The sequence below is a fragment of the Sorangium sp. So ce1036 genome (assembly GCF_051369805.1).
Classification (GTDB): domain Bacteria; phylum Myxococcota_A; class Polyangia; order Polyangiales; family Polyangiaceae; genus Sorangium; species Sorangium cellulosum_F.
This window is the reverse complement of the sequence record NZ_JBBMOX010000001.1, coordinates 6,727,501-6,842,843: the sequence shown is the minus strand read 5'-3', so window position 1 is coordinate 6,842,843 and position 115,343 is coordinate 6,727,501. Positions and strand designations below refer to the sequence as shown.

Genomic DNA, 115,343 nt, shown 5'->3' with positions numbered 1-115,343 from the left:
CACCACCCGCTTCCCGCACGACGCCTCGCGCCGCTTCTCGGCCGAGCGCGACTTCGACGTGTGGGGCTCACGGCTCTCCATCTACGGCCTCGATCTCCGCCACACGCCGAGCGTCGAGCGCTTCACGCGCCACCTCCTCCGCACGCTCGATCGGCTCGACTTCATCATCAACAACGCCTGCCAGACCGTGCGGCGCCCGCCCGGCTTCTACGCCCACCTCATCGAGGGCGAGACCGGGCCCGTCCACGCCCTCCCGGCGGCCGCGCAGCCGCTGCTCCGCGACTACGACGCGCTCCGCGCGGGCGGCACGCTCCCCCTCGTCGCCGGCGGCGATCCCGACGCCGGCCTCCGCGAGCCCGCGCTGCTCTCCCAGATCCCCGGCCCAGGGGACGAGCCCCTCGACGACGTGCTCTTCCCCAAGGGGCGTTATGACGCCGACCTCCAGCAGGTCGATCTCCGGGCCATGAACAGCTGGCGCCTGACCCTCGCCGAGGTCCCGACCGTCGAGCTGCTCGAGGTCCAGCTCGTCAACGCGGTCGCCCCCTTCGTGCTGAACTCCCGGCTCAAGCCGCTGATGATGCGCCGCCCGACGTTCGACAGGCACATCGTCAACGTCTCCGCGATGGAGGGGCAGTTCTACCGCCGTTACAAGACGGACAGGCACCCTCACACCAACATGGCCAAGGCCGCGCTCAACATGATGACGCGCACCTCCGCGCCCGACTACGCGAAGGACGGCATCTTCATGAACAGCGTCGACACGGGCTGGGTCACGGACGAGGACCCCGCGGCGCTCGCCGCCCGCAAGCTCGAGGAGCACGGCTTCCATCCGCCGCTCGACATCGTCGACGGCGCCGCCCGCATCTGCGACCCCATCTTCTCGGGGCACCTGACCGGCCAGCACGTCTACGGCCAGTTCCTCAAGGACTACATGCCGACCGACTGGTAGCCGCGGCCGCCTCCCGAGCCCGCGCGCCCCGCGCGGCTCACTCGACGCGGACGAGGCGCCGCACCACGGACGCGCCGCCGCGCGCGTCGCGCAGGACCGCGGTTAGCGTGGCGATGCCCGGCTCCGCCGGGGGGATCCACTTCACCGCGTGGTCCTCGATGTAGCCCGTGGCCGCGTCGCTCACCAGCTTGATGCTCCCGTCGAGATCTCCCTGGTCGGCGAAGTAGTCGACCCAGAGGATCTCCTTCAGCGGCTCCAGCTTCGCGTCGGGATCGGGCTCCGCCGCGTCCGGGGAGACGAGCGCGTCGAGGTCGTACGCGGTGCACGCGGTGAACGGATCCTCCGCGCTGCACCCGGCCTCGCGCCGCTCCTCCGCGCCGATCGGGCAGCGCGGCACGGTGGGGATGTCGCCGAAGTCCTCCGGCAGGGGAGCGCCGTCCAGCGCGAGCCCCTGGAGCTCGGGGTTCGCGTTCATTCGCCCGTCGTCGAAGACGTAGACCTGCGTGTAGCCGGCGACGAACCCCTCGGCGCCGAGCCTCCGCCCCTCGGCGTCGAAGCAGCCGACGGGGAAGGAGCCGGCCTTCCCGGTGCCCTCGTCGTCGACGGGACCGGGGGTCCCGGCGCAGGCGACGAAGAACACGTACGCGGTGCCGTAATGCGGGCCTGACGCCGGCCTCTCGCGGCTGGAGACGATGTCCTCCCCGAGCTTCACCGAGTACGTCTCGCCGAAGCCGGGGGACACGCCGTCGAGCGAGGGCAGCGGATCGCCCGGGGTCCAGCCCTCGAGCTGCCCGGCGAGCTCCGCGAACTGCGGATAGCAGCCGTAGTAGTCGTCGCCGATCGGGTTCTCGCACCCGCCGATCCAGAAGATCGAGATCGGCCGTGCCCCCTCGTCGGGGCTCGTGGCGGCGTCCTGGTAGTGGATCGTGAAGCTCACCGTGTCGCCGGGGAGGGCGTACGGCTTGTCGGCGACCACCGCGAAGACGCGGAGCCCGCGCACGACGCTCGGCGGATCGAAGCCCGCGACGCACCCGGACGAGATCGCCGGCGCGGCGATCGCGCCCGTCGCCAGGGCCGCGAGCAGCGCGCGCCGCACCCTGCGCCCGCGGCCCGCGCCGGCGCGCCCGCCCCCGCCCCCGCTCGCTCGCGTCGGTCCCACCTCAGAACTCTCCTCGCACGCCGATGCTCGGCAAGATGGGCAGCCCCGTGACGTACTGGCGGGCCGTGTAGTTGTGGTTGTACTGGATGGCCTCGCTGTTGGCGTTGTTGTAGACGTTCTGCACGTCGAGGTAGCCCGAGAGCCGCCAGCTCTTGAACTTCCACGTCTTGTCGAGGCGCATATCCAGCTGATGGAACATGGGCAGCCGCTCGCTGCTCGGGCCCGAGAACGGGATGGGCGTATAGGTCCCGGTGGGAGCGTGGAAGAGCGCGTTGGTGCGGTACGGATCGCAGCTCTGCTCGTGGACGTTGCAGACGTTGGGGGTGATCAGGTTGCCGGAGACCAGGCGGAACCGGGCGCCGAGCTCCCAGCCGCCGCCGAGGCGGTAGCTGCCGAGCACCGTGAGGATGTGGGTCTGATCGAACGACACGAGGCGCTCCGCCTCGCCGGGCTCCGGGACCCGCGTGCTGCGGGACAGCGTGTAGGCGGCCCAGCCGAAGAAGCGGTCGTCGGGCTTGTACTTGAGCAGGAACTCCCCGCCGACGACCCTGCCGGTGCCGACGTTCTGGTAGTCGAGCTGGACCGACGCGGGCCTCGTCACGCCGACGATGAGCTCGTCGAGCTGCTTGTAGAACCCCTCGGCCGACGCCTCGATGTTCCGGGTGAGCTCCTGCTCGACGCCGACCGCGTAGTGCAGCGCCCGCGTCGACTTCAGGCCCGGGTTGCCGAGCGGCGGGATCACCTCCTGGAACTGCGGCGGCTGGTGGAACACGCCGACGCCGCCCTTCACCGTCGTCCGCGGGAACCCCCCCACGACGTCGACGCGGCCGTTGACGCGCGGGCTCACGGTGGCCTGCTGGTTCAGGTCCTGGTAGTCGAGGCGCAGGCCCGGGACGATCTTCGCCCGGGCGGTCGGGGCGAGCTCGAGCTCGGCGTAGGCGGCGGGGTAGATGAACGAGCCCTCGCGCGAGATCTCCTGGAGCGTGCGCGTGGAGAACGGCTGGTTCCGCGGCTCGCCGGGGCGGCCCGGCCCGGGGCCGCGGAAGCTCACCGCGTACAGGCCGCCGAACACGTCGACGCCCGCGTTGAAGCCCACCCCCTTCGACAGCCGCCGCGAGTACTCGAGGCGCCCGGAGATCGAGCTGAGGCCGACCTTGAAGAAGATCGCCCCGATCCCGAAATCGAAGTCGTCGCGCGCGAGCGCGAGCGCGCCGTCGAGCCGGTCCTTGTCGGTGAGCTCGTGATCGTAGCGGACCTGGAGCCGCTGAAACGACGTGTGCAGCCCCACGTTGCCCGCGAGCGCCGGCTCGTTCGGCGCCGGCTCGCCGAGGAGCACCTCGAGGGCGTCGTCCGAGCCGAAGAACACGAGGCGGAGGCGCGACGAGGGCGTCGGCTCGCCCTCGAGGAGGATCTGGTAGTCGTGGTAGACCGGCGCCTGGGTCACGCCCGCGCCGGCCGCCTCGAGCACGGGGCCGAACGACTCGCCGATGTAGCTGCGCCGGCCCGCGATCGCGAAGCGGACCTGCTCGAGGTACGGCACGCGCCCCTCGAGCAGGAAGCGGGCGTCGATGAGGTCCATCTGGACCAGCCCGTGGAGCTCGCCGTCCTCGCTCGGCGATCGCAGGCCGACATCCACGATGCCGCCCTGCACCCGGCCGTACCTGGCGCTGAAGTTGCCCGGGTAAAAGTCGATCTTCTCGAGCATCTCGGTCGGCACGACCGAGGAGAGGCCGCCGAAGTGGTAGATGAGCGGCACCTGCGTGCCGTCGACGAAGGTCTGCGTGTCCTGCGGGCCGGAGCCGCGCACGAGCAGCAGGCCGGCGAGGGTGGGGGGGCGCGCCACGCCGGGCAGGTTCTGGAGCGAGCGCAGCGCGTCGCCGTTCGTGCCGGGGATGCGGTTGATCTCGCGCTGCTCGATCGTGCGCTTCGTGACCTCGCGGGGCGGGCGCTCGCCGCGGACCGTGACCTCGAGGCCCTCGCCGCGCGGCAGGAGCCGGTACTTCACCTCGGTCTGCTCCCCCGCGGCGATCTCCTCCTCGACGGAGAGCGGCTCGAAGCCGGGCGCCGCGGCGGTGACCTGGTATCGGCCCGGCGGCAGATCGACGAAGACGAACGCGCCGCCCTCGTCGGTGGTGACCTCCGGCGGGACGGACGCGGCCGGGGCGTCGCCGGCGCCGGCGATGCGCGCGAGCGAGATCGTGGCGCCGGCGAGCGGGACATCGCCGCCGCTGGCGAGCACGGCGCCGCGGAAGGTCTCGACGGGCCTCGCCGCCTCGGCGGCGGCCGGCGGCGGCTCGGCGGGCTTCAGCGTGAACGAGTAGCGGTACAGGATGCGCGCCGCGGCGGGGGTGCCGTCGGCGCGCCGGGCGGGCTCGAACTCGAGCTTCCGGGCGGCGGCCACCGCCGCCTCGTCGAAGCCGTGCCCGGCGCCCTCGATGACGACCGCCTGCCTCACGCGCCCGTCGCGATCGATGTCGAGCTGCAGGGTCACCGACCCCTCGAACCCCTGCCTCTCGGCCTCGGGCGGGTACGCCGGCGGCGTGTAGTTGAGCGCCCGCGGCGGCGTCGCCCGCCCTGTCGGCGCGGGGGCGGGGGTCGTGGGGGCGGCGGGCGTGGTGGAGGGAGGCGTCGGGATCGCGCCGCCTTCGCCCCGGGGCACGCTCGTCTGGCCCGGGGTCGCGGGCGGCGCCGGCTGCTCCTGCGGGCCTCGCTGCTGCGCGAGCGCCGGACCGGGCGAGAGCGCGGCGACGAGCAGCGCCGAGAGCGCCGCCGCGCCCGGCCTCCGCGGGCGGCGCGGGGACGGGCCGTCGGTGCGCGTGGGGGCGGGCGCCTGCGTCACCACGGGATCACACCGGGTCACGCCGCTTGAGGACCGCGCACAGCGTGACGAGGATGACCGCGGTCATCCCGGCGAGCACCGCGAACGGCACCCAGGTCTGATCGTACGACGTGAAGCCCCACGCCCCCGCGTAGTTGTCGGCCGCCATCTGCGCGATGGCGCACTTGAACCTGCCGCCCTCGATGAAGTCCGCGGGGCTCGAGTCGGCGCGGTGCAGATCGATGACCCAGGCAGGATCCTCCGCGACCGCGCGCCGCTCCGGCGCGATCGCCCCCTCGAACCCCCAGCGCGCCGGGATGATGTACATGAGCGGCCGGAGGTGCGGGACGGTCGTCATCGGCACCATGAGCCCGCCGAGGACGACCTGGGGGATGAGCGCGATCGGCGTGAGGGCCATCGCCGCCTCGGACGAGGCGACCACCGTGGAGAGGAGCAGCCCCAGCGCGACGGCGCTGAGCGAGGTCGCGGTCAACGCGGCGAGCTGCATCGCGAACGCCTCCGCGCCGCCGTGGAAGCCGAGGGCGAAGAACACGATGGCGAGCAGGACGGTGCACTGGATGACGCAGAACCCGGCGAGCAAGAGGTACTTGGAGAGCACGTAGTTGACGAGCCCCAGGTTGACCATGCGCTCGCGGAGGTAGATGGCCCGCTCGCTGACGATCTCGCGCGCCGCGTTGGAGGTCCCGAACCAGACCGCGGCGACGACGAGGAAGAAGATCGCCGCGGTGTGATCGGTGGTGACCTCCATGTTCTTGAGGACGTCGGTCCCCTGGTCCCCGCCGCCGGCGCGGCGGCCGAGCTCCTGGAGGGCGCCGAGGCACCAGGCCGGGATCGCCTTCTCCTGCCCGCCGAAGACGATCGCGAGCAGGACGCCGATGATCGGGGCCTGGAGGAGCATGATCGCGGTGCCGCCGACGTCGCGGATCTTCACCTTGAAGTAGCGCGACAGGAGCAGGCCGAGCTGCCCCGTGGTCGTGGCGCGGCCGGCCGGGATGCCGCGCTGCCCCTGCCCGGTGCCGATCTCCCGCCGGCCGGAGTACATCCGCCGGTAGGTCGGGTTCGCGTCGTTGAAGAACTCCTTGCGCCACTCGATCGCCGCGAGCTTCCGGGCCTCGCCGCGCGACACGTTCGGGTCGCGCGCGCGGAGCTGGTCGAAGATGGGCCGCTCCCGGAGCGCGAGCATCTCGAACATGTCGCGCGGGTTGTCGATGTCGTTGGGCTGGCCGTGCCGCTCCTTCCAGGTGCCGAAGAAGCGGTAGGCGTCGGGCCGGGTCGGCCCGAAGAACATCGGGATGCCGCCGTAGCCGAGGATGAGCGCGTGGCTGAACTTCTCGAACTCATCCTTCGCCGGCTGGTGGATCGTCATGATGATCGTCTTGCCGGTGGCCTTCGTGAGGTCGTGCAGCAGGCTGATCAGCGCGGTCGTGTCGTCGGCGGCGAGGCCCGAGGTCGGCTCGTCGAGGAAGAGGATGACGGGATCGGTGACGAGCTCGAGCGCGATGTTGACGCGCTTGCGCTGGCCGCCCGAGAGGATCTTGTTCTCGGGCTTGCCGATCTGCAGGTTCTTGACGCCCTCGAGGCCGAGGTCCTTGATGGTCTGCTCGACGCGCGCGTCGATCTCCTCCTCGCTGTAGTCGGGCGGCAGGCGGAACTTCGCGCTGTAGCGGACGGCCTCGAAGACCGTGAGCTCCGGGTGCACGAGGTCGTCCTGCGGCACGTAGCCGATGGAGCCGCGGAGCGTGTCGTAGATGTTGTAGAGGTCCTCGCCGTTGATGCGGACGACGCCGCTCGTCGGCGGGAGGTAGCCGTTCAGGGTGAGCAGGAGCGTCGTCTTGCCGGCGCCCGACGGCCCCATCAGCGCGATCATGTCGCCCGGCAGCGCCTTGAACGACACGTTGTCGAGCAGCGTCTTCTGCTCCTGGGGGTTGTCGCGATCGGGGACCTGGAGGGTGAGGCTCCACGCCTCGATCTCGTAGAGCGGGCGCCCTGCCCATCGATCGGCGGCGTACTCCTCCTGGACGAGCTCGACGGCGCCCGCGCCCCCCATCTCGATCTGGAGGGGCATGGGCCCGATGTAGATCTTCTCGCCGCTCTGTACGGAGATCTTCTGGCCGGGCGCGATGCGGTTGCCGCGGACGTAGGTCCCGTTGGCGCTGCCGCGGTCCTCGACGTAGAGCTGCCCGTTGATCGAGTGCAACAGGGCGTGGTGGCTCGACACCTGGGGGTGGGCGAGCACGATGTCGTTGTCGGGGGTGCGCCCGATCTGCTTGACGTTCGAGCCGCCGCCGGAAAAGTCGAGCTGGCCGAGGACGGTCTTGTTCTTTCTCCCGGGCGCGCCGGCCGCGGGCACGGCCGACGCAGCCAGCGCGGGCTGCTGCGCGTAGCCGCCGGGGGCGGGCTGCTGCGCGTAGCCGCCGGGGGCGGGCTGCTGCGCGTAGCCGCCGGGGGCGGGCTGCGGCGGTGGCCCGTAGCCTGCCGGCGCGGGCTGCTGCGGGAGGGCGCTCGGGGAGGGCATGGCGGAGGGCGCGCCGGGCAGCGCCGACTGCCGCGCTGCCTGGGCGAGCTGCGCGAGCAGGGACACCTGCACGGGGACGGGCCCGAAGGCGACGGCGCCCTGGGGATCGATGGGCGTCGGCGCGCCGGGGGCGATGCGCTGCGCGCCCACGTAGGTGCCGCTCGTGGAGCTGTGGTCGATGACCATCATGCGATCGAGCGTGACGGTCGCGTGCTGGCTCGAGACGCTCGGGTGCTGCAGCACCAGCGAGGCGCGCGCGGGGTCTCGCCCGATCACGATCTGGCCGGGCGCGGGCGTGAGCGTGCCCGGCGACGCCAGCATCAGCGTGATGGCCGGGTGGTTGAGCGGGACCGGCGTCTGCGCGACGAGGAACTGCGTGCGGAAGTCGAACGGGATCTGCTCCCCCGGCGCGAGCGCCCGGCCGTTGGCCGACGCGGGCCCTTGCCCGCAGGCGAAGAGGAGCTTGCCCCCACCGTGGTTGACGATGCGCGCGTGCTCGGGCAGGACGCCGGGAGCGACGAGCACCACATCGCAGGTGGGAGCGCTGCCGATCGTGATGCTTTGCTTGCCAAGCCCCGGGATCATGCGGGCCGCGTTTCACCACAGGCCGTTGGGGAGGGCAAGGAAAGAGGCGCGCCGCGTGCGCGTCGCCGAGGCGGCGCGGAGGCCCGCGCGCGAGGCGCGCGTGTGTGACTCCGCGCGATGCGAAGGGCGAGCCTGGCGGGGGGACTCTCCCGCTTTTCGGACGGAGCTTCGGGGCGGAGCGTGATTACGGCTACGGGGCCGGGGGCTCAGCGCATCACAGGTCGAGGAGCATGAAGCCGGCGCGGGCTTCTTCGAGGGAGGGCGTGCGGTTCGACTCGGGCTCGTCGTCGATGTCGGCTGGCGTGACGTCGGCGTCGTCGCCGTACTCGAGCTCCTGATCTCCAGGCATGGAGCCACCTCCGGAGGGTTAGGCTAATCCGGACTCCGGTCCCACTTCAATCGCATTTCGCAGCCGGGGCCGGGGGCGCGTGCCGGCAGGCGGAGCGCGTCTGTCGTGCACGCGACGCGGGCGCTGGCGGTTCGTCGCATCAGCTCGCGTCAGCCCGCGATCACGTTCCAGAGCAGGATGGCGAGCAGCAGGGCGATCGTGGCCGAGATCCCGGCGATGACGATCACGGTGATGCCGCGCGGGGTGCGCACGGTGGTCGGCACGGACAGGGGCGCGGAGGTGGAGACGGGTCCGGAGACGCTCGGCGCGGGATCGTGGGCAGGCGCGATGCGAGGCGCGGCCGCGGCGTAGCCCTGGGCGAGCGGCGGGGCGGGCGCGAGGAGGTGGGGGGGCGGGGCGCCGGCGGGGGGGCCGCCTGGCGCCGCAGCACGGAGCCCTGGGAAGGGCGCGGCGGCCGCGGCGGCATCCTGGACGGGCGGGTGAGGCAGCGCGACGGGGGCGGCGCCGGGGTGAGGCAATGCGCAGGGGGGACCGGGGTGAGGCGGCCCGCCGTAGGCTGCGCCGGGGTGAGGCAGCGCGCCGGCGGCGCCCGGGGGAGGCGGCGCGCCGGGAGAAGGCAGCGCGCCGTGGGCGCAGGCGCCCGGGGGAGGCAGCGCGCCGCGGGCGCCGGGAGAAGGCAGCGTGCCGCGGGCGTCGGGGGGAGGCTGCGCGCCGTGGGCGCCCGGGGGAGGCATCGCTCCATGGGACATCGGGGGCGGCGCGAGGGCCGAGGGGACGCTCAGAGGGATGGGAGACACGACGGCGGGCGCGTCCGGCGCGTGCATGTGCGGCACAGGCGCAGGGGAGCCCGGCACGGTCGAGGGCGGCGCCGGAGCGGCGTCCGTCGCTGTTGGGCGGAGCCCAGGCGCGTTGTCGGGAGCCGTGGAGGCCAGCAAAGGCGCGTTGTCCGCGGCCGTGGGGGCCAGCAAAGGCGCGTTGTCGGGAGCCGTGGGGGCCAGCCCTACCATGTCGTCTGCCGCGGTCGGGCGAAGCGCGGGCGGACCGTCAGCGGCCGTCGGGCGGAGCGCAGGCGTGCTGTCCCCGGTCCCCGGGCCAGCGGCGGTCACGGCCGGGTCCGCGCCTGCGGAGGCGTCGGTCGCTGTCGGTCGCACGCCGGCCGGCGCATCGGTTGCTGTCGGTGAAACCGGCTCCCACGGCGCGGCAACCGCCGGCGCGGCGGCCGCAGGCGCAGCAACCGCCGGCGCGGCGGCCGCAGGCGCACCGTGGCCGGGGGCATGCGGCGCCGTCGCGGGGTTCCGCCGGCTCGTCGCTGCCTCATCGGGTCGCGTCATGGCGAGGGTGTCGTGCGGCCCCAGAGCGCGCGGTGTGTCGCCGCTGCCGGTGCCGCCGGCGACGCCGGGCGGACCCTGCGCGATCGTGAGCGAGCGGTTGCCCGCCTCGAGCACGCGGGCCATCTGCACGGTGATGTTGTCGTGGCCGCCGCGGTGGTTGGCGAGCTGCACCAGCATCCGGCAGGCGTGATCGACCGAGCCTGACGCGAGCGCCTGCCGCGTGCATCCGAGGATGTCCGGGTTGAGCACGAGGTCGGTCAGGCCGTCGCTCGCCAGGATCAGCACGTCACCCGGGTACAGCTCCATCGGCTCGGGCCGAACCTCGACCTCCACCTCCGGTCGCATGCCGAGCGCGCGCGTGATCTTGTTCGCGTCGGGGTGGCCGATGGCCTGCGCCTCGGTGATCATGCCCGCGTCGAGCATCCCCTGCACCATCGAGTGATCGCGGGTGAGCGGGTAGATCTGGTTGGCCCGGATCACGTACGCGCGGCTGTCGCCGACGTGCGCGACGTCGACGCCGCGATCGTGGAGGATCATCGCCACGACGGTCGATCCGGGCCGGACGCGGTTCTCCGCCGGCCCGCCCAGCCGGTAGACGCGGCGCCCCGCTTCCTCGATCGCGGCCCTGAGCACCGCCCTCGGATCCACGGCGGCCGGCGTCTGCTCGATCACCTCGAAGATGGTCGTGATGGCGGTGCGGCTCGCCTCGCTGCCCCCGTAGTGTCCTCCCATGCCGTCGCAGAGGACGCAGAGGTGACCGAACTGGGTCTCGGCGTAACCGCACGCATCCTCGTTGACCTGCTTGTTCGGATCCCGACCCGGATCGCTGGCCTGGGCGAACTCGATCTTGAGGTGCAGGGGGGACTCGGTCGGGGGCATCATGAAGGGGGCATCGGTGGGGGCGGGACGCCGGGCCCCGGATCACGCTACTCCAAACGGACGCTGAACTCGACGGGACCGAACCGCAACGCGGCGCCGGGCGGCACGGGCGTCCAGACGGCGGCGGCGATGCGCTGGCCGTTCACGTACGTCCCGTTGTTCGAGCCCTCGTCCCGCACGAACAGCTGGCCGGCCTCGAGCTTCACGCTCGCGTGCGTGCCGGACACGCGCGGCTCGGAGAGCAGGATCTGGCACGCCGCGCCGTCGCGGCCGGCGCGCATCTCGACGCCGGGGTGCACGGTGAAGATGCCGGCCGCCCCCGAGAGCGTCGCCCGGCTGAAGCCGCCCGGAGGAGGCGCCATCCCCGGCCCGCCGCCGTACATGAAGTCGCCCGGAGGAGGGGGCGCCGGCGCGTAGGGCGCAGGCGGCCCGCCCGCGACGATGGGCCTCGGCGGCGCCGCCGCCGTCGCGCCGCGGCGCCGCCCGGAGCCGCCGCGGAAGATCGACACGAGCAGCAGCACGATGACGACGCCGCCGAACGTCACGCCGCCGATCAGCAGGTACGGCAGCGGCGCCTCCTTCGCCTTCAGCGTGAGGATCTTGTCGGCCGTGACCGCGCTCGTGCGCCGCGCCTGGTTGTCGTAGACGATGAGGCGCGCCGTCATCTGGTCGCCCTTGCCCACGAGGAACTTGTCCGTGTCCGGGAGCTCGAACTCGACGACGCTGTCGCCGGCCGTGATCGCCTTGCCGCGCATCCCGCTCTCGATCAGCGTCCGCTGCGCCTTCTTGGCGTCCTCGATGCTCCCGCCCTGCAGCGTCTGCGGCGCGGCCTGGTTCTTCGGGACCATGTAGATCTCGGCCCGCTGCGCGTTGCCGCCCCAGCAGAAGTTGCCGAAGATCTTGACCGTGCCGCCGGGATAGAGCGGCTCCTTCTTCGCGGCGCGATCGGTCGCCTCCCGGTCGACGTCGAGCGGCCACGCGGTCGGATCGAGCCCGAGGGGGACGTTCTGGAACGTCGCGTCGCCCGCGATCGGCGGATCCGTGTTGACGAAGGCGAGCTTGAAGGTCTGGGTCATGCTCGGCGCGACGCACGACACCCGCCACTTCACGATGTGCATCTTGTTGAAGCGGGTGCGGATCGCGTTGACGATGTTGGCCGCGCGCCGCTCCTGGCCGTTGCGCACCACGCTGAAGAAGCCGCCGATCTCGGTGTTCGCCAGCCCCTCCATGAACTCGCGCGCGTTCGCCGAGAACTCCTCGACGAGCTGGCTCGGGAACCAGATCGAGATCGCGGGCACCGGCGTCTTCGGCAGGACGTCGTTGTCCTCCTGGAAGCGCCCCTTCGTCAGGAAGTCCCGGAGGGCGTGCGCCGCCGCGGCGTTCGACATCGGATCCGCGCCGGCCGAGCCGTTCGAGAGGAGCACCATCGCCTGGTGCATCGGCACCGCGAGCCCCTGGCCGGCGTTGCCGAGCTCCTTGAACGCGTCGGTCGCGGCGTTCTTGATGATCGTGAAGAGCGGCCGCGTGCGGCCCTGCGTCGGGTAGGTGCGCGTGACGCCGGCGATGGTCTGCGCCGCCGTCTGCTTGTTGCTCACCCACTTCGAGTCCTCGACGACGCCGCGGTCGTTGAAGAACATCACGTTGACGATGTCGTTCGGCTGCATTGCGTTCACGAACGCGTTCGCGACCGCCTTCGCCTCGTCGAAGCGGGTGCCCATGCTCGACGCGGCGTCGATCAGGATGAGCCACGCCGTCCCGACGCCCGGCTGGCCCGCGCTGTCGCCCCAGCGCGCCTTCGACTCGAACTTCGCCGGCAGATCCGTCCCGTCGACCGTGACGGACAGGATCGCGTTCTTCTCGGGGAAGTCGAAGGACGAGTAGAGCGCCGACGGCTGCTCGAGCGCGTCGGCGACGCAGTCGAGGTTCGCGTTGCCCGTGAGCGTCGCGCATCTGCGGGTGAGATCGCTGAGGCGCTTGTTCTGCACGATCTCGAGCACGGTCGTGAGCACGGGCGAGCCGTCCACGGTGCTCGCGCGCGGATCGATGCGGAGCAGGTGCGCCTCGGGCGCGGCCTCGGCGCGGCGCTGTCCGGCGAGGAGCGTGAGGAGGGCGGTGGCGAGCGCGAGGAGCGGGGCGCGGAGCAAGGCCTTGCCTCCGCGCCCGCCGCGACGGGTGGGGACGCTCACGGGGTGGATCGGGCGAGTCGCATCATGAGAGGGGATCATGCGTGGGGATCTCCAGCGAGCGCGAGGGAGCAGAGGAGCGCTCCCCGCGCGAGCGGGGCGGCCGCCGCGCTGGTGGCGACGGCTATCCGGTTGGTTTTCACGCAGCCTGGCAGGGGCGCCAGGTGCCGGTCGAACGTCGCGGGGGAAGGGGGCCAGGTCGGCAACGCCTCTCCTCGAGCGGTGGGCCCGCTAGGCCCGCGCGGCCACGCTGAACAGGATGACGCTGAAGCCGCCGAAGCGGATCTTGTCGCCATCGCGCAGCTCGCGCCGGCCCTGGAAGCCGATCGCCTCCTCGTTGTGGAACGTGCCGTTGGTGGATCCGAGGTCGGCGAGGAGGATTCGACCGCCGTCGACATCGAGCGTCGCGTGGTGGGTCGACGTCGTCCCGTGGGCGATCTCGATGTCGACCTTCTGCCCCGTCTCGGCGCGTCCGACGACGTTCTTGCCTTGCCAGAGCGGCCAGAACCTGCCCAGCGGGTCGTCCTGGAAGCTCACGAGGAAGCCGGCGAGGGCGCGGCGGCCCTCCCGTCCGCCCCACGCCGGCTGCGGCGCCGGCGAGGGCGCGACCTGCTGAGGGGGGACATACGGGGGCGGCGGCGCGGGCAGGGGCATGCCCTGCGGCGGCGGGGGCTGCGGCTCCGCGCCGTACTGGCCCAGGCCGGGAGGCGGCGGCACGGGCGGCGGCGCGGACGGCCCCCCCTGGCCCTGGTTCGCGTACGCCGTCTGGTTGAAGGCGTCCCCGCCCATCGGGAAGCCCCCGTCGAGGGCGATCGGATGCCCCCCCTCCATGCAGAACGAGCCGCCCGCGGGGATCGGGTGCCCCTGCACGCAGCGCGCCCCCTGCTGCTGCGGCGGCGGATTGAACCCCTGCGGCCGCGGCGGGCCGGGGTAGCCGCTCCCCTGCTCCGAGAAGCCCGGGGACGACCCGTAGCTGCCGCTGGGCCCGCCGAAGGGCGGCGGCTCCGGCGGGAACGGCGGCGGCTTCAGCGGCATCGGCGGAGGCGGCTGGGGCGCGCCGAAGTTGCCCGGCTGCGCGCCGAACGGCGGGGGCGGGCCGAAGCCGGACGAGCTGCCCTCCGGGGGCTGCGGGAAGCCGGCAGGTGCTCCAGGAGGAGCCCCGAACGGCGCCGGCGGGGGCGGGCCGAAGCCGGACGAGCTGCCCTCCGGGGGCTGCGGGAAGCCGGCGGGTGCTCCAGGAGGAGCCCCGAACGGCGCCGGCGGGGGCGGGTCGAAGCTGGGCGAGCCGCCCTCCGGGGGCTGCGGGAAACCGGCAGGTGCTCCAGGAGGAGCCCCGAACGGCGCCGGCGGGGGCGGACCAAAACCGCCGCTCGGTGAGCCGAAATTGGGGGGAGGCTCAGGGGGCGAGCCGAAGCCCACCGGGGCAGGGTACGGAGGAGGAGGCGGCGGCGGAGGCGGCGGCGGCGGCGCTCCGAACGCTCCAGGCCCCGGCGGCCCGAGCGGCGAGGCGCACACGGCGCAGAACTTATCGGCGGGGGTCGCGGGCGCACCGCAACGCGGACAGAGCATGGTGATCCTTCTCGGTTTCGCGGCGCTGGGGCGCCGCCGCCGCGAGCATACCGTGGGCGCTCGGCCGAGGATCAAGAAGAAGTATGCGGGGATCCCTGCTGGCGGCCGACCCAGGGGCGTCTGCGCGCGGCGCCGACGTCGCAGCCACGCGCGCAAAGGCCTCGGCGCTGCGCCGGGGTCGGCGGGTGAGCGTCGAGGCCAGAGCCCGGCGGCGCATGTCGGCCGCCGGGATGCGGGCATCCACGGCGCGAGCGGGGCGCCAGCGCTGCTGCGGAATCAATCCTTCGCGTCGCGAACGCGAGCGGCCTTCCCGGCGAGCTTCCGCAGGTAGAACAGCCGCGAGCGGCGGACCACGCCGCGCGAGACGATCTCGACCTTGTCGATGCGGGGGCTGTGCAGGAGGAAGATGCGCTCGACGCCGACCGTGAAGCTCACCTTGCGCACGGTGAAGGTGCTCCGGACCCCCGCGCGGTGGCGCTTCAGCACGACGCCCTGGAACACCTGGATGCGCTCCTTCTCGCCCTCGACGATCCGGTAATGGACTCGCACCGTATCGCCGACCCGGAAATCCGGGATCCCCTCGCGGAACATGGGCGCTTCGATCTTCGCGAGGACGTTCGAGGTCTGCATGGTCATTCCTTCAAAGGGTGGGGGATCCGTCGTCGCGGTCCCCTGCTCAAGAGGGGCCAGGACCGCCGCCGTGGGTGGACTGCGTTGGGCGGAGCGGGCGCCGTGCACGAGGCTCCCGTGCTTCACGCCGTGAGCGCACGGTGCGGCCCGGTTGCGTTCCGGGAGCACGGGCGCGAGCGCAGCCCACGCTCCCCTCCGGGGGGTACCGGAGAGGTGCGGCATTATGCATGCGGGCGATCCGGTGTCAACGCTGGGTTCCGCGTGACGTCCGATGCGCGGGTGCGTCACGCACGGGCTCGGCGGGGCGCGCCGGCCGCCTCAGCGGCGGACGGGGATGATCTGCACGCGGCGCGCCTCGCCCTCGCCGTCGCTCTTCGTGACGACGCCGGGGAATTTCGCGAGCGCCAGGTGGACGACGCGCCGGTCCTGCGGGTTCATCGGCTCGAAGGTGATGATCTTGCCCTCCTCGACCGCCTGCTTGCCCAGCCTCCGCGCCATGGAAGAGAGCGTGTCCTCGCGGCGCTGCCGGTAGCCCTCGGCGTCGATGATCACGTGGCGCCGCTTCTTGCCGGGCCGGTTGATCACGCGGTTGGCGAGGAACTGCAGCGCCGCGAGCGTCTGCCCCTTCTTGCCGATCACGCGGCCCGCGTCCTTCCCCTCGATCTCGAGGCGGATCTCCTCGGGCGGATCGTCCTCCTCGTTCTCGAGGAGATCGACGGTGCAGTCCATGCCCATCGCCGCGAGCACGTCGATCACGAAGTCGAGCGCGACGTCGGCGCGCCCATCCTCCACGAACTCGGCCCCGGCCGCGTCGTCAGCGCCCTGCGCCTCTGCATCGACGTCCGCCGCGTCGATTCCCCTGTCGGCAGCTTCACTATCCACGGACACGTGCTTTTCCCTTTCCGAGAGCAGGCGCCGACTTGTCGTCGCCCTGAGTCTTCTTCGTGGCGGATTGGGGCTCCGCGCTCGCGACCTCCCTCACCTCGATGCCGCCGGACCGCTCGTCCTTCGCCTTGAGATACCGCTCCACGAGCACCTGTTGCCCGATACCGAGCCAGGTGTTCGTCAGCATGTACACGCCGAGGCCGGCCGGGAGGAAGAGCATCATCGCGGTGAAGATGCCGGGCATCAGGTACAGCATCATCTTCTGCTGCGCCGGGTCGCCCTGCGGGGGCATGAGCTTCTGCTGGATGAAGCTCGAGGCGCCGAGGATGATCGGGATGATGTAGTACTTCCCCGGCGCCGACAGGTCCGGGATCACGGGGCCGAACGGGGTGTGGTAGAGCTCCACCGCGGTCTGCAGCGCGGTGTACAGCGCGAACCACACCGGCATCTGGAGCAGCATCGGGAAGCAGCCGACGACCGGGTTCGCGACCTTGTTCTTGCGCCAGAGCTCCTGCATCGCGAGGCCGCGCTGGGTGGGGTCGTCCTTGTACCTCGCGTTGATCTCGTCCATCTCCGGCTTGAGCTTGCGCATCGCCGCGGCGCTCTTGATCTGCTGGATGCTCAGCGGGAAGAGCAGGATCCGGACGGTGATGGTGAGCAGGCAGATGGCCCAGCCCCAGCTGCCGACCGCGCGATAGAGGACGTAGAGATACGAGACGAGGAGCTTGGCGATCGGCGAGAACCAGCCGAGGTTGATGACCTCGCTCGCCCCGTGGCCGACGGCGGCGAGCAGATCGCGCTCCTTCGGGCCGGTGAAGGAGAGGACCTTGTAGGTCACCGAGCCGCCGGGCGCGAGCTCGTGCTCCGGATAGGCGAGCCGCGCGCGGTAGATGTGCCCGAAGGTCGGGTCGCTGGACTTCTGCGCGAACCTCGACGTGTCCCAGACCTCTTCGATCTGCGTCTCGGCCGCTGGCGCCGCGGGCCCCTCGATCGGGAGCGCGACCTTGGTGAAGTAGCTGCTCGAGACCGCGACGAACCGCGCGGCGCCCGGCGTGCGCCGCCAGCGCTCGGGGGTGAACTCCGGGTCCTTGAAATCGTCCGGCTCGAAGGCGTCCGGCATCTGGCGCTCGGTCGTCTGGTCGGTCGCCGCGACCGTCTCCGTGACCCACTCCGAGATCAGGCCGAGGCTGCCCTCCGTGTCCTTCTGGGTTCGCCAGGCGGTCTGCTCGACGGCGAGCCGGTGCTTGCGCGGCTCCTGGCCGAGGTTCTCGACCGTCATCTGCAGCGTGAGCTCGAACGGGCGCCCGGTGGCGGCGACGACCTTGGTCAGCCGCGTCGCCTCGTCGGTGTACGTGAAGGTGCAGCTCTTGCCGTCCTGCGCCGAGAGCTTCCAGTCGAGGTCATCGAACGGCACCTGCTGCGCGTCGCCGCCGGGCAGGCGCAGGTCCGTCCTGAGGGGCATCCGCGACTCGAGCGAGGTCGTGACCAGGTTCATCGGCGTGGGCTCGCCGTTCCCGATCGTGTACTTCGGATCGGTCATCCAGAGGTGCCGGAGCGACCCGCCCCGGGTGGACAGCTCGGCCTTGAAGCGATCCCCGGTGATGACGCACGCCTCCGCCGGAGCGCGTTCGGCCGGGGCGGTGCTGTCGTTCACGTCGAGCGGCTGGAGCTGCTCCGCGGCGTCGCCGAAGAGGAGCGGCTTGCCAAACTGGATGAACATGAAGATGGCAAGGCCGAGGAACAGCCATTTGACGATATTGCTGCGTTCCATGAAGTCCTTCGTCGGTCCCAGGATCTCGATCCGCGCCCTTCGCTGCTGAGAGTCTCATGACGCCTCACGAGGCTGCCCAGGGTCGCTCCGAGGGGGTCCGCTCCGTGGCTTTTCGGGCGCCGCGCCGCCAGGGTCGTGTCGAGGGTCGAGCGGGATCAGTCCATGAGATTGGCCCGGCTGCTGGAGCCCTCTCACCGGAGGTGCGAGGCGAGCTCCGTGCCCGTGGTGCCAGAAGACGAACAGCGTGCCGTATCCCGCGGGTCCACGTCCCGTTGCGGTAGCCTCCGCGCCGCCGCGTCAAGGCGGAGACGAGGTGGTGGAGGAGGGTCGAACCCGCCCGGATGAAACGGGTGACACCTACACAGTCGTTTGAGCGAAAGCAAGCTCCCCCGAAGCGCCCCGTGGCCGAGGATGCAGGCCGCGGCGTAGCGGGAGCACGACGGCTCGAACCGGCAGACCGGGCCCATCGCCGCCAGGATGAGCCTGGAGAGCGTCATCTGGTAGGCGCGGATCAGCGCGAGGAGGAGCTTCGCCAGCATGGGAGGCCGGTGGGAGAGCCGGGATCTTGGGGCGTGGCGCACCGCGACGCAAGGCGGCGCCCGCTCTTCCTCTGGATCATCTGGAGCCGGCCGGCTCTGCGCTGGAGGCGCCGCGCGCGGGCGCGCCGGCGAGGGGCGGCCCCGCGGCGAGGGCGTCCCGCGCCCGGCGACGGAGCACCGGGGCCACGCTGCGCAGCTCCGCGAGCACGTCCCCCAGGCCGAGCGACCCGGCGCCTGCGCGCAGGATCACCACGACGTCGACCCCCTCCGGGAAGAGCTCCGGGAACCTGCGAAAAGCCTCCCTCAGCAGGCGCTTCGCGCGGTTCCGGTCCACGGCGCCGCCGACCTTGCGAGAGGCGACGAGGCCCAGCCGCGGACCGCCCGGCGGCCCGAGCGGGGCGCCCTCTTGTCCGGTGCGGGGGGGCGCGGCCGCGGGGGCCGCGACGAGGAGCAGGAGGTGGCGGGTGGTGACGCGGTGGCCACCGGTCTGGATGCGGACGAAATCGGCCCGCTTGCGGATGCGCTTCGCGCGCGGGAAGGACGCTGCTGCCGACGACGAGCGCCTGGGCGCTTCCGTCATCACGCCGCGTTACTTCTTGTAGATGGTGGGCGCGAGCCGGGCGCGGCCCTTGCGGCGGCGGTTGTTGATGACCTTGCGACCGCCGGCGGTCGCCATGCGCGCACGGAAGCCGTGGGTCCGGGCGCGGCGGGTGTTATGGGGCTGGTAGGTGCGCTTCATGGCTAGTGGTCCCTTGGCGTCGTGGGCCGCGAACGGCGGCACCAGGCCGCACGTCGAGCGGGCGCGCAAGAAAGCACGACCTCCGGCCCAGGTCAACACCAGTCGACGCCGCGCGGTCCGGTTTTGCCGTTCTCTCTCTCCTTTCTGGGCGCCTGGTGTAGCGTGTAGCCTCAGATCGACCGCGACAGCCGTTCTGAGGGGTCACAGGAGGGAATTTGAGGCGCACCGGAGGACAAGCGGGGGAGAAGCAGCACGTGACTGCGCGGAGCGTCAAGCGGCGCGCGCTGACCGCGGCTGCGGCGGGAGCGCTCTTCCTGGGGGTGTTGCCAGCGAGCGCGCAGGTCAGGACGTTCTACCTGGACCGGCTCACCGTGGCCGGGGCGCCCGACGACTCGATCGCGCTCTGGCGGCCGCAGGTGGCGTCGGAGACGCGCTTCTTCGGGCAGGCCGGGCTCGGCTTCGGGCTCAACCCCTTCCGGGTCGAGAACATGCTGAACGACGAGCGCGCCGCCGCGCAGTTCAGCCGAGAGCACGGCGCGCCGGTGTCCTCGCAGCTCATCACCTACCTCAATGGAGGCGTCGAGTTCCTCGGCCGCTTCGGCGTCCAGGTGGGGCTGCCGATCATCGCCTTCCAGACGAGCAACCAGACGAACGACTCGGGCGTCGCGGGCGCGCGGGACGCGGCGAGCCCCTCGGCCGTCGCGCTCATGGATCTGCGGCTCGACGCGCGCGCGGCCCTGTACCGCACCGACGATCGCTTCTTCTCGCTCGGCGTCAACACGTCGGTGTGGGTGCCGACGGGCAACGCGGTGTCGTTCGCGGGCGACAAGGGCGCGAGCGGCAGCATCGGGGTGTCGGGCGAGTTCGACCTCAAATCCATGTTCGTGGTCGTCAACACCGGCCTGCATTTCCGCCCGTTCTCGTCGCTGAACGACTTCAACGTCTCGAACGAGTGGACCTGGGGCGTCGGCGGGTTCGTGCCGCTCCGGGACGGGAAGCTGCGGCTCGGCGCGCAGCTCTTCGGCTCGACCGGGCTCGGGCGGGGCACGACGTTCACCGGGGACAACACCCCGCTGGAGTGGATGGCCGAGGGGCGGCTCGCGCTCGACCAGAAGAAGAAGGGGTGGCTCGGGCTCGGCGCCGGAACGCGGCTCACCGGGGGCTATGCGCCGGATTTCCGGGCGGTCGCGGTGGTCGGCTACTCGTTCGGCATCAAGGACGTCGAGCCCATGTCGCCCGGCAAGCGGTTCACGGCCGCCCCGCCGCGCAACGTGGACACGGACAAGGACGGCCTCCCTGACGACATCGACCTCTGCCCGACGGATCCCGAGGACGGCAAGCCGCCGAACACCGACGACGGCTGCCCGGCGCTGCCCGATCGCGACGGCGACGGCATCCCGGACTCGCGCGACAAGTGCCCGGATCAGCCCGAGGATTTCGACAAGATCGACGACCGCGACGGCTGCCCGGAGGACGACGCCGATCAGGACGAGATCGCCGACGCGAAGGACGCCTGCCCGAAGGAGCCGGGCCAGCCGAGCCCCGAGCCGGCGAAGAACGGCTGCCCGCAGTTCATCCGTCGCATCACGGGGTCGAGCGAGATCCAGATCCTGAAGCAGGTCCAGTTCGCGACCGGCAGCGCGAGGATCCTGCCGAACAGCTATGGCATCCTCGACGAGGTCGTGCGGCTGCTCAAGGTGAACCCCGAGATCACGCTGGTCGCGATCGAGGGGCACACGGACAACCGCGGCTCGGACGCGCTCAACGAGCGGCTCTCGAACGACCGCGCCCACTCGGTGAGGACGTACCTGATCGAGCGGGGCGGCATCGACCCCGAGCGGCTCACGGCGGCGGGCTTCGGGCCGAGGCGCCCGATCGCGGACAACAACACCGCCGAGGGGCGCCAGAAGAACCGCCGTGTCGAGTTCCACATCCGCGACAGCAACGCCGAGGGCAACAACGCCGGTGGCACCACGGTCACGCCGTAGCCAGGGGGCGCGCGCGGGAGCGCTGCTGCTCTACGCGCTGCTCTCGCACGCCTGCCGCCCCGAGCAGGGCGCGCCCTACCTGTGCAACTGCACCTTCGTCACGGACTTCGACGACGACGCGAAGCTCGACGTGGAGGTCTGCTCGCCGAGCGACGCCCGCGCCGAGGGCTTCGGCCGCGGGTGCGCGCAGACCCACGCGCCCGGCCCGGTCTCGGAGTGCACCTGCAGGCGCGCCCCCGGCCCGGGCTCGTGCGACGTCCGCGCGTGCCGCACTACCGCAGCAGCGCCCTGAGCTCGGCCGGCGTCGTCACCGGCGCCGAGCAGGTCCGTCCGCGGCAAACATAGGCCACGGCCGTCCCTGGACGCGCGGGCTTCCCTTCGGCGGCGACCCTGGCCGCCGCGGCGCTCGCCGGCCGCGCCGGATCCACGACGGCGATCAGCCGGTTCGGCAGGTAGGCCTTGAACGCCTCGCGCGTGAGGTCGCCGGCTGCCGCCGCGTCGCCGAGCACGACGACCGTCACGCCGCCGCGCAGCAGGCGATCCAGCACGCACACCGTCTGCCCGAACCCGATGGGGTTCTCGACCGCCGTCGGCGCGAGCGCCACGGGCTGACGCTCCGCGGGCGAGAGGTAGCGCTCGTCGGCCACCTCGGAGAGGCGCAGGCAGAGGAGCGCGGCCATCGAGGCGGACGAGGGCACCGCCTGGTCGAAGACGTCCTGCGTGCGCGCGATCAGCGCGTCGCCGTCGTCCGGCGTGAAGTAGAAGCCGCTCACCGCCTCGTCCCAGTGGTGGGCGAGCATCGCGTCGGCGATCGCGCGCGCGACCTCGATGTAGCGCGGGTCGGAGGTCGCCTCGTAGAGGTCGAGCGCGGCGTTGCCGAGGTACGCCTGGTCGTCCAGGAACCCGGGCCGCACGTCGTCCGCGGCCGCGCCGCCGCGCTCGGCCTTCGCGCCCCCGGGGGCGCCGTCCTTCAGGTAGCGGCCGACGCGGCCGCCGCGGACGAGCTTCCGCTCGAGCAGGGCGAACGCGCGCGCCGCGGCGTCGACCCAGGCGGGCTCGTCGAGCGCCCGGCCCGCGTCGGCGAGCGCCCCGATGAGCAGCCCGTTCCAGCTCGCGAGCACCTTGTCGTCGCGCGCCGGTCGGGGCCTCGCCTCGCGCGCCGCGAGCATCCTGGCCTTCGCGCGCGCGAGCGCCTCGCGGCAGCGCTCGAGGTGCGCCGCGGCGCCCTGCCCGGCGTCGGGCGCGAGGACCGCCGCGGCCTGCTCCACCGTGCGGTGCTGCGAGAGCACCGTCGCGCCGGTCTGCTCGAAGTTGCCCTCCGCGGTGATGCCGAAGACGAGGCGGGCCACGTCGTACGCGAGCGGATCGTCGCCCACGGCCGCGCGCAGCTGCTCGAGCGTCCAGACGAAGAACTTGCCCTCGCTCCCCTCGGAGTCGGCGTCCTGCGACGCGTAGAACCCGCCCTCCGCGTCGCGCATCTCCGCGAAGAGGTAGCCGACGAGCTCGCGCGCCGTCTCGGCGTAGATCGGCTTACCGAACGCGCGGAAGCCGTCGACGTACAGGCGCAGGAGGAGCGCGTTGTCGTAGAGCATCTTCTCGAAGTGGGGCACGAGCCAGCGCTCGTCGGTCGAGTAGCGGTGGAACCCGCCGCGCAGGTGGTCCCAGATGCCGCCCTCGCGCATCCTGTCGAGCGCGAGCTCGACGCTCTCCGCCGCGACGCGATCGCCCTCCAGCGCGCCGCGGCGGAGCAGCACGTCGAGCGACATCGTGTTCGGGAACTTCGGCCGCGTCCCGAACCCGCCGTGGCGGTCGTCGAAGCGCGCGAGCAGCTGCCGCGACGCGCGCCGGAGCAGGTCGGAGGACTCGCCCTGGCCGACGCTCGGCGCCGCCGCGGCGAGCGCCGGCGCCCGCTGCGCGCGCTCGATCGCCTGGGCGATCTCCTGCGCCGTTTGCTCGACCTCGCCGCGCCGGTTCCGGTACGCGTCGGACACCGCGTCGAGGACCTTCGGGAACCCGGGCATGCCGTACCGGTCCTGCGGCGGGAAATAGGTCCCCGCGAAGAAGGGGCGCTGATCGGGGGTGAGGAACGCCGTCAGCGGCCAGCCGCCGCTCCGGCCGAGGAGCTGCACCACGAGCTGGTAGATGTGATCGAGATCGGGCCGCTCCTCGCGGTCGACCTTGACGTTCACGAACAGCTCGTTCATGCGCCTGGCGATCGCCTCGTCCTCGAACGACTCGCGCTCCATCACGTGGCACCAGTGGCACGCGGCGTAGCCGATGGACAGGAGGATCGGCCTGTCCTCCCGCCGCGCGAGGTCCAGGGCCTCGGGCCCCCACGGGTACCACTCGACCGGGTTGCGGGCGTGCTGCAGGAGGTACGGCGACGACTCGTTCGCGAGCCGGTTCGTGCGGGCTGCCATGCAGCCCACCTAGCGCCGCGTGACGGGGACCGCCAGCCGTGACGGGCGCGGCGCCGGGGGGGCGCCGCGGCTACGCCCGCTCCAGCACCAGCGAGCAGTTGTGTCCGCCGAAGCCCGCCGAGCACTTCACCGCGTAGCGCACGTCGACCGCCCGCCGCTCGCGCACGACGTCCAGGGAGGTCCCCGGATCGAGCTCGTCGACGTTGATCGACGGGTGCAGCAGCTGGTCGCGCAGCGCGCACACGACGGCGATCGTCTCCACGGCGCCGGCGCCGCCGAGCAGGTGGCCGAGCATCGACTTCGACGCCGAGATCGGGATGCGCGCGAGGCGCTCGCCGAACACGCGCCGCAGCGCGAGGATCTCCGCGGCGTCGCCCTGCTGCGTCGAGGTCGCGTGCGGGTTGATGTACCCGATCGCCTCGGGCGCGATCGCCGCCCGCGCGAGGGCGCGCTCCAGCGAGAGCGCGAGGCCGAGCCCCTCCGCGTGCGGCCGCGTGAGGTGCTCCGCGTCCGTGGTCATCCCGAACCCGGTCACGAAGGCGAGCGGCCTCGCGCCGCGCGCCCGCGCGTGCTGCTCCTCCTCGAGCACGAGGGCGCCCGCGCCCTCGCCCATCACGAAGCCCTGGCGGCGCCGGTCGAACGGCCGGCTCGCGCGCGCCGGATCGCCGTCGACGGCGCGCGCGAGCGCCTTCGCGTTGCCGAACCCCGCGACGGTGTTGAGCCGCGTGGCGGCCTCGGCGCCCCCGGCGACCATGACGTCGGCCTCGCCCGCCTCGATCATCAGCGCGCTGGTGGCGATCGAGTGGGTGCCCGTCGCGCACGCGCTCGCGAGGCTGTAGGACGGCCCCATCAGCCCGTAGCGCATGGAGATGAGCGCCGCGGCGCCGTTCGGCATGACGCCCGGGATGAAGAAGGGCGACACCGCCCTCGGCCCGCGCGCCGCGCTCCGGGCGACCTGCTCCTCGAAGATCTCGACCGAGCCCATGCCGGTCGACATCAGGCACCCGACGCGGGTCCGATCCAGCCCGCTGGCCGCGGCGGCGGCCGGCGAGGGGCCGTTCGCCCTCGGGCCCGCGCCCTCCGCCGCCTCGCCGTCCGTCGCCGGGGCGCGCTGGATCGGCGCGATGCCGGCCTGGCGCAGCGCCTCCACCGCGGCCGCGAGGCTCAGGTGGGTCACCCGGCCGTAGATGTCCGCCTCCTTGGGGGACAGGTACTGGCCGACGTCGAACCCCTTCACGCTGGCGGCGATGTCGCTGCGGAGCTTCTCGACGGGGAAATCGCGGATGTAGTCCACGCCGGAGCGGCCGGCGAGCAGGTTCTGCCAGGTGGTCGCGACGTCGTTGCCCAGCGGGCAGACAGCGCCGATCCCGGTCACGACGACGCGCCTTCGCATCGGGCTTCTCGGTGAGGGGGCTTCAGGCGGACAGCGCGTGCGGCGCGGCGTCGCCCAGGGTGGAGGCGGGCGCGAGGCCCTCGATCGACGTGTCGCGGCGGCGCTCGCCCTCGCGGCGCAGATCGAGCGCGGCGCGCTGGGCGGCGAGCATCTCGTGCCGGCTCACCCCGAGGTACTTGAGGATCGGCATGTACACCTTCTGGATGAACACGCCCCGATCGATGCCGGCCTCGCGCATCTTCAGGATGCGCGCGTCGTAGTCGGGGACGAGCCCGACGCCCGGCATCTCGAAGTTCGCGAACACGTGCGCCATGTCGGCGAGCGTCCCCGGCCGGTCCTCCTCGAGCAGCACCTTGATCACGCTCTGGTAGAAGCGGCAATGGGCGATCTCGTCGCGGGCGATGAAATCGTAGATCGTCCGCAGGCACTCGTCGTTCTCCGCCCCGGCCCGCTCGCGGTGCTTCACGTAGATGACGAACGTCGCCATCTCCTGCACGCAGCCGTAGAACGTCATCTGCCGCGGCGTGTGGAACGGGAGGTTCCACTGCTTGCCGAGGATCCTGTGCTGCAGATCCGAGAGCTGCTCCTCGGTGCGCTTGCCGGAGCGCAGGAGGTACTGCATCAGCGTGAGCGAGTGCTTCGACTCCTCGTAGGCCCAGTTGGCCTGGAACCACGCCTGACCGAAGTAGCTCCGCACGAGGTTGATGCCGTTCGCCACGTAGTCGGGCAGGTACATCTCCACCGAGCAGAACGTCTCCGCGCAGAGCGCGAGCTCCTCGCTCGCGCCCGGGTTCACGCGGTCCCAGGGGATGTCCTGGAAGACGTTCCAGCGGCGCTCGCGCTCCGCCTTCTCGAAGAACGTCATGTACTCCCGGAAGATCTTCTCCTCCAGCCGGCTCATGCGCTCGCCTCCAGGCGCTCCCCCACCTTCTTGCAGAGGTCGCCCACCGTGATGAGCTCGACCAGATCCTCGTCGGGGATCATGATCCCGAGCTCGGTCTCCATCTCTCCGACGATCTGCATCATCGACAGCGAGTCGATGCCGAGCTCCGTGATCACCGAGGTCGAGGTGACGTCGGGGAACTCGCGCTTGTCCACGCGGGCGGCAACCGTCTTGAACATCTCGAGAAGCTTGGTCATGTCCGTCATGGTTCAGTCGATCCTGCGAAGCTCGTATTGAGCGAGGGAGCTGTAGTGCTTGTCGAACGCGTTCACGCACGTCGACAGGTAACGATCGTAGTCGTCGAAGACCTTGTCCCCCCACGTCGACCGGATGGTCTTCTCGTTCAGCCTGAGCCGGCGGAGCCACTCCGCGGTGGTGCGCTGGTAGTGCTCGCGCCGCGTGTTGACCTGCATCACCTCCCAGTAGGGGTTCACCGCCTGGATGATGTCCTCGAGCCGCGGGTTCAGGCCGCCCGGGAAGATCTCGCGGGTGCAGAAATAGATGTCCTCGAGCTCCTTCTTCGTGCCGGCGGGGAGCGCGCCCCAGGGCGTCATCCGGGGCGTCCTGTTGCGGAGGATCGTCTGGAGCCCGAACCAGGCGCCCTTGTTCGTGAGCTCCCAGGCCTTCTTGAAGTATGCCCGGTAGATGTCGACCGCCTTGCCCTGCCGCGCCTCCTCGGGCGAGCAGAGGTGGTCGATCATGCAGATGGAGATGAGGCTGTCAAAGCGCTCGTCCGTCGTGAAGGTCCGGAAATCGCCGCCGACCACCTCGACGCCGGGGATCTTGCGGGCGTTCACCTCCGCGGCCTGCGCCGTGGAGAGGGTGACGCCGACCGCGCGCTTCACGCCGCGCGCCGTCACCACGTACTCGAGCGCCGCGCCCCAGCCGCAGCCGATGTCGAGGACCTTCTTCTCGGGCGTCACCTTCGCGAAGTCCGAGAGGACCCGGAGCTTGTTCAGCTGCGCGGCCTCGAGCGACTGCTCGGGGGACTCGTAGACGGCGCAGGTGTAGTTCATGCGCTCGTCGAGCCATAGCCTGAAGAACTCGTTCGAGACGTCGTAGCTGACCTCGACCTCGGCCTTACTGGATCCCATCGATAGCTCCTTCGACACGTGCCGGGGCGCCGCCCGCGCGGCCCCCTTCGGTTCGCGCCGCCGCGCCGCCCGTGCGGTCCGCGTCGGCATGGGGTGGCGGCGTGAGGCCCTCCTCGTCCGCGTCCGAGGCGAGCTCCAGCTCGCCGGCCTCGTAGCGCCGCTTCATCTCGCGGCGCCGCACCTTGCCGCTCGACGTCTTCGCCAGCGTCCCCCGCTTGATCGGGACGACCTCGGCGATCTGGACGCCGATCTCGGCGCGCACGGCCTGGATGACCGCCTGCGCGACGCCGGGCGCGCTGCGCTTGACCTCGGCGACCACGACCGCGCGCTCGGCGCCCGACGCCGTGAGGCACGAGAACGCCGCGCAGTGGCCGTGGCGCACCCCCTCGACGGAGGACGCGACGCGCTCGATGTCCTGGGGGTAGTAGTTCTTGCCGCCCAGGATGATGAGGTCCTTGGAGCGGCCGCAGATGTACACCTCGCCGCCGGCCAGGTAGCCGAGGTCGCCGGTCCGCAGCCAGCCTCCGCCGAACGTGGCCTCGGTCTCCTCCGGCGCGTTGAAGTACCCGGCCGCCACGCTGGGCCCGCGCACCCAGATCTCGCCCACCTGGCGCTCGCCCAGCGGCGCGCCCCCGGGCCCCGCGATGATGAGCTCGTGGCAGGGGAGGGGGCGGCCGCAGGACACGAGCTCCAGCGACGCGCCGCCGTTCGCGGGGCGCGCCTGGCCGGCCTGCATCGCCTTCACGTCCACGCGATCGGTGGTGATCGGGGCGTCGAGGTCGCTGAAGCTGATCGCCAGCGTGGCCTCGGCCATGCCGTACGAGGGCAGGAGGCTCTCCGGGCGGAGCCCGTGCTTGCGGAAGCGGTCCGTGAAGGCGCGGAGGACGTCGGCCTGGATCGGCTCGGCCCCGCACCCGAGCGCGCGCAGGCAGGAGAGGTCCCAGCTCGCGGCCTGCGCGTCGGTGACGGCGCGGGTCGCGAGGGCGAAGGCGAAGTTCGGCGCGAAGGTGATCGTGCCGCGGAAGCGGTGGATCGCGTCGAGCCAGAGCGACGGGCGGCGGATGAACGCCGTCGTGGGCAGGAACATCACCGGCACCAGCGCGTACAGCGGGGCGATGACGAAGCCGATGAGCCCCATGTCGTGGTAGAGCGGCAGCCAGCTCACGCCGCGATCCTCGGGGGTGGAGCGCAGCCCGTCGAACATGATCGCGTGGCTGTTCACCGTCAGGTTCCGGTGCGTCACCATCACGCCCTTGGGCCGCGAGGTGCTCCCCGACGTGAACTGCAGGAACGCGAGGTCGTCGAGCGACACCCCCGGGGCGTCCTCCGCCGCCGAGGCGTCGAACCCCTCGGGCTCGCGGAGATCGCGCTCGAGGACGACGCGCAGCCCGGGCGGGCCGCCCTCCGCGCCCGCGGCGAGGTGGGCGTCGATCATCGCCTTGAGCGGCTCGTTCGTGACGAGCACCCGCGCGCCGGACGCGGTCAGGATGTGCTGCACCGTCTCGCTGTAGGCCTCGAGCTTGGCCAGCGACTGCGGCGGATACATCGGGACGGCGACGATGCCTGCCGTGAGCGCGCCCACGAACGTCAGCACGAACTCATCGGCCTCGGCCAGGATCAGCGCGACCCGGTCGCCCTTGCCGAGCCCGAGCTTGCGCAGGGCGTGAGCTCGCCGCCGCGCCTCCTGCCAGAGCTCGGCGTAGGTGACCGATCGCTCCTCCCCCGTGCTGCGAACGAACCGGACGGCTCGATCGGCGTGCGCCGCGTTTTGCTGGAGGACCTCGACGAACGTTCGCATAGCTCTCTCGGATCCGGGCGGCCCGGACGTGAAGCGCCGTCCGACAGGGACAACCCGGACTTCAGTGAGGGGCAGCCATAAGCGAAATTCAGGCCAAAGCAAACAGAAAACGTCGAATCACGGGAATCGAGCTGGATTTCGCCGTGTGGGGGGATGTGGCGTGACGAAAGATCGTGCGCAGAGTGCGTCGAAAATTCGTCACATCGACCCGTAAGTGCGAATGTCAGTTCACGTCAAGTATCGGACGCCGCGCTGAGGTGGAGGGGGCCCTCTGGGGGCTCGCCGGAGGGGCCGGAGTGCAGGCGAGCCACGACAGGGGCTCGCCGGAACGCAGGCCCCGGAGGGGAGCCCCCAGAGGGCCCCCTCCACCTCAGCGCCACCGGGGCCTCAGCGCCACCGGGGCGGTCGCTCGGCGCACAAAAGCGAAGAGGCGCCGGGGTCCCGGCGCCTCCTGCGCTCACGGTCGACGTCGCCGGTTACTCGTCGCCGTGGTCCGTGTGGCTCGCGGCCTCGTCGTGGGCGTCATCGCCCTTCTTCTCGTCCTTCTTCTCGGTCTTCTCGAACCTGCTCGGCTCCGCGAGGGCCCAGTCGGCCGACCAGGACGACAGCACATAGATCGTGCCGTCTCCGCCCTCCTTGATGGCGTACCGGCTCTGCCCCTTCGCGCGCTTGCCGATCTTCATGGTGAAGTCACCGGCGTTGTCCTTGAGCTTGATCGTCACGACGCCGCCGTGCTCGATCGGGTCGTCGAGCCCGGTGTCGGACTTCTCGTCGCCGAAGTCCTCGGCGCCCAGGCTCTTGAAGGCGCGGAGCATGTCCTTCACCTTGGACTCGTCGAGCTTCTCCCACTTCGTGGACGGCGCGCCGAGCTTGCCGAGCTTGTTGCGGGCCGCGTACGTGCCGGCCCACTTGTCGCCGTTCTTCGAGAGGCTGATGAGGCCGTTCTTGTTCTCGATCGAGGCCTGGATCACGTTCTCGTCCTCGAACTTGAGGATCGAGTTCTCGCGCCAGTTCTTCGCCTCCCGCGTGTAGAGGTAGCTCGAATAGCCGCCCACGATGTACACGCCGTCCTGACCGGCGACGCGCGCCATCTGCCCGCGCGAGCCGCTCTTGCCGAGGTACAGGTCGAGCGCCTTCTCCTCGCCCTTGTGCGCCACGAGGTGGAGCGCCTTCTCGTCGGTGAGCTCGTACTGCTCGTAGGTGGCGGCCGTCCGGTCGATGACCTCCTTGAGCTTGAGCTCCTTGAGGTTGTCGAGCAGGCTCCGCACGTTCGCCGGGTGCGCCTTGGCGCTCACCGGCTTCGTGACCTCCCACGCGTCGCCCTTCTTCTCGAGCGTCACGTCGGATTTGTCGGCGTTCTTGATCGAGATCTTCGTGATCTTCTCGACGTCGTCCTTCGTGACCTCGACCTTCGGAAGATCCGCGGTCGCGGCCGTGGCCGAGTGCGCGGCGAGGTGCTCCTTCTGCTTCTTCTGCGTGAGGAACACGCCGACCCCGAGGAGCGCGAGGATGACGAGGGCGGCGTAGATCTTGTGCTCGGTCTTCATGGTCTTTCACCCGCCATGGCTCTGGCTCAATCGAGCGAGATGTTCTCGCGCGCGCTCTCGCGCCGCCGCCACCGGACCAGCCCGAACGCCGCGAAGAGGGCCGCGGGCAGGAACGTGAGCGTCCACTGCACGCGCTGCTGCACGCGCTTGCGCTCCGCCCGGTACTCGTCGGCCTTCCTGGCGAGGGTGGCCTCGTCGTCGGTGGCCTCTTGCTTCGGCTTCTCGATGTCCGAGTAGGTGAGGTTGGTCTCGCCGAGCAGCTTCGCGCTGGCCGCGAGGAGCGTGCTGTCCCCCGCCATCCAGTCGAGCGTGTTCTTGAGCGCGAGGATCGTGTTGGTCAGGTACTTCTGCGCATAGGGCTGCGAGAGCATCTGCAGATCCTCGTCGCCGCCCATCCCGCCCATCATCATCATCTGCGGCGGCATGGGGGGCGGGTTGCCGGCCCGCGCGAACGGGTTCGCGAGGAACTGCGACGCCGAGATGACGAGGATCCGGCTCTTGTCGGCGCTCTCCGCGGGCGCCGAGATGCCGAGCGCCTCCTGTCCGCCGAAGGCGCTCTTGATCTTGCCCTCGAGCGTCACCGCGATCGCGCGCTGCGCGAACTCGCCCTTCGGCTTCCACTCGGTCGAGAACTTCATGTCGATGTTCTCGGACCCGTCGACCGTGGCGTTCGGGGTCGAGCGCGCCACGACCTTCATCGTGGCCTCGGGCTGCTTCTCCGGGTGCGGGACCAGGGGCGAGGGGAACGGGAAGGCGAGCTCGCCCAGGCGGAAGAACCCGGCGAACGACGAGTCGAGGATCTGCTCGTTCTCCTCGAAGCGGCTGTCCTCCTGGAGCTGGAGGATGCCCGGCGCGCGGAACCACATGAGCTGGCCGGACTGCGACTGCACCGGGATCGACAGGGAGCGGCTCCAGTCGAGGATCGCCTCCTTCTTCATCTCGATGCCGTAGCCGTCGAGCAGCTTCTCGAGGCCCCACGTGTTCAGCGTCGCCTTCATCGACGGGTCGGACGCCTTGAGGTTCACCGCGCCGGCGAAGATGGTGAGCGCCTTGTTGCCGAGCATCAGGAACTGGTCGATGCGGCGCAGCTCCTTCTCGGTGAACTCCTTGCCGGGCTGGGTGATGATGATCCCGACGAGGTCCTTGTTGATCTCGTTGTCGCCGCCCTTCAGGTCGACGTCCTCGAACTTGTAGAACGGCAGCGCCTGCTCGAGGATGCCCTTCATGTTCGGGCCGCCGGGCCGCCCCGGCTGGGCCGCGATGAGGTTCGGATCGCTGAGCTTGATCTCGTCCTTGCCGGTGATGATGCCGAACGTCTGGTTGATGTTGTCGGCGCGGTCACGCAGCTCGCGGATCTTGTTCGTGATCCAGAACTCGAGGCCCTGCGACTGGTCGGGCGAGAGGAGCGGGATCGCCTCCTTCTCGCTGCCGTACTTGAACGAGATCCCCATGAACCCGCGGGAGATCGTGGTCTGGTCCTGGCCGGTCTCGCTGCCCTCGCCGAACGCGGCCTCCTGGAGGCCCGCCTCCTTGGCGGCGGCGCGCTGCTCGTCCGTCTTCGCCTCGATGACCGCGTAGTGGAGCTTGCCGTTCGAGGCCTTCTCGTACTCGTTCATCAGGTCGGTGAGGTCCTGGATGAACGCCTCGTGCTTCGGGAGCCCGCGGGTGACGTAGACGTCGATCTGGAGATCCTGCTTCAGCCCCTCGCGGACGAGGTGGGCGGAGCCCTTCGACAGCGTGAAGCGCTCGTTCTTCGTCAGATCGAAGCGCTTGTACGCGCTGTAAGAGATGATGTTGGCCACCACGAGGATGGCGGCCACGATGGCCAGGTAGACGCCTGTCTGCGTCGCGGCTTTGGCTTTCCGTTCCATGGGTAGTCCTTACGCCCACTTCCTGCGTTCGAGCGCCCTGAACGCGGCCATGAGGCAGCCGATGGTGATCGAGAGGAAGAAGACGATGTCTCGGGTGGACACCATGCCGCGCGCGAACGGCGCGAGGCGCGTGTCGAAGCTGATGAACGCGAGCACGTCGCGCACGGCGGGCGGCGCGTTGTCGGCGGCGGCGCCGATGAAGTGCAGGAACAGGAGGAGCATGAAGGTGATGAAGAACGCGATCACCTGGCTCTCCGTGAGCGCCGAGATGAGCAGGCCAATCGAGACCGCCGCGGCGCTGTAGAGCACGAGGCCGATGTAGCCCGAGATCACCGGCCCGCTGTCGAGCGCGCCGAGGTGCCACGGGGTCACGAACATCATGATCGGGTAGAGCGCGGTCGCGAGGATGAGCACGAGCACGAGGCCCCACGCGCCGAGGAACTTGCCGAGGATGACCTCGTGGTCCTTGACCGGAAGGGTGATGAGCATCTCCAGCGTCCCGCTCCGCCGCTCCTCCGCGAGCAGGCGCATGGTCAGGACCGGGATGACGAGGAACGACAGGCCGCGCGGGGCCTGCGCGAACAGCTGCACGAGCGAGGCGCGATCGGCCTGCCAGAAGCCGCCGTTCAGGTAAAAGAAGACGAAGCCGAGCGCGATCAGCCCGAGGCAGATCACGACATAGGCCAGGGGGGAATCGAAGTTGGAGCGGAACTCCCGCTTCGCGATGATCAGGGTGGTGCTCATGCCGTTCAGCCCTTCTTCTTGGCCGGCGCTTCTTCCTCCGCGCCTTCGTCGTCGCCGTCCTTCGCCTCGCCGCCGGCCTCGTCCTTCGCCTCGTCGTCCTCGTCCTCGTCCTCGTCGTCCGAGTCGTCCTCGTCCGCCGCGTCCTCGTCCTCGTCGTCGAGATCGTCGGTGATCAGCTTGCGGCCGCGGTCCTTCCGCTCGTCGCCGCGGGTCAGCGCCTTGAACACGTCCTCGAGGCTCTGCGAGTCGCGCCTGAGCTCGAGGAGCAGCCAGCCCTTCTGGACGACGAGCTGGAACAGCTCCGGCCGGATGTCGCCGCCGAGCGCGCCGAGGATCTGGAAGCTGTGGGCGCTGTCGTCGGTCGGCAGCTCGGTGACGCTGGTGACGCCGGGCAGCCCGGAGAGCGCCTCCTGGACCTCCTGGGCGCTCGGCGGCTTGCGCCCGCCCGACCGGTAGCCCTCGCCGCCCTCGAACACCTTCTTCTCGTGGATGGTGACGACGTACCGGACCTTTCCGCTCTTGGCGCGGATGTCGTCGAGCGGGCCGTCCGCGACGACGCGCCCCTTGGAGACGATGATCGCGCGGGCGCAGGCGGCCTCGACCTCGGAGAGGTTGTGGGTCGAGAGCAGGATCGTCCGCTCCTTGCCGATCTCCTTGATGTAGCGGATGACCTCGGCCTTCTCGTTCGGGTCGAGGTCGCTGGTCGGCTCGTCGAGGATGAGGATGGGGGGGTCGTGGACGAGCGCCTGCCCGAGGCCGACGCGCTGCCGGTAGCCGTGGGATAGGTTGCGGATGTCCTTGCCGAGCACCTGGGCGAGGCCGCACACCTCGACGATCCCCTTCATCCGCTTCTTGAACGTCGCGTGATCGAGCCCGCGCATGTCGGCGACGAAGGAGAGGTATTCCCAGACGTTCATCTCGCCGTACAGCGGGGCGCGCTGGGGCAGGTAGCCGAGCTTGCGCCGGACATCGAGCGGGTCGTCGAAGACGTCGTAACCGTGCACCCTCGCTGTCCCGGCCGACGCCGAGATGAAGCAGGTGAGGATACGCATCGTCGTCGACTTGCCGGCCCCGTTCGGTCCGAGGAAGCCGACGACCTCGCCGCGATGGACCTCGAAGCTCACCTTGTCGAGCGCGCGCAGCGACCCGTAGCGCTTGGTCAGCGAGCTCGCCTCGATCATCACATCGCTAGCCAAAATAACCTCCTTGATGGTTCCTGACGCGGAGCGCCCTGCTCCGTGATTCCGCTCTTCGCGATCCTCCCGCCCCGGCCGACAGGCCCGCCGGCGGCGCCCTGGATCGCCTATTACCCAGGCGAATGGCGGCGCCATCCTAGCGGCGGGGGGATCTCTGTCAACAGCGCCGACCGGAAGCGGCCAACGCGGGGGTTTATTCCCGGCTCCGTGGCCTCGCTCACGCGGGGTCGTTCGGGCCCACCTGGATCGCGCAGGGCGGGCGCGGCGGGCCTTGTCGCCCGGCGGATGCCGTGCTTGCCCGCTCGTTGTTCCTGCTGAATTTCCACTTGACCCGGGCGTCCGCGTTGGACTAGTTGGCCACACCTCGCGTGAGCCTCATCGTCCAGAAGTTCGGCGGCACGTCCGTCGGTTCCATCGAGCGCATCCAGCGGGCGGCCGCTCGGGCGCTCGCCACACAGCAGGCCGGTCATGACGTCGTGGTCATCGTCAGCGCGATGGCCGGCGAGACGAACCGGCTCCTCAAGCTGGCGTCGGACATCGCGCCCGTGCCTGACGCGCGGGAGATGGACGCCTTGGCGGCGACCGGAGAGCAGGTCTCGGCGGCGCTGATGGCGATTGCCATCCAGGCGCAAGGCGGCAAGGCGCGGAGCTTCCTTGGCCACCAGCTGAAGATCCTGACGGACAGCGCGTACACGAAGGCCCGCATCAAGGCGATCGACGCCCAGCGGCTGCACGAGGCGCTGGGCGAGGGGAAGATCGCGGTGGTCGCCGGCTTCCAGGGCGTGGACGACGCGGGCAACATCACGACGCTCGGCCGCGGCGGCAGCGACACGAGCGCGGTGGCGATCGCGGCGGCGGTGGGCGGCGAGTGCGAGATCTACACGGACGTCGACGGCGTTTACACGACGGACCCGAACATCTGCAAAACGGCGCGGAAGATCGAGCGGATCAGCTACGAAGAGATGCTGGAGCTCGCCTCGCTGGGCGCGAAGGTCCTTCAGATTCGGAGCGTGGAGGTTGCGATGAAGTATGGTGTCCCGGTGCACGTGCGGTCGTCGTTCTCGGACGTGCCGGGCACGTGGGTCGTCGGCGAGGAGCAGTCGCTGGAGAGCGTGACGGTGACGGGCGTGGCCCTGGACCGGAACGAGGCGCGGGTGATGCTCGTCGGCGTCGACGACAAGCCGGGTGTGGTGGCGCAGATCTTCAGCGCGCTGGCGGAAGAGAACATCAGCGTCGACATGATCATCCAGAATGCGCCGAGCTACGGCCTGGAGGCGCGCGGCTCGTCCGGCGAGGTGAAGGCCGACGTGACGTTCACGGTCGGGAAGGCGGACCTGCCGCGGGCGAAGCTCGTGATGGAGAAGATCGCCAGCGGCGTGGGCGCGGTGGGCATCCGTTACGAGGAGGACATCGTGAAGGTGTCGATCGTCGGCCTCGGGATGCGCGCCCACGCGGGGGTCGCGGCGCGGATGTTCCAGCTCCTCGCGGCGGAGGGCATCAATATCCAGGCGATCTCCACGAGCGAGATCAAGATCTCGTGCCTGGTCTCCACGAAGTATGCCGAGCTCGCCGTCCGCGTGCTGCACGACGGCTTCGGGCTCGGCAACAAGGCATAACAGAACCTGTGCTGCCGTCGTGACGCGCTCGCCGCGAGCCGCCGCCGGGTCCCTCGGCAGGCTGCTCGCGGCGTGTTGCGTTTTGGCGTCGCGATCGCCCCGAGAGGTGCGCAGGGCGCCTGTCATCGAGGGTCGGTGTGCTCCGATGTGAATACGGTGTTCACGCGGGTCGACGGGCTCGTTTACAGCAATCTCTGCATCTGGCGCCTCCAGCCGACGAACGAGCGCACCGACATCGACCCGCCGAGCGAGGATTGCGCCCTTGAGGACTCGATGTGCCGCTGACGCGGTCGAGCGCGTCCGAGCCACCGGCCGCGCCGTGGCCGCCGCGAGCCCCCTCACGGCGCCAGCAGGAGCACCTTCACCTGGCTCGGCACGACCCGCACCCCCGGGCAGTTCGTGCTGTTCTGGAGCGACACGCTCGTCAGCCGGCTCGCCGGCATGCCGCGGATCAGCACCGAGAAGGCCCCGGTCAGGTGGCGGCTCGGCCCCATCACCGTCCCCGACGCGACCCCCATCGCGATCCCGGCGTTGTCCCCGTTCGTCAGCGGGATCGTCGTCGCCAGGTTGTGCGCCGGCGCCGCCGTGAACAGCACGTTGTAGACCGCCGGCACGCCCATCGGCCCCGCGGCGATGTTCGGATAAGGCACGGGCACCGGCGCGGGCGAGGGCGTCAGGCACACGTCCGGGAGCCCCAGATCGACGCCCATCCCCTGCGTGTTGGCGAACATCGCTGGCTCCTCCCGTCCCGTCAGCCGAGGTGGATCTGCGCGCCGTCGAGCTTGACCAGCTCCTCGGCCGTCACGAGCGTGTTCTCGCCGCGCAGGCTCATGTTCTTCTTCGCCACGTAGTCGACGCGCTCCGCCCGGAGCTGCTCGATCTCCTCGACGAAGCGGTACACCCGCCGGAGCCGCTGGATCACCCGCTCCGCGGAGGTGTCGAGCGCCGCCGCCTTCACCTTCACCCGGTCGATCTCGGCCTGCACCGCCGTCCCGAGGTACGACAGGCTCTCCACGAGGACGCTGCCGAGCCGCGCGTTGACCTTCACCTCGCCGGCCACCACGCCCACCTCCTTGCCGGACGCGAAGGTCACGCCCTCGGCGGCGCCGACCACGAACCGCCCGCTGGGCAGCTTCACCTGCAGATCCCCGTCGAGCGCCACGCTGACGTCGCGCCCCTCCCGCTCCAGCACGGCGAGGATGTAGGCGCCGCGCTCCGGCAGCACCGAGAGGAGCACCACGTCGCCGGCCACGGGCTCCACCAGGCAGCTCACGGCGCGGCGCGCCTCGATCTCCGCGCGGCCGGAGGCCACCACGAACGCGCCGCCCGCGGCGCGCACCACCCGACCCGCCTCCTGGTAGGCGGCCTCGGGCTCGCTCCCCCTCGCAACCTTCCTCGCAACGTTGCCTCGCATCACGCCTCCCGCGCCGGCTCAGCCGGCCTTGCCTCGAAGCTTGTCCTGCCAGGTCTCCGCCTCGGCGAGCGGCTCGTCGTCGCCCAGGGCGAGCGCGCGGCCGGTGAACACGGCCCCCTCGTCCCGCGTCCGGTGAAAGCGCGCGCGGAAGAGCGTGGCCCCCGTGAAATCTGCCCCCCGGACGTCGGCGTGGGAGAAATCGGCGTACGTGAGCGCCGCGCCCGTGAAGCGGGCGCGCTCGCAGCGCGCGCGGTGCCAGAGGCTCTGCGCGAGGCGCGCCCGCCCGAGATCCGCGCCGGCGAGCTCGGCGTCGACGAAGATCGCCTGGTCGAGGAGCGCGCCGCGGAGGCTAGCGTCCTTCAGGTCGGCCTCGACGAAGATCGCGTTCGCCGCCAGGGCGTCGTCGAGCCGGGCGCCGGCGAGGTTCGCGCCCTTGAAGCCGCACTGCGTGAGGTTCGCGCCGGTCAGGTTCGCCCCGCGGAGATCCGCCTCGGTGAACTGGCTCAGGGTGAAGTCGAGCCCCGAGAGGTCCATGCCCGCGAACCGGCCGCCGATGAAGACGACGCTCCGGCAGCGCGCCCCGGCCAGCGCGACCGACGTCATGTCCGCCCGGATGAGGTGCGTGAGCTCCAGCCGGGCGCCCGACAGATCCATGTGCGCCACGTCCGCGTCGACCAGCACCGTGCGATCCAGGCTCGCGCCCGCGAGCCGCGCGCCCGCGAAGCGCGACTGCGCGAACGCCGCGATGACCAGGTCCGCCTCGGAGAGATCGGCGCCCGACAGGTCGGACTCGGCCACCTGCGCCGCCGCCCAGCGGGTCCGGACGAGCCTCGCCTGCGCGAGCGCGCACCGGTGCATCGCCGCGTGGTGCAGGTCGGCGCCGGTCAGATCCGCATCGGTGAAGTCGCACGCGGTGAGGATCGACTCCTTGAACGACGCCCCGGCGAGGCGCGCGCCCCGGAAGCTCACCTGCTCGAAGAGCCCGCCGGAGAGGTCGGCCCCCTCCAGCGCCTCCCCGTCGAGGCGAGCGCCCGTGATCGCCTCGCCGCCCTGGATCGCCGCGATGAGCTCAGCCCTGTCCACGCGGCCTCCGCGGCACGAAGCGCACCTCCCGGACGTTCGCCTCGTCGAAGCGCGTCCGCTCGTCGCCGAGCACCTTGGCGAGATCGGCGCGGAACAGGTTGGCCCGGGTGAAGTCGGCGCCCGGGAGCCTCGCCTTCTGCAGGATGCCCAGCATCAGGTCGGCGCCCGTCAGATCGGCGTCCGACAGCTCGGCGCGGACGAACCGCGCCTCGCGCGCGACGATCCAGGCCATCCTGGCGCCGCGCAGGTCGCAGTCGCTGAGGTCGCTGCCGCTCATCCGCGCCTCGGTGAAGTCCGCGCCGGCGAGGGTCGTCCCGCGGAGGTTCGCGCCGGTGAGCGTGGCGCCGCGGAGGTCGGCGCCGTCGAAGGCGCAGTCCTTGACCATGCGCAGGTTCTCCGCATGGGCGCCCCGGAGCACGGCGCCTCGGCCCTCGGACGAGAAGAAGGCCGTCGAGATCAGCCGGGCGCCCGAGAGGTCGACGCCGCCGAGCTTGCACTCGATGAAGGTGGACCGCGAGAGATCCGCGCCGGTGAGCTTCGACCCCGCGAGATCGACCCGGAGCAGCGTCAGGAGCTGCGCCAGCGCGGAGGAGAGGTCGTTGTCGCGCAGCGTCGCCTCGGAGAGGTCGGCGAGCGTGAGGTCCGCGCCGCGGAACGAGGCGCCGGTGAGATCGGCCTGGTAGAGCACGGCGCCGGACAGGTCGGCGCCGGAGAGGTCGGCGCCGCCGAGCTGCGCCAGCCCCAGGTTCGCCTCGCCGAGCCGCGCGCCCCGGAGCGTGGCCCGGCGGAGGTCGGCGTGGGCGAGGACCGCCCGCTCCAGGTCGGCGTCCCGGAGGTCGGCGTCCGCGAGGCGCGCGCCCTCGAGCAGCGCGCCGGTGAGGGTCGCGCCGTGGAGATCGAGGCCGGCGAGATCCGCGCCGGTCAGGTCGCGCCCGGCGAGCGAGCGCCCCGCGCGGTGCGCCTCGACCACCTCGTCGCGGAGGCGCCGCGCGGCGTCGCCGTCGGGCCGGCCGGCCGGGGGGCCGAGGTGCGCGGTCTGGCGGTATCCCTCCAGGACCTGCGCCTCCATCTCGGCGAGCTTCCGGTCGAAGGCGGGATCCGCGAGCGTCGCCTCGAGCTCGGCGTTCGGGTACCCGGCGTTGGCGAGCAGCGTGGCGAGGTCTTCCAGCCGCTCGCGCTCGGCCTTCGCCGAGAACCTCGGCGGGCCGGCGGCCTGCTTCATCGCGTCGGCCTGGAGCGCGTCGTAATCCATCCCGGCGGCGGCGTAGGCCGCGCGCGCCTCGGCCTCGGCCTCCTCGCGGCGGGCCTCGGCCTCGGCCCGCTCCCGCTCCGCGCGCGCCTCCAGCGCCTCGACGAAGGGGCCCAGCTCCTCGACGTCGGGGAGGGCCTCCTCGTCGACCTGCGCGGGCTCGTCGGCCTCGTCGAGGCCGAACTGCGCCGGGTCGAGCCCGAGCTCCGCGACGGTCGCGCGCGCCTTCTCCCGGTTCGCCTCGGCCCTGCGCCGGGCGCCGGCCTCTAGGTTCTTCCGGAGGAGATCGTCGCTCTCCAGGAGGCGCTCGACGTCGGACTTCTCGCGCGGGGGCCGCGCGCCCGCGGGGAGCGGCGGCAGGAGATCGCCGTCGCGCAGCGAGGCGAGGTGCCCTGTCTTCGGGTCGAGCCGCTGTCGCAGCACGTCGCGGTAGTGCTCGGCCGGTCTGGGCTCGCCGAGCGCCTCGGCGCCGATCACGATCTGGAGCACGTCGGCCGCGTCGTCCTCGTCGACGAGCGCGACGCCCCGGAACAGGAGGACGCCGCGCTCGGCGTGGGGGAAGAGGTGCACGGTGTCGAGGTGCATCGCCACCTCGCCGAACACCTCTCCTTCACCGGTCTTCCGGTTCAGGAACGCGCGTGTCGCGATCCCGGGCAAGGCCGCCTCGATGACCGGCCTCCGGGGGTGCAGGTTCTCCAGCACCATCGGCTCGTCGCCCTGAAAGAACCCCTGGATCTGCTGATCTTCCGGCGCGGCGTTGAACACGCCGAGATCCGTGTCCTCGGCGAAGCCCGGGAACCGCTCCTTGAGCCAGGCCGCGTCGTAGGTGCCGATCTTCGCGTAGCGCTGCGGCCACAGGAGATCGAGCGGGCCGAAGCCCGCGGGCGCCGGGCGGTCGTCCGGCGACGTGATGAGCCGCCCGGGCAGCTCGATGTTCGGGAGCGGGTGGATCTCTCCGGCGTCGGTCTGGACCGGCTGGGCCCCCTTGCCGACGGGGTTCAGCGCGAAGTCCGGCCCACCGAAGGCGCGCTCCCAGGCGATCGGCATCTCCGTGAACGGGGCTGGCTCGGTCGGGACCCCGCGCTCGAACGTCCGGTCGCCGATGGCGTAGAGCGCCTTGTCCACGGCGCCGAGCCGCGCGCGCACGGCGCACGCCGTGGCGCGCCCTCCGGGCGGGTGAGCGCGCCCGGAGATCAAGAGCTCTCCCCGCGGCTTGGGCATCCCCATGTCGAGCACGGCGTCCTTGCCGAGCTCGGCCGCGGCGAACTTCCAGAGATCGACCTCGGAGAGCAGGGCACCGGGCGGATCGAGCGAGAAGAAGGCCAGGATCGTGACCACCAGATAGCAATCGCCGCCGTCCTCGAGGACCCTGTGGAGCAGGCCGAGCTTCTGGGGTTTGATGGTCTTCATGGGGGGAGGGGGCTCGCGCCGTGAGCGCTGGTGTCCCACGGCCTCGATGGGCGATGTCCCCCCGAGGCCGTGGCGCCGGTCTGGCGCGGATCCCTCGCGGCCGCGGGCGGCGCCGCCAATGTCACCGAGCGGCTCGCCTCCGTCAACGCTCACGGCGCGCCGCGGGCAGGGCTCGCGGCGCGCCGCGGGCGCCTGGAGGTCACGCCTGCTCCTGCGCCATCGCCGCGGCGAAGCGCAGGAGCCCCTCGCCCCAGCCGCCGAGGATGTACGTGCGGTCGTAGAACTCGGGCACGAGGGTGTCCTGGTAGCCGGCGACCTGGACCAGGAACACCTGCACGTCGCGGTTCACGCGCGCGCGGTACGTCGCCACGAGCTTCGCCACGTCGATGTGGTTCCCCTTCCAGGCGAAGTCCGCGTAGTCCTTCGGCCGCTTGCCGTAGAGCCCGCCGTGGCCGGCCTGCATGTCGCTCATCACGAACACCGCGTCCCAGCGCTGCCGCTCGCGGATGGCGCGATCCCAGAACAGCCACACCCCGTTCTCGGTCGCGGTGCCGATCGTGCGGGCGATCTCCTCGGCCCGGTCGAGCTGCGAGAACACGCTCTCCTGCTTGCGCACGGCGAAGCTCTCCAGCCGGTCGCCGAACACGCCGAGGTGCCCGTCGTCCGCGCGCATCCCGGCCACGACGCCCGTGAGGTTGGCGATCGTGGAGATGCGCATGGTGCCGAGGCTGCTCGTGGTCGTGCCCTGCGCGGAGCCGCTGTTGTCGCAGAGCGCCATCACCCGCCCGTGGAAGCGCGGCACCTGGCCGAGCGAGCGGTGCAGGCACTGCTCCACGGCGTCGAGCACGGCGCCCGGCGCGCACCCCTTCACCGCCTGATAGGCGCTGTAGTACCGGAAGGGGAGCTGCTTGCCCTCCGCGGCCGTCGCGAGCAGCTTCGGCAGGAACACCTCGGCCGGCACGCGCGCCTCGATGAGGTTGCGCAGGTTGCGCAGCAGGGCCATGTGGCCCATGACCGGCAGCGCCTTGCGCCACGCGCAGCGGTTCGAGCCGCGGGCCGAGACGATCGCCTCCCAGGTGCGGCCGGTCGCGCGGAGCGCGCCCCTGGCGAGGCGATCGACGCTCGGGCTCTTCGGGTGCACGAGGTTCACGACGTCCACGGTCTTGCTCCCCTTGCCCTCCAGGCGGTACTTCGCGAGGGCGTGATCATCGAAGCGCTGGAGCGCGTCGCGGAGCGCGCGCTTCAGGGCGTTGGGCACCGGCTTGCCGAACCGGTAGAGCTGGTACGCGAGGGCGACCGCCGGCTCGTCCGCGCGGCGGACGATGCGCGGCGCGAAGCGGCGCACGAGGCCGGTCCCGCGGACGGAGGCGGTGTTGGCGGCGCGCACGAGGATGACCTGGGGCGTGGTGCGCAGGTGCTCCTCCTCGCGCAGGCGCGCGGCCTCGGCGAGCGTCGCCTCCGGGTCGGCGGCGAGCGCCTCGTCGATGGCCTTCTCGAGGAGCGCCGCCGGCGAGAGGGCGCGCCACTCGGCCGGATCCACGGCGCAGAGCGTCTCGCGCAGGCGCCTCACGTCGGCGTCGGAGAGGCGCGCGCGGGCGTCGGAGGGGCGCGCGCGGGCGTCGGAGGGGCGCGCGCGGCCGTCGGCCTTCCTCGCCGCCTTGACCGGGCGCGGGTCGGCCGGGTCGCGGTGGTAGTACATGGGCTCGCCGAAGAAGCAGGACGAGGCCGCGAGGCGGAGGCGCTTCAGCGGATCGGCGATGTCGTAGGAGCGCCCGCCCATCCAGTTCAGGTGAGAGGCGCCGTCGCGCTGGGCCCTGGGCTTGAGATGCTGAAAGAACGCCATGAGGACACCTCCTTCCTCGACGCAGGTGCGTGAGGCGCCGAGAGAGCGGGCGCAGCGCGGAGGATGGTGGTCACGGGTTGGTCGTGATGGAACGAAGGAGCCGTGACGCTCACTGCCGCGCTGCGCCCTGGTACCAGAGGCGGGATTCGAACCCGCGACCTCGTCCTCCGAAGGGAAGTAACCCCGGAGCTCACTGCCGGCGCTCATCGCGCCGGAGAACACCGCCCGGAGTTGATATCGCGCTCTACCGCTGAGCTACTCTGGCGTGGACGCCGGGGGGTATTGCAGGGCGGATGCCAACCGGCCTCGGGCGGAGGCGAGCGCGAGAAATCCGCGGTGGGGGAGGGGCGGGGCCGGGGAAGACGAGGGCGGCGGCGGGTGGGGGCTATCCTGGGGGATATGTTCGTAGATGGATGGATAAAACGGGACGATCGCCGCGGTCCGTGCGCAGGGAGAGGGGGCGTCCGGCGGCTGCTGCTGCACGTGGATGGGGGCGGCGCGAGGCGGCGCGGACCGCTGGGCATGCCGTCGCACGTGGTCCGCGGGGTCTGGAGCGTCCCGGCGGCATCCTGGCTGGGGGCGGGGGGTCGGGACCGTGACGGGCGGTCGTCACGGGCCGGTGCGGAGGTCGCGACCTGGCGCTCAGCATAATTTCAAAGGAGCGGCGAGGTCATGATCGTGGGGGCCGGTCGAAACGAGGGCGTGGTCCGGTCGTGACCATGGTGGCCGGTCGAAACGAGGGCGTGGTCCGGTCGTGACCATGGTGGCCGGTCGAAACGAGGGCGTGGTCCGGTCGTGACCATGGTGGCCGGTTGAAACGAGGGCGTGGTCCGGTCGCGACCGTGGCGGGGGCTCGTCACGGGCGAGCGCGGAGGTCGTGATCGGTGCTCAGCATAATTTTGAACGTATGGCTAGATCGGGGCCGTGGGGGCCGGTCGAAATGACGGCGTGGTCCGGTCGCGACCATGGGGGCCGGTCGAAACGAGGGCGTGGTCCGGTCGCGACCGTGGCGGGGGCTCGTCACGGGCGAGCGCGGAGGTCGTGATCGGGCGCTCTGCATCCTCGATCAGGCGCGGAGCACGCGCGACGCCGCCGCGTGCCATCGTCGGGCCTGCGGCGGGACGCGCCGCTCGCGCGGGAGGACCGGCGCTTCGTGTACAGTCTGTGCCATGCGCCCCCGGGCGCCTTCCGCGAGACCCCATGAGCACCGCGACCGTCGAGTTTGCCGGCATCGAGCTCCTCAGCCCGTGCCCCCACTGCAGCGCGCCGATGGCGGTCAACACGCTGGCCGACCGGTGCCGCTGCTCGAGCTGCCTGATGGAGTCGGCGCTGCCGCCCTCGGTGTGGGACGAGGCGCTACGCGGCGTCGAGAAGGACGTGGTGCAGTTCGCGCCCGGGTACCTGCGCCACGGCCCGGAGTGGGGCGAGGGCGGCCCGCCGCCGGGGCCGCACGTGGAGTGGCTGCGTGGCCACGACGCGCCGCCGTGCCCGCGCTGCCAGCGGCCGATGCGCCTCGCGCCGCAGGGCGGCTGCGTGTGCCCGGGCTGCGGCGCGGGGCGCGCCATCCTGCCCAGGCCGCCGTGGTTGCCGCAGGACAGCCCGGTGCTCGGGTTCGTGAGCGACGAGCCGGCCGTGGCCGAGGAGCGCCCGCGCGAGCCGGTGCACGTCGCGTGCACCCAGTGCGGCGGGCCGCTCGTGGCGGACGGGTCGAGCCGGCTCGTGCCGTGCGGCTACTGCGGGGCGCGGGTGGCGCTGCCCGATGCGGTGTGGGCTGCGCTGCACCCGCCGCGCGTCAAGCGACGGTGGTGGTTCGTCGTCCATGTCGCCTCGGATCCGCGACGGGGGCGGCCCGAGAACAAACGATTTGTCGGATTGATCATCCGGATCTTCACAGCGTGTGTGGTCCTCGCGATGCCCGTTTTCTTCACCGCCATAATCGTCGCAGCAGAGACCCAGCAGGAACCCCTGGTGGTGATAGGTGGTAGCCTCTGCGCGCTCTTCTCTATTCCATTCGGCTTCTTTTTCTGGGGGTGCTGGCGTGACGTGCGCATCTGCCGCGACGAACATGAGGTGGTCGGTAGATTGCAGGGGCCCTGGAGCGCGCGTGGCTCCAACTGTGCCGAGGTGCTGCTAACTCCGCCACACCAGCCGAACAATGTCCTGGCTCGTGTGGTCCTCCGCGATCTTAGCGAAAAGCGGTTCGTGGAGCTTGGTGGCGAGGGTGGCAGAGTGCGCGCATGGATCGCTCGCGGTAATCCCACCGCGGTTCACGTGGAGCCCATGCCCTCCGTTCTAAATACCTGATCCTGATTCGGCAACGGGTAGAACCTTGCCAGCCTGGAGAACATCAGCCCGAGGGCCCAGGACCGGCCTCCTCAAGAATCCTGAGCCCGCTCGGCCGTTGCACGAATCGTGCTCGCCTATTTAGAAGGACGTTGATCGAACTGCACTGCTCTCCCCGGCGCGCCACCCCCTCGCGACGTCCCCGGCCTAAACCGTTTTCTTCCTGAGCGTCCGGATGAGCTTCTGCAAGCCGGCCTGGAACTTCGCCTCGTCCTCGTTTGCTCCCTCGAAGTCGGCCACGACGCGATCGCGTACCGCCTGGGCGACGTCTGCGTTCGACGGCCTCCAGCCCGTGAACACGTAGTCGTCGAGTCGGATCGGGATGAGGTACGAGGCGCCCCCGTCGCGCGCCTCGCGGCTGAGGATCTCCTCGAGCTCGTTCAGAACGCCCTTGCGGTCGAGCGAGTAGCGCGAGCAGATGAGGATCATGCGGTCATGCTCGTTCACACCCTTCCGCATCATGCGGTGGAGCTTCTCCCCGGGGTCCGCATGCTCGGGGAAGAAGAACGTCGTGACCCCATTGCGGTACAGGGCCTCATTGAGCTTGCGCGCGAAGGGTTCGTCTGGAGCACCGTAGCTTATGAATGTGGATTGTAACATCTTGAATATCTCCGTCTTGAGGGAAAGTGCGCAGTCGACCGCGTACTCGACAGTGACTCCCGGCATGCCCGTTCGGATCAAGAAATCTTTGAGGTTTGGCACGCGAACAGAGCGGAGGATGGACGTGTGATCTATATAACTTGGGCCCATGTGAACGACTGGCGGGTCGGCAGTGCATAAGGGGGTGATGTCGACATTCAATAGCAATGTGCCTCGTAGGCGCGAGTGCCGAAGATCCGCTCCTTTGAGATCCGCCCCCTGGAAATTGGCGTCTTCGAGGTTCGTGCCGAGGAGGTTTGCGCCAGTCAGGTTCGCGCCAGTCAGGTTCGCGCCTTGGAGGAGCGCGATAGACAGGTTGGCAGCCTGAAAGTTCGCGCGCTCGAGGCGCGCGTGCCGCAGGTCCGCACTTTGGATGTTCGCTCCCCGAAGGTTCGCGTCCCACAGCATGACACCCAGGAGTAATGTATCCCGGAGGTTCGCCCCCTGAAGGTTCGCGCCACGGAGGGCCGCCCTGCAGAGATTCGCGCGCTGGAGGCTCGCGCCCTGGAGGTTTGCTTCCTGGAGGTTGATGTCCTCTAGCCGCTTGCCCTGGAGGTCGGCACCCTGGAGGTCCGCAAAGGGGAAAAACCTCTCACCTGCGTCGTAGCGGGCGAGCAGCTCCTCCGCGTTCGCGACCTGCGGCCCCAATGTGATGGTTCTGTGCGCTCCCACAGCTCGCCAGGAGCGTCGCACGCCCGACTCGCTGTCCACCACGGCAAAATCGCCGCCGGGCTGCGGAGCGTCGCCGATCCCGGCCGGCTTCCCGCCGTGCCGACCGGAGCGCGTGGGCGCCCTGAGCGATGGAGGGCGTGGTCCGGTCGTGACCGTGGCGGAGGCTAATCACGGGCGAGCGCGGGGGGGGGGCGCGATCGGGCGCTCTGCATCCCCGAGCACGCGCGACGCCGTCGCGTGCCGGCGTCGAGCCCTGCGGCGGGATGCTCGGATCACACGCGAAGACTGGCGCTTCGTGTACATTCTGCGCAAGGCGCCCCGGGGCGCCGAAGGCCGTGAGACCCCATGAGCACCGCGACCGTCGAGTTTGCCGGCATCGAGCTCCTCAGCCCGTGCCCCCACTGCAGCGCGCCGATGGCGGTCAACACGCTGGCCGACCGGTGCCGCTGCTCGAGCTGCCTGATGGAGTCGGCGCTGCCGCCCTCGGTCTGGGACGAGGCGCTGCGCGACGTCGAGAAGGACGTGGTGCAGTTCGCGCCCGGGTACCTCCGCCACGGCCCGGAGTGGGGCGAGGGCGGCCCGCCGCCGGGGCCGCACGTGGAGTGGCTGCGCGGCCACGACGCGCCGCCATGCCCGCGCTGCCAGCGGCCGATGCGCCTCGCGCCGCAGGGCGGCTGCGTGTGCCCGGGCTGCGGCGCGGGGCGCGCGATCTTGCCCAGGCCGCCGTGGCTGCCGCAGGATAGCCCGGTGCTCGGGTTCGTGAGCGACGAGCCGGGCGTGGCCGAGGAGCGCCCGCGCGAGCCGGTGCACGTCGCGTGCACCCAGTGCGGCGGGCCGCTCGTGGCGGACGGGTCGAGCCGGCTCGTGCCGTGCGGCTACTGCGGGGCGCGGGTGGCGTTGCCCGATGCGGTGCGGGCTGCGCTGCACCCGCCGCGCGTCAAGAGGCGGTGGTGGCTCGCGATCTACGTGGCGAACGATCCGCGGCGGGGGCCGGCCGACCCCAGCGCTTTCCATGCATCGGTTGCGCTCGGTTGTCTTCTCTCTGTGGGGCTTGGGTTCAACATATTTATCCTGGCTCTTCCGGTGCTTCGCAATCTCATTCTCGCCGCATCAGGCGTGGCCATACCCCTGATCGTCGTTATATCCATGTGGATCCGGGGGCGCTGGCGTTATCGGCGCATCTGTCGCCCTGAGAACGAAGTCGTGGGCCGTCTGGTCGGTCCTTGGCGTGTGCAGCCAGGGACCAGGGTGCGTCTGACCAAGCCGCATCAGCCGGACCTGGTGCTGGCGTATACAGTGCTGCAAACGAGCGCAGAGCGGTTCGCCGAGCTCGGGGGTGATGGCGGAACGGTTCGCGCATGGCTGATGCCTGGACGTGCGGAACAATCGCATGTCGAGCCGACACCTTCTGCACTGGAATAGGTGCCTCGCTCTGTTTGGCTCACTGCCACAGGTGTGCGGCTCGGCTGGCGTACAGATGCCGGTTCACGCGATCGAGAAGATGCCAGCCATGGTCGTCCAAACCGCGTTCTTGCCGATCTTGGTACCGATGGTCTTCATGTTGACGGAGTTGTTCTGCATCTTGAAGGCAGCGAAGTCGACCTTGAATCCGGTAACGTCCAGTTTTTGATAGCCGATATTGACGCTCCGGTCGAAGGCCTTTGTCTCGGAGATTACGGCTTTCGTCTCCACTCCTATAACCGCCGACTTGTACCAGGTCCTGTCGTTCCAGCTCGCGATCAGCGTGTCCACGAAGCCTTTCGTCTCCTTGTGGCTCCCCGCGTTGGTGACCCTGAACTCCGGCGCGTCGATCACGAAGCTCGGCGCCTTGATGGTGCCGCTCCCGTCGAGCGTCCACGTGATCCCCTTCGTCTGCCAGTCGAGCGCGCCCACCTTCCACGTGACGCCCCCGCCCTCCAGCTTCATCGACCCGAACTTCTCCTCGTGGAGCCCCTCGACCGTCGTCTCCAGGCTCTTGAAGTCCTCGACCACGGCGCCGGCCTTCGTGCGCTTCTTGCCGGCCATCTCGGTGTCCTGGCTGGCGTAGCGCTCGGTCACGTCCTTCGCGGTCGTCTCCTGCGGCCCGTCGATGTTCGTCGTCAGCGACGTGTCGTAGCGCTCCTCGACCGCGCCCTCCACATGGTCGCCCCGCGCGCCCGCGACGTGGACCTCCTGGTCGCCGCCCACGTCCACCGTCTGGGTCGCGCCGACCGTCACGAGGTTGTCGCGGTGGGCGTGCAGCTCGAGCAGCTCCTCGCCCTTCTTGTCCTCCATCATGATCTGGTTGAACCCCTCGCCGCCCGGCGAGGTCTTGCTCTTCCAGATCGAGCGCGTCTTCTCCGCCGGCAGCTTGAGCGGCGCCACGCTCCAGGCGTTGTGCAGGCGCCCGACCACGATCGGCTCGTCCGGATCGCCGTCGAGGTAGGCGATGATCACCTCCTCGTTCACGCGCGGCAGCATCACCATCGACGTCTCGATGGACGACGTGACCACGATGAACGACACCGCCGGGGCCGCCGCGTTCATGCCGGACCCCACCGGCGGCACGAACGGTACCCGCGGCGCGCCGTCGTCGGGAAGGAGCGGTGAGGTCGTGACGGCGGCCGGTCAGAAATGAGAGCGTGTGAGGTCGGGAGGTGGATCGGGGCTGCGGGACGAGGGCGTGGCCGAGTCGGGACCCTGGCGGCCGGTTGGAAACGAGGGCATGGCCAGCTCGCGACCCTGGCGGCGGCGGTAGGAGCGTTCCCGCGATCGTGCGCGCGGTAGCTCTCGTCCCGAGGGCCTTCGAGGCCGACGAGGAGGCCTCCTCGGCTACGCGCGACGCCGTCGCGTGCCGGTGTCGAGCCCTGCGGCGGCATGCTCCGATCACACGCGAAGACCTGCGCTTCGTGTACATTCTGCGCAGCGCGCCCCGGGGCGCCGAAGGCCGTGAGACCCCATGAGCACCGCGACCGTCGAGTTTGCCGGCATCGAGCTCCTCAGCCCGTGCCCCCACTGCAGCGTACCCATGGCGGTCAACACGCTGGCCGACCGGTGCCGCTGCTCGAGCTGCCTGATGGAGTCGGCGCTGCCGCCCTCGGTGTGGGACGAGGCGCTGCGCGACGTCGAGAAGGACGTGGTGCAGTTCGCGCCCGGGTACCTGCGCCACGGCCCGGAGTGGGGCGAGGGCGGCCCGCCGCCGGGGCCGCACGTGGAGTGGCTGCGCGGCCACGATGCGCCGCCGTGCCCGCGCTGCCAGCGGCCGATGCGCCTCGCGCCGCAGGGCGGCTGCGTGTGCCCGGGCTGCGGCGCGGGGCGCGCGATCTTGCCCAGGCCGCCGTGGCTGCCGCAGGACAGCCCGGTGCTCGGGTTCGTGAGCGACGAGCCGGCCGTGGCCGAGGAGCGCCCGCGCGAGCCGGTGCACGTCGCGTGCACCCAGTGCGGCGGGCCGCTCGTGGCGGACGGGTCGAGCCGGCTCGTGCCGTGCGGCTACTGCGGGGCGCGGGTGGCGTTGCCCGATGCGGTGTGGGCTGCGCTGCACCCGCCGCGCGTCAAGAGGCGGTGGTGGCTGGCGATCTATGTGGCGAACGATCCGCGACGGGGGCCGGCCGATACGAAGAACTTTACCAGGCTAGCCGAGCGGGCCTTGGAGGTGGCGATGATCCTCGCTCTCCTCGTCCCCATAGCCGGTATCATCTTTGCGTATGAGAAGCACTTAGACCCCGCGCGGGTGGTTGTTGGTAGCTTGCTCTGCATCTTCAGTGTTCCATCGGCCATGTGGCTTCACGGGCGATGGCTCCACAGCCGTATTTGTCGCCCGGAGCACGAAGTGGTCGGTCGGATAGCTGGCGACATGGGCGACCCGTCCGGCGTCGAGGTGCTTCTTACGCCGCCGGGTCAGCCTGCGGTGATATTGACGCGCCTGGTTCTTAAATCCTCCAATGAGCGCAGGAAGCGGTTGGCGGAGCTCGGGGGCAAAAATGGCAAGATACGTGCTTGGGCGATCCCGGAAAAACCGAAGAGGGTGCACGTCGAGCTCGTGCCCTCAGTGCTGGAGTGACGCCGCCGGACATGTCGTGTCGACCTGCTCGTGACTGGAAGTGGTTGGCATTGCAGGGAAGCCTGCCGAGGTTTGCCATGTGACGGGCTCCCGTGTGGCTTCTGTCGCAACCAGGAATCTTCTGGCGAGTGGCACGGTATGCCCGATGCGATCACACGATCGTGACGATGCCGGCGATTAAGGTGCTCAAACCGGTCTGCCTGATGCTGCTCATGCTCTTGCCGAGCTCGGTTGGCGTATTCTGCATCCTATAGGCGGCTCTGTCGATCTTCAGGACGCACATGTCGTTTTTGACCATGCCGACGTTGGTGCTGAAGCCGTAGAATTTGCTCTCCAATATGACGAACTTCTTTTCGGCGCTGATGACCGATGCCTTGCGTGTCGTCCTCTCATCCCAGGCGGCTTGCAACGTCTCCACTATGCCTTTCGTCTCCTTGTGACTCCCCGCGTTGGTGACCCTGAACTCCGGCGCGTCGATCACGAAGCTCGGCGCCTTGATGGTGCCGCTCCCGTCGAGCGTCCACGTGATCCCCTTCGTCTGCCAGTCGAGCGCGCCCACCTTCCACGTGACGCCCCCGCCCTCCAGCTTCATCGACCCGAACTTCTCCTCGTGGAGCCCCTCGACCGTCGTCTCCAGGCTCTTGAAGTCCTCGACCACGGCGCCGGCCTTCGTGCGCTTCTTGCCGGCCATCTCGGTGTCCTGGCTGGCGTAGCGCTCGGTCACGTCCTTCGCGGTCGTCTCCTGCGGCCCGTCGATGTTCGTCGTCAGCGACGTGTCGTAGCGCTCCTCGACCGCGCCCTCGACGTGGTCGCCCCGCGCGCCCGCGACGTGGACCTCCTGGGCGCCGCCCACGTCCACCGTCTGGGTCGCGCCGACCGTCACGAGGTTGTCGCGGTGGGCGTGCAGCTCGAGCAGCTCCTCGCCCTTCTTGTCCTCCATCATGATCTGGTTGAACCCCTCGCCGCCCGGCGAGGTCTTGCTCTTCCAGATCGAGCGCGTCTTCTCCGCCGGCAGCTTGAGCGGCGCCACGCTCCAGGCGTTGTGCAGGCGCCCGACCACGATCGGCTCGTCCGGATCGCCGTCGAGGTAGGCGATGATCACCTCCTCGTTCACGCGCGGCAGCATCACCATGCCGTAGTCGAGCCCGGCCCAGCCCTGCGAGACGCGGACGAACCGCGTCGGGTTGCCCTCGTGCAGATCGCGGCGATCCCACCGGAACTCGACCTTGACGCGGCCGTGCTCGTCGACGTCGATCTCGTCCACGCCCGCCTGGTTGCCGACCACGAACGCGGTGTGCGTGCCGTGGATGCGCGGCTTGGGCCGGCGCGCCGGCCGCCATGGATCGCCCGCAGGCACGCAGTCGAGGACGTGCCGCCGCACCGGGTGGCCGTCCGCCCCCTCCGTGACCGTGCAGCGCGACCGCACCACGAGGAGCTGGCCGTTCACGTCGGCCCGCGGGTGACCCTCCACCGTGAAACGACCGCCCGCGCCGAGCGCGAAGCTCGTGTGGCACGTGAGGACGCGCCGCTCCGAGCGGGCCTCCTCCAGGTACCGCCGGGCGAGCGCCTCGCCCCGCTTCTCGGTGGCCGCCGCGAACCGGTTCGTCAGGAACTCGTAGCGCTCCAGCGTCGCCTCGCGGACGAACGTCGCCTGCGACGCCTCGGCCCGCTGCTCGAGGACGTAGTCCGGCTTCTTGAAGTCGTAGTCCCGCACCGTGACCATCGACGTCTCGATGGACGACGTGACCGCGATGAACGAGACCGCCGGGGCCGCCGCGTTCATGCCGGACCCCACCGGCGGCACGAAGCGCACCCGCGGCGCGCCGTCGTCCGTGAAGGCCGTGTCCTCGAGGAGGACCCAGTCGCTGCTCCCGGACCCGTGATCGAAGTGGGCGATGAGGCCCTCCTCCGAGAGCGCGCGGAACATGAAGTCGCAGTCGGTCTCCCCGTACTGGACGCGGTACTCGGGCGCCGGCCGGTCGGGCGAGGTGACCAGCGAGACCGGCGCCGGGATCCGGCCGCCGTACACGCCCACCACGACCTTGCACACGGCGTCCGCCGTGAGGTGCTGGAAGATGCGGTTGTCGACACACCGCGTGGCGAGCCAGAGGGGCGGCACGACCGCCAGCTCGTACCGCGACACGCCGGTCGGCTCCGCCGAGAGCTGCCGCACGCGCCGCACGATGCCGCGCACCCGCCGGAGGAACGGCTCCGCGCCGAGATCGACGACGATCTCCTCGCCCACCACGCTCGAGAGATCGACCTCCGGATCGGGGCTCGTCACCTCGAGCGTCAGCTCGAAGAGCTCGTTGAGCGCGTCCCGGTAATCGAGCTGATGGACCTCGAAGCCGGTGACTCCGGAGGTGGGGAACGTCAGGCTCACGTCGATGGCCATGTCGCGTCTCCTCGGGGGGGCGCCGCGGGCGCGGCGCTCATCGCGGGTCGTGCGGGCTCTTCCCGTCGGGAGAAGAGCGGGAGCGGTGCTGCCAGTAAAGCTCACGCCACCGCCGGTGCGCCGCAGGGTCGCGCGCCAGGCGGTCGCGCCAGAAGCCGTCCACCGCGAGGCGCGCCTCGGGGCGGCCCAGCCCGTACCGCGCAAAGAGAGCCTCCGCGTCGCCGGGAGAGGCGGCGAGATCGGCGCACAGCGACGCGTACTGCTCCAGCGAGAGCGCCGGGGCCGGCGCGGCGCTCGAGGGAGCGTCCGGCGCAGCGCTCGAGGGCGCGTCCGGCGCAGCGCGCGCGGCGGACGCGAACGGCAAGGCCGGCGCCGCCGGGGCTCCGGAGATCGGATGGGTGCCGGTCAGGCTGGTGAAGCCGCGCATGCCCTCCGGAACAAGGGCGCTGTCCGCGACCGGCCCCGCGAGCGGAGGCGCGGGGGGGCCGAAGGGCAACACAGGGGCTCGCGCCGCGGCGTCGGAGGTCGGCTGGGTGCCGCGGAGGTCCGTGAACCCACGCATCCCCGGCGGAACCAGCGACGCGGGGTCGTCCACCGGCCGGGGCGGCCCGCCGGCCGAGGCCGGCGCGGCGAGCCTGGAGGTGGCCGGCGAGGCGAGCCCGGAGGCGGCCGGCGCGGCGAGCCCGGAGGCGGCCGGCGCGGCGAGCCCGGAGGCGGCCGGCGAGGCGCGCCCGGAGGCGGCCGGCGCGGCGAGCCCGGAGGCGGCCGGCGAGGCGAGCCCGGAGGCGGCCGGCGCAGCACGGAGATAGCTCGGCACCTCCGGCGGGCGGCTCGGGGCAGGCTCGCCGGGGGGCCGCGGCGCGGGCTCGTCCTCCAGCCCGGGCAGCGCAGTGGCCCCCTGGGTCGATGGGGGAGGCCGGAGGCGCAGCGCGTTGGGCGATGGGAGCATCAGCAAGCGCTTGAGCTGTTTCGTGATCATCGCTGCTGTCGTCGGACGCGCCGGGGCTCCCAATCTCTCCGGGCCGGCGACATCCGTCAATGCCCGACGATGCGCGCCGGCGAAATCCCCCTCCCTGCGCTCGCGCGCGTCATGTAGAGAGAGCTCCGGCCGGGATCGCCTGTCTCCGGCGCCCGCCGCGCCCTCGGCGGCGTGGCCCGCCGGGCGATCATGGCCCCTGTCGACAGGCCCTGAGCGCGCCCGTGCGCAGTGGAGTTGTCCTCATGTCCGATGCCCACATCTATCAGCGTGATATCGAGGCGTTCGGCCGCTTCACCGTGTCGCGGATCCAGGAGCTCGTCCTGCCGATCGACGCGGACTTCAGGCAGGCCCTGCGCGCCATGGCGGCGCGCCTCGACGCCGCGACCGAGGCCGTGCTCGAGGAGGCGCGCAAGGCCGCCGCCGCCCGGGCCACGCCCCCCGCGTCCGGCCGCGCGCGGCGCGGGAAGGCCGATCCGATCGCGGCGGGCCGCGACGTGATGCGCCGCCTCGTCCAGCAGGCCGGAGCGCGGCCCGGCGGCGCCGCGCTGACCCGCGACCTCCTCCGGCAAGAGAGCCTCGCCACGGTGCTCCGCCGCCGCCCCGCGGAGCTCGCCGCGACCATGACGCACGCCCTCGACGTGATCGAGCTGCGCGGGCGCCGGCTGCCGGACCGCGAGGCCTGGGCGGCCGAGATCAGGCGCTCGCGGGACGCCATCGCGCCGCTCGCGAGGAGCGTGCGCGCGCGCCGCCTCGAGCGCCGCACCCCGACCCCCGAGATGCAGGCCGCGCGCGCCGCGTGGCTCGAGGTCTACGGCGCCGCGAAGCTCCTCGTCCGGTGCGTGCTCCGGCTCCACGGCGAGCTGTCCTTGATGCCGCAGATCTTCGACGACCTCGCGGACGAGGTCCGCGCCCCGACGGACCCCGCCGCGCCCACCCCGCCGTCATCGACGCCGCAGGCCGCTGGACGGCGGGATCGTCGCGGGGCGCGGGGAGGGGCGATGTCCGCGAGAGGGTAATTCAAGGAGGCGGTAGGCCCGAGGCGGGGCAGATCGGGATACCCCCCCGGGAGCTCACTTCCCGCCGAGGTGCGTCCGGAAGAAGCGCACGATGTGCCCGTACTGGAGCACCTGGTTGTCGCGCTTCTGCGCCCCATGCCCCTCGTCGGCGAACAGGATGAGCTCCGACGGGATCTTCTTCGCCTCCAGCGCCTTTTGGATCTGCACCGACTCGCCGGCAGGGACGCGCGGATCCGTCACCCCCTGCACGATCAAGAGCGGTGACTTCACCCGATCGAGGTACGTGATCGGCGAGAGCTTCATCAGCGCGTCGTGGTCCTTCTCGGGATCGCCGTACTCGGAGATCCGGAGGATGCGCCGGTAGGGCGCCGTGTTCTTCAGGAACGTGACCAGGTTGCTCATCCCCACGACCGCGGCGCCCGCGTCGTAGGCCCCGGCGAACATCGTCATGCCCACCAGCGCGGAATAGCCGCCGTAGCTGCCGCCGAAGATGCCGACCCGGGGCGGCCGGCCCTCGTGGCCGAAATGCGCCCTGACGAACTTCGCGGCGTCCTCGATGTCCGTGATGACGTCGAGCCGCTTCGCGCCGTCGTCGGCGTGCAGCCACGTCTTGCCGTAACCGTCGCTCCCCCGCACGTTCGGCTCGACGAACACGAAGCCGGCGTCCACGAAGATCTGCGCCCGCGCGCCGAAGCCGGCCGTCGTCTGGCTCTCCGGGCCGCCGTGGAAATGGACGATCACCGGGCACGGCTGGTCGCAGCGCGCGGGGCGCCGCACGAACATCGGGATCTGCGTCCCGTCCCGCGCCGGGTACGACTCGAGCGTGGCCGCCGCGAACGCGTCCGCGTCGACCTCGGGCATGCTCGGGGTGAGCCACTGCGTGAGCTTGCCCGTGGTCCAGTCGAGGACATGGCTCGTCGCCGGCGATCTCGAGGTCTCCACGAGCAGCGTCGTGTACCGGCCGTCCCTCGTCGTCGCGACCGGCACGACGTGATCGGCCGCGGGGAGCGCGGGCAGCTTGAGCTCGCGGTGCGTCCTCGCGTCCAGCGCCCGGAGCCGCGTGTAGCCGCGCTCGTTCACCGTGTAGAGGATCCGCCGCTTCGCGCGGTCGATGGAGAACCCGCTGACGTCGAACGGGATCTCCGGCGTGATCGGCGAGAGCTTCCCCTCCTTCCAGCGGTACAGCCGGCGATGCTCCCCGAGGCGCGGCGTGAGGACGAGGATCTCGCCGGGCGCCGCGCCGTACGCGGCCTCGTAGTCCTCGCGCTCGCCCAGCCCGAACAGCGACGTCAGCGTCCCGGCCGCCAGATCCGGCGTCGCGGCGCCCTTCGGGCCCGGCGCCCACTCGAAGAACTCGCTCATGTTCGAGCCCACGTCCCTCGCGAGCAGCAGGCGGCCGTCGGACGTGGCGTCCACGGCGCGCCAGATGCCCTCGCGATCGAACACGAGCTCACGCCGCTTCGACGCGATGTCATACCGGTAGATGGCATACGCGTCCTTCCGGAGGTCGTTGGCTCGATAATAGATGTATCGCCCGTCGTCGGAGACGAGCTGAAGCTGCGTCTGCACGCCGGGCTCGTGCTGGATGGCGAGCAGCGGGCCGCCCTTCACGTCCTGGAGGTAAAGCCCGGGGTTCTCCTCGCCCTTGCGATCGCGCGAGAGCACGAGGTGCGCGCCGCCCGGCGTGATGTCCCGGACCACCGTCGCGTCCTCGCCGCCCGTCAGCTGCACCGGGAAGCGCTGAGGCCCGTCGAGCCGGAAGACCTGCCTCGTCCCCGTGATCGTCCAGGTGAAGAAGAGCGATTTGCCGTCCGGCCCGAGGACGCCGCCCCCGGGCGCGCGCACGTCGAGCATCGCCTGGATCCGGCGCGACACGTCGTCCGGGAGCGGGGGCGGCGCGTAGCGGGCCAGGATCTCGGGGGACACGCTCGCCGCGCCGTGCCCCTCGTAGCCCGCCGGAGAGGGCGTCTCGACCAACGGTGCGGCCGGCGTCGCCCGCGGCGCCTCGGCAGGTGCGGTCGCCGGCGGCCGCGCGGGCGCGCCGTTCGCGGGGACGGCCGGCGCGGGCGCGCACGCGGCAGACAGGGGAAGGAGGAGGAGCGGCAGCGCGCTGTCGCGGCGCCGCCGCCGCTGCGGGAGGGACGACATGCGGCGCATTTCGCCCGCGATGCCGGGCCACGGCAAGGTTGAAAGGCCGCCCGGCGAAGCGGGAGGCGCGCGCCGGCGAAGGGGGGGAGGCGCGCGCCGGCGAAGAGGGGAGGAGCACGCCGGCGAGGAGGGGCTGGCCGGCTCAGTCAGGCTCGCCGGGGAGCTTCAGGCGGCCGAGGATCGCCTCCGCCGCCGCGAGCTGCGCCGCGACCTGCCGCAGCGCCTCGGCCTCCTCGCCCTGGAGCGAGATGTTCGGGACGAGCGCGTTCAGCGCCCGGCGGTTGTATGCCAGCCCCACCGGCGAGCCCTTCTCCAGGTTCATCGCCATCGATCCGGCCAGCAACGTCAGCGCCTCCCGGTGCTGCCCCTTCGCGGACAGCACCTCCGCGAGCGCCGCCGTCGAGCGCGCCAGGCCGATGAGATCGCCGTGCGCCTGCTCCGCCTCGATCGCCGCGGTGAGGCGCTGCGTCGCACGATCGAGGCGCCCCTTGCGCAGCTCCAGCCGGCCGAGGGTCTCCCACACCCGGGCGAGCTCCCGGGCGTCGCCGATCTGCCTGTAGGTGCGCTCCGCGGCGAGCGCGTGGTCGATGCCCATCGAGAGCGCGTCGGACTCGCGCCCGGGCCGGGCAGGGACATGGAGCGGGATCCGCGCGAACAGGTGATCGGTCTCCGCGAGCTCGACGCGCGCGGCCGGATCGACCCGGGCCCGCTCCTCGAAGACCCGGCGCGACTCGGTCAGGAGGTGCGTCGCCCGCACGGGATCGCCCATGCGCACGTAGACCGCGGCCTGGTCGTTGAGCAGCCGGGCGGCGCCGAGCGCGTCCCCCGCGTCGAGCAGCAGGCGGCTCGCCGCCGTGAGCTCCGCGAGCGCGCGCTCCAGCGAGCGCAGGTCGCCCACGTCGTAGCAGACGCTCGCGAGGAGGGCGGCGAGCTCGGCGTGCAGCTCCGGCGGGTCGCCCGGCGCGAGGAGCGCCCGCGCGGCGTCGAGCACCTCGAGCGCGCCCGCCAGCGTGAAGGCCGGGTCCGGCCCGGCCGCCATCCACTGCACCCGGCCGATGCCCGCGAGCGCGCCGATGCGGAGCCGCCGGCGCTCCGGCGTGGCCGGGAGGCCGTCGAGCAGCGAGAGCGCCTTCTGCCCGTAGCTCAGCGCCTGGGCGTACGCGCCCGCGGCCGCCGCCTCCGTCGCGGCAGCGCGGTACCGCCGCGCCGCCGCCTCGATCTCGCCGGCCTCGGTCAGGTGAGCCGCCGCCCGCGCCTCGTGGCCCCGGCGGCCCGCGCCGTGCGGCGCCGCGCTCGCGGCCCCCGTCGCGCCGTCGCGGCCCTGCGCCGGCGGGGCCGGGTGCAGGGACACCTCGAGCGGCGCGGCGGCGCGCAGCGACTCGGCCGCGGCGCGCGCGGGATCGACGAGGCGCGCCGCGGCCGCGGCGTCGGTCACCGGGGGCCACGACACGGAAGGGCGCGCCGCGGCGGGAGCCCGCTCGGACAGCGTGGCCGGGACGCGCAGCGAGCCCGCCAGCGCCGAGCGGCTCGGCGCCGCGCCCGGCTCGTCGGGCGCGGGGCCGGCGCCGGACGGGGCGAGGTCGCGCGGCACCCGGACCGGCCCCGGGATGGGCGCGTCCAGCGAGTCGGGCGGGGCGTCGAGCACGAGGGACTCGGGCGGCTCCGAGGGGGGGCCGCCGTCGCCGCCCCGGAGGAACAGGTCGGCGTAGGGCCACGGCAGGCCCCCGGGCGCGGCAGGCGCCATCGGCGTGGACCTGTCCTGAGGCCGCTCGGGGGCAGCGACCCGCGACGTCGCGAAGCGCGGGGCGCCCGGGGGCGCGCCGGTCGGATGGCCCGCGGCCGGCGGCGGCCTCAGCGTGTCGGTCGCCTGCGGCGCCGCGCGCGGCGCCGGGAGCCCGGGCTCGCCGTCCGCCTCGTCCCGGCCGTCGCCGGGGCCCTGCGCCGCCGCGCTGCTGGCCGGATGGCTCGCCCCGGCGGCGGCGAGGGCGCCGGGCGGCGCGGCCGCGGGCGGAGAGGGCTGCGCGGTGGTCGCGCGCGGCGCGCCGATCGTGGACGCCGGCGCCGGCAACGACGACGGGGGGGGCGGCACGGGCGGCGCCGTCCCGGCCCGCACCGGCGCGGCCGCGGGCCGCGCCTCGGGCTGCTCCTCGCAGAGGAGCGCCGCGAGCCGCCGGTGCCACACGCGCGCGAGCGACGGGAGGATCGACCTCCGGAGCGCCTCGACGGTCTCCTGCGGCAGATGGAAGCGCCCCTCGCCGCGGTCCTCGACGGGGACGCCCGCGTCCGCGGCGCGCTGCAGCGCCTCGAGCACGTCGACCGCGTCGATGCGGAGGAGCGCCGCGACGAGCTCGCCCTCGAAGCCCGAGCCGACGATCGCGCCGGCCCGGAGCACCCGGAGCACGTCGCCGGGGAGATCGCGCAGCGAGACCTGCGGCGGCGGGGGCGCGACCGCACAGGTCGGCGCGCTCGCGCCGTCGGGCGGCCGGATGACGGCGTCCGGGCCGAGGGCCGCGCGCACCGCGGCGAGCAGCTCGCCCGCGGGGCCGGTGGGCGCGTGCAGGCGAAAGGAGAGGACGAGCGCGACCTCCAGCGCGTCGGCGCGCGACACCACCCGCCGCAGCACGTCGAGCGTGGCGGGATCGGCGCGCTCCACGGCGTCGAAGACGATCGCCCACCGGCGATCCGTCTGCCGCGCGAGGCGGTTCAGGGCGTCGATGAGCTCGGCGTCGGCCATCCGCTCGTGGACGTCGCCGAGCAGCCGTCGCCTGAGCCCCGAGACGACGCGGGTCCGCGCCTGATCGAGCAGCGGCGGCGCCCCGCCGACGAGCCGCTCGATCTTGCCCCGCACCTCGTGGAGCGGCCCCAGCGTCGCCTCGGGCACGTCGCAGCGCACGCGCAGCACGCGCAGCCCGAGCTGGGGCGGGGGCTCCCCGGGGACGATGTCCAGGAGGGCGGTGTGCCGGCCCTCGGAAATGCGCTGCCAAAGCTGTTCCACGGTCCACTCCCTCGACGCGGCGCGCCCGGAGGCTCTGCGGGGGCGCGCCTGCTCCTTCTTAAACGTTTCCCGCGCCGGACGTCACGGGAACGACGGCGGTTTCTCGCGGGGAGCCTGCTCTCCGCGCCGGACCAGCGCGGCCGCGTCCGCCGCCGCGCGCCGCGATCACCTTCGCCGCGAGAACCGGTAGATGACGCCGTCCTGCGAGACGAGGTAGAGCTCGCCGCGCGCGTCCTCTCCGAAGGAGGTGGGGCGAGAGAGGTCGCCGTCGGGATCGAGGATCGGCTTCCAGTCGGTCGGCTCGGTGGCGCGCCCGTCCTGCCAGCGGAAGCTGCGGAGGAGCGCGGTGCAGTAGTCGGCGTAGAAGTAGAGCCCGTCGAGCTCTGGCAGCTCCGCGCCCCGGTAGACGAAGCCGCCCGTGATCGAGCAGCCGTGGGCGTGGGGGTACTCGATGACCGGCGGCGTCAGCCCCTCGAGGCCGCAGGGGACGTCGTGGAGGCAGTGGCCGTCCCCCTCCACGACGTTCCACCCGAGGTTGTGGCCCGCGAGCCTGTCGACCGGCACGACGTGGACCTCCTCGTAGCGGTCCTGGCCGACGTCGGCGATGTACAGGTCGCCGGTCCTGCGGTCAAAGCTGTAGCGCCACGGGTTCCTGAGCCCGATCTGCACGACGTCCGGCGCGGGCCGCTCAGGCCCCTGTCCGCTCACGTCGAGCGCGAGCATCTTGCCGAGCAGCGATCGCCGGTCCTGCCCGTGCCCGTGGGGGTCGTCGCGCTTGCCGCCGTCGCCGGTGCCCACGTAGAGCCTGCCGTCCGGCCCGAAGGCGAGGTGGCCGCCGTTGTGGTTGTCGTACGGCTGGGCGATGTGGAGCAGCTCGCGCGCCGTCGCCGGATCCGCGCGATCGGGGGCGCCCGCCGCGACGCGGTACTCGACGACGCGGGTGTCGCCTTCGCGGTCGGTGTAGTTGACGAAGAAGCGCCCATTTTCGGCGTAGCGCGGGTGGAACGCGAGCCCGAGGAGGCCCTGCTCCTCGCCGGTCGAGACGAGCGCGGACAGGTCGAGGAACGGCGGGTCCACGGCGCGACCGCCCGCGAGGACGCGGACGCGCCCCCGCTTCTCGACGACGAAGAGGCGCTCCGACGCGTCACCGGGCGCGAACGCGAGCGCGACCGGCTCGTCGAGCCCGCGGGCGAACACCGAGAGCGTCACGCCGCGGGCGACCTCCTTGCGCGGCGGCGGCGGCGACGATGGGCCGCACGTGCACCCGGGGGAGAGCGCGGCCGCCGCCACGGCGAGCCCCGCGAGCGCGCGCCAGAGGCCCCGGAGCCCAGGGCGCGCAGCCGGCTCCGCGTGTTCCGGGCCCGTTCCGTCTCGCGCAGCGCTCCCGTGATTCACCGGTCCCCCTCGGCCCATTCTACAAGGGCTCCCCGCGTCCGGTACAGGCGCCGCAGCGCGGCGGCCTCCCGCGCAGGCGACGGGCCCGGATCGGCGCTCTCGGCGCGGTCGCGCCAGCTAGTAGCGCGCGCGCTCGAGCTCGCCGGTCGAGCGTCGCTTCATGAACGCGACCGGCGAGAGCCCTGCGATCTCGCGGAACTCCCGGACCAGGTGCGGCTGATCGCAGTACCCGCTCGCGAGGGCGACCTCCGACCACGAGCCGCGGGCGACCTGCGCGTTCGAGACGACGCGCTGGAAGCGGGCGATGCGCGCGTACTGCTTCGGCGAGACGCCGACGGTCGCCGCGAAGGCGCGTCGCAGGTTCCGCGGGCTGACGTGGAGCGCGCTCGCCGCCTCTTCCACGGTGATCCCGCCGAGCGAGAGCTTCCGGACCGCGGCGCGCGCGACGGCCGCCGACGCGGGCTCGAACACGTCGGGGCCGAGCAGGCGGTCCTCGAGGGCGCGCTCGATCGCGTCCAGGCGAGCTCGCATGGGGTCCAGCGTGACGCCGGGGCCGATCGCCGCCAGCTGCTCGAGCAGGGCGTCGGCGCGTCGGCCCCAGAGATCGCGCGCCGGGACGATGCGATGGGCGAGCTCGTCCATCGGCACGCCGAAGAAGGGGTACGCGCCGCCGGGCCGAAAGACCACCTGCACCGCGAGCAGGAAGCGCGGCGCGCGCTTGTACACGGCCCGCGTCTTGGGCCCGAGGACGACGAGATCGGCGCGGTCCGCGTCGAGGAGGCGAAAGACCAGCGACGTCGTGCCGTCGGGCAGCAGGTCGATGCTCGTGATCGGCGGCGTGGTGGCGCGGACGGCGACGACGAAATTGCGGAGCGCACGCGACGCCGGCGCGCCGACCTCCGGGGGCGGGGCGCGCCGCGCGATGGTCTGTTCGATCGAGCCCGGCACGACTCCATCGTGCGCTCGCCCTGGGCCGCCATCAACCCACCCGGCCCCGTCCCGGCCGTTTCCTCCAAGACTTCACGCCGGCGCGGGCGCACGCTGCGGTCCAGCGAGGGCGCTTCAGCCCGAACCCCAAGGAGGACCACGATGAACCTCGACCACTACGTCACGCTCGGCCGCTCCGGGCTGCGCGTCAGCCCCCTGTGCCTCGGCGCCATGACCTTCGGCGATGAGCACGGCTTCGGATCCAGCGTCAAGGAGTCCGAGGCGATCCTCGATCGCTTCCTCTCGCGCGGCGGCAACTTCATCGACACCGCCAACGCCTACACCAAGGGCCACTCCGAGAAGATCATCGGCGACCACCTCGGCCGCCACCCGAGCAAGCGCGACCGGGCCGTGATCGCCACCAAGTTCACCGCCAACCTCTACCCCGGCGACCCCAACGGCGGCGGCGCCGGGAGGAAGGCCATCCTCGCGCAGTGCGAGCAGTCGTTGCGCCGCCTGCAGACCGACTACATCGACCTCTACTGGATGCACGCCTGGGACAAGAACACGCCCATCGAGGAGACCGTGCGGGCCCTCGACGATCTGGTGACGGCCGGCAAGGTCCGCTACGTCGGCGCCTCCGACACGCCGGCGTGGAAGGTGGCGCAGGCGCACGTCCTGGCGGGCCTCCGCGGGTGGGCGCAGTTCATCGCGCTGCAGATCGAGCACTCGCTCCTCGAGCGCACGGTGGAGGGCGAGCTCATCCCCATGGCGCGCGAGCTGGGCCTCGGCGTCACGCCCTGGTCGCCCCTCAAGAGCGGCGTGCTCTCCGGCAAGTACACGCGGGAGAACGCCGGCAAGCACGAGCCCGCGCGCGGCCCGTTCGTGCTGTCCGCGCTCACCGACGAGGCGTACGCCATCGTCGACAAGCTCGTCGAGATCGCCAGGGAGCTCGACTCCACGCCGGCGCGCGTGGCGCTCGCCTGGGTGGTGGCCCGGCCGGGCGTCACCTCCACCATCATCGGCGCGCGCACGCTGGCGCAGCTCGACGACAACCTCGCCTGCCTGGAGGTCGAGCTCGCGCCCGAGCAGGTGGCCGCGCTCGACGCGCTCTCGGAGCCGGCGCTCGACTTCCCCGCCGGCTTCCTGCGCGTGGCCGGCGCGTTCATGAACGGCGGCACGACGATCAACGGCGAGAGCGCGCCGGCGTGGCCGATGGCGCCGAAGAGCGACAGCGAGCGGTACTGAGCACGTGCCGAGCACCGGCGGGCCGCTCGTACGCGTCTCCCCGCCACGGATCTCTCGTTCAGCCCCGAGCACCTCCGCTCCCGCGAAGAGGTGCGGGCTTCCTCCGCACTGCGTTGCCCCCGGCCTGCGAGAAGGCCGCCGTCGACGGCCACTCCACGCACGACGAGATCATGGCATCGCGCTCGCCAGCACCACGAGCAAGGCCACCGCATCGGCGTCGGAATACGCAGGCACCGGACGCGCGGCCCGGAGCGCCGGGCGGGCGGCGGCTGGCGACGAGCTGTATCCTGGCCTTGCACGTCGGGTTCATCGCCTTGTGGGGCGTATGCGGCCCCGCTCCCGAGATACGCCGTCGCCGCCTTCGAGCATCATCTCGGCTGCGGCGACCTCGCGCGAGGCTTGTTGCGTTGCGACCGCGAAGGCTGCAGCCACGACGTGCTCGTCGCCCTCCCGTCCTAGCACCAATTGCGCGTGAGCGCCGCTTTCAGTGGCTCGGACCCCACGAAGCACCTACGGACCGACGTAGCGGTAGACGCGGAGCCAGTCGTACTCGGCGCGCGAGGGGGCGGTGCTGCTGTCGACGGGACCTGCCCAACTTGGCGACCCAGAGGCCCAGATGGTCAAGAGGATGTTCTGAGGGAGGACCATGCGTGCCATTTCTTCGGTGGCAGTGTGCATGAGCGCTCCGTCGACGTAGAAGCGCGCCTCTCCGGGCACCCATTCGATGGCATAGGTGTGAAATCCCGCTGCGGGGTTGAAGTCCAACGTGACGAGCTCGGGGAACTGGAGGTGGCCGGTGGCTGGATCGGCCGGCGGGATGTTCACCATATGGTTAAACTGAATACGATCGGTGTTTTTGCCCAAGAATTCAATGTCGAGCTCGTTCCAGTCGTCGGGGGGCCAGGGGGTGTAAATGAGCACCAGAGAAGAGACGACGGCGGAGCCCTGCGCAAACCGAGCTGACGCCTCTACTTTTCCGTAGGTCAGTGTCTCGCGAGAGCGCATTTCTACGCCGCGGAAGGGCTTGCTAATGTCATTGGCTGCCGTCAACGAAAGATGCAGGATGCCGTCGCCGGCCGCGGCGTTTTCGCCGGTAAACTGCGCGAGATTGCCGTCCCAGCTGTGGGTCATCAGCTGCCAGCGAGTGAGATCGACGGTGTCGAACGGATCTTCCCAGGCGAGCTCGAAGCGGCCATGACCAGCGCCACCTCCAGCGGCGCCACCGGTGCCGCTTGCCGTTGCGCCACTCGTCCCACCGGAACTTGCGCCGCCCGTCCCCGAGCCGCCCGTCCCTGCGCCGCCCGTCCCCGAGCCGCCCGTCCCTGCGCCGCCCGTCCCCGAGCCGCCCGTCCCCGAGCCGCCCGTCCCCGAGCCGCTGGTCATGGGCATCTCTGGCGGCGTGTCGCCATGGCCACCGGTCATGGGGCCGCCAGCAGCCCCACCCGTCGCCGTGTTGGGGAGAGATCCACCAGCGGCAGGAGAGGAGTTCGGATCCGACGAGCCGTTGGAACATCCAGAAAAAGCCAGGAGCGCGAGCAAGGCAAGGGCTGGTCGACTTCGCATGCCGATCGCATACTCAGCCGCCGTACGGCGAGCATCGCGGTTTGTGCGTTTGTGTAGACTGAACGCCGATTCGCGGGGCATCGGCGTCGGAAACGAAAGGTGTGGGTGCGCGGGCTACCCGGGATCTCGGCGATCGTGCTGTGGGCTCAACGGTTCCAGCCTGTCGGCGAGTAGTCTCCGGGTACCGGGGTCGAGGAGCCCGCTGGGCGCCATGCCCAGTAACTCGCTGATTACCTGGTGACAGCGCGAGTAGCTACCGAACCCGGCTTCGAGCGCCGCGTGAGTCAAGTGGCTGGAGCCGTGTTCGAGCAGCTCGAGGAGCTTCAGCGTTTGCAGCCGGTTCTTGTACTCCGTCAAAGACAGCCCCTGGTCGCGGCGAAATTTGCGGCTCACATCGCCGCGGTTACTGGCCAGGCGTCGGGTCAGCTCGTCGCGGCGAAGGCTTGGCGCCTCGACCAGCAGGGCCGCAGCACGGTGGCCAAGGCTCATCTGCGGAGGAGGCGTCATTGGGGCCAGCACTGCAAACAACTCGAGCAGCCGTCCCTCTACAGCCGGGTCGTCGCGGCTGCTGGGCACATGCGACATCGCGTCTGCACAGGCCGATAAGGTGGCCTCGTCAAGGTGCTGCTGCGGCCTAGAAAAGCGCGGCGCGCAGCCGTGCTCGCGCGCGAACGCATCGAGCAACTCGGGCCGAAACCCCACCACATAGAGATCGAGGTCCGGGCTGGCGTCTTCGAGGTAGTGATCCAGCCCGGGCGGGTACCAGAACAGCGATCCGCGGCCCATCGGAACGCGACGATGCCCCACGCGAAAGCTGGCAGTCCCCCGGACGACGAGATTGAACTCCGGTTCGTTGTGAAAATGGGCTGGTCGCCTGTAGGCCGGATGATAACGCCATGCCTGGGCGCGGCGACCTTCGGGCATGGGGAACGACTGCCACAGCAGGCTCACGGTGAGTCCAATGATAGCGCAGCCCGGGTAGGGAAGCACGGCGCTGAAGGTGTGCAGCGGCCCTTGGGGGCAGCCAGAGACCTTAAAACGCACATTCTTGGATGTGCCTCGAGGTGTTCGATGGGGGCGTGTCCGCCGAGCGGTGGGGGCGGCGAGCACCACGCGACGGGGCGCTCGAAATCCGGCTCCCTGGCGCAGGAGCGCGTCAGCGCCTCGGCCGCGAAGCGCATGACAAGCGGAGGGCTAGGGCAGGTCCATGGCTTCCGAAAAGTCAAGCCCTCGCTGCTGCTGGCGTCTCGTACAGCCATGCTGTAGTAGCTGACAGAAGCTTGTTTTTGCGATCCACCACCTCCGGGATAAGCGACGCGATAGCAACCCTGGGACAAGAACACGCCCGTCGAGGAGACCGTGCGAGCCCTCGGCGATCTGGTGACGGCCGGCAAGGTCGGCTACGTCGGCGTCTCCGATACGCCGGCGTGGGGGGCCGCGCTCGACGCGCCCTCGGAGCCGGCGCTCGACTTCCCCGCCGGCTTCCTGCGCGTGGCCGGCGCGTTCATGAACGGCGGCACGACGGTCAAAGGCGAGAGCGCGCCAGCGTCGCCGATGGCGCCGAAGGACGAGAGCGAGCGGTCCTGAGCCCGTGACGAGCACCGGGGGGCGCCTGTACGCGTCTCCCCACCATGGGTCTCGCGTTCAGCCCCGAGCACCGACTTCTTGCAGCCCCAAAGGCTGCGAGGGCGCTCGGTGCTAGTAGCCCCAGAGGAACTCCGCACGGGCGAATGCGGTGAAATAGCTCCCCGGGCCGTCGCCTGCGCCCGGGATGAGCAGCGTGTACTTGCCGGCGAAGCCGGCGGCGAACTGGCGGCTGAAGGCGTAATCGAGGCCGAACGGGACGGAGACCCCGAACCTGCCGCTGTGGCAGTCCGGCTGGCCATGCGAGCCGCACGGCGCGAGGCGCACGCTGTCGTACGCGCCGGCCATGAGGCCCACGTACGGGACCCACTGCAGGATGTCGAGCACGTACGCGGCGCCCGCGGAGGCGCCGAGCATCATGAGATCGCCCCCCGGATGCGACGCCGTGTTGAGCTCGACCAGCGCGTTGAAGGCGTCCGTGAGCCCGTAGGTCAGGTGCACGCTGCCGCCGATCCCCGGGTACGAGCCGCCGTCCGCGAGCAGCGCGTACCCGATGCCGGCGCCGGCGTGCCATTGCCGCTCGAACGCGTCGGCCTGGGAGGGGGCGAGGAGCGCGGCGAGCGCGAGCGCGGCGGCGGTCAGCGGAGCGGCGGAGGAGGGGATCATGGTCGATGGCGGCGAGCAGCCCGGGGGCGCCCCCGCCCGATCAGGGAATCGAGGGCGACGACGGCGCGCGCGGGGCTCTCGAGGCGCGCGCGCGGCCGAGGCTAGCATGCGCGCCGCGGGACATCCTCAGCGGAGGTGCTCGCGACGAGGGGAGGGGCGAGAGACGCCCGCCTCCTCGAGCTCCTCGTCGTCGTCGAGGCGCGCCGCCGGGACGGAGGCGCCGTCGCGCGGGTCGATGCGAAGCGAGGGCCGGGGGAAACGGACGCCGGTCTGCCCCGAGATCCTCGGGAAGGTGTAGAGGATCTCGCCGCGCTCGCCGATCTCGACGCCCACCTCGTCGGGGCGCTCCTTGGCGAGCTCGGTGAGCAGCGCGTCGGCCTCGGGCGCCGGCAGATCGAGCGCGGCGCCGACCTCCTGCGCCGTGAGCGGGCGGCGGCGGTGGGACGCGAGCGAGAAGATCGCCCGGGCCTGCGCGTCGCGCGACGCCTTCTCCCCGGAGCGGGACAGCTTGCGGCCGCTGACCAGGAGCAGCACGCCGAGCGCGACGGCGATGAACCCGATCGGCAGCCCGATGGCGAGGCCGGCGATCGATCCGGGAAACAGCGCGGCCGCGATCAGCCCGAGGAGCAGCGCCACCGCGGTGCCGCCGATGAGGACCAGCCAGCCGAGCACGCCGGCGACCACCCCGCCCACCCTGGACGGCTTGCCCGCCAGGTCGACCGACGTGCCCGCGAGGGGCAGGCGCTCTCGGCCGCACGCGGTGCAATACGCCGCGAGCCCGCGGTGGACGATGGGTGCGTTCTTTCCGCAATGAGGACACATGAAGACTCTCCGCGCGAGCAGACCCTCGCGAGCCAGGCTGTAGCGTAGGAATCGCGCGCCCCCACCGCCAGAGGTGCGGCGATGTGGTCTCCAGCTTCTCAGGGAAGGCCAGGGCGCGTCCAGCGGGCGGGCTCCGTCCGGGCTGCGCTGCCGGGGGGCGCTGCGCGGTCGCGCCGATCGCGGCGAGGGCCTCAGAGGCCCAGGGCGCGCGCGATCTCGGCGCGCGTCGGATCGGACGCCACGGCGCGCAGCGCCTCGTACCGGCGCTGCCATGCGGTCGCGCTCCCGGCGTCGCCGCGCCATCGCGCCGCCTCGGCCCGGGCGAAGGCGTGGTGCCGGAGCGAGAAGCGTCCGGCGTCGAGCGCGAGGAACGCGTCGAGCCACACCTCGGGATCCCCTTCGCCGTCGCCGAGGAGCTGCGCCGCGAGGGCGGCGTACGGGACGAGCGCGGGCGGCGCGTCACCGCGGCGGCGGAGGGCGGCGTAACGGAGCGCGCGGCGCGCGGGCGGCGGGGCGTCGCGCGCGGCGCTCCAGGCGGCGAGCGCGCGCGAGAGCGCCGGCTGGTCTCCGCGCGCCCACGGCGCGTCGAGGCGCGCGAAGCCGACCCAGGGAAAGGTGGTGGCGAGATCCGCCGGCAACCGCGGGGGCGGGTCGCCTCCCCGGAGCGGGGAGGCGCCCGGAGGGCGGGCGAGGGCGAGCCGGGTCCACCGCGCGCGGGCCTCGAGCAGGGCGGGCACGGCGCGCTCCGGGGGCCCGTCGCCGGCGCGCGCCCCGCGCGGGGCGGAGCGCGCCGCGCGCGCGGCGGCCTCCTCGTCGGCGAGGACGGCCGCGCGCGCGGCGTCGTGAGCGCGCCCGCTCGAGGCGAGGAGCTCGGCGCGCTGGAGGAGCACGGCCGCGCGCAGGGCGGGCGGCGCCGCGGCGAGATCGACGCGCTCCACGATCTCGAGCGCGCGCTCGCGATCGCCCGCGAGGGTCCACACGCGCGAGCGCGCGAGCGCGCGGGCCGCCTCGGGCGCGAGCGCCGGGGAGAGCGCCCCGAGGCGATCCAGCGCCTCGATCGCCCGGGGCGCGTCGCCCTCGAGGGCCAGCGCGCGGGCCGCATGCAGCGCGAGCGCCCCCGCGGTCGCGCGCAGGGCGTCGCCCTCGGCCGGTGACAGGCCCGGCGCGCCGGCCAGCTCGGCGGCGCGCGCGGCGGCGCGCGCGCGCGAGGCCCCGGCCACCACGGGCCCGGTGAGCCCGCGCTCCGGGAGCCAGTCGATCGCGAGCAGCGGGCCCACCCATGGTCCGGGGGCGACCTCGGTCGCCGGCGAGCCGTCCTCGGGCTCGGGCTGCGCGAGCGCGGCGGCTCCGGCCGCGTCGAGCGCGTCGTCCTCCGCCAGCACGAGGGCGAGCAGGTCCGCGCGGGCCTGCGGGGCGAGCGCGACGGCGGAGCCGAGCAGGTCCCGGATCGCGCGCACCGCGCCGCGCTTCGCCCCGGCGGCGTCCTCGCCCTCGGCGGCGGCGAGGCGGACGCGCTGCGCCATCCGCGCCTCGACGGCGTCGGCCACGCCTGCCTCGGGGGCGTCCGGCATCGGCGGAGGCGCCACGCCGGCCCGGGCGGCGCAGGCGACGAGGACGGCGCGGACCTCGCCCCAGTTGCGCGCCATGGCCGCGTGGCGCCTCGACGCCCGGTCGTCCTGGATGAGCGTCAAGAGCTCGACGCCGCGCTCCGCGTCCGCGCGGGCGCCCAGGCAGAGGATCGCGCCCACCGTCGCGCGCAGGTCCTCGTCGCGCGGATCCATCCCCGCGTAGCCGCGCGCGATCTCGATCGCGCGCGGCAGATCCCCCTCGGTGAGCGCCGCGCGCAGGGCGCCCACGCGCACGTGCCAGTCGGGCCAGCGCTCCGGCTGCGAGAGGAGCGCGCGCCGATCGCCGAGCCTCGCCGCCTCGCGCCCGAGGCTCGGCGCGCCGCACGCGGGGCCGAGCTCCTCGAAGGTGATGCGCCTGGAGCCGCTGGCCACCATGGCCTGGGCCGTCTCCACCGCGAAGGTCGCGCGGGCAAGCGCCTCGCGGTCGGGTCGCCCGACGGCCGCGTCGATGTACTCGGCGAGCGCGGCGCGCACGCCGAGCTCCTCGGCCAGCGTGCTCGCCGCCCCGAAGGTCCACGGCAGCCGCGAGGGCAGGGCGAACCAGCGGATCTCGGACCGGCAGTCGGGCAGCGCGGGGCCGCGCGGCGCCTCGATCGCGGCGAGGCACGCGGCGGCGCTGCGCGCGCCCGCGGCGACCATCGCGGCGGGGCCGAGGAGCGCGAGCGCGAGCGACGCCGCGGCGCCCGCGGCGAGCGCCAGGACGAGCGGCCGCCGCCACGGCGCCCGCGCGGCCGGATCGCCGCAGCGTCGGATCGAGCTCCCGTCGCCTCCACGAGGCCGCGTCGTCGGCTGCGCGCGCACGGGACGGCTTTTAACCCACGGCGCGGCCGGGCGACACCGCCTGCCAACGCGGCGGGGCCGCCCTGTGCCGCGCGTCACGGCGGCCTGGCCGGGCTCCGGCTAGGGCGCGCTCCGGATGCCGCCGGCGCCGGCCTCCGGGGCGAGGAGCGCGCCCGCGAGATCGTCGACCGTCGACAGGTCCTCCACGCCGGCGACCTCGAGGTCGAGCCCGCGCGCGAGCTGCGGGGCGCTGGCGAGGGCGAGCTCGGCGACGGTGAGCCTCCGCCCGATCAGCTCGTGGAGCGACGTCACCCCGTGATCGCGGATGCCGCACGGCACGATGAGGTTGAACGCCCCGAGATCCACCGCGATGTTGAGCGCGAAGCCGTGCATCGTGAGCCAGCGCGACAGGCGCACCCCGATCGCCCCGAGCTTCGCGAGATCCCGCGCCCACGCGGCGCCGCCCCACTCCCCCGGCGCGGCGCGATCGATCCAGACGCCGATCATCCCCTCGACCGTGCCGCCCTCGACGTGGTGCTCGCGCGCGATCAGGATCATCACCTCCGCGAGCGACCGCACGTACTTGCGCACGTCGCACCGGTCCGGCTTGAGATCGAGCAGCGGGTAGCACACGAGCTGGCCGGGGCCGTGGTAGGTGACGTCGCCGCCGCGGCCGGTCGCCACGAGGTCGATGTCGCGCTCGGTCAGCGCGCGCGCGTCGAGCAGCACGTGCTCCGGGTTCGCCCGCGGGCCGAGCGTGATCACGGGGTCGTGCTCCAGGAGCAGGATCGTGTCGTCGACGCGCCCCTCCGCGCGCGCCTCGACGAGCAGCTTCTGCAGATCGTGGATCGGCGCGTACCGGCGCCGGCCGAGCCACACGGCGCGCGCTCGCCTCGCCTGGGGCGCGCCGCCCGGGGCGGGCGGGGCCCCCGCGGGGTCGACGAGCGCGGTGGGGGGAGAGGGCGCCATGGCTACTCCGGGACCTTCTCGCCGCGCGCGCGGCGCTCGTCGCGGTAGGCCTCGATGTGCGTCGTGAAGCTCGCCGCGACCTCGGGGTCGAACTGCGAGCCCGAGCAGCGCTCGATCTCGGTCACCGCGACCTCGTGCGGGAGCGCCCGGCGGTACGAGCGGTCGCTCGTCATCGCGTCGTACGTGTCGGCGACCGAGATGATGCGCGCGATGATCGGGATCTCGTTGCCCCGCATCCGCAGCGGGTAGCCGCGCCCGTCCCAGCGCTCGTGGTGCAGGTGCACGCCGGGGATGAGCGGGTGCAGGAACTTGATCGGATCGAGGATGTCGCGCCCGTACACGGGGTGCCGCTTGAAGACCTCGTACTCGTCGCTCGTGAGCTTGCCCGGCTTGTTCAGGTTGAGCACGCACCCGATCTTGCCGATGTCGTGCATGAGCGCGCTCTGCCGGACGATCTCGATCTCGGTCGGGCCGAGGCCGAGCCGCTGCGCCAGCATCACCGCGTAGACCGCGACCCGATCCGAGTGGCCCGCGGTGTAGCGATCCATCTTGTCGATCGCCTTGGCGAGCCCCTCGATCGTCTGCTGGAACGTCGCCTGGAGGTCCTGGTACAGGCGCGCGTTCTCGATCGCCGCCGCAGCGCGCGACCCGATGATGCTGAGCAGCTTGCGCTGCCCCTCGTCGAAGCGCCTCGTGCGCGTGAACGACGCGACGGCGACGAAGCCCATGAGGCGCTTCTGGATGCGGAGCGGTACGGCGACCAGCGACTGGAGCGGCAGCGCCGGCTCCCGCTCGAAGAACCGGAGCCCCTTCGTCCCCTGCTCGAGCAGGAGCGCCTCGGGGCGGAAGTGCTCGATCACGCGCGCCGGATCGAGCCGGCCGAGGTCGACGTCCGCGGGCACCGACGCGCCGCGGAGGTGCTGCCGCTCGAAGAAGCTCCCCTCGCCGTCGTCGAGCCACGTCGAGATGAGGTCGCCGCGCACCTCGTGGAGGCAGCTCTCCGCGACGGTCTCCAGCACCTGGTCGAGCGACAGGCTCGCCGCGATCGCCTCGCTCACCTTGTAGAGCGACACCGCCTCGCGCAGCCGGATGTTCTCCGCGGCCATCCGCTGCTTCTCGATCCCGCGCTGCACGACGTGCACGACCTCGTCCAGCTTGAACGGCTTGAGCACGTAGTCGTAAGCGCCGCGCTTCATCGCGTCGATCGCGGTCTCGACGGTGCCGAACCCCGTCATGATGACCGTGAGGGCGTTCGGCGCCGTCTTGCCGATCTCGTCCAGCAGCGCGATGCCCCCCATCCGCGGCATCTTGAGATCGCTGATCACGAGATCGTAGTGACCCTTCGTGAGCTCGTTGAGCGCGCTGGTGCCGTCCTCTGCCGTGCGGACGTAATAGCCCTCCATGCCGAGGAAGTCGGCCAGCATGTCGCGGATCACCTTCTCGTCGTCCACGACGAGGATGCGAGGACGGTCTTCGGGCAACGTGGACATGCGGCCGGGAAGCCTACCAGATCCGGTCGCCGCCCATCGATCAAGAGAGGGGCGGCGCCGGGTCCCAAGAGAGGGGCGGCGCCGGGGCCGCGCCCGGGTGCGGCCGGCCGCGACCGTACCTGGGCCGCTGCGGGGCGGGGATCAGTCCTCGTCGCCGGTGGAGACGATGGGGTGCCGGATGGTACGGGGAGACTCGTCGAGATCCGGCACGCGGATCGAGATGGGGCCGGGGCTGCGGATCGAGGCCGGCGCCCCGGACTCGATCTCCTCGGCGCGGAACGGCATCATCCTGCTGCTCGGCGCCGGCTCGTCCATCGCCGGGGTCAGCACCGGCACGGCCCGCTGCTCGCCGAGGGCGTGCTTCTGCTCCAGGAAGCGGATCACCGACGGGCCCGTCGAGCGCTCGAGCGCCGAGCGCAGATCGCCTGGCAGCGTCGACTCGATGATCATCTTCACCCCCGTGCGCGGGTGCTCGATCTCGATGCGGACGAGGTGGACGAACGAGCGATCGAGGCCGTGCTTCTCCTCGAAGTAGCGGTTCGTCGGCACGTGCCCGTACCGCTCGTCGCCGAGGATCGGGTGGCCGATCGCGGCGAGGTGCCGCCGGATCTGGTGCGTGCGCCCGCCGTCGGGGATGACGCGGAGGATCGAGTGGCCCGACGCGACCGCGAGGCGCCGGTAGCGCGTGCGCGCCGTGTACGTGCGCGTGCCCTCCCGGAGATCGCGGGTGATCGCGCCCTTGCCCGGGGTGACGCCCTTGGCCGCGGCCAGGTAGATGAGGCGCCCCGACTTCGCCAGCGCCTCGCCCCAGCGCGTCGCCGCCTCCTCGTCGCGCGCGAGCATGACGAGGCCGCTCGTGCCCGGATCCAGGGCGTGCACGATGAGCGGCGTCGCGCTGACGCCGGGGATGCGGGCGCAGCGCGCGAGCAGCGAGCCGAGGTACTCAGGCTGCGGGGCCACCGGCTCGTGCGGGCCCTTCTCGACGACCAGCACCCCGTCGTCGTCGTAGATGACCTTGGGCGCCGGAGGGGGCGTCCTGCGGAGCGCCGCGATCGTCTCGATCTCCTCCGTGAGCGGGATCATGTCGAGCGGGGTGAGCTCGGTCGACGAGTACCCGAGCCGGCAGAAGTGGTCGAGGTCGCGCGCGAGCGTGTCGGGATCGCACGAGACGTAGACGAGGAGCGGCGCGCCCAGCCGCGCGATCGCCTCGCGCGCCGTCGGGGAGACGCCGCGGCGCGGCGGGTTCACCACGATGCCGTCGAACCGCTCCGAGGCGCTGGCGAGGGAGCCGACGATCTCCGAGACGTCGCCGGTGCGCACCTCCACGCGCTGGGTCAGCCCCTGGGCCTCCGCCGCCGCGCGCGCGTTCGCCGCCGCGGGCGCGAACGACTCGACCATCAGGATCCGGTTGCCCCCGTGCGCCAGGGCGAGCGAGATCGCGCCCGAGCCGCCGTACAGGTCGAGGATGCGCGGCGGCTCCTTGCGTCGGGAGGCCGGGCCCACCGCGGCCTCGCCCTCGATGACGGGCCCGTCGTTCTCGAGCGACGCGATCTCGCGGAGCAGGAGCGCGTGCACGCGCGCGGCCTGCGCCCGGTGCGCCTGCACGAACGAGCCGAACGCGGCGATGTGGTAGATCTGCCCGATCCGATCCTCGGCGTGCGAGACGCCGTCGAGCACGATCGTCTCGGGCCCGAGGATCTGCGGCGCCTCGGCGTCGTGGAAGTTCGCCGCGACGCCGATGACGCGGGGGAGCAGCGCGCGGATGGCGCGGCCGGCCTCCCGCAGCTCGTCGCGCGTGCACGCGCGCTCGCGCTGCAGGACGAACGTGACCAGCACGAACGCCGGGTTGTCCTCGGTCGCGCCCATCTCCGCGAAGAGCGGCGTGCCGGGCGCGAGGTGGACCTCGCGCAGATCGAGGGCGCGGAGCACGCCGCCCCTCGCCGGATCATACGGCAGGAGCAGCGACCGGACCTCGGGGGGCGGCGACGCGATCAGCGCGCGGATCGTCGAGGTCACCGCCGCGAGCGCCGGGGCGAGGACCCTGCACCCCGGGATGTCGACGACCTCGTGATGCCCCGTGCGGCCGTACAGCCCGATCGCGCCCGAGGGGGCCACGATGAGCTTGGCCCGACCCCGATAGCCGATGATCGGATCGGCCGGGATGACCGGGCTCGTCTGGAGCAGCTCGAGCGACGGATAGTGCGCTGCTGCGGACACGACCCGCGCGCGCTTCGTGCTGAGCTGCTCCGCGTAGTCCCCTGCGATGAGCGGACAGCCCGCGCACTCGACCGCGTGCTTGCACTCGATCAGCGTGTTCGGGATCTCGCCTGCTTTGAGTGTGCGCCGCACGGGCCCGGACAAAACGCCGCCGCCCGATCCCTCTGCGGTGGTGCTCTCGCCCAGCCCGTGCGGTCCTTCGATACCTGCGCCGGAAGCCATTCCGGGGGAGCTTACAAGGGCTCTCGTCCAGCGTCGAAGGTGTAAAGAGGAGGTCATCGAGCTTTTCGTCAGTCGCGCTTTCGACGCTCGGCGGCCGTGCGCTGGGGGCGCTCGGGTCCTGACAAAAACCTGCGTATCTCCGGCGACCCGCCCGGCAGCGACCGTCCAGGACCTGCGGGCGGCTCGCCCCACGACCGGGTGACGCCGGGGCCGATGTGGGGGGCGCCTCCACACGGCATCTCGGGGCGCGTCCTTCTGGGCGACTCCGGCCGCCGTTCGCGACATGTGGGCCCGGCCGCGAGCACGTCCGGACGGCGCGGTCGGCAGATGAGGTGGTAAGCTGAGCGCCCCTTGCGCTTTCCGATCGCTTCTCTCCTGGGCGTCATCGCGCTGCTGTTCGCCCACGCGGCGCTCGCCGGGCCGGGCGACAAGGAGGCGAGCCAGGGCATCAACGCGGCCCGTGGCGGGTTCTGCAAGAGGGCGATCCCGCTCCTCGAGTCCGCCGAGCAGAAGCGGCACCGCCCGAGCTCCGCGGTGGCCCTCGCGGACTGTTACGCGAAGCGGGGCGCGCTGCTGAAGGCGAGCCAGATCTATCACGAGGTCGCGGGCGAGAAGAAGGAGCCCGGGTACACGGCGCGAGATGTGGCCGCCATTACGTCGGCTAGGAAGAAGGCGGCTCGGCTCGACGCGCGCATCCCGACGCTCGTCGTCACGCCGGCGGAGCCCTACGAGGGGCTCGTGGTCGAGGTCAACGGGGAGGTGGTCCCCGAGCCCTCGGCGCCGCAGCGGTTCGATCCAGGCGTGCTGCGGATCGTCGGCAGGGCCGAGGGCTTCGAGGAGGCGTCTCGGCGGATCACGCTGAAGGAGAAGCAGCGGCGCGAGATCAAGCTGCGCCTCAAGCCGAAGCCCGGCGCGAAGAAGCCGGCCGAGAAGAAGCCGCTCGCGAAGAAGCCGCTCGCGAAGAAGCCGGTCGAGAAGAAGCGACCGATCGCGAGGAAGCCGGCCGAGAAGGAGCCGCCGCTCGCGAAGAAGCCGGCCGAGAAGAAGCGACCGATCGCGAAGAAGCCGGCCGAGAAGGCGCCGCCGCTCGCGAAGAATCCGGCCGAGAAGGCGCCGCCTGCGCCGCCGCGCGTCGCGCCGTACGGCGACGAGATGGGGCAGATCAAGGAAAGAGAGGAGCACGACCTGTGGCTCGGCGCCGGCTTTCAGGGCTTCTTCATCCCGCAGCTCGCGTTTGGCCTGTTCGGGGAAGGAGGACGGAACGTCTTCGTTCCCGGCGGCGATGTGGCCTTGACGACGAAGCTCGGGCGCCGGCTCGATCTCGTCCTCTCTCTCTCGTACGCGCGCTTCGGCCTGGGCGAGACGCCCTTCAAGCCGAAGGGGCACCCCGACACCGATTACGAGATCATCGAGAGCGATCTCCAGGCGCTCCAGGCGAACGCCCGGCTCGTCTGGAACATCCCGCTCGATGACCAGGAGCGGGTCGCCTTCCGCGTGGGCGCGGGCATCGGCGTGGGCTGGACGTTCCTCGGCGATCTCTACCGGACCCAGGCGTACCCGGGGGACGCGGTCGCCGGCGACCCGAGCTCCTTCGTGCCGGGAGATCCGTACCGCTACGTGAAGTGCCGCGGGCCGAACAACCCGGCGGGGAGCTTCCGGTACTGTAACCAGCTCGACTACGACGCCGACCATTACCCCGGGTACGTCGAGCCGAGCTGGTTCACGCGCCCCAGAGGGAAGCTCCAGGGCCTCCGGCCGCTCGTCTATCCGTGGCTCGTCCTGCCCGAGGTCGGCCTCGCGCTCCAGCCGTGGGACGGCGTCGCCCTCGACCTCCGGGTCGGCGCCTCGGTGACGGGCTTGCTCGGAGGGCTCGGCCTGCGCTTCGCGCTGTGACCGGGAGGCTCAGCGCGCGAGCCTCACGGCGCGACCGAGCTTCCGCGACAGGACGGCCTCGACCGTGCTCCAGAGCTCCTCGCCGGTCCGCTGCGCGACCCAGCGCTCCTCGGACGGCTGGTAGTCGAAGTGCCACGCGGCCCGCTCCGCGGCCATCCAGATCTGCCGCGCGGCGCGGTGGCTGTTGATGACGTACTTGGTGCCGTCCTCGAACTCCAGGGTGAGGATGCCGCTCTGCAGGTCGGCCTCCACGCCGTCGGGGATCTCGTTGATCTGCCGATCCAGCTCGCGCAACGACCGATCGGCCACGGCGTCGAACTCTCGCTCCGATAGGGGCTCTCCGCTCATGCCGCTCCGCTTACACCGGCGCGCGCCCAGGCGGTACGGGGAAGCGCGCCCGCTCACTCCCAGGGCACCGTGTAGAGCTTGACGTGGGTCATCGCCCTCATCGCCTCGACGACGCCCTCCTTGATCCCGAGGCCGCTGTCCTTGATCCCCCCGAACGGCGACAGCTCGGAGCGATAGCCCGGCACCTCGCGCACGTTGACCGTCCCGCAGCGGAGCTCGCGCACGAGCCGATGGACGTGCCGCAGGTCGTTCGTGCAGACGCCGGCGGAGAGGCCGTAGCTCGTCCCGTTCGCCACCGCGATCGCCTCGTCGATGTCCCGCACCCGGAGGATCGGCGCGTGCGGGCCGAACGTCTCGCGCTGCACCGAGGGGGCGTCGCGCGGGACGTGATCCATCACCGTGGGGCCGTACAGCGCCCCGCGGCGCTCGTTCCCGAACAGGAGCCGCGCGCCCCGCGCGAGCGTGTCCTCGGCCGCCGCCTCGAGCTGCCTCGCCGCGGCCTCGGAGATCACCGTCCCCATGTCGGTCGAAGGGTCGCGCGGATCGCCCACCCGGACCTCCGCCGACGCGGCGACGAGGCGCGCGGCGAGCTCGTCGGCGACGCGCTCGCTCACGATGAGCCGCTTCACCGCCGTGCAGCGCTGCCCCGAGTTCCTGTAGCAGCCGTGCACCGCGAGCCGCACCGCCTCGTCCAGGTCCGCGTCGTCGAGCACGATGAGCGGGTCGTTGCCCCCGAGCTCGAGCACCGCCCGCCGGTAGCCGAGCATGCCCGCGATGCGCTTGCCCACCTCCACGCCGCCCGTGAAGCTGACGAGCTCCACGGCGGGGTGCGTCACGAGCGCCCGCCCGATCTCGGCCGGGTCGCCGGTCACGACGCTCAGCATGCCGGGCGGCAGCCCGGACTCGTGGAGCACGGACGCGAGGTAGAGCGCGGAGAGGGGCGTCTTCTCCGACGGCTTCAGCACCATGGCGCCGCCGCTCGCGACGCTGGGCGCGACCTTGTGCGCCACCTGGTTCAGCGGGTGGTTGAACGGGGTGATCGCCGTCACGAGCCCGAGCGGCTCGCGCAGCGTGTAGCCTCGCCGCGGCTTGCCGTTCGCCGAGACGTCGAACGCGAGGCACTGGCCGTCGTCGCGCAGCGCCTCGTACGCGGCGAACCGGAGCACGTCCAGCGCGCGCTGCACCTCGTGGCGCGTGTCCTTGAGGCAGAGCCCGCTCTCCCAGGTGATGAGCCGCGCGGCCGCCTCCGCCTCCGCCTCGATGCGCGCCGCGGCGCGGAGGAGGATCTGGCTGCGCTCGTGGCGCGAGGGCCGCGGGGGGCCCGAGGACGCGCTCGCGAGCGCGCGCAGCACGTCCTCCTCGCCGAGCTTCGGCACGCTGCCGATCACCTCGCCCGTGAACGGGAAGCGCACGAGGATCCGCTCGTCCCGGCTCACCGGCGCGCCCGCGACGAGGCACGGGAAATGGAATGCTGGTCGTTCGATCGAGAGATCCGAGCCCATCCTGCCCCCCTTCCGCCGTGCGGCCCTGCGATCGACGGCGCTAGGCCGCCGCGGTCGCGAGGCCGTTCAGCACCACGTCGAAGATGTCCGCGTTCGACAGCTCGCTCGCCTGGCCGCGCGCCGCGCTCGCCGGAGCCGACGCCGCCCCCTCGCCGAGGAGCCGCGCCCGCACCTCGGGCCTCGGCGGGTGGCTCACGAGGATCGGCACCTCCGCCTCGTGCAGGCCGCCGTGGGACCTGAGCCCGCGCCGCACGGCCGAGAGATCGTGGTACGCGGCGCTCTTGCCGAGCACCGTGGACCTGTCGCCGAGGACCACGAGATCGCCGATCCGGTCCGGCGGCAGCGCGAAGCGCCGGGCGGCGTCCTCGCGCGGCAGGACGAGCTCGATGCCCGGGAGCCGCGCGAGGACCTCCGCGGCGCGGTCCCGCGCGCCGCCCCCCGCCGCGGCGTCGACGTACACCGTCGCATAGGAGCCGAGCGCGCCGTGGTGCACGATATACGGATCGGTGATCGGCAGGAGCACGCGGAGGCCCGGGAGGCCGGCCTCGCGCAGCGCGTCCTCCAGGTAGCGCACGTTGGGCGAACCGTCCGCCGCGGTCTTGTCGTTCATGCCGTGATCGGCGGTGACGCCGCAGACGAAGCCGGCGTCGAGGTACGCCCCGTAGAGCGCGTCGAAGCGGGCGTAGAACCGATCCGACATCGGGCCGCGCGGCGGCTCCTTGTGCTGCACGTAGTCGGTCAGCGAGACGTAGAGGAGCCTCGCCCCCACCCGCTCATGCAGCGCGAGGCCCATCTCCATGGCGTAGTGGGAGATGTCCCAGTCGTAGATCGAGGGGTTCTCGCGGCCGACCACGCCGGGGATCGAGGCGATGCCGAGCTCCGGGATCGCCTGCTCGTGCGCCCTCTCCGCCGACAGCGAGATCGGGCGAGGGCCGCCCTCGCGGCACGCGCCGAGCAGCGCGCGGAGCTTGTCCTTGGCCGTGATGCAGAGGGTCTTCACGCCCGCCTGCTCCATCCGCTCGAACAGCGTCGGGACGCGCAGGAAGCGCGGGTCGTTCATCGGCACCTCCTCCCCCGAGGCGGTGTCAAGGTAGGTGTTTCCGGAGATGCCGTGCACGCGCGTCGGCTGGCCGGTCACGATCGAGACGTTGTTCGGGTTCGTGAAGCTCGGGATCTGGCCGCGGCCGCGCACGAACAGGCCGCCCGCGGCGAGCGTCCCCGCGAGCCGCGGCATCAGCCCGTCCTCGAGCGCCGCCTCGAGGTACTCCGGCGCGCAGCCGTCGACGCAGAACACCACCGTCTTGCGCGCGGGCAGCGCGTAGCGCCGATCGCAGAGCTCGATCATGCCCAACGCTGACACGCAGGGCGCAGGTCGAGAAGCCAGCGGCCGCGGCGCCGCGCAGGGCGCTCTGCCTCGAACGGAGCGGGCCGCGGGCCCGCGCGCGTCCGCTCCGTGGCCCGGCCGTGCCCGGAAGCGCGTCAACCCGGTCAGGGCTGGAAGCGCGGTCAGGGCCGGAAGCGCGGCCGGCCCGGCCAGGGCTGGAAGCCCGGTCCGGGCCGGACCGTCAGGCAACTCCCCGGGGATCGGCACGCCCGGCAGGATTCGAACCTGCGACCCGCGGCTTAGAAGGCCGCTGCTCTATCCAGCTGAGCTACGGGCGCGTACGCGAACAGGCGCCGCCTTCGTACTGCATCACGGCCCCGGGATCGAGCGTCACGAGCGCGGCGCGCGTCACGGCCGCGCTCGAGGGCCTGCCGGCGCCTGGTCGTTCAGGTCGACGCGGCCATCCGCCGGACCTGCTCGCCGGTCCGGCCGTAGCGGCGCTGCCGCCGGCCGTAGGTCGCGAGGGCCTCGTCGAGGGTCGCCTCGGTGAAGTCGGGCCAGAGCGTGTCGGTGAAGAAGAGCTCCGCGTACGCGGCCTCGAAGAGCAGGAAGTCGCTGAGGCGCTTCTCGCCGCCGGTGCGGATGATCAGATCCGGATCCGGCATCGCGCTCGTCGTCAGGAAGTTCCGGAGCGAGGTCTCGTTGATCTCCTCCGGGATGACCAGGCCGGCCCGCGCGCGGACCGCGAGCGCGCGCATCGCGTTCGCCATGTCGCGACGGCCGCCGTAGCTCAGCGCGAGCGCCAGGGTCATCTCGGTGCCCCCCGCGGTGTCCTCCACGAGCTTCTCCACGGCGCGCCGCGTCGGGGTCGGGATGTCCTCGAGATCGCCGACGACCTGCACCGCGACGCCGCGCCGGAGGAGATCGTCGTGCTCTCCCTCGGCGAACTCCTGGCAGATCCGCATCAGCGCGTCGATCTCGTCCTTGGGCCGCGACCAGTTCGCCACGCTGAAGGCGTACAGCGTGAGGTACGGGATGCCGCGATCGTGGCAGGCGCGCACCGAGAGGCGCACGGCGTGCGCGCCGTGCTGGTGCCCCTGCATGCGGGGCAGGCCGCGGGCCGCTGCCCAGCGGCCATTGCCATCGAGGATGATCGCGACGTGCTTCGGGAGATTGCTGGACGTCATGGGCTTTCCTGGGTGGGAACCGCCGCACTTTGCGCTCGACACGGGCGCAGCAGGGGGGACGACGGTGATGCGATCGTGGAGGTTCTGTGGAAGATGCCGCGGGAGAGCTCGAGGGCCCTTGCGCCGTTGACGGCGGCGCGCGCCCCGCGGATCGCCTCGCCCGACCGCCGGTCGATCCATGGTCTCCTTTTCACGCGCGGCGCGAGCGAGGAAACCGTCCGGAGCCTGGCTCGACGTGAGGGCAGGCCCGGAGCTCCGGGGTCCGCCGGCTCATGCCCCCGGCAGCGAGATCCGGAACTCGACCTCGGGCGGACCGCGGAGGGTGCACTCGGCCGAGCCGCTGTGGGCCTCGGCGATCGCCTTCACGATCGCGAGGCCGAGCCCGGTGCCGCCCCGGTCGGCCCGGGTCGTGACGAAGCGGCGGAACAGGCGGCCGGCGACGTGCCGCCCGATCTCGCCGCGGTTGCGGATGGCGATCGTGACCTGTCCGCCCACGCGGGACAGCGCGATCTGGACGGGGGCCGCGGCGTCGCCGTGCGTGCGCGCGTTGTCGAGCAGGTTCTCGAGCGCGCGCGACAGCCACAGCGCGTCGCCGCGCACCGCCGCGGACCCCGCCGCGTCGATCTCGACGCGGCTGCCGCGCTCGCGCGCCCTCGCCGCGCGGCCTGCGCGACCGCGACGAGATCGACGACCGTCGCGTGCTCCACGCCGCGCGCCTCGATGCGCGCGAGCGATAGCAGCTCCCCGAGGAGCGCCTCGATGCGCGTGATCGCCTCGCGGATGCGCGCGACGAAGCGGGCCGCCTCCTCGGGATCCTCGAGCGCCCCCTCGGAGAGCACCTCGGCGCTGGCGCGGATGGCGGCGACCGGGTTCTTGAGCTCGTGCGAGAGATCCGCGGCGAAGGTCTCGACGAAGGGGCGGCCCTCGAGCTGCCGCCGCATCGAGTCGATGGCGCGCGTCAGCCGCTGGACCTCGCGGCCGTGGGCTGGCGGCGGCGCCGCGCGCACCTCCCCCTCGCTCACGCGCACCGCGAACTCGGTGAGCGCCTCGATCGGCGTCGCGATGGTGCGGCCGATCAGGAACGACGAGAGCGCCGCCGCGGCGCCGAGCACGGTGCTCAGCACGAGGATCGGGGGCGCGAAGTCGGCGACCATCCGCTGCACGACGATCGTGGGCTTCACGACCTGCACGCTCCCGACGCGCCGGCCGCGGACCTCGATCGGCGCGGTCACGAAGACGGTCCCGGGCTCGCCCGGCGAGGCGCCGCGCGCCCGGAGCACGCGGCCCTCCGGATCGAGGAGCGCGACGTTCTGGGCGGCGGCGCCCGCGCCCTCGCCGTCGAGGGCGCGCACGCCGGCGAGGTCGACGCCGCGGACCTCCATCTCCATGGCGGCGACGGCGGCGAAGGCGGCGGCCTCGTGGCGCGCGCTGCCCTCGGCGAGCAGCGTCGCGCGCGCCTCGATGCGGTCGATGACGAGCAGCCCGAGCCCGAACGCGAACGCGCCGACGATGCCGCCGAGCGCGATGAAGATCTGCATCCGGATGCTCATCCCCGCGGTCCGGGCGCGGACGAGGCGCGAGGCGAACAGGGCGACGAGCAGGATGATCGCGACCGCCGCCGCCGCGGTGACCACGAGGCGCAGCACGGCTCAGTCCCCGCTCCCGCCGGAGGAGCTCGGCCTGTCCGTGACCCGGTAGCCGACGCCGCGCACCGTCTCGATGAGGTCGGCGTCGCCGCCCGCCTCGACGACCTTCTTCCGGAGCCCCTTCACGTGCGAGTCGATCGTCCGGTCGGTGATCGCGAACCCGTCGCCCCAGACCCGGTCGATGAGCTGGGCGCGCGTGAAGACCCTGCCCGGCGCCGCGAGCATGCAGGCGAGCAGGTCGAACTCGACGCGGGTGAGGTCGATCTTCTGGCCGTTCACGTGCGCCCGCCGCGTGGCCTCGTCGACCGCGAGCGGCAGCGGCGCGGCCGCGGCGGCGGGCTTCGCGGGCGGGGGCGGGGCGGCGCGGCGGAGGACGGCCCGCACGCGCGCCACGATCTCGCGGGGCGAGAACGGCTTGGTCACGTAGTCGTCGGCGCCGGTCTCGAGGGCGGCGACGCGGTCCGCCTCGCTGTCGCGGCTCGACAGGACGATGATGGCGGCGCGCGCCGCGCTCCGCCGCACCTGGCCGATGAGGTCGAAGCCGCTGCCGTCGGGGAGCATGAGGTCGAGGATGATGAGGTCCGCCCTGTCGACCTCCCGCTCGGCGGCCGCGAGCGTGGTGGCGACGGTGGCCGCGAACCCGTCGCGCCGCAGGAAGTAGGCGATCGACTCGGCGATCGCCGGCTCATCCTCGACGACCAGAATTTTGGCCATGGCCTCCGAGCCTAGAACGGCGCGGCGGACGCGTCGACAGAGGGTGACCTGGCACCCGGCGGCGGGGAGGGTGGGTCCCCTCGGAAGTGGCCGAGCGTCTGGCCGAGGGGAGGGGGACCCCGTCGGACGGAGGTCAGTCCGTGCGACGACGGCCCGGCAGCCGTCGCCACGCAGCCATGAGCGCTGCGGCTCCGAGCGCGAGCCAGGGCGTCGCTCCGGCCGGTGCGCCGCCCCCCGGCACGTCGCAGGTGCACCGGCCGTACAGGCCCACCGACGTCGAGGCGCGATCGCGATCGACCTCGTCCTCCTCATGCCACGTGGGCGCTTCCGATCGCCCCGAGCCCGTCGTGGCGGGCGCCTCTCCGACGCTGGGGCCATCGTCCCACGGGTCGTCCGCGCCGCCGGCGCCGTTCCATCCGCCGCTGCCGTCCCATCCGCCGGCGCCTTCGCCGCCACCTCCGCCTGCGCCGCCGTCACCGCGGGCGCCAGCGCACCGGCTCACGTGGAGCGGGCGCGTGCGCGTGCAGTCCGTCGGCGACGCGCAGCGCGGATCGGAGAGCTCGGCCGGCGCCCGATCGCCGCCGATCTCGCCCGGGTTCGGGTACGCGACCGCGGTCCTCGCCCAGCGCTCGCCGGTGTGCTCCAGCCGGCCGAACACCCGCTCCTGGTACGGCGCCGCGCCGCCGATCGCCGGGTCGTAGACGCCCCGGCCCGGGTCGAAGTTCGGGTTGTTCGGGTTGTTGACGTACGACAGGCCGTTGTAGGCCCACACCGCGCTGTACCAGTGCTCGATCACCGCGGGCTGCCGGTCGCCGACGCACCGCGTGGCCCTCCACTTCGCCGCCAAAATATGCGCGCCCGTGGCCGCGTTGTAGATCGGGTCCGCGGCCACGCGGCGCGGATCGAACGCGGGGCTCTCCCCCTCGCGCATCCCGCTCGTGATCTGGGAGACGCCGTAGCCGCAGTCGAACGAGATGATCGTCCGCGAGCTCTGCCCCTGCTGATCCATGGGCCGGTCCGGCGCGCAGAACTGCTGCCAGCCCGACTCCTGCATCGCGATCGCCTTCAGCAGCTCGCAGGGGAAGCTCGCGGGGACCTCGCGCGGCGCCTCGGGGCGGCCGCAACCCTGGCCGAGATCGCGGACCGGCGGGCCGGCGTCTCCCCAGGCCGAAGGGCCCCGCGCGATCTGGTCGAAGATGGCGTTCCACTCCGCGACGGAGGGGTTGGCCCCGGGCACGGCCTCGATCGCGCAGCCGCGGTCGTTGTAGGCGCTCGACGCGGTGTAGCAGGGGCAGTAGGCCGCGCGCGCGGCGGGCGCGACGAGCGTGGCCGCGGCGAGCGCGGCCGCGGCGACCGCCGCCGGGATCCCGAGGCGGCGGCTCATCGCTGGCCCTCCTTCGCCGCGGCGAAGCCGGCGACGGCGATGCGCGCGCGGCGCGGCGCCGGGATCGCCGCGACCTCGCCGCTCTCCGCGTGGATCGCGAAGGGCACCGGGAACGCGGAGGGGTTCGTGTGCAGCGCCGCCACCCACGCCCCGTCCTGCGAGACGGCCTGGATGGCGTCGACGCCGGCCCCGAGCGGGCCGCGGACGGCGGCGCGCGCGCCGCGCACCACGAGCCCGGCGCCGCGATCCGGCGTGTACGCGAGGCCGCCGCCCGGCCAGGCGTGCGGGGCGAGGCCGCTCCACGCGCTCACCTCGAGCCGGGTGCGCTTGCCGCTGGTCAGATCGAGGCGCTCGACGACCCACGCGCCGGGATCGCTCTCGTGCCGCTCCTGGAACACGAGCGCGCCCGCCGCCGCGTCGATCGAGAAGTCGCGCGCGAACGGCGGGATCTTCGGGGCGATGACGCGCGTCGCGCCGGAGTCGGGGTTCACCAGGACGAGGTCGGCCGACCCGGGCGAGACCCGGTAGATCACGAGATCGCCGCTCCACGCGCCGGCGAGGAAGGCGAGGTACCCCCTGTGAGCGTGCACCGTGCGGGTCGCGCCGGTGGCGAGGTCGACCTCGTCGACGGTGAGCGCGTCGACGCGCAGCCTCGCGGGGCCGTCGCCCGGGTGCGGCTCCGGGCCGGCGACGCCGCGCGCGACGAACACGCGGCCGTCCGCGGTGACCAGCGGGCGGCTCGCGTGCACCACGCCGTCGCAGAGCGTCGTGGGCTCCGCGTGCGGCTCGATCCGGAAGAGGCTCGCGTTGAACGAGCGGTCGCGGGCCGGGTCCGTGTCGGCGGTCGCGACGACGATCGGCGTCCCCGGCACGACGCGGGCCCGGACGGTGGCGTCGGCGAGGTGCCGGAGCGTGGCGAGGGGAGGGCCGGCCTTGCCGCCGCCGACCTCCGCGATGTGGAGCGTGCTCCGGGTCGCCCCGGGCGGGGTCGCGAGGAGCGCGACGCGGGCGGGGGCCGCGCGCGCAGCGGGGGCCGCGAGGGCCGCCGGCACGAGGAGCCGACCGACCCGAGAGAGCGCGGGCGCGGGGCGATCGCCGAGGCCCACGAGCGCCGCCGCCGCGGCGAGCGACGCGCCCAGAGCGCCAGCGAGAGCGAGCCGGTTCATGCAGCACCGTGTGAGGGAGGAGCGTGTGGGGGAGCTGGGGCGCACGGGGGGATCGTAAACGATGGGTTGTCGACCGCGCTCGTCCGGGGGAGCCCTGCGACCCGGCGCGTCACGGGCGGTCAGGGGGCAGCTTCCGTCGCGCGCGCCCGCGTCGGGCCGTCATGCGCGGAAGCGCCGGGCGCGCGCGGGCTCGCCGGGCCTCGCCGTCAGAAGCAGCCGGACAGGCCGAGCCCGGCCGTGCCCGGGCCGGCGACCGGGGTCACCCGGAGCTCGTGATCGGACGCGAACGAGCCTGCGGGGGGCCGTGGGTGGTTGAACCCGAGCTGCCAGATGAGGCCTCCAGCGACGCCGGCCGCGCCCAGCCCGATCAGCACGCCGCCGACGGTGGCGCGCGCGCGGCCGTCGTTGCCCTGCTCGGCCAGGTCCGGAGGGCAGTTGGTGCGTGTCGGACAGCCGTTCTCGGCGTCGGCGACGTCGGACAGGCCGCTCGAGGTGAGAATCCCGCCCACCAGCAGCGTCACCACGCCGGCGCCCGTCACGGTCAGCGGCGCGTAGCCGTAGGGCGGCTGCGGTGGAGGCGGCTCCGCCGTGAAGCTCGGGGCCACCGACGCCGTGGGGGGCGGCGGCGGCGCCACCGGCGCCGACGCGGACTGGCTGGCGGTCGGGGCCGGCTGCTCCGGTCGGATGGTGTTCCTGAGGTTCTGGATCTTGTCCCGGATCGTCTGCGTGTCGGGCGCGTCCGGCGTGCGGGCCAGGTACGTCTCCAGCGCGGCGATCGCCTGCGCGCGATCGCCCTTCTTCTCGTAGGCGTTGGCGATGTTGATGAGCACCGGGTGCGCCGAGCAGTCGAGCTGGTAGGCGTCCTTCCAGTACTGGATGGCGCGGTCGTAGTCCGCCCGCTCGTAGAACTGCGTGGCGGCCTTGTGCGCCCCCTTGGCGCCTTCCAGGTCCGCGGGCGTCGCCGTGCGGTGACACTCGGGGTACTCGACGGCCGGATCTCCTGCCAGCGCCAACCCCGCAGCGAGGAACACCCCCGCGCCGAGACCGACCAGCCAAGTCCGAAACACGCGCATCCGAGCCGCCTCCACGAGAAGTGGGCGCAGCATACTGATCCGTTTCGCCGGCAGCGAGAAAAAGGAATCACGGCAGACGTCGGGGCAATGCGCTCGGCCTGCCGAGCCAGCGGGCCGAACGACGGCGCCGGCGCCGCCGGATGACGCCCGGGCCGAGCGACGACGCCCGGACGGCGCGCCCAGAGACAGGAGAGCCCGTCGGCGCGCCCCGCCGCGCGCGGGCGCGGACCCGGCGGAAGATGGTCCCGGCGCTTGCCCAGTTGCCGGTTCTGCTAGTCTCGCCCGGTGATGCTCCCCGAAAAGAAGCAGATCCTCGTCGTGGATGACGAGGCGAACCTCCGGCGGGTCCTCAGCGCGCAGCTCGGCCGGGATGGATACGAGGTGCACACCGCCGAGGATGGTGAGGAAGGGCTCGCGTTCCTGAAGGAGCACCACATCGATCTGGTCATCACCGATCTCCGGATGCCCAGGGTCGACGGCATGGACCTGCTCCGGGCCGCGCTCCGCGACGACCCCTCGCGGCCCGTCGTGCTCCTCACGGCCCACGGGACGGTGGACAACGCCGTCGAGGCGCTGAAGACGGGCGCGTTCGACTACATCACCAAGCCGTTCGACCAGAACGAGGTGCGCGTCGTCGTGAAGAAGGCCCTCCGCACCCGCGATCTGGCGAGCGCGGACGCCACGCGCGACGTCTCCCCGGCGCCGCCCCGGGGCCGCGCCGACCGGTTCGGGATCATCGGCGAGAGCCCGCCCATCCAGGAGCTCTACGCGATCCTCGAGCGGGTCGCCGACACGCCGACGACGGTGCTCATCAGCGGCGAGAGCGGCACCGGCAAGGAGCTCGTGGCGCGGGCGCTGCACGAGAACTCCAGCCGGCGCGACCGGCCGTTCATCAAGGTCAACTGCGCGGCCATCCCGAAGGATCTCATGGAGTCGGAGCTCTTCGGCTACGAGCGCGGCGCCTTCACCGGCGCGGTCGCCTCCAAGCCGGGGCGCTTCGAGCTCGCCTCCGGCGGGACGCTCTTCCTCGACGAGATCGGCGAGATCCCGACCGAGATGCAGGTGAAGCTCCTGCGCGTCCTGCAGGAGAGCGAGTTCGAGCGGGTCGGGGGCATCAAGACGATCCACGTCGACGTCCGGCTCGTCGCCGCCACGAACCGCGATCTCAAGCGGGAGATCGCGGCGGGCAGCTTCCGGGAGGACCTCTTCTACCGGCTGAACGTCGTGCCGATCGCGCTCCCGGCGCTGCGCGACAGGAGGGGTGACATCCCCCACCTCGCCGCCCACTTCGTCGCGAAGTTCAACGCGCGCCTCAAGAAGAACATCGAGGGCATCGAGCCCGAGGCGCTCGAGCGGCTGTCGTCGCACGCGTGGCCGGGGAACATCCGCGAGCTGGAGAACGTCGTGGAGCGGGCGCTGCTCTTCGCGGACGGGGCGCGCATCCGCCTCGACGACCTGCCGGAGGAGATCCGCAGCGGCGCCCCGCCCTTGACCGGCGCGGCGCTGCCGCTCGCGTCCGCGGCCGCGGCCGTGGACGCGGCCCTCGCCCCCTCGACGCCCGACGGCCTGAAGGAGCAGGTCAAGGCGGCGATGAGCAAGCTCGAGCGCGACCTCATCGAGCGCGCCCTCAAGCAGACGCACGGCAACGTCACCCACGCCGCCCGGCTGCTCAAGATCTCGCGCAAGGGGCTCCAGCTCAAGATGAAGGAGCTGAACCTGCGCGAGCGCGACGCCGAGTAGCGCATGCGCCTCGGCGAGCAGCGCTCCGTCCGGACAGCGGGGGGGAGGGCCCTGGCCGCGGCCGTGTTGCTCGCCGGGCTCCTCGCCGCGCCCCCCGGCTGCGATCGCGACGGCGCCCCGCCGGGCGCGGGCGCCGATCTCGACGCCGCGCCGCCCTGGGACGTGAGCCAGACCGAGCCGGAGCCGCGCCCCGGGATGGCGTGGATCCCGAAGGGCGTGCTCCTCGCGGGCACGCCGCCGGATCGGCTGCCGCGCATCGCCGACGAGGAGATGGCGGGCGAGCAGGTCGTGATGCACGGCTTCTATATCGACGTGTTCTCGTACCCCAACGAGGCCGGCGCGATCCCGACCACGAACATCACGCAGGAGGAGGCGCGCGCGCTCTGCGAGGCGCAGGGCAAGCGCCTCTGCACCGAGCTGGAGATCGAGCGGGCCTGCAAGGGGCCCGCGAACACCACGTACGAGTATGGCGACGTATACAGGGCGTCGGCGTGCGCGACCGGACAGAGCCGGGTGCTGACCCCCAACGGGGTGAACGCCGGGTGCGTGAGCGCCTTCGGGGTGCACGACATCCACGGCGGCGTGTGGACCTGGACGTCGAGCCAGTGGCGGCGGGACAGCGGCAAGCCGGGGCTCGTCACGCTGCGCGGGGGCAACGGGCCGCTGGGCGAGCTCGTGGGGCGCTGCGCCCACGGGCGCGGCGTCAAGCCGGACACGCGCCGCCCCGAGGTGGGCGTGCGGTGCTGCGCCGGGGAGGTGAACAGCTTCGAGGTGGTGCTCGACGTGGCGCGCGATCGGCCGCTCAGGCTCGAGCCGCTCGTGGACGCGCGCGTCGCGGCGCAGCTCTCGCGGCTCGCGCCGGAGGAGGCGCGCGCCGCGGCCGAGGCCGGGCGGCCCGAGGGGGCGTTCAAGGTCGAGCGCCTGTGGACCTGGCACCCGCGGGGCAACGAGGAGCTCGTGCTCGGCGCCGGGTGCGCGCGCCCGGGCGGGGCCGAGCCGGCGCCGCCCGGGCGCGGCAAGCGCGCGAAGCGGGGCCGTCCGGGCGACGCGGCGACGTGCGGGCTCGTCGTCGCGCGGATGCGTCACGGCACGCCGGCGCTGCTCACGTTCGTCCCGTCGGACCTCTGGCAGCCGACCCTCGGGGAGACGGACTCCCCGCGCGAGCTCCTGCTCTACGGCGGCGACGCGCTGGGCGCGTTCCGCCGCCGCATCACGTACGAGTGGGGCAGGATCGGCGTGGCCGACAAGGAGCGCAAGCGCAGGCACAAGGGGCGGCGCGGGCTCTCGTACGACTAGCCCGCGCCCCCGGACCTCGGCGGGGGAGGGGGTGGCGCCGGGGCACGGCGGCGCTCACATTCGGACCGTCGCGCGCCGGCCCGTGGCACATTGGCCTTGCGCCCGCGCGCCTGGAAGGGCAGCGCTAGCGGCGCGCGCCGTCGCCGATCGGCCTGCCCGCTCTCCCCCATGACCCGACCGCCCGATCCCGAACCGCGCGAAGCGCCGAGCGAGCGTCCGGGCGACCCCGGGTGCTCGCGCGCCGCCCTCCGGAAGGCGCTGCGGGGCGCGGTGGCGCTCGGCTGCGCGCGGCTCCGCGGCGCGCGCGGCGCCCGGCTCGGCGCCGCCATGGCCGTGGTGATCTCGCTGGGGTACGGCGCCATGGCGCTCGTGCTCCGGCAGGACGACGGCGCGACGTCGCTGGACGGGCTGCTCGGGTCCGCGGCGCGCGGGCTCGCGTGGGCGGCCGCCGGCCCCGTCGCCCTCGCCGCGGCGCACGATCGCCCCGCGGCCGACCGCGCCGATGGCGTCGAGGCGCTCGCCGCGGCGCGCGGGATCTCGCGGACCGCGCTCCACGGCGCCCGGAGCCTCGCCGCGATGCTGGAGATCGCGCGGGTCGTCGCGCTCCCGCTGGCCGCCCTCTCGGCGCTCGCGGTGCTCCTCGCCGGCTCGGCGCCGCTCGCCCTGCGTCACCTCGCCCTCGGCGCGGCGCTCGCCCTCTTCGGCGCGGTCTCCGGCGTGACGCTCGGCGGCCTCGCGGCGGCGAGCGGCCGCGTCGCCGGTGCGCGCGGGCGCGCCGTGTTCGCGGCGCTGATCCTCGTCCCCTGGGCGCTCGCCGATCTCGCCGGCGACTCGCGGTGGTCGATCCCGGGCGCGCTCGACGCGTTCCTCTCCTTCGCCGCGCGCTCGGCCGGGGGATCCGCCGAATGAGCCCTGGCGCGCCCATCGTGGTGCTCGAGCGGGTGCGCGCGCGCGATCGCGCCGGCGAGGCGGGGCGGCCCCGCGGGGGCCTCTTCGGCGCGGCGGCGGCGCTCGGCCCGGGGGCGCACGCCGTCCTCGGCGCGCCGGAGGACGGGACGCTGGCGCTCGCCGAGCTGCTCGCGGGGCGCGCCGCGCCGCTCGCGGGCCGCGTCCTCGTGGCGGGCCGCGACCCCTTCCGGAGCGCGGCGACGCGGGCGCGCATCGGCGTGCTCCCGCTCGCGCCGGAGCTGCCCGACGGCGACCCCGTGGCCTCGTCGATCGCGGTGGCGCTCCGGGCCCGCGGCGAGCCCGCGGAGCGCGCGGCCGCGCTGCTCGATCCGCTCGGCCTCACGCCGCTGCTCGCCCGTCGCCGGGCCTCGCTGGGCTACGCCGAGGCCCGGGCGATCGAGCTCGCGCTCGCCTTGACGACGCCGCGGCCGCTCCTGATCTGCGTCGTCGAGCCGTTCGCCGAGGTCGCCGTGCCGTCCCCGGCGCTGGTCCTGGAGCGCCTCCGCGCGCTCGCGGCCGGCGGCGCCTGCGTCGTGCTGATCACGTCCTCGACCGCCGACGCGAGCGCCCTCGCGGAGCACATCCATGTGCTCGACCGCGGCGCCATCGTCCGGACCGAGCCGGGCGACGGCGCGCGCCTCGCGAGCGCGCCGCGCTCGGCCGCGGCGGGCGCGCTGGGCCTCGAGGTCGAGACGCTCGTGCTCCTCCACGAGCGCGCGCCCGGGGCGCCTGGCGCCCGCGCGCTCGCGACCGCGCTCGCGAGCTCCCCCGCCGTGCGCGCGTGCGCGTGGGAGGAGGGGCCGGGGGGCGCGTCCTCGACCGTGAGGATCCGGGCTGCGGACCGGGACGCCGCGGCGCTCGCGATCCTGGACGCGGCGGCCCGGGAGGACGTCGCGATCGCCGCGATCTCGTCTCCAGCGCCGTCGATGCACGACGTGAGGGCGGCGACCGCGCTGCACCTGGCGGCCGTCCGCCCGCATCGGCCGTTCGGCGCGCCGTCCGGCGTCGACGCTGCGCCCCCGCCCGGCGCGCCGCCCCAGGGGCCGGTCGCGGTGGCCGCGTTCGGCGCCCCGATGCCACCCGGCCCGCCGCTACCCGGCCCGACGCCCGCCGGCGCGCCGCCGACGGCGCTCGATGAGGCGGCGGCTGACGGATCGACCGAGGCCGCACCGGCGTTGCCCGATCGCGCCCCGCACACCGCGGGGGCAGGAGGCCATGATGGCGGGTGAGAGCGCCCCGGGGGCCGGCGCGCAGGCCGTGCAGCCGCTGCGTACTGCCGAGGGCGAGGCCGAGCGGCGGGCGCCCGCGCTCCTCGCGGTCCGGCTCGGGATGGAGATGGCCGGGAGCCGCCTTCGCGCGCGGCGCCCTCTGCTCTCGCTCGGCCTCGGCCTCTCGCTGGCGATCGCGGCCGCGGTCATCGAGGTCTCGTTCGGGTCGTCCGGGGCCGTGGACCGGGCGCTGCTCGCCACATTTCGCCTGATCCTGCCGCTCACCCTCTTCGCGCTCGCCGCCGACGCCGCACGCCGGACCACGCTGCGCGACGCGGCGTGGCCCGCGGCTCGTTTCGGCGCCCCGTCCCACCACGTCGCGCTCGGGATCGCGCTGGCCACGGCCCTGGCCGGTGCCCTCGTCGGCGCCTTGCTCGCGCTCGCCGTGGTCGTGATCGCCCGCAGCCCCGGCGATGCGCCGTTCGTTCGCGACGTCCTCATCAGCGGGTGGGTCGGCGCGCTCACCGGCGCCGCCTACGCCGGCTGGTTCTCGTTCGGCGCCACCTTCCTGCGCCACGGCCGAGGCCGCTTCGTGCTGCTCGCGGCCGACTTCCTGCTGGGCGGCTCGGCCGGCGTGGCCGGCGCGTTGCTGCCCCGCGGCCACGCCGTGAACCTCCTCGGCGGCCCCGCGCCGCTCGGGCTCGGGCAGCCTGCGAGCGCCGGGCTGCTCGCGCTGAGCGCCCTCTTCCTCGTGCTCGCCTCGGCGGCTCGGTCCAGGGACTGACGCGCGCTGCGCGCGACCGGGCGGCCGGCGCGCGTGGGGCGGCGCATGGGGGATGGCTTCATGCGCCCGTTCACGTAGTCTGCAGGGAATGACTCACGGCGACGACGAGGCCACCAAGGCGGTCAACACGCCTCGATCGGTCCTGCTCGTCGGCCCGGCGGACGAGCTGGCGGCGCGCTGCAGGGGGATGTGCCTGCGGGCCCGCGTCATGCTCCTCGTCGAGAGCGACCTCGCGGCGCTGACGAACACGGCCGTCGAGCGGAAGCCGCTCGCGCTCGTGTTCCCCGAGGACATCTACGCCTTCGACAGCGTGGAGTTCGACGCGCTGGCGCGCGACATCCAGGCGGCGGTGGTGACGCTGGAGCCAGGCGTCACGGACGAGGTCATCGAGGCGCGGCTCGCCGAGGCGCTGCTCCGCGCCGAGGTCCTCCGGCAGCCCGAGCCTCCGTCGAGCCGCTACGTGCTGGTCCCTGACGGGCTGCGCCGCCCCAGGCGCCGGTGAGGGGCGCGCTCCATCTCCGGCGCGTCGTCTCCGCATGATTCCGCATGATTCCGCATGAATTTGCACGATGACGAGGATCCTCTCTTGAACGAGCTCCACCTCGATCCCGCCGCGTCCCGGCTGGTGGTCCGCACCCGCGCCATCGGGATGCTCGCGCGCCTGGCGCACGACCTCGAGATCACCGCCGCCCGGCTGCGCGGCCGGGCGCGGCTCGACGGCGCCTCGTGGACGGCCGAGCTCGAGGTCGACGTGGCCGGGCTCCGCGTCGCGGGCATCCTGCGCGGCGATCGCCTCGATCCGGACGCGCTCTCGGCCGGGGATCGCCGCGAGATCGAGCGGCGCATGCGCGAGGAAGTGCTCCGCGGCACCGAGGTCGTGGCGGTCCGCGCCTCCGGGGCGACGCGCGACCGCGCCGAGGTGCGCGTCCAGGTCGCCTCGGGGAGCGCCGCGCTGACGGCGCGGGTGTCGTCGCACGATCGCGGCGACGGGGCCGTCGGGGTGGTGGGCGGCTGTCAGCTCTCGCTTTCGGCGCTCGGCGTGCCTGAGATCAAGGGCCCGCTCGGGGCCTTCCGGGTGCGGGACGAGCTCGAGATCCTCGTCGATCTCACGCTGCGGCCGGCGGGCTAGGCGGCCTCACGCTGCGGCCGGCGGGCCAGGCGGCCTCACTCTGCGGCCGGCGGGCCAGGCGGCCCTGCCGGGAGCTCGGGCGCCGCCTCGCCGCGCGGGCACGCCCCGTGGACCTGGTAGGCCTTGCCGGAGAGGCGCTTCGCGAGCGAGGCCCCGCGCCAGGCGACGTAGGCCTTGTTGAACTCGAGCACCTGATCGGCCGCGAGGTAGGGGTTCTTCAGCTTCCCCAGCGTGACCAGGGTGAGCACCTGCTCCGCCACGCTCACGGGGCAGCCCTCGAGGCGCAGGTGGCCCTCGTTCCGGGCCATCGCGAGCTTGGTCGTCACCTTGACCATCTTCGCCAGGATGTCGTCGTGCTTCACGGTGTACGGGTCGCGGGCGGTCCGGTCCCGGTAGAGGCTCTCGACGCTGACGAGCTGGTCGCCGATCTTGCCCTCGTACGTCGCGCAGTCGCCGATGAAGACGACCTTCTCGCCCGGCCTGGCGTCGATGGGGCCCTCGTAGGCGCCGAACACGACGTGCATCCGCGGCATCTTCGCGTCGCACTCCTTGTCGTACTCGCGCAGGATCTCGATCGCCTCCTCGATGGCGCCCGGGCAGCCGCCCCAGCAGTAGTCGGTGTGCTCGCGCTCGGGCGGCGGGCCGGCGTAGGCGGTGATGTTCGTGCCCTCGAAGTACTTCTCGACGCGGACGAGGCCCACCTTGAACCCCTTCGCCTTCGCCTGCGCCTCCTCGAGCGTCACGTCCCCCGTGATCTCGATCTGGTCGAGATCCAGCGGGCCGAAGCCGCGCTCCGCGGCCAGGCGGATGTGGTCGACGCTCATCGGGTCGACGCCGATGATGTGGCAGCAGACCGCGTCGAAGGCGACCTGGTTGTTCCCCATCAGGATGAGGCCGAGATCGAACGGCGACGGCGTGAGCATGCGCCCCTCGCCGGCGGTGATGGCGTCGATCGCGATGAACTGCGGCTGCACGATGTACTGGAGGTCGGCGACCTTCTCGTTCAGCCGGTGGTCGTGGTCGATGAGCCGGTGCCGATCGTCCTGGATCCCGATGTAGTTCTTCATCGAGAAGGTCACGGTCGTCCACGGGTGCGACTTGAATTTGGGGCAGTTCACGAAGAAGTCGGCCCTGGCGACGGGCTCCGGCGTGAACACGTAGTCGCGCAGCCGGCCCTCGTGCGTCAGCCGGATCTCGACCTGCTGCTCCTCCTCGAAGTGGTAGTGCTTGACCCCGGTCCGCCGGAACATCGGGTAGTAGCCGGCGCCCTCGTAGGTCATGCGGGTCGGGAGCGTGATGCCGCACCGCTCGCCGACGGCGAGCTCGGTCACGCGCCCATCGTCGCGATCCCTCAGCGCGCCGATGACACCTTCGACGAACTCGGGCCGCGTGTAGGCGTGCGGGAAGTGCGCGCCCGAGGCGACGACGTTCGGCTTGATGAGCGTCCGGCCGTGCGGGCGGAGCGAGAGCTCCTCGAGGCCGCCGCGCACGATGTTGCGGATCGCCGCCACGTCATACGTCGAGCAACGCTGCAGGATTACACGAGGGCGCGACGTAATTTTCATGGAACCAGCGTAAGGGCCGCGGCGAGGCTCTGCAACACCCGCCGCCCCGGCGAGGGCATCCGTGAGGAGGCTCAGTCCGGGCGGTCGCCGTCGAGGAGCCGCGCGAGCTCGGCGCGGACCTCACGCGTCGCGTCGATGAGCCGGCCTTCGAGCTCGAAGATGCGCTCGGCCGGCGCCGCTGCGCCCGGCGCGTGGGGGCCGCGCAGCCGGCACCGGGCCACCTTGAGCCGGATGGCCGTCCCGGTCGACAGGAGCGAGCCGTCCACCCGGGCGCCGGGCGCCGCGGACGCCGTCGAGCGGAACCGCACGCGGTCGCCGTCGAGCTCGACGAGCGCGGCCTGGCCGCCCCCGGTCCAGGCGACGTGGGGCGTCCTGCTGGCCTCCGTCATTCCGGCCTCCGCGGGCGGGCGCGATCCTCGCTGCGCTCCGCGCGCCGCGCCTCCATGCGGGGCGACGCGCCACGCCCGCCGCCGCGCGCTCGCTCCATGGCCGCGCGCGCCTCCCGCGCCGCGTCTTTCTCCTTCAGGCTCTCGCGCTTGTCGACGGTCTTCTTCCCCTTCGCGAGGGCGATCTCCGCCTTCACGCGGCCGTTCTTGAAATAGAGGCGGGTCGCGATCACGGTCATGCCCTCGCGCTCGACGCCCCTGCGGAGCGCGTCGATCTCGCTCTCGTGCAGCAGCAGCTTGCGCGGGCGCTTCGCCTCGTGGCCGAAGGCCGCCCCGGGCATCACGGGGATGTTGACCCCTTTCAGGAACACCTCACCGCGCTCGATGGCGCACCAGCTGTCCGTGAGCTCGGCCGCGCCTTCGCGGAGCATCTTCACCTCGCTGCCGAGCAGCACCAACCCTGCTTCGAACCGATCGTCGAGGGTGTAATCGAAGGTCGCGCGCTTGTTGCGCACGATGAGCTTCTCCCCCTCTCGTTCTTTCTCTTTGCCAGCGCGGCTCACGCGGCCGCATAGCGCGCACGCCGCCGCCTGTCCACCGTCTCCCGAAAGACCCCAGGAGCCGGCCGGGAGGTGGGGGACTTACCCCGCCCTGCGGGGACACGGGAACCACCAAGGCGCCATACGACGCCAAGTTTTCTGTGTTTTTCTTGGCGTCCTCGGCGCCATGGCGGTTCAAAAGACCCCACCCTCAGCCAGGGTGCCCCACGACCCCCGGCCGAGCGTGCGGCAAATTCACCGCGGAGAACGCAATGCCGCCGCGGGCGGGGTCGGCGCGCCGATCGCGTACGATCGTTCGCGACGTTCGCCGGAAAGGGGGCTACACCCCAGCGGTTTCACGCGGGCCTGTCCACGCCGGACGCCACCCCGCGGAATCACGCCACCCCGCGCCTCCTATGCACCCCATCTGTCTCCGCGGCGCCCGGACGCACAACCTTCAGGGCATCGATCTCGATTTCCGGCCCGGCGAGCTCGTGGCCATCGTCGGCGTCTCCGGCGCCGGAAAATCCTCGCTCGCGCTCGACACGCTCTACTCCGAGGGGCAGCGCCGGTTCGTCGAGAGCTTCAGCCCGTACGCTCGCCAGTTCCTCGAGCGGCTCGAGCGGCCGCCGATCGACGCGCTCGAGCCCGTGGCGGCCGGCGTCGCCGTCGACCGCCGCGCGCCGGTCAAGAGCTCGCGCTCGACCGTCGCCACCATGGCCGACCTGGAGCCGTACTTCTGCGCGCTCTTCGCGCGCGAGGCGGTGCCCGTCTGCCCGTCCTGCGAGGCGCCGGCCGCGCGGACCGATCCCGCCCGCGCCGCCGAGCTCGCCGCGAGCGCGCACGAGGGGTCGACCGCGCTCGTCACGTACCCGATCCCCGTCGAGGGCACCGAGCGCTTCCTCGACGTGCGCGAGTCGCTGCTCGCCGCCGGCTACCGGCGCCTCCTCGTCCGGGGCGAGACGCGCGACCTCGACAGCGTGGCGCCGTCCGAGGCGCTGAGCGGCACGGACAAGGTCGAGGTCATCGTCGATCGGGTCCGGGTGGCCCCCCGGGAGCGACGCCGCCTCGGCGCGGCCATCGAGGAGGCGTGGAAGGGCGGCGGCGGCGACGCCTCGCTCCACCTGCACCACAAGGCCGAGGCGAACGGCGAGAGCGGCGCGGGGGCGACCCGGCTGCGGCTCGTGCGCGGGCTCGCGTGCCCCTCGTGCGCGCGCGCCTTCGAGCCGCCGCGCCCGGGGCTGTTCTCGTACCAGTCCCCGACCGGCGCGTGCTCGTCGTGCCGCGGCTTCGGCCGCACCCTCGGCATCGACTACGACAAGGTGATCCCGGACCCGTCGAAGTCGATCGCGGGCGGCGCGATCCGCCCCTGGAACAGCCGCTCCACGACCTGGGAGCGGAAGCTGCTCCGCGCGTTCTGCGAGCGGAAGGGGATCCGCACCGACCGGCCGTGGCGCGACCTCTCCGAGGCCCAGCGCGCGCTCGTGCTCGAGGGCGAGGGCACGTGGAGCCAGGGCAAGTACCCCGGCGTGAAGGCCTGGTTCCGCTGGCTCGAGACGCGCACCTACAAGATGCACGTCCGCGTGCTGCTCGCGCGCTACCGCACCTACGACGTCTGCGAGGCGTGCCACGGCAAGCGGCTCTCCCCGGAATCGCTCCTCTACCGCGTCGGCGGCCTCGATCTCGCCGCGTGGCACGACCTCGAGCTCCGCGAGGCCCGCGCGCGGCTCGAGGCCGAGCGCGCCCAGACGGGGCAGGGGGAGATGGCGCGCCGCGAGCTCATCGCGCGGCTCGGGTACCTCGAGCGGGTCGGGCTCGGCTACCTCTCGCTGGCCCGCCAGGCGCGCACGCTCTCCGGCGGCGAGGCGCAGCGCGTCGCGCTCACCGCGGCGCTCGGCACGTCGCTGACGGGCGCGCTCTTCGTGCTCGACGAGCCGACCGTCGGCCTGCACCCGACGGACATCCCGCCGCTCGTCGCCGCGATGCGCGAGCTCGCCGACCGCGGCAACGCCGTGCTCGTCATCGAGCACGAGCCCATCGTCATCCAGGCGAGCGATCGCGTCGTCGAGCTGGGCCCCGGCGCGGGCAAGCAGGGCGGGCGCGTCACCTACGACGGCCCCCCGGCCGGCCTCTCGGCCCGCGGCCCGCTCGCCCCGGCGCGCGCCGAGCGGAGGGCGCCGGGCGGGAAGATCACGATCCACGGCGCGCGCGAGAACAACCTCCGCGACGTCACCGTCGACGTCCCGCTCGGCGTGGTCGTGGCGGTCACGGGGCCGAGCGGCTCGGGCAAGAGCACGCTGGTGAGCGACGTGCTCTACCGGCACATCGCGCGGGCGCGCGGCTACAAGGACATCGAGGCGCCCGGCCTGTACCGGCGCATCGAGGGCACCGCCGGCATCCGCGCCGTCACGCTCGTCGACCAGGCGCCGCTCGGCCGCACCTCGCGCGGCAACCCGGCGACCTACAGCGGCGCGTGGAACCGCGTCCGCGCGCTCTTCGCCGAGCGCCCGGAGGCGGCGGCGCGGGACCTCGGGCCGGGCCACTTCTCGTTCAACGTCGCGCTCGGGCGCTGCGAGGCGTGCGCGGGCGAGGGGAGCGAGACCATCGAGATGCAGTTTTTGGCCGACGTCTCGCTGACGTGCCCCACCTGCAAGGGCAAGCGGTTCCGCGACGAGGTGCTCGAGGTGAAGCTCGACGGCCGCTCGGTCGCCGACGTGCTCGAGCTCTCGATCGACGAGGCGTTCGAGGCCTTCGAGCGGGAGCCCGCGGTGCGGCGGGCGCTCGCGCCGCTCAAGCAGCTCGGCCTCGGCTACCTCACGCTCGGGCAGCCGCTCTCGACGCTCTCGGGCGGCGAGGCGCAGCGGCTCAAGATCGCGCGCGCGCTCTGCGAGCCGTGCGCGGGGGCGCTCTTCCTCCTCGACGAGCCGAGCGCCGGCCTGCACCCGGAGGAGGTGAAGCACCTCAACGCCGCGCTCTCCGCGCTCGTGGCCGAGGGGGGCTCCGTGATCGTGGTCGATCACGACCTCGACGTCATCGCCGCGGCCGACTGGGTCATCGATCTCGGGCCGGGCGCGGGCAGCGAGGGCGGGCGCGTCGTCGCCGAAGGGACGCCCGAGGACGTGGCCGGGACGACGTCGCGGACCGGCCGCTCGCTGGCCGGGTGGTTCGCGCAGCGAGGCGGCGGCGCCGCGCGACGGTCGCGTCGCGCCGCCGCGGCCGCCGGGCCCGCCGCCCCGAGGTCGAGCCGGCGCGGCCCGGGCGGCGCCGCGCGCGCCCCGACCGCGCGGGGGCGGATCGAGGTGGAGGGCGCGCGCGAGCACAACCTCGCCGAGATCTCGACCGTGATCCCGCACGGCGAGATCGTCGTGGTCACGGGCCCGAGCGGCTCGGGCAAGAGCACGCTCGCGTTCGATGTCGTCTTCGCCGAGGGCCAGCGGCGCTTCCTCGAGACGCTGACCCCTTACGCCCGCCAGTTCCTCCCCACGCTGCCGCGCCCCGACGTCGACCGCGTGACCGGCGTCCCCCCGTCGATCGCGCTCGAGCAGCGCACCACGCGGTCCGGCGCCAACTCGACCGTCGCGACGGTGACCGAGATCGCGCACTACCTGCGGCTGCTCTACGCCAAGGTCGGCGAGCCCCGCTGCCCGGACTGCGACGTCCCCATCGAGGCGCGCTCGCCGGACGAGGTCTACCGCGCGCTGCTCGCCACGCGCGGCGCGCGGACGCTCCTGGCCCCCGCCGTCGTGGCGCGCAAGGGGACGTACCTCGACGTGTTCACCGCGGCCGCGCGCGCCGGCGTCACGCGCGCGCTCGCCGACGGCGAGCCGTGCGCGACCGACAGCCCTCCTCGCCTCGACAAGCGCCGCGAGCACTCGATCGATCTCGTGATGTACGAGGGGCGCATGGACGGCCTCGATCGGGCGCTCTTCGATCGCGCCCTCGCGTTCGGGCGGGGCGCGGTGAAGCTCGTCGGCGGCCGGGGCGGCGAGCAGCTGCTCTCCACGACGCGCACCTGTCCGCGCTGCGGCGCCGGCGTCCCGGAGCTCGATCCGCGGTGGTTCTCGTTCAACACGAAGCAGGGCCGCTGCGAGGCGTGCGAGGGGACGGGCGCCACGGACTTCGACGACGACGCGCTCGCGACGCCCGACCCGTGCGAGGCGTGCGGGGGCTCGCGCCTCGCGCCGATCCCGCGGGCGGTCCGGCTCGCGGGGGAGCGCTACCACCAGGCGGCCTCCCGCTCGGTCGAGGCCGCGGCCGCCTGGGCGCGGGGGCTCCGCTTCTCGGGCGATCGCGCGCTGATCGCCGAGGCGCCGCACAGGGAGCTCTGCCGCAGGCTCGACTTCGTCTGCGAGGTGGGCCTCGGCTACCTCACGCTCGACCGGCGGGCCGCCACCCTCTCGGGCGGCGAGATGCAGCGCCTCCGGCTCGCGGCGCAGCTCGGCAGCGGGCTCACCGGCGCGCTGTACGTGCTCGACGAGCCGACCATCGGCCTCCACCCGCGCGACACCGATCGGCTGCTCGGCAACCTGCGCAGGCTCGCCGGCATGGGGAGCACGGTGCTGATGGTGGAGCACGACGCCGACACCATCCGCGCCGCGGATACCCTGATCGACCTCGGCCCGTCGGGCGGGCGCAAGGGGGGGCGGATCATCGCCGCGGGCCGGTCGCGCGAGGTGCTCGCGAACCCCGAGTCCCCCACCGCGCGCGCGCTCGCCGGCGAGGACGCCCTGCTCAGCGCGCGCCCGGCGCGCCCGCCGGTGCGCGAGCACATCGAGCTCCTCGGCGCGCGCGCGCACAACCTGAAGGGCGACACGCTCCGGCTCCCCGCGGGCCGGATGACGGTGGTCGCCGGGGTCTCGGGCTCGGGCAAGAGCACGCTGATCCAGAAGGTGCTCTACCCCGCCGCCCGCCGCGCGCTGAAGCTCGAGGCGCCCGAGCCGGGCCCGCACAAGGCGCTGCGGCTCCCGAAGGGCATCCTGCGCGCGGTGGCCGTCGATCAGTCGCCCATCGGCCGGACGCCGCGCTCGATCCCGGCGACGTTCCTGGGCGTCTGGGACGAGGTCCGCAAGCTCTACGCCGCCTGTCCCGACGCCCAGGTGCGCGGCTACGGCCCTGCGCGGTTCTCCTTCAACACGGCGTCCGGCGGGCGGTGCCCCGCGTGCGAGGGCCAGGGGGTCATCGCGCACGAGATGTCGTTCCTGCCGGACGTGACCACGCCGTGCGAGGCGTGCGGCGGCGCGCGCTTCGAGCCGGCGACGCTCGACGTGCGCTACCTCGGGCGATCGGTCGGCGAGGTCCTGGATCTCACGGCCGAGGAGGCGGTCGAGGTCTTCGCGGCCCACCCCCGGATCCGCGCCCCGCTCGCCACGATGTGCGATCTCGGCGTGGGCTACCTCCACATCGGCCAGGGGTCGCACACGCTCTCGGGCGGCGAGGCGCAGCGGCTCAAGCTCGCGGCGGAGCTGACGGCCGGCGCGCGACCCAAGCCGACGCTCTACGTCCTCGACGAGCCCACGACCGGCCTCCACCTGGCGGACGTGGCGCGCCTGATCCGCGTGCTCGATCGCCTGGTCGAGCGCGGCGACACGCTGGTGATCATCGAGCACCACCCCGCGGTCATCGCGTGCGCGGATCACGTGGTCGAGCTGGGTCCGGAGGGGGGCGCGGGCGGGGGCCGCGTCGTGGCCGAAGGCACCCCGCGCGAGGTGGCTCGCCAGCCGACGGCGACGGGCGAGGTGCTGAAGCGGCTCTTCGCGAAGGCGACCTGAGCGCGGGCCGCCTCGCGGTCGCGGCTCAGGTCTCGGAGCGCTTCGCGTACTGGTACGCGGTGTAGGCGGAGACCAGGTGGCAGAGCCAGCCCAGCCAGCCCCCCGTGCCGATCCACAGGCCGGGCGTGATGATCAGCCAGAAGATGCCGCGCAGAAACGCACCATTATAGATCTGCCCGACACCCGGAACAAGGAAAGACAGGACTGCAGCGATCCCGGGTTTGCTCATGGCGTCAGAACCTGATCACCCCCGATGCCATGTCAAGCGGGTTCCGGCGGACGCCTCGGATCCGTCCTGCTGCGCCGAGCTCGACGGCGAGGCGGACGGATCCGAGCTTGCTCGGTTCCAGCGACTCGGTTCCAGCGACTCGGTTCCAGCGGCTCGGTTCCAGCGGCTCGGTTCCAGCGGCTCAGTTCCTGCCTGGCAGGATGATCCGCTTTCGGCCTGTCGAGGACGTTGTCGGAGCGGGCGCCGTGCTCGTCGAGGTGGGGGCCGCGGTCGTCGTCGAGGTGGGGGCCGCGGTCGTCGTCGACGTGGGCGCCGGCTGCGTGGCGGTGGAGGTCGGGGTGGGCGTCGCCGGCTTCGGCTGCGCGCGCACGGTCGGCTTCGGCGCTGCCACAGGGGTCGGCTCCGGCGGCGGCGCAGGGGGCTCGGGTGTGGTGGTCGCGGGCGGGGGCGGCGGATCGCTGGCGACCGACGCCGGCGCGGGGGGCGCATCGACCGCCATCACCGGCGCGGCGTCCTCGGATGAGCTCCCGCTGCGCATCACGAAGAACGCGAGCGTGAGGCCGCCGATGACCACGAAGGCGCCGATCCCGATCACGGCGAGCCCCAGACCCGAGCTCTTCGGGCGAGGCCGCGCGGGCACCGGCACCAGAGGCGCCGCGGCGGCGCCCGGCAGCGGGGGACCGCCGCCCGCGTAGGCTCCCGGCGCGGTGGCACCGGGCATCCCCGGCGAGCCGAACGGAGGTCCGCCGTACGGGCCGCCGGCGGGAGACGACGGCTGCCCGTAGGCGCCCGGGGCCACGGGGGGGCCGCCGTAGCTCGCCGTCGCACCGGGCCCATAGGGGCCGGGCGCGCCCGCGGGAGGCGCGCCGTACGCGCCCCCGGGAGCGCCGTACGGGCCGGGCATTCCGGGCGGGGGCGCGTCGCTGTTCTCTCCCCCGACGAGGGTCCGCGGGACGCCTGCGCCCGCAGCGGCCGGGTCGGGCGGAGCGGCGCCGGGCGGCACGGGGAAGCCGCCCTGGGGCGGGTTGAGCCCTGCGAGCGGAGGCTCGCCGGGCACGGTCTTGCCAGGGCCGTACATGCCGCTCGGGGGCGCAGGCCATCCGGGCGGCGGACCGCTATTCTGGTTGCTCATCGAGATCGCATCCTACCCCCCCGAGCCACGGGCAGGTCAGTTGTTGGGCACGATGATCACGCGTCGCGAAGGCCTGCTGGGCGGTGTGGAGGGCGGGCTCGTCGGCGTCGGGCTCGTCGTGGTGGTGGGCTGAGGGCCCGGGGCAGGTTGTGCGCTGGTCGGCGACGGGAACGGGAACGGGGGGAACGTCGACGGAATCACGAGGGGCGGCAGCGTCGGGATGATCGGCGTGCCGCTGGGGCGCGCCGGCGGCGCCGACGTCGTCGGCGTTGGCTTCGTCGTCGGCGGCGTCGCGGTCGTGCTCGGCGTTGCCGGGGGCTTCGTCGTGGTGGTCGGCCGGGGTTGAGGCCTGGTCGTGGCGACAGGCGGCGGCTCGACGGGGGGCGGCGCCGCGGTGACAGGCGGCGGGGTGGCAGGGGACGGGGTGGACGGGACCGTCTCCGCGGGGACCGGGGTGGTCGGCTGGGGGGTCGGCAACGTCGGCGAGGCGTCCGCGGCCTCGGTGCGGCCGAGCTCCTGGGTGATGTACACGCCGCCCACGACCGCGCCGGTGATCCCCGTGGCGAGCAGCAGGATCGTGAACAGCGACGTCCCCCGCCTCGCCGGCCGCTGCGCGCCGGGCGCGGAGGCGGCGTGCGCGCTCCCGGGGAACGGGGCCATCGGCGCCGTCCCCGGGACGTAGCCCTGCGCGCCGCCCGCAGGGACGCCGCCGTAGGCGGGCGCCGCGCCGCCGTTGAACGCGCCGGGCAGGGCCGAGCTCCCGCCCATGAAGGGAGCGTTGCCGATCGCCGTCCCGCCCGGGCGGGGCGACGCATCGAGCGGCGCGGGCTCGTAGCTCGTGGCGGGCACCCCGTGCGGAGGCATGTAAGGCGCGGCGCTCACGGTCGCCGGCTGCGCGACCGGCGGATAGCCCCCTGCGGCGACGTACGGGCCCGACGAGGACTCGGGCCTGGGCGTGAAGCCCGGGCCCGACGCGGCGGGGCCGTGGGCGTCCGAGGCGAAGCCGCCCATGGGCGTCGCGAACCCGGACACCGCCGGCGGGCCGCTCGACACGTGGTGCGGGCCCTCCTCCGGCGGAATGGTCCTGGGGACGCCGCTGGGGCGCCCGTCGCCCATCCCGTTTCCTGGCGCCGCGGCCGGGGGCGGGACCATCCCGGGCGCCGCGAAGGCGGCCGGCAGGGCGGCCGCGGAGGACCGCGCCGGGCCGGGCTCCGACGGCGACGGCGTGAGCGCCGACGGCGCGCGGGCGGCTCGCGCGAACGGCTCGAGGGCGCTGCGGAGCTCGGCGGTGGTCGCGTGGCGATCGGCCGGGGAGGCGGCCATCGCGCGGTGGACGGCGGCGCAGAGGCCGGGCGCGAGCTCCGGCGAGAGGTCCGAGAGCCGCGAGATCTGGCCCGTCAGGTAGGCGCCCGCGATCTGCTGGGGCTCGTCGCCGCCGACCGGCCTGCGGCCGGCCAGCATCTCGAAGATGATGACGCCGAGCGAGAAGATGTCGGCGCGCGCGTCCACGGAGTCGGCCGAGTAAGCCTGCTCCGGGGCCATGTACTCGGGCGTGCCCATGATCACGCCCGGGCGCGTGAGCCCTCGATCGAGCTCCCCCGTGACCTTCAGCTTGGCGATGCCGAAGTCGAGGATCTTGAGGAGCGGCTCGCCCCTGGCCGTCTTCGTGATGATGACGTTGTCCGGCTTCAGGTCCCGGTGGACGACGCCCGCGCGATGGGCGGCCTCGACCCCCTCGAGCATCTGCATCGCGTACTCGAGGGCGTCGGCGTACGCGAGCCGGACGCCGGCCCGGTAGAGCTCCTCGTAGAGCGTCTGGAGCGTCTTCCCCTCCAGGTATTCCATGACGATGAACGCCAGGCCGGAGGCCGTCTGGTCGACGTCGACCACGCGAACGACGTGCGCGCTCTGGATCTGCGCGGAGACGCGCGCCTCCTGCAGGAAGCGCTGCACGAGGCCGGGGCGGCGGGACAGCTCGGGGTGGAGGAACTTGAGGGCGACCGTCGTCCCCAGCACTTCGTGGCGGGCTTCGTAGACGCTCCCCATGCCCCCGTCCCCGATGAGGCGCACGAGTCGGTACTTGTTATGGATGACCTGGCCTGCCTGCGGACGCATCGATCTCCGTTGAGGGCGCTGGAGTTGCTCGGAGAGTCTCACAGGCTGGTAGACGAACGTCAGCCCCATTTGTGCGACGCGTGGGCGCGCGCGCCGCGATCAGCTCCGCTTTTTCGCGCCGCCGCGCCCTGCCACCCCGTCCAGCGCCCGTCCCGGGCAGCTCCGACCGTGGGTCTGAGCACAGGGGCAGCGTGGGGACGACGCGATGCGTTATCCAGCGCACCGGCGGGTGCGACGGCGCTGATGCGCGCGCGTGGGAGCGAGTATACCTGGGAGCCGCCGCCGGGGTGCGGCGCCGAGGAGATGCCTGTGCTGGCTGCGCCGTTGCTGGATGCTCTGATCGATCGCGCTCTGGATGAAGATCTCGCGGGGGGCGATCTCACCACCGAAGCCTGTATCGACGCCTCCGCGCGCGCGACCGCGAAGGCGGTCGCGCGGGGGCCGCTGGTCGCCTGTGGGGGGGCCGTGTTCCTCCGCGTCTTCCAGCGCCTGGATCCGGAGGCGGAGGGCGAGGCGCTGGTCGCGGACGGCGCCCGCGTCGACACGGGCGCCGTGCTCTGGACGGTCCGCGGCCGCGCGCGCGCGCTCCTCAGCGGCGAGCGCACCGCGCTCAACCTCGCGCAGCGGATGAGCGGCATCGCCACGGAGGCGCGCCGCTACGCCGACGCGCTGCCGGCAGGGTCCGGCGTGCGCATCACCGACACCCGCAAGACGACGCCCGGCCTCCGCGCCCTCGAGCGCTACGCCGTGCGCATCGGCGGCGCGCACAACCACCGCGACAGCCTCGGGAGCGCCGTGCTCATCAAGGACAACCACATCGTCGCTGCCGGCGGCATCTCGACCGCGATCGCCCGCGCGCGGGCGCGCGCGCCGCACACGACGAAGGTCGAGGTCGAGGTCGCCTCGCTCCAGGAGCTCGACGAGGCCCTGGCCGCGGGCGCGGACATCATCATGCTCGACAACTTCACGCTGGCCGACGTCAAGGTCGCGGCCGCGCGCGCGCGGCGCTCGCAGCACGGGCGGCCGCTGCTCGAGGTCTCCGGCGGCATCACGCTGGAGCGCATCCCCGAGCTCGCGGCGGCCGGCGTCGACGTCATCAGCGTCGGGGCGCTCACGCACTCGGCGCGCTCGGCGGACATCGCGCTGGATCTCGCGCTGTGAGGCGGCTCGACGCGGAGGCCATCGAGCGCGAGCTCTCGCGCCTCGGCGCGTCGCTCGGCAGGCCGCTCTCCGTGGCGGTGGAGACGGCGTCGACGAACGACGACGCGCGCCGCGTCGCCGCCGCCGGCGCGCCGCACGGGGCGGCGTTCCTCGCCGACGCGCAGACGCGGGGCCGCGGGCGCGGCGGGCGAGCCTGGCACTCCCCGCCCGGGGAGAACCTCTACCTGTCGGTGGTGCTGCGCCCCGGCCTGCCGGCGAGCGGCGTGTCGCCGATCGCCCTCGTCATGGGCCTCGCGGTCGCGTCCGTCGTCGAGCGGCGGCTCGCCCCGGCGCGCCGCCCCGGCGCCTCTGGCGATCGCGCCGCCTCCGAGGTGAGGCTCAAGTGGCCGAACGACGTGCTCGTCGGGGGCCGCAAGCTGGCGGGGATCCTGGTCGAGGCGCAGCTCCGCGGCGAGTCCGTCAGCAGCGTGATCGTCGGCGTCGGGCTCAACGTCGGGACGCGGAGCTTCCCGCCGGAGCTCTCGGCGCGGGCCACGTCGCTTTCGCTGCTCGGGGTCGACGACGTGCCCCGCGAGGTGCTCGCGGCGGAGCTGCTCCAGGCGCTCGGCGGCGCGGCGACGCGGTTCGAGGCGGGAGGGCTCGCGCCGTTCGCGGACGACCTCGCCCGGCTGGACTGGCTGCGCGGCCGTCACGTCGAGGTCGCCGGCGTGGCGGGCGTCGCGGCGGGGATCGACCCGGCGGGGCACCTCCTGATCCGGGGCGCGGACGGCGTCCTCCGGGGGGTGGCGGCGGGCGAGGTCTGCGTCGCCTCGGGCTGAGCGCCCCGCGCCGCTTGCGCGGGGCGCGCCGCGCGGCCAAAGCTTGCGGCCCATCGCGGGTCGCCGGCGGCGCGGGCGCTGACCAGGCGGCCCCGATCTGCCCGGAGGCGTCGCTTCCTTGAAAGAAGACACCCTCGTCGTTCACGAGATCTACGCCAGCGTGCAGGGCGAATCGACGTTCGCCGGGCTGCCGTGCGCCTTCGTCCGGCTCACCGGGTGCAACCTCCGCTGCACCTGGTGCGACACGCCGCAGGCCTTCCGCGGCGGCACGCGCGTCCGCCGGGGCGAGGTCCTCGAGCGCGCGCTCTCGTTCGACACGCCGCTCGTCGAGCTCACGGGGGGGGAGCCGCTCCTCCAGCCCGGCTCGTTCCCGCTGCTCGCGGAGCTCTGCGACGCGGGCCGCACCGTCCTCGTGGAGACGAGCGGCGAGGCGGACGTGTCGCGCGTCGATCCGCGCGTGCACAAGATCATGGACCTGAAGGCGCCCGGCTCCGGCGAATCCCACCGGAACCGCTGGTCGAACCTGGACCACCTCACGCCGCGCGACGAGATCAAGTTCGTGCTCGCCGACCGGCTGGATTACGAGTGGATGCGGAGCACCATCCGCGAGCGGCGCCTCGACGCGCGCGGCGTGACGCTGCTCGCCTCGTGCGTCTGGGGCCGCCTCGCGCCGAGGGAGCTCGTGCGGTGGGTGCTCGAGGACGGCCTGCGCGTCCGGGTGCAGATCCAGATGCACAAGGTCATCTGGGGGGCGGACGCGCAGGGGGTCTGACGCGGCGAGCCGCCCGCCCTGCGGCGCGGCTCGCCGGTGATGCGGCGGGTGTCGTCCCGCGCCGCCTCAGCGCTCGCCGCGCATGAACTGCTCGAAGTCGTCGACGTCGCGGGGCGAGCCCAGGACGAGCGGCACGCGCTCGTGGAGCGACCTCGGCGTCAGGTCGAGGACGCGCTCGATCCCGGTGCTCGCCTTGCCGCCGGCGGCCTCGAAGATGAACGCGAACGGGTTCGCCTCGTAGAGCAGCCGCAGCTTGCCCTGGCCACTTCGATCGGCGGGGTAGGCGAAGATGCCGCCCTTGAGCAGCGTCCGGTGCGCGTCCGCGACCAGCGACCCGACGTAGCGCGCGCCGTAAGGCCTCCCCTCGGGCTTGGCGTCCTCCTTGATCCAGGCGTTCCAGCGGCGCACGCTCTCGGGCCACCGCGCGCTGTGGCCTTCGTTGATGGAGTACGTCGCGCCATGCTCCGGGATCCGGATGTCCTCGTGGGAGAGGAAGAACTCGCCCACGGTGGGATCGTACGTGAACCCGTGGACGCCGCCGAGGCCGGTCGTGATGACGAGCAGCGTCGACGATCCGTAGAGCACGTACCCCGCCGCGAGCAGGTCGCGACCGGGGCGCAGGAAGTCCGAGGGCTCGGCGCCGGCCTTGGATTCTTCCTTGCGGAGCACGCCGAAGATCGTGCCGATCGAGATGTTCACGTCGATGTTCGAGGAGCCGTCGAGCGGGTCGACGACGACGAGGTACTTGGCGCGCGGGTCGCTGGAGAGAACCCTCATGTCCCCGAGCTCCTCGCTCACCATGGCCGCGCAGTGTCCCTGCCTGCCGAGCACGCTGAGCAGCGTCTCGTTGGCGACCTCGTCGAGCTTCTGCACGGACTCGCCCTGGACGTTGGTCTGTCCCGTGTACCCGAGGACATTGGCGAGCCCCGCGCGTCGGACCTTGGAGGTCACGAGCTTCGCCGTCAGGACGAGCTGATTCAGCAGCGAGGTGAACGCCCCGGTCGCTGCGGGGAAGCCGAGCATCCCTTCGAGGATGTACGTCTCGAGCGTGATCCCGATGCGCGACGGCGACTCCGGTGGTCTCCAGCTCGGGTGCTGATGGTCCGATGAGAGCGACATGATCCCTCCGCTTTGTCGACGAGGGCGTCGCCGCCCCGTCATCCGATGATCGCGCCCGCGGGCGCTGCCCTCGAGCGCCGACCGGAGCGGTCCGGAGGATTGCGTATCCCCTGGCCGCGTACAACATCGTCCGGGCGCCGGGATTCCGGGGGGCGTTGGGCTCGATACGTTCGTCCAGACCCTCAACAACCCAGGCCCCGAGCCCGTCCGCCCGGCCTGGCGCTGGACATGGATGGCGCGGCGCTCGCCCCGCGTGATCAGGCGGTCTCCGCGCCGCGACAACCCGACGGAGTGATCCATGGCGCTCACTGCCCCTGTAGAGCAGATCCTCTCCTGGTACTCTTCAGACAATCCAGGCACGTTGACGAACCTCGTCCGGTTGCTCGGCCACGGCGCGCTCGCGGGCACCGGCAAGATGGTGATCCTGCCCGTCGATCAGGGCTTCGAGCACGGTCCGGTGCGGTCGTTCGCTCCGAACCCCGAGGCGTACGATCCCGACTACCACGTTCGGCTCGCGATCGACGCCGGGTGCAATGCGTACGCGGCGCCGCTCGGCTCGCTCGAGGCGGTGGCGGCCAGGTTCGCGGGGCAGGTGCCGTTGATCCTGAAGCTCAACAACAGCGACACGCTGGCCAGGGTGGAGCAGCCTCACCCGGCCGTGACCGCCTCGGTCGAGGACGCGCTCCGCCTCGGTTGCGTCGGCATCGGCTACACGATCTACCCGGGATCCGGCGCGAGGAACCGGATGTACGAGGACCTTCGTGAGCTCACCCTCGAGGCCAAGCGCAGAGGTCTGGTCGTCGTCGTCTGGAGCTATCCGCGCGGCGCCGGGCTGTCCAAGCAGGGCGAGACGGCGGTCGATGTCTGCGCCTACGCGGCGACCATCGCGGCGCAGCTCGGGGCGCACATCATCAAGGTCAAGCCGCCGACGGCTCATGTCGAGCAGGAGGAGGCGAAGAGGACGTACGAGAAGTACAATATCCCGATCCAGACGCTCGCTGATCGGGCCCGCCACGTCGTGCAGGCGACCTTCAACGGCAAGCGCGTGGTGATCTTCTCCGGCGGCGAGGCCAAGGCGACCGACGCGGTGCTCGCCGAGGTGCGCGAGCTGGCCGCGGGCGGCTCGTTCGGCTCGATCATGGGGCGCAACGCCTTCCAGCGTCCGCGCGCCGAGGCGCTCGAGCTCCTCTCCGAGGTCATCCAGATTTACAGGTCCGCGCGCTGACGCCTCTCGGCCGGGGCCGGGGGCGCTCGCGGCCGGCGGTCCGAGCGGGCGTCGCCGCGCGGGGCGCGCTGCCGGAGCGCGCCTTCGCCTCTCTGCCGCCGCTCGAGCGCGGGGGCAGAGGGCGGCGCGCCCCCCGCGTCCTCCGCGCCCGGAGCGCTCCTGTCGGCGCTCGGAGCGCCCCTGCCGCGTCTTCACGCGCTCCGGGCCGACCGCTCGCGGGCATCGTCCACGTCGACGGGGTTAGCCCTTCGTGATTAGATGCCGCGCTGGAGACGCCCACGTTCGGGCCCAGGAGACCGCATGCCGATCAAAGTGAACCTTGCTTCGTCAGACCCGCTGAGCACCCCCGCCGACGTCGTCGTCGTCGGTGTGCCCGAAGGCGCCTCGACGGGTGAGGGCGTGCTCGCGAGGCTCGCGGAGGCGCTGGGCGAGTCCGTGAAGAGCCAGGTCAAGCGCGACGACTTCACGGGGAAGAAGGACCAGAGCATCGAGTTCGCGACGCGCGGCGCGCTGAAGCCCGGCCGCGTGCTGCTGCTCGGGATGGGCTCGGGCAGGCTCACCGACGTCGATTGCCGGCTCCTGGCGGCGAAGGGGGCGCGCTTCGCGAACGGCGTGCGCGCCGAGAGCGTCGCGGTCGCGGTGCCGCCTGGCATCGAGCGCGCCGAGCGCGCCGCCGCGGAGGGCCTCGTGCTCGGCGCCTACCGGTTCACCCGGTACCTCACGGGCGATCGCGTGCCCAAGTTCGGCCTCGCGCGCGGCACCGTGGTCATCGAGGGCAAGGTGAGCAAGGCGGCGCGGGACGCGGTCTCGCTCGGCCAGCAGGTCGGCGAGGCGATCTGCCTCGCGCGCGATCTCATCAACGAGCCACCGAACGAGGTGTACCCGGAGTCTCTGGCGCGCGTCGCGGCGGGCGTGGGCAAGCAGCACGGGCTCAAGGTCACGGTGCTCGACAGGGCGGCGCTCCTCAAGCGGGGGATGAAGCTCATCATGGCCGTGGGGCAGGGGAGCGCGCGGGAGCCTCGGCTGGTCCACATGGTCTATTCCCCGGCAGGGAAGGCCAAGGGAAAGCTGGCCTTCGTGGGCAAGGGGCTGACCTTCGACAGCGGCGGTCTCTGCATCAAGCCGGCCCAGGGGATGGAGGAGATGAAGGGCGACATGGGCGGCGCCGCGAACGTGATCGCGCTGATGGCCGCCGTCGCGGCCCTCAAGCCGAACGTCGAGGTGCACGGCATCATCGGCGCGGCGGAGAACATGCCCGACGGCGCGGCGTATCGGCCCGGAGACATCTTCGGCTCGTTCGACGGCAGGACGGTGGAGATCATCAACACCGACGCGGAGGGGCGCCTCGTCCTCGCCGATTGCCTCGCCTATGCGCGCGCGCTGAAGCCGGATCTCATCGTCGACAACGCGACGCTCACGGGCGCCTGCGTCGTGGCCCTCGGACCTACGGTGTCGGGCTTCTTCACGAACCGCGAGGAGCTGGCCGAGCGCATGCGGAGCGCCGCCAAGGCTGCGGGCGAGTCGATGTGGCAGCTCCCGCTCGTCGACGAGCTCCGGGAGGGCCTGAAGAGCGACTGGGCCGACATCAAGCACACGGCCGACCGCTGGGGAGGGACCATCACCGCGGCCCTGTTCCTGCGCGAGTTCGTGGGTGACGTCCCCTGGATCCACGTGGACATCGCCGGCCCGTCGACGGCGAGCAAGCCGTACGGCGTCTTCTCGAAGGGCGGGACGGGCCATGGCGTGCTTACCTACCTCCGCCTCATCGAAGGCTTCTCCGGTTGAACCGTGCAACTACGCCGTAAGCTCGCGCGCGCCATGGGCCGCGCCATCACCGACTTCGACATGATCGCCGACGGCGATCGGATCCTCTGCGCGGTCTCGGGGGGCAAGGACAGCTACGCGATGCACGCGCTCCTCGTCGATCTCGCGCGCCGCGCGCCGGTCCGGTTCAGCGTGATCGCGGTCAACATCGATCAGGGGCACCCGGGCTACCCGGGTCACCTCCTGGCCGATTACATGGCCGCGGGCGGCCACGAGTTCCGGATGATCTCCGAGGACACCTACTCGATCGTCACCGAGAAGATCCCCGAGAACAAGACGTACTGCTCTCTCTGCTCGCGCCTGCGGCGGGGGATCCTCTACCGCGCAGCGCGCGAGCTGGGGTGCTCGAAGATCGCCCTCGGGCATCACCGGGACGACGCCGTGACCACGCTGCTCCTGAACCTGATCTTCGCCGGTCAGCTGAAGTCCATGCCGCCGAAGCTCATCTCGGACGAGGGCGACAACGTGGTGATCCGCCCGCTGATCTACTGCGCCGAGGACGAGCTCGCCGCCTTCGCGGCGGAGGAGCGCTTCCCCATCATCCCCTGCGATCTGTGCGGATCTCAGGAGAACCTCCAGCGCAAGGCGGTGAGCCGGCTCCTCGCGGAGCTCGACGCGCGCCACCCCGGCGCGCGGCAGAACATGCTCGCCGCCCTCGGCAACGTGCGCCCGAGCCACCTCTTCGACACAGGCCTCTGGAAGCGGCTCGGGCTCGAGGTCGCCCGGGAAGAGGGGGGAGGCGGGGCGGGCGCCGACGCGCCGGCGCCGGATGTGCTGCCCGTCGGCAATCTGCTGAGAAATCTGGCCTAGCGGTCCGCCATGAGCGTGGATGTCCCCGGGGTGATCTCGAGCGCCGCCGAGCGCGACGCGGAGTCAACCGCGTCCGTCGTGCGCGACGGGGCACGCGCGCGCGAGGTCGATGCGGGGCTCTCGAGCTCGGCTCGCGCCGATGCCGCGCCGCATGGCGCGGCTCGCTTCGATCTGGGGCTCGGCGACGGGCGTGCCCTCCAGGCGCTGCTCGCCGCGGTGGTCGCCTGGACGATCACGGTCGCGCCTGCCGCCTTCGCCCGCGGCGCGCCGGCGTCTGCCTGGGTCACCGCGACGCTGGCCTTCCTGTGCGGCGTTGCCGCGCCGCTGCTCGCGGCCACCCGCCGTCGGCTCGCGCGGCACCTCGGCATCTCTGTTTTCCTGGCGCTCGTCACGCTGACGTGGCTGCTCGCCTCCCACTCCTTGCACCCGTCCCGCCTCGACCCGTTCCGCGCGGCGATCGGCGCCGTCGCCTGGGGCGTCTTCGCGCTCTCCTGGCGCGATCGCTGGGATGCGCGGCGCCAGCCAGAGCCAGACCCGGACGCCCCCCTCCTGCAGGCCCGCGCCCACCTCCCGCCGCTCGCCGTCCCGCTCGTCGCCTTCGGCGCGCTCGTGAGCCTCGCGATCCTCGTGCTCGCATGGCGCGTCCGGGATCCGGAGCGGGCGCTCCTGGCCCAGGCGGTCGGCGTGGCCTGCTCCGTCGCGCTGATCACCGCGGCCGCTGGCGTCGCGGTCGCCCGCGGCCGCCGCCAGACCACCGCCGGGCGGCGGCTCACCGACCGCGCCGCCCGGCAGCTGCTGGTCTTGATCGTCGTCGCCGTGCTGGGAGCCGTCGTGATGATGCTGCGCTGAGCCGCGGCGGTCGGCCCCCGCCATCGGCCCGCTTCGCGTTGGTCATCGCCCCCGCATCCCCGCCGGTTCGCATCCAAATCGCGTTACACTCCTGCGCGTGTCCCGCGCCGTTGATGGTTTCGCGATCCTGCTCCTCGTCGCCGCCGCGTGCTCCTTCGCCTTCGGGGTGCACGCGCTCGGAGATCGCCAGGACTTCAAGGCGATCTACCTCCTCGTGATCGGAGGCCTGTCGCTGAAGGCGTCCACGGAGATCCTTCGTCCCCGCGGGGGCAGCGCATGAGGCCTGGACGCCGATCCGTTGCGGCAGCGGCGTGCGTCGCGTGCGTCGCGTGGGCCGCCCTGTCGACGTCCGCGAGCGGGGCGCCGACGCTGCGGCCCGACGTGGCGGCCCGCGTGGGCGCCGAGGAGATCCCCGTTGCCC

At 72.7% G+C, this 115,343-nt stretch carries 88 protein-coding genes, 2 tRNA genes and 2 pseudogenes (2 of these 92 only partly in view); 30 read left to right on the top strand and 62 right to left on the bottom strand.

Translation table 11 applies throughout. The features are described from left to right. On the top strand, positions 1–949 hold the 3' portion of the coding sequence (locus tag WMF31_RS25685; RefSeq protein WP_436604467.1) for an SDR family NAD(P)-dependent oxidoreductase. The gene continues 626 nt to the left of window position 1, outside the view; the window shows 949 of its 1,575 coding nt (coding positions 627–1,575); the start codon falls outside the window, past its left edge; the stop codon is at positions 947–949. A 37-nt stretch (positions 950–986) separates the two neighbouring features. Here WMF31_RS25685 and WMF31_RS25680 read toward each other — a convergent pair whose 3' ends face one another. The 13 genes from WMF31_RS25680 to rpmH all read right to left on the bottom strand — a co-directional run bounded on the left by WMF31_RS25680 (position 987) and on the right by rpmH (position 18,922). Beyond that, a complete protein-coding gene (locus WMF31_RS25680; protein ID WP_436604466.1) occupies positions 987–2,108 on the bottom strand; it encodes a hypothetical protein in 1,122 nt (373 codons plus the stop codon). Position 2,109: 1 nt separating this feature from the next. After that, a complete protein-coding gene (locus WMF31_RS25675; RefSeq protein WP_436604465.1) occupies positions 2,110–4,968 on the bottom strand; it encodes a TonB-dependent receptor domain-containing protein in 2,859 nt (952 codons plus the stop codon). Beyond that, positions 4,955–8,047, bottom strand: a complete 3,093-nt coding sequence (locus tag WMF31_RS25670) for an FHA domain-containing protein (protein WP_436604464.1) — start codon at positions 8,045–8,047, stop codon at positions 4,955–4,957. The genes WMF31_RS25675 and WMF31_RS25670 overlap by 14 nt, the downstream gene beginning before the upstream one ends. Positions 8,048–8,261: 214 nt before the next feature. Continuing rightward, on the bottom strand, positions 8,262–8,396 hold the full coding sequence (locus WMF31_RS25665) for a hypothetical protein (RefSeq protein ID WP_436604463.1): 135 nt from the start codon (positions 8,394–8,396) through the stop codon (positions 8,262–8,264). Positions 8,397–8,545: 149 nt separating this feature from the next. Beyond that, entirely contained in the window at positions 8,546–10,609 is a 2,064-nt protein-coding gene (locus WMF31_RS25660; protein WP_436604462.1) for a protein phosphatase 2C domain-containing protein, read from the bottom strand. 44 nt (positions 10,610–10,653) lie between these two features. Continuing rightward, positions 10,654–12,792 carry an FHA domain-containing protein gene (locus tag WMF31_RS25655; protein ID WP_436604461.1) on the bottom strand — a complete coding sequence of 713 codons (2,139 nt, stop codon included), beginning with the start codon at positions 12,790–12,792 and terminating at the stop codon, positions 10,654–10,656. Between the two features lie 228 nt (positions 12,793–13,020). Further along, the gene (locus tag WMF31_RS25650) at positions 13,021–14,358 is read right to left on the bottom strand and encodes an FHA domain-containing protein (RefSeq protein ID WP_436604460.1); all 1,338 of its coding nucleotides are present in this window, start codon (positions 14,356–14,358) and stop codon (positions 13,021–13,023) included. A gap of 276 nt (positions 14,359–14,634) precedes the next feature. Next, positions 14,635–14,988, bottom strand: coding sequence for a 50S ribosomal protein L19 (gene rplS, locus WMF31_RS25645; RefSeq protein ID WP_129347025.1), 354 nt, complete (start codon positions 14,986–14,988; stop codon positions 14,635–14,637). Between the two features lie 318 nt (positions 14,989–15,306). Beyond that, positions 15,307–15,870, bottom strand: coding sequence for a protein jag (locus WMF31_RS25640; protein ID WP_436604459.1), 564 nt, complete (start codon positions 15,868–15,870; stop codon positions 15,307–15,309). Then, on the bottom strand, positions 15,863–17,644 hold the full coding sequence (yidC, locus tag WMF31_RS25635; RefSeq protein ID WP_436604458.1) for a membrane protein insertase YidC: 1,782 nt from the start codon (positions 17,642–17,644) through the stop codon (positions 15,863–15,865). Before yidC ends, WMF31_RS25640 begins: the two co-directional genes overlap by 8 nt. 191 nt (positions 17,645–17,835) lie before the next feature. After that, complete coding sequence (gene yidD, locus WMF31_RS25630) at positions 17,836–18,183, bottom strand: membrane protein insertion efficiency factor YidD (protein ID WP_436604457.1); 348 nt, start codon at positions 18,181–18,183, stop codon at positions 17,836–17,838. Between the two features lie 76 nt (positions 18,184–18,259). Beyond that, complete coding sequence (gene rnpA / locus WMF31_RS25625) at positions 18,260–18,763, bottom strand: ribonuclease P protein component (protein WP_436604456.1); 504 nt, start codon at positions 18,761–18,763, stop codon at positions 18,260–18,262. A gap of 9 nt (positions 18,764–18,772) precedes the next feature. Beyond that, on the bottom strand, positions 18,773–18,922 hold the full coding sequence (rpmH, locus tag WMF31_RS25620; RefSeq protein WP_012235155.1) for a 50S ribosomal protein L34: 150 nt from the start codon (positions 18,920–18,922) through the stop codon (positions 18,773–18,775). A 254-nt stretch (positions 18,923–19,176) separates the two neighbouring features. Between rpmH and WMF31_RS25615 the strand changes: the two genes are divergently transcribed. Together WMF31_RS25615 and WMF31_RS25610 are read left to right on the top strand one after the other, a co-directional pair. Next, positions 19,177–20,910, top strand: a complete 1,734-nt coding sequence (locus tag WMF31_RS25615; RefSeq protein ID WP_436604455.1) for an OmpA family protein — start codon at positions 19,177–19,179, stop codon at positions 20,908–20,910. Beyond that, positions 20,888–21,202: a hypothetical protein gene (locus tag WMF31_RS25610; protein ID WP_436604454.1), complete on the top strand. Its 315-nt coding sequence runs from the start codon at positions 20,888–20,890 to the stop codon at positions 21,200–21,202. The genes WMF31_RS25615 and WMF31_RS25610 overlap by 23 nt, the downstream gene beginning before the upstream one ends. Here the strand turns inward: WMF31_RS25610 and WMF31_RS25605 are convergent. The 10 genes from WMF31_RS25605 to WMF31_RS25560 form a co-directional block, all read right to left on the bottom strand. Beyond that, positions 21,183–23,330, bottom strand: a complete 2,148-nt coding sequence (locus tag WMF31_RS25605; protein WP_436604453.1) for a thioredoxin domain-containing protein — start codon at positions 23,328–23,330, stop codon at positions 21,183–21,185. The two genes, WMF31_RS25610 and WMF31_RS25605, sit on opposite strands and share 20 nt — an antisense overlap. Positions 23,331–23,400: 70 nt before the next feature. Beyond that, positions 23,401–24,723 (bottom strand): beta-ketoacyl-[acyl-carrier-protein] synthase family protein, encoded by a 1,323-nt coding sequence (locus WMF31_RS25600; RefSeq protein ID WP_436604452.1) that lies wholly within the window; start codon positions 24,721–24,723, stop codon positions 23,401–23,403. 22 nt (positions 24,724–24,745) lie between these two features. Further along, positions 24,746–25,624: an acyl-ACP desaturase gene (locus WMF31_RS25595; protein WP_436604451.1), complete on the bottom strand. Its 879-nt coding sequence runs from the start codon at positions 25,622–25,624 to the stop codon at positions 24,746–24,748. Further along, the gene (locus tag WMF31_RS25590) at positions 25,621–25,863 is read right to left on the bottom strand and encodes an acyl carrier protein (protein WP_242516110.1); all 243 of its coding nucleotides are present in this window, start codon (positions 25,861–25,863) and stop codon (positions 25,621–25,623) included. Before WMF31_RS25590 ends, WMF31_RS25595 begins: the two co-directional genes overlap by 4 nt. 12 nt (positions 25,864–25,875) lie before the next feature. Next, on the bottom strand, positions 25,876–26,760 hold the full coding sequence (locus tag WMF31_RS25585; RefSeq protein WP_436604450.1) for a class I SAM-dependent methyltransferase: 885 nt from the start codon (positions 26,758–26,760) through the stop codon (positions 25,876–25,878). Further along, on the bottom strand, positions 26,747–28,558 hold the full coding sequence (locus tag WMF31_RS25580) for a fatty acyl-AMP ligase (RefSeq protein ID WP_436604449.1): 1,812 nt from the start codon (positions 28,556–28,558) through the stop codon (positions 26,747–26,749). The genes WMF31_RS25585 and WMF31_RS25580 overlap by 14 nt, the downstream gene beginning before the upstream one ends. A gap of 476 nt (positions 28,559–29,034) precedes the next feature. Next, complete coding sequence (locus WMF31_RS25575; protein WP_436604448.1) at positions 29,035–30,105, bottom strand: DUF4340 domain-containing protein; 1,071 nt, start codon at positions 30,103–30,105, stop codon at positions 29,035–29,037. A 26-nt stretch (positions 30,106–30,131) separates the two neighbouring features. Further along, a complete protein-coding gene (locus WMF31_RS25570) occupies positions 30,132–31,976 on the bottom strand; it encodes a GldG family protein (RefSeq protein WP_129347039.1) in 1,845 nt (614 codons plus the stop codon). A 9-nt stretch (positions 31,977–31,985) separates the two neighbouring features. Continuing rightward, positions 31,986–32,720: an ABC transporter permease gene (locus WMF31_RS25565; protein ID WP_436604447.1), complete on the bottom strand. Its 735-nt coding sequence runs from the start codon at positions 32,718–32,720 to the stop codon at positions 31,986–31,988. 5 nt (positions 32,721–32,725) lie between these two features. Beyond that, entirely contained in the window at positions 32,726–33,916 is a 1,191-nt protein-coding gene (locus tag WMF31_RS25560; RefSeq protein ID WP_436604446.1) for an ATP-binding cassette domain-containing protein, read from the bottom strand. Between the two features lie 368 nt (positions 33,917–34,284). Here WMF31_RS25560 and WMF31_RS25555 point away from each other — a divergent pair, with 368 nt between their 5' ends. Beyond that, entirely contained in the window at positions 34,285–35,532 is a 1,248-nt protein-coding gene (locus tag WMF31_RS25555; RefSeq protein ID WP_436604445.1) for an aspartate kinase, read from the top strand. A 147-nt stretch (positions 35,533–35,679) separates the two neighbouring features. Then, positions 35,680–35,817, top strand: a complete 138-nt coding sequence (locus WMF31_RS25550) for a hypothetical protein (RefSeq protein WP_436604444.1) — start codon at positions 35,680–35,682, stop codon at positions 35,815–35,817. Between the two features lie 53 nt (positions 35,818–35,870). On the opposite strand, the gene WMF31_RS25545 is transcribed toward WMF31_RS25550, so the two are convergent. The 6 genes from WMF31_RS25545 to WMF31_RS25520 form a co-directional block, all read right to left on the bottom strand. Continuing rightward, complete coding sequence (locus WMF31_RS25545; protein ID WP_436604443.1) at positions 35,871–36,263, bottom strand: DUF4150 domain-containing protein; 393 nt, start codon at positions 36,261–36,263, stop codon at positions 35,871–35,873. 20 nt (positions 36,264–36,283) lie between these two features. After that, entirely contained in the window at positions 36,284–36,946 is a 663-nt protein-coding gene (locus tag WMF31_RS25540) for a DUF3540 domain-containing protein (RefSeq protein WP_436604442.1), read from the bottom strand. Between the two features lie 18 nt (positions 36,947–36,964). Further along, positions 36,965–38,029 (bottom strand): pentapeptide repeat-containing protein, encoded by a 1,065-nt coding sequence (locus WMF31_RS25535; RefSeq protein ID WP_436604441.1) that lies wholly within the window; start codon positions 38,027–38,029, stop codon positions 36,965–36,967. Beyond that, entirely contained in the window at positions 38,016–40,688 is a 2,673-nt protein-coding gene (locus WMF31_RS25530) for a DUF2169 domain-containing protein (RefSeq protein ID WP_436604440.1), read from the bottom strand. The genes WMF31_RS25535 and WMF31_RS25530 overlap by 14 nt, the downstream gene beginning before the upstream one ends. A gap of 199 nt (positions 40,689–40,887) precedes the next feature. Next, positions 40,888–42,531, bottom strand: coding sequence for a TROVE domain-containing protein (locus WMF31_RS25525; RefSeq protein WP_436604439.1), 1,644 nt, complete (start codon positions 42,529–42,531; stop codon positions 40,888–40,890). A gap of 128 nt (positions 42,532–42,659) precedes the next feature. Next, positions 42,660–42,796: transfer RNA gene (locus tag WMF31_RS25520), tRNA-Arg, on the bottom strand. A 935-nt stretch (positions 42,797–43,731) separates the two neighbouring features. On the opposite strand from WMF31_RS25520, the gene WMF31_RS25515 reads away from it, so the two are divergent. Further along, on the top strand, positions 43,732–44,835 hold the full coding sequence (locus WMF31_RS25515) for a hypothetical protein (RefSeq protein ID WP_436604438.1): 1,104 nt from the start codon (positions 43,732–43,734) through the stop codon (positions 44,833–44,835). A gap of 186 nt (positions 44,836–45,021) precedes the next feature. Here the strand turns inward: WMF31_RS25515 and WMF31_RS25510 are convergent, their stop codons facing one another. Next, the gene (locus WMF31_RS25510) at positions 45,022–46,227 is read right to left on the bottom strand and encodes a toll/interleukin-1 receptor domain-containing protein (protein ID WP_436604437.1); all 1,206 of its coding nucleotides are present in this window, start codon (positions 46,225–46,227) and stop codon (positions 45,022–45,024) included. 303 nt (positions 46,228–46,530) lie between these two features. Between WMF31_RS25510 and WMF31_RS25505 the strand changes: the two genes are divergently transcribed. Further along, positions 46,531–47,607 carry a hypothetical protein gene (locus WMF31_RS25505; protein WP_436604436.1) on the top strand — a complete coding sequence of 359 codons (1,077 nt, stop codon included), beginning with the start codon at positions 46,531–46,533 and terminating at the stop codon, positions 47,605–47,607. Positions 47,608–47,670: 63 nt separating this feature from the next. Here WMF31_RS25505 and WMF31_RS25500 read toward each other — a convergent pair whose 3' ends face one another. Beyond that, positions 47,671–48,711 (bottom strand): bacteriophage T4 gp5 trimerisation domain-containing protein, encoded by a 1,041-nt coding sequence (locus tag WMF31_RS25500; RefSeq protein WP_436604435.1) that lies wholly within the window; start codon positions 48,709–48,711, stop codon positions 47,671–47,673. A gap of 412 nt (positions 48,712–49,123) precedes the next feature. On the opposite strand from WMF31_RS25500, the gene WMF31_RS25495 reads away from it, so the two are divergent. Beyond that, positions 49,124–50,224, top strand: a complete 1,101-nt coding sequence (locus WMF31_RS25495; protein ID WP_436604434.1) for a hypothetical protein — start codon at positions 49,124–49,126, stop codon at positions 50,222–50,224. 151 nt (positions 50,225–50,375) lie between these two features. Here WMF31_RS25495 and WMF31_RS25490 read toward each other — a convergent pair whose 3' ends face one another. Both WMF31_RS25490 and WMF31_RS25485 read right to left on the bottom strand, forming a co-directional pair. Beyond that, the gene (locus tag WMF31_RS25490; RefSeq protein WP_436604433.1) at positions 50,376–52,619 is read right to left on the bottom strand and encodes a type VI secretion system Vgr family protein; all 2,244 of its coding nucleotides are present in this window, start codon (positions 52,617–52,619) and stop codon (positions 50,376–50,378) included. A gap of 37 nt (positions 52,620–52,656) precedes the next feature. Further along, positions 52,657–53,598: a hypothetical protein gene (locus WMF31_RS25485; RefSeq protein WP_436604432.1), complete on the bottom strand. Its 942-nt coding sequence runs from the start codon at positions 53,596–53,598 to the stop codon at positions 52,657–52,659. Positions 53,599–53,840: 242 nt separating this feature from the next. Here WMF31_RS25485 and WMF31_RS25480 point away from each other — a divergent pair, with 242 nt between their 5' ends. Next, positions 53,841–54,614, top strand: coding sequence for a hypothetical protein (locus WMF31_RS25480; protein ID WP_436604431.1), 774 nt, complete (start codon positions 53,841–53,843; stop codon positions 54,612–54,614). 54 nt (positions 54,615–54,668) lie between these two features. Here WMF31_RS25480 and WMF31_RS25475 read toward each other — a convergent pair whose 3' ends face one another. The 4 genes from WMF31_RS25475 to WMF31_RS25460 form a co-directional block, all read right to left on the bottom strand. Then, a complete protein-coding gene (locus tag WMF31_RS25475) occupies positions 54,669–56,762 on the bottom strand; it encodes a S9 family peptidase (RefSeq protein ID WP_436604430.1) in 2,094 nt (697 codons plus the stop codon). Positions 56,763–56,904: 142 nt separating this feature from the next. Beyond that, positions 56,905–59,757: a hypothetical protein gene (locus WMF31_RS25470; RefSeq protein WP_436604429.1), complete on the bottom strand. Its 2,853-nt coding sequence runs from the start codon at positions 59,755–59,757 to the stop codon at positions 56,905–56,907. 165 nt (positions 59,758–59,922) lie between these two features. Beyond that, positions 59,923–61,152, bottom strand: a complete 1,230-nt coding sequence (locus tag WMF31_RS25465; RefSeq protein ID WP_436604428.1) for a PQQ-dependent sugar dehydrogenase — start codon at positions 61,150–61,152, stop codon at positions 59,923–59,925. A gap of 117 nt (positions 61,153–61,269) precedes the next feature. Then, positions 61,270–62,100: a helix-turn-helix domain-containing protein gene (locus WMF31_RS25460; protein WP_436604427.1), complete on the bottom strand. Its 831-nt coding sequence runs from the start codon at positions 62,098–62,100 to the stop codon at positions 61,270–61,272. Between the two features lie 141 nt (positions 62,101–62,241). On the opposite strand from WMF31_RS25460, the gene WMF31_RS25455 reads away from it, so the two are divergent. Continuing rightward, the gene (locus WMF31_RS25455) at positions 62,242–63,327 is read left to right on the top strand and encodes an aldo/keto reductase (RefSeq protein ID WP_436604426.1); all 1,086 of its coding nucleotides are present in this window, start codon (positions 62,242–62,244) and stop codon (positions 63,325–63,327) included. A gap of 510 nt (positions 63,328–63,837) precedes the next feature. Here WMF31_RS25455 and WMF31_RS25450 read toward each other — a convergent pair. After that, positions 63,838–64,749 carry a family 16 glycosylhydrolase gene (locus WMF31_RS25450; protein ID WP_436604425.1) on the bottom strand — a complete coding sequence of 304 codons (912 nt, stop codon included), beginning with the start codon at positions 64,747–64,749 and terminating at the stop codon, positions 63,838–63,840. Between the two features lie 255 nt (positions 64,750–65,004). Continuing rightward, positions 65,005–65,841, bottom strand: coding sequence for an AraC family ligand binding domain-containing protein (locus WMF31_RS25445; protein ID WP_436604424.1), 837 nt, complete (start codon positions 65,839–65,841; stop codon positions 65,005–65,007). A gap of 378 nt (positions 65,842–66,219) precedes the next feature. Here WMF31_RS25445 and WMF31_RS25440 point away from each other — a divergent pair. After that, a pseudogene (locus tag WMF31_RS25440) lies at positions 66,220–66,330 on the top strand (aldo/keto reductase); the annotation flags it as partial. A gap of 258 nt (positions 66,331–66,588) precedes the next feature. Here the strand turns inward: WMF31_RS25440 and WMF31_RS25435 are convergent. The 6 genes from WMF31_RS25435 to WMF31_RS25410 form a co-directional block, all read right to left on the bottom strand. Beyond that, positions 66,589–67,140, bottom strand: coding sequence for a hypothetical protein (locus tag WMF31_RS25435; RefSeq protein WP_436604423.1), 552 nt, complete (start codon positions 67,138–67,140; stop codon positions 66,589–66,591). Positions 67,141–67,266: 126 nt separating this feature from the next. Further along, positions 67,267–67,962 (bottom strand): hypothetical protein, encoded by a 696-nt coding sequence (locus tag WMF31_RS25430; protein ID WP_436604422.1) that lies wholly within the window; start codon positions 67,960–67,962, stop codon positions 67,267–67,269. A 191-nt stretch (positions 67,963–68,153) separates the two neighbouring features. Then, entirely contained in the window at positions 68,154–70,391 is a 2,238-nt protein-coding gene (locus WMF31_RS25425; protein WP_436604421.1) for a hypothetical protein, read from the bottom strand. A gap of 99 nt (positions 70,392–70,490) precedes the next feature. Next, complete coding sequence (gene lipB, locus WMF31_RS25420) at positions 70,491–71,339, bottom strand: lipoyl(octanoyl) transferase LipB (protein WP_436604420.1); 849 nt, start codon at positions 71,337–71,339, stop codon at positions 70,491–70,493. Between the two features lie 2 nt (positions 71,340–71,341). After that, positions 71,342–72,829, bottom strand: coding sequence for an HD domain-containing phosphohydrolase (locus WMF31_RS25415; RefSeq protein ID WP_436604419.1), 1,488 nt, complete (start codon positions 72,827–72,829; stop codon positions 71,342–71,344). 141 nt (positions 72,830–72,970) lie between these two features. After that, positions 72,971–75,178 carry a pseudouridine synthase gene (locus WMF31_RS25410; RefSeq protein WP_436604418.1) on the bottom strand — a complete coding sequence of 736 codons (2,208 nt, stop codon included), beginning with the start codon at positions 75,176–75,178 and terminating at the stop codon, positions 72,971–72,973. A gap of 441 nt (positions 75,179–75,619) precedes the next feature. On the opposite strand from WMF31_RS25410, the gene WMF31_RS25405 reads away from it, so the two are divergent. After that, a complete protein-coding gene (locus WMF31_RS25405; protein ID WP_436604417.1) occupies positions 75,620–77,161 on the top strand; it encodes a hypothetical protein in 1,542 nt (513 codons plus the stop codon). 9 nt (positions 77,162–77,170) lie between these two features. On the opposite strand, the gene cyaY is transcribed toward WMF31_RS25405, so the two are convergent. The 11 genes and pseudogenes from cyaY to WMF31_RS25350 all read right to left on the bottom strand — a co-directional run bounded on the left by cyaY (position 77,171) and on the right by WMF31_RS25350 (position 87,499). After that, positions 77,171–77,509, bottom strand: a complete 339-nt coding sequence (gene cyaY / locus WMF31_RS25400; RefSeq protein ID WP_436604416.1) for an iron donor protein CyaY — start codon at positions 77,507–77,509, stop codon at positions 77,171–77,173. A gap of 53 nt (positions 77,510–77,562) precedes the next feature. After that, complete coding sequence (phnY, locus tag WMF31_RS25395) at positions 77,563–79,011, bottom strand: phosphonoacetaldehyde dehydrogenase (protein WP_436604415.1); 1,449 nt, start codon at positions 79,009–79,011, stop codon at positions 77,563–77,565. Positions 79,012–79,051: 40 nt separating this feature from the next. After that, a complete protein-coding gene (gene phnA / locus WMF31_RS25390) occupies positions 79,052–80,371 on the bottom strand; it encodes a phosphonoacetate hydrolase (RefSeq protein ID WP_436604414.1) in 1,320 nt (439 codons plus the stop codon). Positions 80,372–80,599: 228 nt separating this feature from the next. Then, positions 80,600–80,673, bottom strand: a tRNA-Arg gene (locus WMF31_RS25385). 108 nt (positions 80,674–80,781) lie between these two features. Then, entirely contained in the window at positions 80,782–81,522 is a 741-nt protein-coding gene (gene uppS / locus WMF31_RS25380; RefSeq protein WP_436604413.1) for a polyprenyl diphosphate synthase, read from the bottom strand. Between the two features lie 270 nt (positions 81,523–81,792). Beyond that, positions 81,793–82,122, bottom strand: coding sequence for a sensor histidine kinase (locus WMF31_RS25375; RefSeq protein WP_436604412.1), 330 nt, complete (start codon positions 82,120–82,122; stop codon positions 81,793–81,795). 173 nt (positions 82,123–82,295) lie between these two features. Continuing rightward, positions 82,296–82,676: pseudogene (locus tag WMF31_RS25370) on the bottom strand (histidine kinase dimerization/phospho-acceptor domain-containing protein); the annotation flags it as partial. Positions 82,677–83,171: 495 nt separating this feature from the next. Continuing rightward, complete coding sequence (locus tag WMF31_RS25365; protein WP_436604411.1) at positions 83,172–83,882, bottom strand: winged helix-turn-helix domain-containing protein; 711 nt, start codon at positions 83,880–83,882, stop codon at positions 83,172–83,174. Between the two features lie 133 nt (positions 83,883–84,015). Beyond that, positions 84,016–85,266, bottom strand: a complete 1,251-nt coding sequence (locus WMF31_RS25360) for a hypothetical protein (protein ID WP_436604410.1) — start codon at positions 85,264–85,266, stop codon at positions 84,016–84,018. Continuing rightward, positions 85,263–86,432, bottom strand: a complete 1,170-nt coding sequence (locus tag WMF31_RS25355) for a hypothetical protein (RefSeq protein ID WP_436604409.1) — start codon at positions 86,430–86,432, stop codon at positions 85,263–85,265. Before WMF31_RS25355 ends, WMF31_RS25360 begins: the two co-directional genes overlap by 4 nt. Before the next feature lie 206 nt (positions 86,433–86,638). After that, positions 86,639–87,499, bottom strand: coding sequence for a tetratricopeptide repeat protein (locus WMF31_RS25350; protein WP_436604408.1), 861 nt, complete (start codon positions 87,497–87,499; stop codon positions 86,639–86,641). Positions 87,500–87,793: 294 nt separating this feature from the next. Here WMF31_RS25350 and WMF31_RS25345 point away from each other — a divergent pair, with 294 nt between their 5' ends. The 7 genes from WMF31_RS25345 to WMF31_RS25315 all read left to right on the top strand — a co-directional run bounded on the left by WMF31_RS25345 (position 87,794) and on the right by WMF31_RS25315 (position 94,610). Next, positions 87,794–89,245: a sigma-54-dependent transcriptional regulator gene (locus tag WMF31_RS25345; RefSeq protein ID WP_436606598.1), complete on the top strand. Its 1,452-nt coding sequence runs from the start codon at positions 87,794–87,796 to the stop codon at positions 89,243–89,245. 3 nt (positions 89,246–89,248) lie between these two features. Then, a complete protein-coding gene (locus tag WMF31_RS25340; RefSeq protein ID WP_436604407.1) occupies positions 89,249–90,541 on the top strand; it encodes a formylglycine-generating enzyme family protein in 1,293 nt (430 codons plus the stop codon). A gap of 168 nt (positions 90,542–90,709) precedes the next feature. Then, a complete protein-coding gene (locus WMF31_RS25335; RefSeq protein ID WP_436604406.1) occupies positions 90,710–91,450 on the top strand; it encodes a hypothetical protein in 741 nt (246 codons plus the stop codon). Continuing rightward, positions 91,447–92,718, top strand: a complete 1,272-nt coding sequence (locus WMF31_RS25330; protein WP_436604405.1) for an ABC transporter ATP-binding protein — start codon at positions 91,447–91,449, stop codon at positions 92,716–92,718. The genes WMF31_RS25335 and WMF31_RS25330 overlap by 4 nt, the downstream gene beginning before the upstream one ends. After that, the gene (locus WMF31_RS25325) at positions 92,705–93,481 is read left to right on the top strand and encodes a hypothetical protein (protein WP_436604404.1); all 777 of its coding nucleotides are present in this window, start codon (positions 92,705–92,707) and stop codon (positions 93,479–93,481) included. The genes WMF31_RS25330 and WMF31_RS25325 overlap by 14 nt, the downstream gene beginning before the upstream one ends. Before the next feature lie 88 nt (positions 93,482–93,569). After that, positions 93,570–93,983, top strand: coding sequence for a hypothetical protein (locus tag WMF31_RS25320; protein ID WP_436604403.1), 414 nt, complete (start codon positions 93,570–93,572; stop codon positions 93,981–93,983). Between the two features lie 54 nt (positions 93,984–94,037). Continuing rightward, complete coding sequence (locus WMF31_RS25315; RefSeq protein WP_436604402.1) at positions 94,038–94,610, top strand: hypothetical protein; 573 nt, start codon at positions 94,038–94,040, stop codon at positions 94,608–94,610. Between the two features lie 35 nt (positions 94,611–94,645). On the opposite strand, the gene WMF31_RS25310 is transcribed toward WMF31_RS25315, so the two are convergent. From WMF31_RS25310 to smpB, 3 genes are all read right to left on the bottom strand, one after another. Further along, entirely contained in the window at positions 94,646–96,175 is a 1,530-nt protein-coding gene (locus tag WMF31_RS25310; RefSeq protein WP_436604401.1) for a DUF362 domain-containing protein, read from the bottom strand. 71 nt (positions 96,176–96,246) lie between these two features. Beyond that, positions 96,247–96,564: a hypothetical protein gene (locus tag WMF31_RS25305; protein WP_436604400.1), complete on the bottom strand. Its 318-nt coding sequence runs from the start codon at positions 96,562–96,564 to the stop codon at positions 96,247–96,249. After that, a complete protein-coding gene (gene smpB, locus WMF31_RS25300) occupies positions 96,561–97,124 on the bottom strand; it encodes an SsrA-binding protein SmpB (protein ID WP_436604399.1) in 564 nt (187 codons plus the stop codon). Before smpB ends, WMF31_RS25305 begins: the two co-directional genes overlap by 4 nt. 392 nt (positions 97,125–97,516) lie before the next feature. On the opposite strand from smpB, the gene uvrA reads away from it, so the two are divergent. Beyond that, entirely contained in the window at positions 97,517–102,868 is a 5,352-nt protein-coding gene (gene uvrA / locus WMF31_RS25295) for an excinuclease ABC subunit UvrA (protein ID WP_436604398.1), read from the top strand. 25 nt (positions 102,869–102,893) lie between these two features. Here the strand turns inward: uvrA and WMF31_RS25290 are convergent, their stop codons facing one another. Then, entirely contained in the window at positions 102,894–103,097 is a 204-nt protein-coding gene (locus WMF31_RS25290; RefSeq protein ID WP_436604397.1) for a hypothetical protein, read from the bottom strand. A gap of 200 nt (positions 103,098–103,297) precedes the next feature. Between WMF31_RS25290 and WMF31_RS25285 the strand changes: the two genes are divergently transcribed. Beyond that, positions 103,298–103,792 carry a hypothetical protein gene (locus tag WMF31_RS25285; protein WP_436604396.1) on the top strand — a complete coding sequence of 165 codons (495 nt, stop codon included), beginning with the start codon at positions 103,298–103,300 and terminating at the stop codon, positions 103,790–103,792. A gap of 473 nt (positions 103,793–104,265) precedes the next feature. On the opposite strand, the gene WMF31_RS25280 is transcribed toward WMF31_RS25285, so the two are convergent. Then, complete coding sequence (locus WMF31_RS25280) at positions 104,266–106,344, bottom strand: protein kinase domain-containing protein (RefSeq protein ID WP_436604395.1); 2,079 nt, start codon at positions 106,342–106,344, stop codon at positions 104,266–104,268. Between the two features lie 303 nt (positions 106,345–106,647). On the opposite strand from WMF31_RS25280, the gene nadC reads away from it, so the two are divergent. The 3 genes from nadC (at position 106,648) to WMF31_RS25265 (ending at position 109,095) form a co-directional block, all read left to right on the top strand. Beyond that, complete coding sequence (nadC, locus tag WMF31_RS25275; RefSeq protein ID WP_436606597.1) at positions 106,648–107,505, top strand: carboxylating nicotinate-nucleotide diphosphorylase; 858 nt, start codon at positions 106,648–106,650, stop codon at positions 107,503–107,505. Next, positions 107,502–108,323 carry a biotin--[acetyl-CoA-carboxylase] ligase gene (locus WMF31_RS25270; RefSeq protein WP_436604394.1) on the top strand — a complete coding sequence of 274 codons (822 nt, stop codon included), beginning with the start codon at positions 107,502–107,504 and terminating at the stop codon, positions 108,321–108,323. Before nadC ends, WMF31_RS25270 begins: the two co-directional genes overlap by 4 nt. Before the next feature lie 118 nt (positions 108,324–108,441). Next, positions 108,442–109,095: a radical SAM protein gene (locus tag WMF31_RS25265; RefSeq protein ID WP_436604393.1), complete on the top strand. Its 654-nt coding sequence runs from the start codon at positions 108,442–108,444 to the stop codon at positions 109,093–109,095. 66 nt (positions 109,096–109,161) lie between these two features. Here the strand turns inward: WMF31_RS25265 and fbp are convergent, their stop codons facing one another. Next, positions 109,162–110,214 (bottom strand): class 1 fructose-bisphosphatase, encoded by a 1,053-nt coding sequence (gene fbp / locus WMF31_RS25260; RefSeq protein ID WP_436604392.1) that lies wholly within the window; start codon positions 110,212–110,214, stop codon positions 109,162–109,164. A 298-nt stretch (positions 110,215–110,512) separates the two neighbouring features. On the opposite strand from fbp, the gene WMF31_RS25255 reads away from it, so the two are divergent. The 6 genes from WMF31_RS25255 to WMF31_RS25230 form a co-directional block, all read left to right on the top strand. Continuing rightward, a complete protein-coding gene (locus WMF31_RS25255) occupies positions 110,513–111,439 on the top strand; it encodes a class I fructose-bisphosphate aldolase (RefSeq protein WP_436604391.1) in 927 nt (308 codons plus the stop codon). A gap of 300 nt (positions 111,440–111,739) precedes the next feature. Next, complete coding sequence (locus WMF31_RS25250) at positions 111,740–113,224, top strand: leucyl aminopeptidase (RefSeq protein WP_436604390.1); 1,485 nt, start codon at positions 111,740–111,742, stop codon at positions 113,222–113,224. Between the two features lie 3 nt (positions 113,225–113,227). Then, positions 113,228–114,073 carry a tRNA 2-thiocytidine(32) synthetase TtcA gene (ttcA, locus tag WMF31_RS25245; RefSeq protein WP_129347085.1) on the top strand — a complete coding sequence of 282 codons (846 nt, stop codon included), beginning with the start codon at positions 113,228–113,230 and terminating at the stop codon, positions 114,071–114,073. A 9-nt stretch (positions 114,074–114,082) separates the two neighbouring features. Next, positions 114,083–114,922, top strand: a complete 840-nt coding sequence (locus tag WMF31_RS25240; protein WP_436604389.1) for a hypothetical protein — start codon at positions 114,083–114,085, stop codon at positions 114,920–114,922. 97 nt (positions 114,923–115,019) lie between these two features. Next, complete coding sequence (locus tag WMF31_RS25235) at positions 115,020–115,202, top strand: hypothetical protein (RefSeq protein ID WP_129347087.1); 183 nt, start codon at positions 115,020–115,022, stop codon at positions 115,200–115,202. Next, positions 115,199–115,343 carry the beginning of a peptidylprolyl isomerase gene (locus tag WMF31_RS25230; protein ID WP_436604388.1) on the top strand. It continues 839 nt past the right edge of the window, so the window shows 145 of its 984 coding nt (coding positions 1–145); the start codon lies at positions 115,199–115,201; its stop codon lies off the right edge, out of view. Before WMF31_RS25235 ends, WMF31_RS25230 begins: the two co-directional genes overlap by 4 nt.

Bases quoted from the DNA above. Each gene is read 5' to 3' on its own strand.
- WMF31_RS25670 (WP_436604464.1), bottom strand. From the start codon at position 8,047: ATGATCCCGGGGCTTGGCAAGCAAAGCATCACGATCGGCAGCGCTCCC.
- WMF31_RS25665 (WP_436604463.1), bottom strand. From the start codon at position 8,396: ATGCCTGGAGATCAGGAGCTCGAGTACGGCGACGACGCCGACGTCACG.
- WMF31_RS25660 (WP_436604462.1), bottom strand. From the start codon at position 10,609: ATGATGCCCCCGACCGAGTCCCCCCTGCACCTCAAGATCGAGTTCGCC.
- WMF31_RS25650 (WP_436604460.1), bottom strand. From the start codon at position 14,358: ATGCTCTGTCCGCGTTGCGGTGCGCCCGCGACCCCCGCCGATAAGTTC.
- rplS (WP_129347025.1), bottom strand. From the start codon at position 14,988: ATGCAGACCTCGAACGTCCTCGCGAAGATCGAAGCGCCCATGTTCCGC.
- yidC (WP_436604458.1), bottom strand. From the start codon at position 17,644: ATGGAACGCAGCAATATCGTCAAATGGCTGTTCCTCGGCCTTGCCATC.
- yidD (WP_436604457.1), bottom strand. From the start codon at position 18,183: ATGCTGGCGAAGCTCCTCCTCGCGCTGATCCGCGCCTACCAGATGACG.
- rnpA (WP_436604456.1), bottom strand. From the start codon at position 18,763: ATGACGGAAGCGCCCAGGCGCTCGTCGTCGGCAGCAGCGTCCTTCCCG.
- rpmH (WP_012235155.1), bottom strand. From the start codon at position 18,922: ATGAAGCGCACCTACCAGCCCCATAACACCCGCCGCGCCCGGACCCAC.
- WMF31_RS25605 (WP_436604453.1), bottom strand. From the start codon at position 23,330: ATGGCAGCCCGCACGAACCGGCTCGCGAACGAGTCGTCGCCGTACCTC.
- WMF31_RS25600 (WP_436604452.1), bottom strand. From the start codon at position 24,723: ATGCGAAGGCGCGTCGTCGTGACCGGGATCGGCGCTGTCTGCCCGCTG.
- WMF31_RS25595 (WP_436604451.1), bottom strand. From the start codon at position 25,624: ATGAGCCGGCTGGAGGAGAAGATCTTCCGGGAGTACATGACGTTCTTC.
- WMF31_RS25590 (WP_242516110.1), bottom strand. From the start codon at position 25,863: ATGACCAAGCTTCTCGAGATGTTCAAGACGGTTGCCGCCCGCGTGGAC.
- WMF31_RS25585 (WP_436604450.1), bottom strand. From the start codon at position 26,760: ATGGGATCCAGTAAGGCCGAGGTCGAGGTCAGCTACGACGTCTCGAAC.
- WMF31_RS25580 (WP_436604449.1), bottom strand. From the start codon at position 28,558: ATGCGAACGTTCGTCGAGGTCCTCCAGCAAAACGCGGCGCACGCCGAT.
- WMF31_RS25575 (WP_436604448.1), bottom strand. From the start codon at position 30,105: ATGAAGACCGAGCACAAGATCTACGCCGCCCTCGTCATCCTCGCGCTC.
- WMF31_RS25570 (WP_129347039.1), bottom strand. From the start codon at position 31,976: ATGGAACGGAAAGCCAAAGCCGCGACGCAGACAGGCGTCTACCTGGCC.
- WMF31_RS25565 (WP_436604447.1), bottom strand. From the start codon at position 32,720: ATGAGCACCACCCTGATCATCGCGAAGCGGGAGTTCCGCTCCAACTTC.
- WMF31_RS25545 (WP_436604443.1), bottom strand. From the start codon at position 36,263: ATGTTCGCCAACACGCAGGGGATGGGCGTCGATCTGGGGCTCCCGGAC.
- WMF31_RS25540 (WP_436604442.1), bottom strand. From the start codon at position 36,946: ATGCGAGGCAACGTTGCGAGGAAGGTTGCGAGGGGGAGCGAGCCCGAG.
- WMF31_RS25530 (WP_436604440.1), bottom strand. From the start codon at position 40,688: ATGAAGACCATCAAACCCCAGAAGCTCGGCCTGCTCCACAGGGTCCTC.
- WMF31_RS25525 (WP_436604439.1), bottom strand. From the start codon at position 42,531: ATGGCGTTCTTTCAGCATCTCAAGCCCAGGGCCCAGCGCGACGGCGCC.
- WMF31_RS25515 (WP_436604438.1), top strand. From the start codon at position 43,732: ATGAGCACCGCGACCGTCGAGTTTGCCGGCATCGAGCTCCTCAGCCCG.
- WMF31_RS25505 (WP_436604436.1), top strand. From the start codon at position 46,531: ATGAGCACCGCGACCGTCGAGTTTGCCGGCATCGAGCTCCTCAGCCCG.
- WMF31_RS25500 (WP_436604435.1), bottom strand. From the start codon at position 48,711: ATGAACGCGGCGGCCCCGGCGGTGTCGTTCATCGTGGTCACGTCGTCC.
- WMF31_RS25495 (WP_436604434.1), top strand. From the start codon at position 49,124: ATGAGCACCGCGACCGTCGAGTTTGCCGGCATCGAGCTCCTCAGCCCG.
- WMF31_RS25490 (WP_436604433.1), bottom strand. From the start codon at position 52,619: ATGGCCATCGACGTGAGCCTGACGTTCCCCACCTCCGGAGTCACCGGC.
- WMF31_RS25485 (WP_436604432.1), bottom strand. From the start codon at position 53,598: ATGATCACGAAACAGCTCAAGCGCTTGCTGATGCTCCCATCGCCCAAC.
- WMF31_RS25480 (WP_436604431.1), top strand. From the start codon at position 53,841: ATGTCCGATGCCCACATCTATCAGCGTGATATCGAGGCGTTCGGCCGC.
- WMF31_RS25475 (WP_436604430.1), bottom strand. From the start codon at position 56,762: ATGTCGTCCCTCCCGCAGCGGCGGCGGCGCCGCGACAGCGCGCTGCCG.
- WMF31_RS25455 (WP_436604426.1), top strand. From the start codon at position 62,242: ATGAACCTCGACCACTACGTCACGCTCGGCCGCTCCGGGCTGCGCGTC.
- WMF31_RS25450 (WP_436604425.1), bottom strand. From the start codon at position 64,749: ATGACCGGTGGCCATGGCGACACGCCGCCAGAGATGCCCATGACCAGC.
- WMF31_RS25435 (WP_436604423.1), bottom strand. From the start codon at position 67,140: ATGATCCCCTCCTCCGCCGCTCCGCTGACCGCCGCCGCGCTCGCGCTC.
- WMF31_RS25430 (WP_436604422.1), bottom strand. From the start codon at position 67,962: ATGTGTCCTCATTGCGGAAAGAACGCACCCATCGTCCACCGCGGGCTC.
- lipB (WP_436604420.1), bottom strand. From the start codon at position 71,339: ATGGCGCCCTCTCCCCCCACCGCGCTCGTCGACCCCGCGGGGGCCCCG.
- WMF31_RS25415 (WP_436604419.1), bottom strand. From the start codon at position 72,829: ATGTCCACGTTGCCCGAAGACCGTCCTCGCATCCTCGTCGTGGACGAC.
- cyaY (WP_436604416.1), bottom strand. From the start codon at position 77,509: ATGAGCGGAGAGCCCCTATCGGAGCGAGAGTTCGACGCCGTGGCCGAT.
- phnY (WP_436604415.1), bottom strand. From the start codon at position 79,011: ATGGGCTCGGATCTCTCGATCGAACGACCAGCATTCCATTTCCCGTGC.
- uppS (WP_436604413.1), bottom strand. From the start codon at position 81,522: ATGACGTCCAGCAATCTCCCGAAGCACGTCGCGATCATCCTCGATGGC.
- WMF31_RS25365 (WP_436604411.1), bottom strand. From the start codon at position 83,882: ATGGCCAAAATTCTGGTCGTCGAGGATGAGCCGGCGATCGCCGAGTCG.
- WMF31_RS25360 (WP_436604410.1), bottom strand. From the start codon at position 85,266: ATGAGCCGCCGCCTCGGGATCCCGGCGGCGGTCGCCGCGGCCGCGCTC.
- WMF31_RS25355 (WP_436604409.1), bottom strand. From the start codon at position 86,432: ATGAACCGGCTCGCTCTCGCTGGCGCTCTGGGCGCGTCGCTCGCCGCG.
- WMF31_RS25345 (WP_436606598.1), top strand. From the start codon at position 87,794: ATGCTCCCCGAAAAGAAGCAGATCCTCGTCGTGGATGACGAGGCGAAC.
- WMF31_RS25340 (WP_436604407.1), top strand. From the start codon at position 89,249: ATGCGCCTCGGCGAGCAGCGCTCCGTCCGGACAGCGGGGGGGAGGGCC.
- WMF31_RS25335 (WP_436604406.1), top strand. From the start codon at position 90,710: ATGACCCGACCGCCCGATCCCGAACCGCGCGAAGCGCCGAGCGAGCGT.
- WMF31_RS25330 (WP_436604405.1), top strand. From the start codon at position 91,447: ATGAGCCCTGGCGCGCCCATCGTGGTGCTCGAGCGGGTGCGCGCGCGC.
- WMF31_RS25325 (WP_436604404.1), top strand. From the start codon at position 92,705: ATGATGGCGGGTGAGAGCGCCCCGGGGGCCGGCGCGCAGGCCGTGCAG.
- WMF31_RS25320 (WP_436604403.1), top strand. From the start codon at position 93,570: ATGACTCACGGCGACGACGAGGCCACCAAGGCGGTCAACACGCCTCGA.
- WMF31_RS25315 (WP_436604402.1), top strand. From the start codon at position 94,038: ATGAATTTGCACGATGACGAGGATCCTCTCTTGAACGAGCTCCACCTC.
- WMF31_RS25310 (WP_436604401.1), bottom strand. From the start codon at position 96,175: ATGAAAATTACGTCGCGCCCTCGTGTAATCCTGCAGCGTTGCTCGACG.
- WMF31_RS25305 (WP_436604400.1), bottom strand. From the start codon at position 96,564: ATGACGGAGGCCAGCAGGACGCCCCACGTCGCCTGGACCGGGGGCGGC.
- uvrA (WP_436604398.1), top strand. From the start codon at position 97,517: ATGCACCCCATCTGTCTCCGCGGCGCCCGGACGCACAACCTTCAGGGC.
- WMF31_RS25290 (WP_436604397.1), bottom strand. From the start codon at position 103,097: ATGAGCAAACCCGGGATCGCTGCAGTCCTGTCTTTCCTTGTTCCGGGT.
- WMF31_RS25285 (WP_436604396.1), top strand. From the start codon at position 103,298: ATGATCCGCTTTCGGCCTGTCGAGGACGTTGTCGGAGCGGGCGCCGTG.
- WMF31_RS25280 (WP_436604395.1), bottom strand. From the start codon at position 106,344: ATGCGTCCGCAGGCAGGCCAGGTCATCCATAACAAGTACCGACTCGTG.
- nadC (WP_436606597.1), top strand. From the start codon at position 106,648: ATGCCTGTGCTGGCTGCGCCGTTGCTGGATGCTCTGATCGATCGCGCT.
- fbp (WP_436604392.1), bottom strand. From the start codon at position 110,214: ATGTCGCTCTCATCGGACCATCAGCACCCGAGCTGGAGACCACCGGAG.
- WMF31_RS25255 (WP_436604391.1), top strand. From the start codon at position 110,513: ATGGCGCTCACTGCCCCTGTAGAGCAGATCCTCTCCTGGTACTCTTCA.
- WMF31_RS25250 (WP_436604390.1), top strand. From the start codon at position 111,740: ATGCCGATCAAAGTGAACCTTGCTTCGTCAGACCCGCTGAGCACCCCC.
- WMF31_RS25240 (WP_436604389.1), top strand. From the start codon at position 114,083: ATGAGCGTGGATGTCCCCGGGGTGATCTCGAGCGCCGCCGAGCGCGAC.